The following is a 99,543-nucleotide window of genomic DNA, read 5'->3' on the forward strand; positions in this document are numbered from 1 at the left end:
GTGCTGGTTCACCCCGTCCTGGTCCTCCATGTCTCCCACGCTATCCACCTCCTCTGACGTCTCTGCCGGGGTGCCCGTCTCTGCCGTCCCTGCGGGGAGCCCGTCCCGGCTGCCCTGTCGCGGGGGTCCTTCCCCGGCTCCTCCTGGTGCTGTTCAGTCTTCCGGCGCCCTCTGACACATCCCCGGAGGAGCGGGACCAGACGGCCAAAACGCACGGTCAGATCCGACCCCAGCCTCGGCCGCAGAACGACTCGAGCGGGGCCCCGACGATCTGTCGGCGACAATGGCGCCGACGTCGACGGGACCCCGCTCGAGGTGCCTCAGAGGTGAGATTCAGGCCAGGGCGGTCTCCAGCGGGAGCGCCTCCTCGCCCAGGGCGTGGGCCACTGGAGCGTGGGTGAGCCGTCCGTCGTGGACGTTCAGGCCGGCCGCCAGGTGCGGATCATCGGCCAGCGCCTGCTTCCAGCCCTTGTCCGCCAGGCGGAAGACATACGGCAGGGTGGCGTTGGTCAGGGCGGCGGTGGAGGTGTGGGGCACAGCGCCGGGCATGTTCGCCACGCAGTAGTAGATCTGCTCGCCGACGGGGAACGTCGGATCGGCGTGCGTGGTGGGGCGGGAGCCCTCGAAGCAGCCGCCCTGGTCGATGGCGATGTCCACCAGGACCGAGCCGGGCCGCATCTGGGAGACCATGTCCTTGGTCACGAGCTTGGGGGCGGAGGCACCCGGAATGAGCACCGAGCCGATCACCAGGTCCGCCGCGGCGACCTCCTCCGCGATGGTCAGGGTGTTCGAGGCCAGAGTGGTCAGCCCGCGGCCGGACATGGCAGAGAGCTCGCGCAGGCGGTCCAGGTTCAGGTCGATGACCGTCACGTCCGCGCCCATGCCATGAGCCGTGATGGCCGCCTGCTCGCCGGCCTTTCCGCCGCCGATGACGACGACCTTCGCCGGGCGTGCGCCGGGCACGCCACCTATCAGCAGCCCGGAGCCGCCCTGGGAATGCATCAGGTGGTAGGCGCCCACCTGTGCCGAGAGGCGCCCGGCCACCTCGCTCATCGGTGCCAGCAGCGGCAGGCCGGTGGGGCCGGTGACGGTCTCATACGCGATGGCGGTGACGCCGCGCTCCTTCAGGGCGGCGGCGCACGCCGGCTCCGCGGCCAGGTGCAGATACGTGAACAGCACCTGACCCTGACGCATGCGGGGGAACTCCTCGGGCTGCGGCTCCTTGACCTTCAGCACCAGCTCGGCCCGACCCCAGACGTCGTCGACGTCGGGCACCAGCTCGGCGCCGGCACCGCGGTAGTCCTCGTCGGAGAACCCTGAGCCTTCCCCGGCCCCAGCCTGGATCAGCACGGTGTGCCCGCGGCGGGTGAGGTCGACGGCGCCGGCAGGCGTCAGCGCCACGCGGAACTCGTTGTTCTTGACTTCGGTCGGGACTCCGATGATCATCTGGTCTCCTTGCTCCGCCTCCCTTGTGAGGCTGCGGTCGCTGGTGGTCTGGGCGGCGGAGTCGGGCTGAGGTGCGGCGCGGGAGTGGACCGGACGACGTCGTCGTCGGCTGATCCGGGCGCTGGTGCCGCAGTCCGCCGGCCTGGGGGAGGTGGCCCCGGGCTTCACAAGGTTATGGCCCGGCGTGAGGTCCTGCCAAGTGCCGGCGTCACCTGTCGACATGGTCCCTGGATCCGCGTCATTCCGGGGGAGAGGGCTCCGGCCACGTCGCGCACGCGTCAGTGTGGTCGGTGCGGCGGCGCAGTGTGGCAGGCTGTAGTCATGCTCGAAGGACTCGTCGCGGAAGGTGTCGCCACCGGGGTGGCCTTCGTCCTGCTGCTGGTCGCCATGGCCGGAGTGGTGCTCCCGGTGCTGCCGGGCAGTCTGCTGATCATCGTCACCCTCCTGGCGTGGGCGGTGCTGTTGGGAGGGCCTGCGGTCTGGACGGCTGCGGTGATCGGCATGGTGCTGGCCACGGCTGGCTGGGCGGCCTCCACGGTGCTCACCGGACGGGCGCTGCACCGTGAACGGATTCCCCGTGGCCCCATCCTCGTCGGCGTCGTGGCGGCCCTCGTCGGGATGGTCATGCTGCCTCCGTTGGGTCTCTTCCTCGGCTTCGCACTGGGACTCTTCGGCGCCGAGTTCATCCGGCGCGACCGTGACTGGCAGGCCGCCGCGCAGGCCAGCCTTGCCGCGCTGCGTGCCATGGGGCTGGGCATCCTGGTGGAGTTCGGCCTCGCCGGCCTCGCAGTGTCCAGCTTTCTGATCGGGACGCTCGTCCACCTGCTCACCTGAGCAGGGCCGCGCCGACAGCGAGGGACACTATGGCGGAAACCCCTGTCGTTCGCCGCCCGACGCGACGCTCACCAGGGACGATGTCGGCGGTGTTCCGCTCGTCGTTCGGTTCCTTCAGGGTGTCGGACGGCACAGATGTGGGCTATCTTAGCTGTCTGGACACACGCTGGATCTCGCCGTGCGCGGCGCCGCCGACATGCGCGCGGCGTCCACGCCGAGTGATCGCCGGACGGAGGACGCTGTGGAGGCAGAGCGCGAGGAGGCCCCCGTGTGCGAGGGTGCCGACGCGCCAGAGCCGCATATCTCCTCTCCGGTGCTGATCCTCGCCGGCCCTTCCCCGGCGGTCTCCGAGCTGACGCAGCGACTCAGAGGCCTGGACGTGAAGGTGCTCCACGCGCCCACCCCGGACTCGGCCCGGCACCTCATCACAGAGGAGCAGCCACAGCTTCTCGTGGTGGACGCCCGGTCCAGCCGACGGATCCCGGGGGTGGAAGAGACCGTGCCCGAGCTGCGTCGGCTCATGGAGGACGCCGCGGCTCTGGTGTGGTTCGACGCCGATGTGGAGTTCGCCGCCGTGACGGCGCTGTGCGAACCCGTGGACGACCACATGGCGTCTCGGATCGACGTCGAGGAGTCGCTGCGGCGTCTGCACTTCCTCACCGGGCGGCTGCCGGAGCGTCGCGAAGGTGAGCGGCTGGTGGTGGGAGACCTGCAGATGGACACCGCGGCACGCACCGTCCGGCGCGGAGAGAAGGACATCGACCTCTCCGACACCGAGTTCCGCCTGCTGCGGCTGCTGATGCGTCACGCCCGCACGGTGCTGCCGAAGACGGAGATCCTCCAGCAGGTGTGGGAGTACGAGTTCGCCGGCCAGGCGAACATCGTGGAGCTCTACATCTCGTATGTGCGGAAGAAGATCGAAGCGGACATGCCCCGCATGATCCACACGGTTCGCGGTGCGGGCTACGTCCTGCGTCCGGCTGATCCCCCACGACCCGTCGACGGTCCATCCGACGGCCCGCCCGATGGGGAGGCGCGGGATGAAGTTGGAGGGGATGCTCAGGATGACGGCCCTCCGGCGAGGACGAGCGACCCCGGCACCGCTGATTACTGATAAGTAGGTTCTGTGGCAGACTGGATGCCATGCATGTGATCTTCCGCACCCTCCTGACCCTGCTGCGTGCTCGTCGCCGCCCGCCGCTCTCGCCCTGGGAGACCTCCACGGTCACGCTGCGCGCGCTGCCCACGGACATCGACATCGCCATGCACATCAACAACGGGCAGTACTTCTCGCTGTTCGACCTCGGCCGCTTCGACCTCATGGCGCGGGCAGGTCTATGGCGGCGTATGCGTGAGCTCGGGTGGTCGCCGGTGGTCCAGGCGGAGCAGATCACCTTCCGCAAGTCGGTCACCTTCCTGACCCGCTTCGAGATCCACACGCGCATGCTCGGCATGGATGAGAAGAGCATCTACTTCGAGCAGCGCGTCGTCGTCGACGGCGAGATCTACGTCCGCGCCCATATCGCTGCGCGACTGCTGTCCGGCTCCGGACCGGTGACCAACGAGCAGATCCTGGACGAGATCCGCGGCCTCGGTCATGAGACCCCCGCCGACCTGGACGTCGGCGAGGAGCTACGCCGGTGGCGGGAGTCAGCGGCACTGCCTTCGAGCAGGAAGCCGGCGCCGAACGTGTGGTGAACCGCGGATCAGCTCTGACCAGGTGTCAGAGTGGTGTCATGCGGAATGTCTTCAGCATCGATCTCGGTCTTCTCCTGCTCCGCCTCGCGGCGGGCATCCTCCTGCTGGTCGGCGGCCTGCGCAAGGCCACCTGGCTCGGTGTGGACGGCTCGAGCGAGTATGTCGCCGGGCTCGCCGTCCCCTTCGCCGAACATCTCGGGGCTGCCATGGTGTTCACAGAGATCATCGGCGGCGCACTGCTGACGCTTGGGCTGATGACGCGGGTCGCGGCCGCTGTGCTCGCGCTGCTCTCCGGCATGGCGGCGTTCCTGCTGCTCGACGGAGGCACCGTCTTCGTCAGCGTGCACGGGTGGAATGAGCCGTTCCTGCTCCTCCTGGGCAACCCGGTGGAGTTCATGGTGCTCTACGCCGTCCTAGGGCTCGCCCTGGTCTTCACCGGGCCCGGTGCATTCAGCGTCGACGCCCCCGCCTGGCGGGCGATCCGCCGCCGCTGACCCCGCCGCTGATCCCGCCGGGGACGAGTGGGACCAGTCCGTGCTCAGTGCCTCCGGCTGAGCTGACCGCGTCGGTGTGCCGTCCAGACGGCCAGGGAGCCGGCCCCGAGGGCGGCGACTCCCAGTGCTCCGGCGGCGAGGGCATGCGGGGCGGCACCGGTCGAAGCCAGTCCGTCGCCGTCGTCCTCGTCGTCCGCTCCCGTTTCGCCAGCACCCGTCTCCTCCGCGGAGGGCTGCGTGGTGGCGCTGTCGCTGAGGTCGCGATCGGGCGCGCCGGGGACCAGGGGACGCGGGCTGAAGCTCGGGCGGTCCTCGACGCCGTCGTCCTCGCTGGACTCGTCGGCGCTGTCCTGGCCCGTCGGCCGGCCCTCCGGAGTGGGGTCCGGAGTCGACGGCGCCCCGGGGACCGAGGGCACTTCGGCAGGGCTGGGCGCGCTGGTGCGGTCCACCTCCTGCGTCGGGTCGGTGTCACTCTCCGGGCTGTCCTCCTGCTCGGGAGTCTCGTCCACGGCGTTCGGGTACAGCGTGAACGTGCTTGAGCAGCTGGCGGTGCGTCCGTCCTCGGTCTCCACCTGCACGGTGACGGTGTCCTGGGTGATCGAGGAGACCTCACGCTCCAGCAGATAGTGGACCGTCATGCCCTCATGCCAGGAGCTTCCTCCGCGGATTCCGGAGCTCACCGAGGTGATGCGGGCGTCAGAGGCGTTGACACTGACCTCGAAGGTCAGGACCTCTCCGGGGTAGCCGGTGGCCGAGGTGCAGGTGGCCTGCAGGCCCTCCGGATCCGGACTCGGCTCAGGGGACAGCGTCCCCTCGTCCGTCTCGCCCGGATCCGGAGTCGGCTCGGGCTCGGGCGTGGGGTCCGGCTCCGGCGTCGTGCCTGGGTCGGTCGGCTCGACCGTGGACTCGTCGCCCGGCTCGTCAGGATCCTCGGACTCTGGGGCTTCGGACTCTGGGGCTTCGGGCTTAGGATCCTCGGTCTCAGGATCCTCGGACTCGGGGTCCTCAGACCCGGGATCCTCGGTCTCCGGGGTCCGGTCGTCTTCCTCTTCCCCGTCGGCCTCGTCATCCGTGGACTCGTCGCCTGCCTCCTCGGAGTCGGCGTCCTCGGAGTCGGCGTCCTCGGAGTCAGAGTCGGAACCGGTTCCTGAGTCATCGTCTGAACCGGCGTCGTCCTGCGTCTCCTCCTCGTCGGGGGAGGCGGAACTGGAGGCGGCCTGGTGCTGGGACTCGCTGGGCTCGGGCTCCTGGCTGGAGGCGGCCGCAGGGCCGGCGCCGCACAGCAGCAGGACGCCTGCCAGGGCGCTCCCGCACAGTGCGGCAGTCAGGCGGGGATGCCGCCCGACGTCGGTTGCGTTGCTCACGCCGGATCACCTTTCACCCGGGGATGGGGATGTCAGGGTCCACAGTCTACGCAGGATCACCACAGTTTCATAACGATTTGGTCACTGCCGCGGCCTGAGGCGTCTGAGCTGGGGTGATGCCTCTCCGGCGTCGTCCCGCCAGGCGTGCCCTCTGGAGGAGCTCCCGGCAGGGCGGCCCTCTGGGACGCAGAGATGCCCGGGAAGATCACGGCCACCGTGATCTTCCCGGGCATCGTCCCGGGTGCTGAGCCTCAGGTGCTGAGCGTCAGGTCAGGCGAGCCTCCGGGGAGGTGGTCAGCGCCGGGTCGTCCTGGGCGAGGTGCCCGATGACCGAGTCGATGGCCTCCATGACCGAGCCGTCCAGGGTGACCCCGGCGGCGGCGACGTTCGAGGCGATCTGCTCCGGCCGGGAGGCGCCCACCAGCGCAGACGCCACATTCTGGTTCTGCAGGACCCATGCGATGGAGAGCTGGGCGAGCGTGAGGCCGAGCTCGTCGGCGATCGGCTTGAGCTTCTGCACCGCGTGCAGGATCTCGTCGTCCAGATACCGCTGGATGAACTGCGCACCACCCTGCTCGTCGGTGGCACGGGATCCCTCCGGCAGCGGCTGACCCGGTACGTATTTGCCGGTGAGTACGCCCTGGGCGATGGGCGACCAGACGATCTGGGAGATGCCCAGCTCCTCGGAGGTCGGCACGACGTCAGACTCGATGACGCGCCAGAGCATGTTGTACTGCGGCTGGTTCGAGATCAGCTGGAAGCCCAGCTCCTTGGCCAGGGCGTGGCCGGCGCGCAGCTGCTCCGCCGTCCACTCGCTGACGCCGATGTAGAGGGCCTTTCCCTGCCGGACGATGTCGGCGAACGCCTGCATCGTCTCCTCCAGCGGAGTCTCGACGTCGTAGCGGTGAGCCTGGTACAGGTCCACATAGTCGGTGCCGAGACGGCTCAGGGAGCCGTCGATGGACTCCATGATGTGCTTCCGGGAGAGCCCGGTGTCGTTGTGTCCCTTGGGGCCTGTGGGGAAGTAGACCTTCGTGAAGATCTCCAGTGATTCGCGGCGCTGGCCGGCCAGCGCGTCGCCGAGGACCTGTTCTGCGACGGTGTTGGCATAGACGTCCGCAGTGTCGAAGGTGGTGATGCCGGCGTCGAGGGCGGCGTGCACGCACTGGGTCGCGGTGTCGTTCTCGACCTGCGAGCCGTGGGTGATCCAGTTGCCGTACGTGACTGATGAGACCTTGAGGCCGCTGTGGCCGAGATACCTGAACTCCATGCAGATCAGACTAGTCAGCCGGTGAGCCCCTGACCAGGGGTTCGCGGCGCGGGCGCATGTGTCCTTCCCGGCATGGTGCGATGCCCTCCGATGGCGACGTCGGGCCGATCGTCCCAGGTGAGGCCTGCCTCTCCTGCGTGGTCAGCGCGGCTCCCGGTGGCTACAGTGGCATCAGAGGCGGCCTCGGCACCCGGCGGCCGCCAGAGATTCGAGACGAGGAGTGTTCTCACCATGGCACAGCTCACCGGCGCGCTTGAGGCGGCCTTCAACGATCAGGTCACTCTGGAGCTGGAGGCTTCGCTGGTCTACCGCCAGCTCGCCATCGAGATGGACATGCTTGACCTGCCCGGTATGGCGTCCTGGTTCCGGGCGCAGGCCGATGAGGAGGTCGTGCATGCGAATCGCTTCATCGATCACATGACCGACCGGGACGCCCACCCGCGCATCCAGGCGGTGCCTGCCGTCGCGGCGACCGCGGGCACGGTGCAGGAGGCCTTCGAGGCCTCGCTCGCGCATGAGCAGAAGGTCTCGGAGTCGATCCGGAACCTGTACCGGCTGGCGCAGCAGGAGGGTGACATCGACGCCCTGCCGCTGCTCAACTCCTTCATCGACGAGCAGCTCGAGGAGGAGGCCACCGTCTCCGAGCTGATCGGCAAGATCCGGCTGATCGGAGACGACGGCCCGGGTCTGCTGAAGCTGGACGAGCAGCTGGGCGCCCGTCAGTCCGGCGGCACGGAGGCCGCGGAGTAGCCAGTCCGGCTCCGATGACGCAGGCGGGCGGGCCGCCGGTTCAGAACGGCGTGTCCGCTGTGTCGGGCGACTCCGCGCGCCGGGCGAGCTGCTGTTCGATGCCGTCGAGCAGCAGCCTCAGGCCGAAGTCGAAGCTCTCCTCCCAGGTGCCCGCGAAGGTGTCCTCCGAGAGGGAGGCCATCGTGGGGTAGCGGCCGGTGTCGAAGATCTCGTAGAGGAACGGTGCCTGGGCCTCCCAGAACTCCTCATCGGTCATGCCGCTCTCCGCGGCGGCGCGCTGGGAGAGGATCTCCTGCCGCACCGCGCCGGTGACGTAGGAGTCCAAAGCGACCACCACGTGCATCTTCTCCCGGTCGGAGAGCGGCAGGTCCTTCAGGCCCGTCATGATCAGCTCCATGTCGGCTACGCTGTTGGGTCCCAGCACGGGCCGTGTCCAGTTGACCTGCAGCAGCCACGGGTGCGCCAGGTACTGCTGCCGTCCGCCGTGGCCGACCCCCTCCAGTCCGACGCGCCACCCGGCATCGAAGGTGGTGCGGCGCAGATGCGTGGGTCCACTGACCGCGTCCAGCATGAGGTTCAGCAGCTCAGTCTTGGAGGGGACGTATCGGTAGAGGGACATGGTGCCGACGTCGAGCCGCTGGGCCAGCTTCCGCATGGACAGAGCGTCGAGGCCCTCGGAGTCGGCCAGGTCGATCGCGGTGCGGACGATCTGCTCCAGCGTCAGCGTCGGCTTCGGGCCCTTCTTGGGATCCGGCAGGCCGTACCAGAGCAGCTGCAGGCTCTTCCGGACAGGATTCTCAGCATTCATGGTGGCCTCAGCCTAACCGCCCTTGATCACTGCGCACGGCGTACGCTACATTTGTTGCGTTCAGTGTACGAAGAAGGGGTGGCGTGGGATGACGGCACAGGAGCTCGCCGTGGAGACCGTGGGTCTCACGAAGCGATACAAGGACAAGGTGGCGCTCGACGGCGTCGACCTGGCTGTGCCCCGTGGGACGGTGCACGGGCTGCTCGGCCCCAACGGGGCGGGCAAGACGACCACGGTCCGCGTGCTGGCCACCCTGACGGATCCCGACGGCGGCGAGGCCCGGGTGGCCGGGCATGACGTCGTCGCTCAGCCACGCGAGGTGCGCCGCAGCATCGGTCTGACCGGACAGCAGACCGCGGTGGACGACCTGATGACCGCCCGGCAGAACCTGACGATGTTCGGCCGACTGTTCCGGCTCAGCAAGGCTGACGCGCGCCGGCGGGCGGACGAGCTGCTGGAGATCTTCGGGCTCACCGAGGCCGCCGGTCGCTCTCCCAAGAAGTTCTCCGGCGGGATGCGGCGGCGGCTGGACCTCGCGGCGTCGATGATCCTGGCGCCGCAGGTGATGTTCCTCGACGAACCCACCACGGGCCTCGACCCCGCCGGGCGCCGGGAGGTGTGGGAGGCGGTGCGGAACCTCACCTCCCAGGGGACCACCGTTCTGCTGACCACGCACTATCTGGACGAAGCGGACAAGCTGTGCGACCGGATCAGCCTGATCGACCACGGACGGAACATCATCGAGGACACGCCGGCCGGGCTCAAGCGTCGGATCGGGGACGAGCGGCTCGACGTCGTCGCGGTCGATCCCGCCGACCTGGCCGGGCTGGCGGAGCTCGTCCGGCAGGCGACCGGCGCAGGCCCCGCCCTGGACGAGGACGCCGCGACGCTCAGCGTCCCGGTGCCCGACGGCGTGGCCGCCCTGACCACCGTGGCGGTGGAGATCAGAGCCCAGGGCATCGAGGTCGCCGACATCGGTCTGCGCCGCCCCACGCTGGATGAGGCATTCCTGCACCTGACCTCCCGAACGGGTGCCGCACAGGAGGAGACCCGATGACGACGACGACTCACCACGACGGCCGGCGCAACGCACGCACTGACGGACGCGCTGGCGGCCGCACCCTCGGCTCCGTGGCGGCCCCGACGGCCCAGCCCGGCGCCGGGCTGCTCTGGGCGGCCCGTGACTGCTGGACGATCGTCCTGCAGGAGTTCACCCACCTGGTGCGTCAGCCCAGCACCTTCGCCTGGCAGATCGGCTTCCCGGTGGTGATGGTGCTGATGTTCGTCTACGTCTTCGGCTCCGCCATGGACGTGACCGGGCAGGGGGCGGGGGAGGGGTATGTGGACTTCGCCATGCCCGGGATGTTCGCCATGACCATGGCCTTCGGCTTCATGGACACCGCCTACGCGGTGACCCACAACAAGGAGAAGGGGTTCATGGACCGCTTCCGGTCCATGCCCATGGCCTCTTCGGCACCCGTCACCGGGCGGGCGGTGTCCGACGTCATCCGCGCGGCGATCGACCTGGCCGTCATCGTCGGGGTCGCCCTGCTGATCGGGTGGCGCGCCGGCGGCAGCCTCGGGGCCACGCTGCTGGCGTTCGCGCTGCTGCTGTGGCTGCGCCTCGCACTGATCTTCGTCGGCATCTACCTGGGGCTGTGCATCCGGAACACGGAGACTGCAGGCATGCTGTTCGCCGTGGCCTTCCCTCTGGGGTTCATCTCCTCGGTGTTCGCCCCGCCGGAGATGATGCCCGGCTGGCTGGGCGCCATCGCGGCCTGGAACCCGGTGTCCTCGACGGCGGCGGCCATCCGTGAGCTCTTCGAGACCCCGGGGATGCAGCATCTGGAGCCCGCCTACTGGATCGACGGCCATGCCGTGGCCGGTGCCGTGATGTGGCCGGCGGTGATCATGCTGATCTTCCTGCCGCTGGCGGTCCGTCAGTTCAAGAACCTCAGCCGCTGAGGCTCAGCCTCGTGTGTCGGCCTCGCCGCCGCGGATGAGGCGCTCGAGGGCCTGATGCATGTGATCGTCGATCGCGCCGAGGACGGCGGCCTCGTCGCCGTCGGCGATCGCGTCGGCGATGCGGCGGTGCTCGTCCACCTGGTCCTCGGGATCGTAGTAGGTCCCCTCCAGGGCGGTGAGGCACATCCGGGTCTCCACCATGAGCGTCTCGTGCATCCGGCGCAGCCGAGCGCTGCCGGAGGCGGTGACCAGCTCCTCATGGAAGTCGAAGTCCGCATCCGAGAGGGCGCTGAGGTCCCCGGCGGTCGCCGCCCGACGCATCGCGGTGCAGGTCTCGCGCAGCAGGGCGACGGCGCGGGGCGTCGTCTCCATGGCGGCGTCACGCACGATCTTCAGCGCCGCCGCCGATTCCACGGCGGTGCGCGCCACGTAGAGATCGCGGATCTCCTCGGCGTCGAGCTCCTTGACGAAGAGTCCGCGATTCGGCTCCGCGCGCAGCAGGCCCTCCTGCACGAGGCGCTGCATGGCCTCACGCAGGGGGCCGCGGCTGACCCCGAAGGCCGCAGAGAGGCGCGCCTCGGAGAGCTGGCTGCCGGCGGGCAGGGAGCCGTCCATGATGCCCTCGCGCAGCTGCCGGGTGATCAGCGACGCCGTGGACTCTTTGTTCACGGGGGTGAACCGACCGGAGGAGGTCGCGCCGGTGAGCCGGTCGGCGGATCGGGCTGCGGTGGTGGACATCGGAGACTCCAGCGGATGAGTGGCGGGTGGTGTGTGGGGGTGGGCTGACGTGCAGAGGATGCTGAGAGGTGGATCACAGGATCCGCAGATTGTCGACAATGATGGTATCGCGTCCTCACCTCCCGGCCCGCGGCGAGAGGGCGCGGCCCTCAGTCCTCCGGCCTGCCTCTGACGGCGTCTTGCCTGCCGAGACTGGCCGGGTCCTCCAGGGGTCCCGGCGTTCCCAGGGTTCCCAGCTGAGGCAGGGTCGGCATCGGTCGTCCGGTGAGCTGCAGGCCTTCCCAGACGGTGACCTGATTGGCGGTCAGCACCGGCTTGCCGAGCGCCTCCTCCAGCGCGGGGATCCACTGCAGCGAGTGCATGGCGGTGTCCGGCACCAGCATCGCCTCGGCCTGCGGCACGTCCACGGCACGGATCATCGAGATCACATCGTTCCGTCCCATCAGGCCCACCTCGGCGGCGGTGAAGATGCCGTGGGAGGCGAAGGCGACGACGTCGACGCCGGACCGGCCCAGGAACTCCTGGAAGTGCTCGGCCAGGTCGGCAGGGTAGGAGGCCGCCACGGCGACCCGACGGACATCCAGGGACTGCAGGGCGTGGAGGTAGGCCAGCGAGGTCGACGACGTCGGCACCCCGGCGATCTGCTCCAGGCTGCGGGCCTGGTCGTGGGCGCCGTCGAAGCCGTAGACGAAGCTGCCCGAGGTGCAGGCCCACATGAGGGCCTCCGCAGGATGTTCGGCCAGCAGGCGCTGCGCACCCTCGGCGAGCCGGTCCGGAGAGCCGGTGTCCAGCAGCGCCTGCGTGGTGTGCTCGTCCACCCCGATCGTGGTGTGGGTCAGCGGGAGTCGGACCGCGCCGCCGCAGGCCTCTTCGAAGGCCGGATAGTCGTCCTCGGCGGCATGGCCCGGATACAGGATCCCCACCGTCGGAGTCTCCGGCCGGCCCGGGATCGGCATCTGCTGCCGGGTGTCGACGATCTCCTGGACGTCCGTGATCGCGTGGGTCTCCAGCAGGTGGTCGCTCATGGCGCCTCCTTCATGAGGGTGGGGTGGACGGGTTCCAGCGAGGCCAGGGCCCGGCCCGGGCCGCGATATGGCAGTCCGAAGTGCTGCAGCACGGCCCAGACGGTGGCCTGGTTCGCCGAGATCACCGGCTTCCCCAGATCCTGTTCCAGCTGGTCCAGCACCGCCGCCGTGGGCAGATTCGTGCAGGAGACCACCACGGCGTCGGCCTGATCCGAGTCCGCCTGCCGCACCAGCTCGTAGGTCCGTTCCGCGGGCACCTCCCAGATCCGGCCGTTCAGGCCCAGGTTGGAGCTGCTCATGAGGTGGATCCCGGCTTCGGCGAAGAATGCGGCGAACTGGGCGGTGATGGCGTCGTCATACGGGGTGGCGGCGGCGATGGTGCCTGCCCCCAGGGCGTGCACTGCGGCCAGCAGGGCGCCTGACGTGGTGAAGCTGGGCGCTCCGCCCGCGGAGGCCATGGCGCGCAGCAGGGCACGCTCACCGGAGATCCCCCGCACGAAGCTGCCGGAGGTGCAGGCGTAGACATAGCCGGAGGGGACCACGGCGGAGACCGCCCGGACGCATTCGGCGATCGCCTTCGGGCGGGAGATCGCACGAGCCTGCGTGACCGTGACGGCCAGGGGCTCATGCCGGGTGCGGGTGAACAGCAGGTCCAGCTGTTCGGCGCCGTGCTCGTCGCGGGTGAAGCCCCGCAGCTCGCGGTCCAGGGCCATGTCATAGGGGACGACGACGCCGATCGCCGGGACCTGCCGACCCGGCCCGGCGTCGTCGGGCTGCGGGTGGCCCTGGTGCACGAGGTCGGGGATGAGGCCCGGCGTGCGTCCGGGGGAGCGGTCCAGGGGGAGGTCCGGGCTGAGATCCGTGGGCACTGCGGCGGATTCCAGCGGAGGCTCGGGGTGATCGGTGAGAGTCGTCCGGCCGCGTCCGGAGAAGGGGGTGAGCGCCATGGGCCGCTCCAATCTGAGACGGTGCGATCAGCTCCTGCAAGATTGTTGACAATCTTCGTGAGGTCTCCCTAGCATAGCGGCACGGGCCCCGCCCCGGGAAGACCCCGGGGAGAGTCCCCTGCGGCCATCCGGAGGTCCACGTCAGACGGCTTCCCGAGGGGCCGCGCGACCATCTGGGCGAAGCTGCCGGATCACGGATCCGCGGACGTCGCTCAGCACGCCGCTGGAGGAAGCGAGGTGACGGATGGCGGAGTCCCTGCCGATCATCACCGTCCTGTGCCCCGACGACGACGTCCCGCACGCCGTGCCCCCAGGGCTGGACGAGCTGGAGGATCGGGCGGAGATCCGCACCACGACCGCCGGCGAACTCGCCGACGCGCTGCCCGGGGCCGACGCGCTCTTCCTGTGGGACTTCTTCTCCCGCGCCGTCTCCGACGCCTGGCACGCCGCGGACTCCCTGGAGTGGATCCACGTGGCCGCGGCCGGCGTGGACAAGCTCATGTTCGACGAGCTGGCGGACTCGGACGTCGTCGTCACCAATGCTCAGGGCATCTTCGACCGGCCCATCGCCGAATATGTGCTCGGCGCGGTGCTGGCCCGGGCCAAGGACATGCCGGGCAGTCTGCGGCGCCAGCAGAACAGGACCTGGGAGCATCGCGAGACCCAGCGCGTCGGAGGGCTCACCGCCCTGGTCATCGGCACCGGGGCCATCGGCCGGGAGATCGCCGCCCTGCTGCGTGCCGTCGACGTCGAGGTCTTCGCCGCAGGACGCACGGCGCGCGAGCAGGACCCCGACTTCGGCACGGTGATCGCCAGCGACGACCTCGTCGCGCACATCGGCACGGCCGACATCATCGTCAACGCCGCACCGCTGACCCCGCAGACCACCGGCCTGCTGGACGCGGAGGTCCTCGGCGCCGTCGCCGACGGGGCGCACCTGATCAACATCGGCCGGGGGGAAACCCTGGACGAGGCGGCCCTGGTGGACGCTCTGGAGGCCGGGCCTCTGGGCTTCGCCACGCTCGACGTCTTCGCGCAGGAGCCGCTGCCGGAGGACTCTCCGCTGTGGGACCGGAAGGATGTGCTGATCTCCGCCCACATGTCCGGTGACGTCATCGGCTGGCGCGACGCGCTCGCCGAGCAGTTCCTGGACAACGCGCGCCGCTGGCTCGACGGCGAGGAGCTGCACAACGTCGTCGACAAGCACAAGGGGTACGTGCCCCGCCCGCAGTCCTGACGCCGCCCCGGGTCCGCCCGGGGGACGACGTCGCCCACCACCGGCACACAGGAGGTCACCATGACGGAGACTCGGACCACGCGCAGCCTCGCGGAGCTCACCGCCGCCGAGCTCATCGCAGGCTACCGGGCCGGGGAGTTCACCCCGGTGGACGCCACCGAGGCGGTGCTGGAGCAGATCGCGCGGCACGACGACGTCCTCAACGCCTTCGTGCTCGTGGACCCCGAGTCCGCCCGGGCGTCCGCAGAGACCTCCGCGCGCCGCTGGCAGACCGGCGAGACGCTCGGGCCCGGCGATGGCGTGCCGACCTCCATCAAGGACATGTTCCTCACCCGCGGGTGGCCGACGTTCAAGGGCTCCACGCTCATCGGGGAGGACGGCCCGTGGGACGTGGACGCCCCCTGTGTGGCGCGGCTGCGGGAGGCCGGCGCCGTGCTGGTGGGCAAGACGACCACTCCGGAGTTCGCCTGGAAGGGCACGACGGACAGCATCCGCTGCGGCGCCACCGGCAACCCCTGGGACCCGAGCACTACGGCCGGAGGCTCCTCCGGGGGCGCCTCGGCGGCCGTCGGCGCCGGCATGGCCCCCTGGGCGGTGGGCACCGACGCCGGCGGGTCGGTGCGCATCCCGGCCTCGTTCACGGGGACGGTCGCGCTGAAGGGCACCTATGGGCAGGTGCCGATGTACCCGGCCTCGCCCTTCGGGACGCTGGCCCATGCCGGACCCATGACCCGCACCGTCACCGATGCCGCGCTGCTGATGGACATCATCGCCGGCTTCGACGCCCGCGACTGGGCGGCCCTGCCGAGCCCCACCGGCTCATACCTGGACGGGCTCGAGGACGGGGTCGCCGGGCTGCGCATCGCCTACTCCCGAACCCTCGGATTCGGGGAGAACGACCCAGAGGTGGAACGGCTGGTCACCGAGGCCGTCGGGGTGCTCGAGGCCGTCGGCGCGGTGGTCGACGAGGTCGATCCCGGCTTCGAGGACCCGGTGGAGGACTTCCACATCCTCTGGTTCACCGGGGCCGCGAAGGTCCTGGAGGCCTTCGGGCCCGATGCGGTGGACCATGTGGACCCGGGCCTGCGGGCCGGCATCGAACGGTACGGCGACGCCAGTGCCCTGGACTATCTGGGCGCCACGGCGACCCGGATGGATCTGGGCGTGCGCATGGGGACCTTCCACGAGCGCTATGACCTGCTGGTCACCCCGACGATGCCGATCACGGCCTTCGACAAGACCCGTCAGGCGCCTGACGGGTGGCCCTCTGATCTGTGGACCTCCTGGACCCCCTACACCTATCCGTTCAACATGACCCAGCAGCCGGCGGCGTCGGTGCCCTGCGGAGTGGCCGCTGACGGCCTGCCGGTGGGGCTGCAGATCGTGGGGGCCCGCACCCAGGACCGTCTGGTGCTGCGTGCCGCCCGGGCCTACGAGAAGGCCTCCGGGGAGCGGTTCGTCCGTCCGGTGGAGCCCGCAGTCCTGGGAGCCTGAGACGAGGACGGCGCAAGCCGCGGAAGGAGGCGAGGAGCACTATGGCCCGCTACATCAGCCTGACTCTGACCACCCGGGGCGTGAGCTGCACGGCCCGCCTGCTCGACGACGTCGCGCCCCGGACCTGTGCGGCGGTGTGGGACGCGCTCCCGCTGGACGGGCAGGTCTATCACGGCAAGTACGCCCGCAATGAGATCTATGCCCTGCTGCCGGTCTTCTCCGCGCAGGACCCGGGCAAGGAGAACACCACCGTCACTCCCATCCCCGGTGACGTGTGCTGGTTCCACTTCGACTCTGACGACCTCGGCAATCCCGGCTACGGCTACGAGGCCTCCGCCGGAGTGCGGGATCGCGCGGAGCTCATCGATCTCGCCCTGTTCTACGGGCGGAACAACCTGCTCATCAACGGGGACCAGGGGTGGGTGCCGGGCAACGTGTTCGCCACCGTCGTGGACGGGCTGGACGTGATGGCCGAGGCCTGTCAGTCGATCTGGATGGACGGCGCCCGCGGGGAGTTCCTGGCCTTCGCCCGTGCCGGGGAGGACTGATCCCGCCGCCGAGCGGCCCGCAGTCCGGTAGGTTCGGACCCAGGCGGCGAAAGGAGACGACGACGTGACCTCGACTGTTCCATCCGACGCCCGCGCCGCAGCCAGGGCGGGTGACACGGCCGCCGGCGCCGAGATCGCCGCCGAGCTGCGTCGTGCCGGGGTCAGCCGGGTCGACGACTCCGCCCTGGCCCGCGGCATGTATTCCTCCGATGCCAGCCTGTACCGGGTGGTGCCCCAGGTGGTGGCCCGTCCCCAGCACGTCGACGAGCTCCACGCCGTCCATGAGGTGTCCCGGGCCACCGGGGTGCCGGTGACCCTTCGGGGGGCAGGCACCTCCATCGCCGGCAACGCGGTGGGCCCCGGGGTCGTCGTCGACACCCGGGACCTGGACCGCATCCTGGGGATCGACCCCGAGGCGTGCACCGCTCGGGTGGAGCCCGGAGTGGTCCACTCGCGGCTGCAGCGGGCCGCGGCGGGCCACGGGCTGCGCTTCGGCCCTGACCCCTCCACCCACACCCGGTGCACGATCGGCGGGATGATCGGCAACAACGCCTGCGGCTCCCGGGCGCTGGGCTACGGACGCACCGCGGACAACGTCGAGGCCGCCACCGTGCTGTTCGGCAACGGAGAGGTCGGCACCTTCGGCGCCGGCGTCGCATCGTCAGGCTCCACCGCCGAGCAGCTGCTGCGTCTGGTGGAGACGGACCTGGGTCATGTGCGCACGCACTTCGGCCGTTTCGACCGGCAGGTCAGCGGGTACTCGCTGGAACATCTGCTCCCGGAGAACCGGGGACGCCTCGACCGCTTCCTGGTCGGCACGGAGGGCACGTTGGGCACCGTCCTGGAGGCCACCGTGAACCTGGTGGCCGACCATCCGCGCAGGCTGCTCATCGTGCTGGGCTACCACTCGGTGGCCGAGGCCGCCGACGCCGTGCCGCAGCTGTTGGCCGCGGCTCCGGGGCGGCTCATCGCCTGTGAAGGGATGGACTCTCGGTTGGTGGCGCTCGTCCGCGGGGCGGGCAAGCAGGTGCCGCCCCTGCCCGAAGGGCAGAGCTGGCTGTTCGTGGAGGCCGCTGGGGAGGACGCCGACGACGTCGTCGCCGCCGTCCGGACCGCCTCCGGCTGTGTGGACTCCACACTGATCGACGACGCCGCCCAGGCTGCCGCCCTGTGGCGCATCCGCGAGGACGGCGCCGGGCTGGCCGGGATCAGCCTGGACACCCCGGCCCATTCGGGCTGGGAGGACGCCGCCGTCCCGCCTGAGCACCTGGGCGCCTGGATGCGCGAGTTCGAGGAGCTCATGGTCGACTTCGGCCTGCAGGGCTACCCCTATGGGCACTTCGGGGACGGCTGCATCCACTGCCGGATCGACTTCCCCTTCGCCCACGGCGACCCCGGCAGCACTGGGGGGTTCGCTGAGTTCATGCGCACCTGCGCCGAGCGCCTGGCCGCCTACGGCGGCTCGCTCTCCGGGGAGCACGGTGACGGCCGGGTGCGCTCCGAGCTGCTGCCGTACATGTACGACCAGACCTCCCTGGACCTCTTCGCCCGGGCCAAGCGGATCTGCGACCCGGAGAACCTGCTCAACCCGGGCATCATCACCGACCCGGCCTCGCACACCGAGGACCTGCGGCCCACCCAGACGACCCGAGAGCTTCCCTGGCCGGGGATGCGGCACACCCACGACGCCGGCGATCTCGGCGCGGCCGTCCACCGCTGCTCCGGGGTGGGCAAGTGCGTGGCTCCGACGACGCCGTCGGTCATGTGCCCCTCCTATCTGGCCACCAAGGAGGAGAAGGACTCCACCCGCGGGCGAGGCCGCATCCTCCAAGAGGCCCTGGACGGCAGTCTGGTGCACGGGCTGGCGGACCCGGCCGTGCATGAGGCCCTCGATCTGTGCCTGTCCTGCAAGGGATGCGCCTCGGACTGCCCGGCCGGGGTGGATATGGCCGCCTACAAGTCCGAGGCGCTGTACCAGACCTACGACGTCGGCGAGAAGGCTCGGCCCGACGGCACCGGGCGCCGTCGGCGTGTGCGTCCTCGGTCCCACTACATCCTGGGGCGGATGCCGTTCTGGGCGCGGCTGGCCTCGCCGATGGCGCCGCTGGTCAACGCGATGATGAAGGTCCCGCCGTTGGCGGCCGTGGCGAAGTGGACCGCCGGCATCGACCGGCGTCGGGACGTCCCGGCCTTCGCGCGTCAGACGCTGCGCCGGGCCGCCGCTCGGCGGGAGCGGGGAGGCGGATCTCGCTCCGCCCCGGACGTCTGGGTGTGGGCGGACTCCTTCACGGACCATTTCTTCCCGCAGTCCGGCCTCGCGGCCCTGGAGTTCCTGCGGTCCCAGGGCCTGGAGGTGCGGGTGCTGCAGCGCAAGGGCTGCTGCGGGCTGCCGTGGATCACCACCGGCCAGCTGGACCAGGCCCGTCGGTTGGTGGACGAGGCCGTGGATGCGCTGCTGGACCCGGTGGAGTCCGGCGTGCCGGTGATCGGACTGGAGCCTTCCTGCACGGCCACACTGCGCAGCGACCTGGTGCAGCTCTCCCATCGGCCCGAGGCCCGGACCGTGGCGGACGGGGTGCTGACCTTCGCGGAGCTGGTGCATCGGCTCGTGGACGAGGGCCGGATCCAGCTGCCGGACCTCAGCGGCGTGCGGGTCGTGGCGCAGCCGCACTGCCACCAGCGCGCCGTCATCGGGTGGCGGGCGGACCAGGCGCTGCTGGAGCAGGCCGGCGCCCAGGTGACTGCGGTGCCCGGCTGCTGCGGCCTGGCCGGCAACTTCGGCGTGGAGGCCGGCCACTACGAGGTCAGCGTGGCGGTGGCCGAGACGCATCTGCTGCCTGCGGTCCGCGACGCGTTCCCCGACGACGGCGCCTCCGGCGGGGAGACCGTCGTCCTGGCCGACGGCATGTCCTGCCGCATCCAGCTCGACGACCTCGCCGACGTCGAGGCCATCCATCTGGCCGAGCTGTTGGCCCGGGGGGCCGAGTGAGGCTGGCATCTCGTGCGGCGTGATGAGATCGCCTCTCAATAAATATATTGCAATGTCTTGATATTTCTGGTGAGGTGGAGATGTGCGTGACGATCAGGGCCTCTCGGAGGCTGCCCAGCTGTTCAAGGTGCTCGGCAATGAGTCGAGGCTGCGGCTGCTGCGGCTGCTCGGCGAGGCGCCCCTGACGGTGGGGGAGCTGGTCGCTGCGACCGGACTGTCCCAGCCGCTGGTCTCGCAGCACCTGCGCTCCTTGAAGGAGGCAGGGCTGGTGACCCCCGATCGCCGAGGGCAGAGTGTGAGCTACCAGCTGGCAGACGAGCACGTGTCTCACATCGTCGACGACGCCGTCGCGCACGCCCAGGAGTCAGACACTACGAAATCGGCCGACTGACGGCCGGAAGGGCCAGCGATGAGCGACCACAAGACAGCAGAGCACACAGTTGACGAGCACCAGCACGGCGAGGGCTGCGGGCACGAGGCGGTCCAGCACGAGGACCACGTGGACTACGTCCACGACGGTCACCGGCACGCCGAGCATGGTGACCACTACGACGAGCACTGACACGGCAGACACTGAATCCACAGGCCCAGTACGCTGGGTCATCTGCGAAGCCCGGATCGCTCCTGCGGTCCGGGCTTCGTGCTGCCCGCCCTGTGAAGTCCTGACCACCCCGTGAAGCCCTGGCCGCCCCGCCCGTGCACGCATCGTCTCTCTGTGAGAGATCGTCGCCGGATTGAGCGGCGATTTCTCACAGAGAGACGATCTTGCGGGAGGGCTGGGTCGATACACTCGCTCGGAGCGCGGCACGCACCGCACTCTGCAGCACCAGCCAGTCCAGCCAGCTCCTGCCGTCCGGAAGGCCCTCATGTCGAACCAGCGCATCGTCCTCACCGAGGAGTTCTCCGACGCCCTCGCGCGCCTCGAGGCCGGGGAGTCGATGTTCCTCACCGGCAAGGCGGGCACCGGCAAGTCGACGCTGATCCGGGAGTTCCTGCGGCGCTGCGAGGCGGGGTCGGCCGCGCAGAGCACGCAGCCCGGCGAGGACTGGGCGAGTGAGGATTGGGCGAGTGAGACGGCCCTGACCGACGACGAAGGCCCCTCCGGCCGTGCCGTCGTCGTCGCCGCCCCCACCGGCATCGCCGCACTGAACGTCGGTGGCTACACGATCCATCGGCTCTTCGGCTTCCACCCGCAGATCACGCTGGAGGAGATCCGTCACGGCCGGTACTACCCCGGCCGCTTCGCCGGGACCCTGAAGGCCCTGGACACCCTCATCATCGACGAGGCATCCATGGTGCGCGCCGACCTCTTCGACCAGCTGGTCGCCGCGCTCGAGCGCTTCGGCCCGCGCCCCGGGCAGCGGCTGGGCGGGGTCCAGCTGGTGCTCGTGGGCGACCTGCTGCAGCTGCCGCCGGTGGTCACCGAGTCCGAGCGCGTCCGCTTCGAGACCCGCTATGAGACCCCCTATTTCTTCTCGGCCGACAGCTGGAGGGCAGAGGACTTCCCGACCGTCTCACTGACCACCGTGTTCCGGCAGCTCGGCGATGACCGCCTCACCGCGGTGCTGAACTCCATCCGGGAGGGTGTGCTGCTGGGAGCCGCGAGGGAGGACCTCAACCGGCATGTGGACCCGGAGTTCGAGCCGCCCGAGGGTGAGTTCTGGCTGACCCTGGCCACCACCAACCGGATCGCCGAGTCCCGGAATCGACGTCGTCTGGAGCGGCTCCCCGGCCCGGAGCACGCCTGCCGGGCGGTGCTGCGCGGCGAGCAGGACGGCTTCGACCGGCCCGTGGAGGAGCGGCTGGTCTTCGCAGTCGGCGCGCAGATCATGTTCCTCACCAACGACCCCATGGGCCGCTGGGTCAACGGCACGCTCGGCCATGTGGTGGAGGTGGGGGTCGACGACGACGGCGAGCCACGGGTCGGTGTGGTGCTGCGGGATGGAGCCCGGGTCGACGTCGGTCCGCACACCTGGGACATCACCCGCCCCGAGGTCCACGGCGGCACCCTCACCCACCTGGTGGTGGGCACCTACACCCAGCTGCCCTTCAAGCTGGCCTGGGCGATCACCGTGCACAAGAGCCAGGGGCAGACGGCCGACCGCCTGGTGGTGGACCTCTCCGGCGGCACCTTCTCCTACGGGCAGCTCTACGTGGCGCTGAGCCGGGTCACCTCGCTGTCCGGCCTGGTGCTCACCCGGCCCGTGTTCCCGAAGGACATGAAGACCGACCGGAGGATCCTGCGTTTCCTGCGCGGCGGCGCCTCCGCGGAGGGACGGCGGCCGCGCTGCGCGCTCGCGGTGCTCACCATCGGGGATGAGGGGCGCATGTCCCGGCCACGACCCGTCGAGCTGGCGGTCGCCTTCGAGGACGGCACGGCCCTGTCCACGCTGGTCAACCCGCAGCGCGACCTCGGGGACGCGCGGATCGCCTACGGGATCGCCACGGCGGACGTCCTGCTCGCTCCGACCCTGTCCGAGGCCTGGACGGTGCTCTCCCCGGCGCTCGCCGGCCATGTCCCGGTGGCCGAGGACGTGGACCGCACATTGGGGCTGATCGACTTCGAGCTCAAGCGGCTCGGGCACGTGGAGCCCATGCCTTTCGGGGCGGAGGCGCCGCGACCGCCGTCGGGCCGGGCCGGCCCGCGGCGGGCCCTGGAGGCGGCCCGTGCGGTGCTGGAGGATGTGCGGCAGGCCGAGGCCCAGGACCCGGAGGTGCTGGACCGTACGGCCACCGAGTTTGAGCCTTCCGAGGACACGGTGCAGGGCACCGGCCATCTGCTGACCCGCGACCCGGCGGCGCCCTCGCCCTCCTTCGAGGAGATGCCCGGACTCGGCGCCCTGCTGGAGGTCAGCAGTCAGGCGGGAGGGGTCCTGCTGGGGGAGGAGCCCGTCGTCGGGGACGACGACGCCGACTCCTGGCATGCGGCAGCCCGGCAGACCGTGGCAGACCAGCTCGTCGCGGCGGCCTCGCGGGCCCAGCTGACCGACGAGGTGGCCAGGCGCCTGGAGCGGGCAGGCCGGCTGCTGGGACGCGAACTCGTGGCTCCCGAGAGGCTCGCCGCGACGGCGGGGTCACCAGAGGCGCTGGACGAGCTGCTGCAGCCCGGCACGCGTATCTGCTTCACCGGGGAGGCGGTCTCCGCCGACGGCCGGCTGTGGTCCCGCGACCAGATGACCGCGCTGGCCTCGCGCTGCGGCCTCGCCCCGGTCGCGACCGTCACCAAGACGCGCTGCGACGTCCTGGTGGTGGCCGAGCTGGGGACCCAGTCGGGCAAGGCCCGCAAGGCCCAGGAGTACGGCAAGCCCGTGCTGGCCGCCGAGCAGTTCTTCACCTGGGCCGGCGTGGGCTGAGCAGTCAGGAGCGGGCCGGGCTCAGCGGCGGCCCAGCTGGGCGATCGCCACGCCGACCAGGCAGGTCGTCCCGCCGATGATCGCCAACACGGTGGGCACCTCACCGAGGGCGACCGCGGACATCAGCACCGCCACGGCGGGCACTGCGAGGGAGCAGGCGGCCAGACGTCCCGTCGGCATCCGGGTCTGGGCGAAGGCCCACAGCCAGAATCCCAGCGCGGTGGCGCCGACTCCCATGAATGCCGCCCCGCCGACGGCGGCGGCCGGTGCGTCCTGCAGCTCGGCCCACGTCTGCCCCGCGAACGGCAGGACCGCCAGGGTGCCCGCCACGCAGCCCAGCCAGACGATGGTCAGCGGATCCGTGTCCGGGAGTACGGCCCGCTGCAGCAGCATGGCGACGGCGTAGACGGCGGCGGCCACCAGTGCCAGCACCACTCCCAGCAGGGAGATCCGTCCGTCCCCGGCGGCCAGGGTGATCACCGCGATGCCCGCCAAAGCCACGGCCATCCCGGCGAACAGGGAGCGCGGCCAACCCTCCCGGAAGAACAGGCCGGCTCCTGCGGCCACCAGCACCGGCGAGAGGTTCACGACCATCGCCATGGTGCCGGCGTCGAGAAGATGGCCTGCGTGGTTGAGGACCACGGTGTAGGCGGCGAACCACAGCACGCCGTAGAGAGCGATGACCAACAGCGCCCGCGGGCCGGGCATCCTCAGGGTGTGCCGACGCAGCAGGATCACCAGCACCGTGAGCGCGGCGACGCCGGCCAGCAGTCGGATCAGCGCCAGCGGGCCGGGGGAGAACACCGGAGCCACCCACCGGATGATCACGAAGGAGGAGGCCCACAGCACCACGGTGGTGGCGACGGCGGCCGGGGCTGCCAGCCGGGTCCGGAGCGTGCCGAATGGCCGGTGCGTCGGGGACTCCGTGGCGCGTGCCGTCGGTGCATTCATCAGGCGGGTCATGGGGATGATCCTTCCGCGCCGGAATCGACAGCACAAGCGAACATCTCTGGATGATCGTTCAGCAGGGCTTTACGATGCAGGAATGATCGATCTGATCCGGCTTCGGACCTTCCGCGCGGTGCTCGCCGCAGGCTCCGTCCACGCGGCCGCAGAGAGCCTCGGCTATACGCCGTCAGCGGTGAGCCAGCAGCTGCAGGCCCTGCAGAAGGACACCGGTCTCGAACTCTTCACCCGCAACGGGCGCGGACTGGCGCCCACCGGGGTGGCGCGACGCTTCGCCGAGGAGGCAGATCGCCTGCTCGGGCAGGCCGCTCGGCTGGAGGCCCTTGCGGTGGATCTGCGGGAGGGGCGGACCGGTTCTCTGGTGATCTCGCACATCGCTTCGGTGGGGGTGACCTGGATCCCGTCCGTCGTCGCGGCGCTCTCCGACGAGTTCCGGGATCTCCGCCTGGACCTGCGGCTCTGGGAGGCGGTGCAGGGGCGTGACGACGACGTCGACGTCGAGATCTGCGTGGCCCACCGTGACCTGCCGGCCCGGCCGGGCTTCGACGTCGAGGCGCTGCTCACCGAGCCCTATGTGGCGGTGGTGCCCAGGGGCCATCCGCTCGCGGGGCGGCAGGCGGTGGATCTGGAGGAGCTCGCCGTCGAGCGCTGGGTGGACAACGATCTGACGCTGGGCACGTGCCGGCTGATCCTGCTGGAGGCGTGTGCGGCGGCGGGCTTCACGCCCGGCTTCCAGTATGAGACCCAGGACTACGGCGCTGCGGTGGCCCTCGTTGCGGCGGGAGTGGGGATCACCGTGATGCCGCGGCTGAGCTTCTCCTCGGTGCGGGCGGATCCGGCGCAGGTGGTCGCCGTCGAGCTGGGCGGGACCGCACTGCGTCGCACCATCGTGCTGCGCACTCGGGGCAGTCTGTGCGAGTCACCCGCGGTCGGCACGGTGCGCCATGTGCTGCGCGGCCTCGCCGGGCCGGCTGGGGTGACGCCTCCCCGCGATGTTACTGTGTAGTCACTATCGTTCTGAGAGGGAGATCACATCATGCCTGAAGCTGTCATCGTATCCGTGGCCCGCTCACCCATCGGAAGGGCCCGCAAGGGATCCCTGGTGGATCTGCGCGCCGACGACATGACCGCCCAGATGGTCCAGGCCGCCCTGGCCCAGGTTCCGGAGCTCGACCCCCGCGACATCGACGACCTCATGCTCGGCTGCGGTCTCCCCGGCGGAGAGCAGGGATTCAATCTGGCCCGCATCGTCGCCGTGCTCGCCGGCATGGACCACCTGCCGGGCACCACCGTCAACCGGTACTGCTCCTCCAGCCTGCAGACCACCCGCATGGCCTTCCATGCCATCAAGGCAGGGGAGGGGGAGGTCTTCGTCTCTGCCGGCGTCGAGGCCGTCAGCCGGTTTGCCCAGGGCACCTCGGACTGGATCCCCGGTGCCGAGCTGGAGAACCCCCGCTTTGCCGAGGCCACGGCTCGCACCGCGAAGGCCGCCGAAGGGGGAACCACGTGGCGCGACCCCCGCGAGGATGGCGCCCTGCCTGATGCCTACATCTCCATGGGGCAGACCGCAGAGAACGTCGCCCAGCACACCGGAGTCTCCCGCGCCGAGCAGGACGAGTTCGCCCAGCTCAGCCAGAACCGCGCCGAGAAGGCCATCGCCGAAGGGTTCTTCGCCCGCGAGATCACCCCGCTCGCCCTGCCTGACGGCGGGACCGTCGACGCCGACGACAGCCCCCGCCCCGGTGTCACCGCCGAGGCGCTGTCCGGGCTGGACCCGGTGTTCCGGCCCGATGGCACCGTCACAGCCGGCAACGCCTGCCCGCTCAACGACGGTGCGGCCGCACTGGTCATCATGAGCGACGCCAAGGCGCGCGAGCTCGGCCTGACCCCGCTGGCGCGGATCGTCTCCACCGGGGTGACCGGGCTGTCCCCGGAGATCATGGGACTCGGGCCGGTGGAGGCCAGTCGTCAGGCGCTGGGCCGCGCCGGCCTGAGCATCGACGACGTCGACCTGGTGGAGATCAACGAAGCCTTCGCTGCGCAGGTCATTCCCTCTGCCAAGGAGCTCGGCGTGCCGTGGGAGAAGCTCAACGTCCACGGTGGCGCGATCGCCGTGGGGCACCCCTTCGGCATGACCGGGGCGCGCATCACCGCTACCCTGCTCAACGGTCTGCGCAGCACCGACGGTCAGTATGGTCTGGAGACCATGTGCGTCGGAGGCGGCCAGGGCATGGCGATGGTCCTCGAGCGACTGAGCTGAGGTCGGGCCGGCGGTCCGTGATCGCCGGTGTGCCGGGGATGTGATCCTGCACGCCTCGCTTTGCCGAGACGCCGTCGGCGAGCTACTATGGACAGTCGCAAGCCGTGCTGTGCTGTGCTCACGTGTGCCCGAGGGGTGCAGGACCCGAGATGCTCAGGTCCTCGCCCGGAGGAAGGACGGGGCTCGGCTCCGGAAAGCAGCCCGGTGGATTGTGAAGCCTGGATTCCAGCGCACCACAAGACAAGCACCACCGTCTTTCGTCCACGATGTGAAGGCACTTCGGTTGGATCTCACCCAGCCTGGTCCGTCCTCGTAAGTCACGGTGTCATAGCTGGTGGCGGGACTCGGCTCAACGACTGCACGGCCATCCTGGGTCTGACCTGGGAGAACTGTGTGCTCGCGGGCTCCGCCCGGAGATATTTTCGTACTTATGTTGGAGGAGTGATCATGGCAGCACGTTGCCAGGTAACCGGAGTGGGGCCGCAGTTCGGCCACAGCATCTCCCACTCGCACCGCCGCACCAAGCGGCGGTTCGACCCGAACATCCAGAAGAAGCGTTACTGGGTGCCCTCGCTGGGGCGTCACGTCACGCTGACCCTGTCCGTGAAGGGCATCAAGACCATCGATGCCCGCGGCATCGACGCCGTCGTCGCCGAGCTGATTGAGAAGGGTGAGAAGCTCTAATGGCCAAGGACAAGGACGTACGTCCCATCATCAAGCTGAAGTCGACGGCCGGCACCGGGTTCACCTATGTGACCCGGAAGAACCGCCGTAACAACCCCGACCGCATCGTGCTGAAGAAGTACGACCCGGTCGTCCGCAAGCACGTCGACTTCCGAGAGGAGCGCTGATCATGGCCAAGAAGTCCAAGATCGCAAAGAACGAGCAGCGCAAGGTCATCGTCGAGCGCTACGCCGAGAAGCGCGCTCAGCTCAAGAAGACCCTCGTGGACCCGAACGCCTCTGACGAGGAGCGCGAGGCCGCCCGCGTGGGCCTGCAGAAGCTGCCCCGTGACGCCAGCCCGATCCGAGTCCGGAACCGCGACTCCATCGACGGCCGTCCGCGCGGCACCTTCCAGAAGTTCGGCATCTCCCGCATCCGCTTCCGCAACATGGCGCACAACGGCGAGCTGCCCGGGATCACCAAGTCGTCCTGGTGACGACTCTCCCGTGATCAGCCTCGGCTGATCCGGTCCGCTGACAGGGGCGGGACCACCTTCGGGTGGTCCCGCCCCTGTCGTGTCTGCCCAGGGTCGCCCTCAGGCCTCGGTGAGGTGCACCAGCAGCGCCTGGGCGGGCCACAGCGGCTGACCGGTCCTGTGGACATGGATGAGATCTGCAGCGGCGAGATGGCGAGAGGAGGCCACGTGGGACAGTGACAGCTCGGTCAGGCTTCTGATGATTCGCTGACGAGGGCGGAGTGGGCGGCTGCAGGTCAACGCGCGAGATGCAGGCAGCCTTGGGAGCAGGAATGTGACGCGTGCTGTGATGCCACGGAGCTTCACGTCTTGTTGAGGAACGCACAATGTCCTACGATGTCATCACCCTGGCGGACGTGATTTCCCGCTGTCCGGAGACTGACTGTGAGGAGCTGAGCCCATGACCACTGGCCGACGGCGTCCTCTCGAGCCGGTCCGGGCTGCTGCGCCCGGTGCTCCGCTTGTCGCCATGGATGTGGGACAGACCAGCACCAAGGTTCTGATCCGCGACGCCCTCGGGTCCGAGCGGCGATTTCGGCTCGGCGGTGTGCAGACTGACCGCCCGCTGGTGCCGCAGCTGCGTGTCCTCATCGCCCACGCCCTCAATGAGCTGGGAGAGGACGCGGTCGTCGCTCTTGGGGTCACCGGCCTCACACGCCCCGACGCGGTTGCCGGCCTGCTGTTGGAGCTGCCCGGGGACCTCGACGCCCGTGAAGTTCGCCTGGCGCATGATTCGGTGACCTCCGCCCTCGGTGCGCTGGGTGCTTCCTGCGGAGCAGTCGTCGCAGCGGGCACCGGCACCGTCGCCCTCGGCGTGGGGCGGGTGCGGGTGGCCCGCGTCGATGGCTGGGGCAACATCATGGGCGATGCAGGCAGCGCCTATTGGATCGGCCGAGCTGCGCTGGACGCGGCGATGCGCGACCACGACGGGCGCGGTCCGCGGACGGCCTTCCGGGAAGTGGCCGCTGCACGATGGCCGGACCTGGAGAGCGCCTACGTGCAGCTGCAGAACGACCCGGAGCGGGTGAGGACGGTGGCATCCTTCGCCGCAGAGGTGTCCCTACTCGCTGAGTCGGACGCCGTCTGCGCTGAGATCTGCGCGCAGGCCGGCCGCGAGCTCGCCCATACCGCCGGGACGGCCCTGCGTCGCGTGGAGGAGCCACAGGGGGACGATCCCACCCAGGTGGCAGCCATCGGAGGGGTCTTCGCCTCACCTGCGGTTCTCCGCGCATTCCGCGGCTGCCTGGCGGACACGGTGCCGCGGGCGCAACTCCTCAACTCGGAGGTCGACGGTGTGGACGGCTCCGCCCTCATGGCAGGTCTGTCGGAGGTCCACCCGTTGCGTGCCCTCATCTCCGTGGCGCGGCGTCAGGAAGGCCAAGAATGACGTTGCTGAGCATCGACAGCCGTTGCACGACCTACGACTGGGGCGCACCGGCAGGGACGTTCGGGAAGCAGAGCTGTGGCTGGGCGCCCACCCGAAGGCCCCCAGCCGCATCCTCGATGACTCTCGATGGAGCGACGCCCACGAGTGGGAGCAGAGCACAGGATCTCATCTGCAGTTCCTCCTGAAGATGCTGGCCGCCGACAGGCCGCTCTCACTGCAGGCTCATCCCTCTGCCGCTGAGGCAGAGGTGGGCTTCGCCCGGGAGGAGGCTGCCGGAGTCCCGATCGACGCCGCGCACCGGAACTATCGCGACCCCCCGGCCGAAACCGGAGATGATCGTCGCCCTCGAGGACGGTTTCCAGGCGCTGAGCCGCTGGCGAGCGCACCTCCGGCAGGTCGACGAGGGTCGGACGCACCTCGGGGCGGTGGTCGCCTGGCTGCTCGCCGCGGAGGAGGCCGCCGGCGTCGTGCCGGCCCTGCTGGCCGCCGAGGAGACGCGGCAGCCCGTCGACGCCGAGCAGCTCGCCCCGTGGGACCTCATCCGTCGCCTGCAGACCGCTTACCCCGGGGATCCGGGCATCCCCGTCGCTGTCATGCTCCACCACCTGACCCTGCGGGCGGGGGAGTCGCTGTGGCTGCCGGCCGGCGTCCTTCACGCCTATGTGCAGGGCATCGGGGTGGAGCTCATGGGTCCCAGCGACAACGTGCTGCGCGGCGGACTGACCAGCAAACACATCGACGTCGCGGAGCTGCTCCGCATCGCAGACCTCACGCCGGGGCGGCCCCGCCCCACCGCTCCCATGCCCTTGGAGGAGCATCTGCTGGCCCACCGCGCGGATGGACAGGAGCAGGCACCCTTCGAGCTGATGGAGATCACCGGGGCCGCGGAGGTCGCGACTCCGGGACCCAGCGTACTGATCGTCCTCGACGGGACGTTCACCGTCTCGTCGCCGACGAGCGGTCCCTGCGCTGCCGGCCGCGGAGCACAGCTGCTCCATACTGACCCCGGCCGTCTGCGGCTCCGCGGTGTCGGGCGTGCTTTCCTCGCGAAGCCGCGCGGCTGAGCCGGCGAGCGCACGTGCCGGCCCTCAGCTCGCGCCGAGCTCGGTGAGCACGGTGTGCAGACGGACGTCGAACTCGTCGGCGGCGTCGGTCGGAAGCCGGTCCACCGGCCACCAGGCGACGTCCTCGCTCTCCTCGCTGACCACGATGCGCGCGTCCCGTGGGGCGATCGCCGCATAGCCGACGTCCCAGTGGGCGGTGCAGTGGGAGAATCCGGAGCCCAGCGGGTGCACATTGAGGTCCACCGGTGTGCGGCGCAGGGGCCGCAGGGTGGTCAGGCCGCTCTCCTCGGCGGCTTCCCGGAAGGCGGCCTCCGGCACGGAGTCGTCGGCGTCCTCGATGTGGCCGCCCAGCTGCACCCAGAACCGGCCCTTGCCGTGGAAGCACAGCAGCACCTGGGTGAGCGTGTCGTCGAAGATGAAGCAGCTGGCGGTGAGGTGCTCGGGCCGCGGCCGACGGCGGAAGGCCTCGTCTCCCTGCGCCCCCAGGTCCACGTAATCCTGCTGGAGACGGCGCTGTGCCGTCGAGACCGGTGTCCAGCCGCGCAGGTCCTCCAGGAACCCCGCGGCGATGGGGGAGAGGGTGCGGGCAGAGGCGGGCGTCGTCGCTGGCGTGGATCCGGTCGGCATGCCTGCCAGAGTATCCTCACCCCTCGGCATCGGACCAGACGACCTCGAAGCGCTCCATGAGCACCTCCATGTCGGGGGTGAAGCTGCGACCGGCGGCCGCGCAGACGCGCTCCCAGAAGAGTCGATGCTCAGTGCGCCAATGCGCCAGGCTGCGGTCGCCCTCACCCTCCGCCCAGGCGTGGTCGGCGTCGACGTCGGTGAAACCGGCCAGCGCGAGGCCGGTGGTCCGTACGATCACCCGAGGGGCGCCGTCGCCGTCGCAGAACACCGTGTGGGCGCCGATCCCGGGTGGGGCCTCACCCTCCCAGACGTATTCGGACAGCAGACTGGCGGTGGCGGTCTTGTACCCCGCGCGCACCAGGTCCAGCAGCTCGTCGGCCAGCTCGGCATGGTCGCCGAACTGGTCGACCAGGTAGTCGGAGCTCGCAGACGCGGCCGCCGGGCGAGCCTGCGCGTACTGCTCCCAGAGGGTGCGGGCGGCCTCGTGGTCAGGGGCGGCGAGCGGACGTCGGCTCCGTGGTTGGGGCATGGTCACCATTCAATACCACTGAGTGGGGGATTCTTCGAGGTCAACTGTCGGGATCCGACCGGGGACCTCGAAGAATCCCCCACTCGATGTCAATGGCGGCCCTCAGGCCGGCTCGACCACCACCAGGAGGTCGCCGCCGTCGACCTGCTGCACGCCGTTGAGCACGGTGCGGGCCACGGTGCCGCCCACCGGGGTGGTGATCGCGGCCTCCATCTTCATCGCCTCGATGGTGGCGATGTTCTGTCCCGGCTCCACGGTCTGGCCCTCCTCCACGAGCAGGGAGACGGCCCCGGCGAAGGGCGCGGCGACCTGACCGGGGACGGCGGCGTCGGCCTTCTCCGCAGTGTGCACGGTGGCCTCCACGGACTCGTCGCGGACCACCAGGGGCCGGGGCTGGCCGTTGAGCGCGCAGATCACGGTGCGCAGGCCCTTCTCGTCCGGCTCGGAGACGGACTGCAGGGTCACCAGCAGCCGGACGCCCTTGCCCAGGGAGATGGTGTGCTCCTCGCCGCGGCGCAGCCCGTAGAGGAAGTCCCGGGTGTGCAGGACCATCACGTCCCCGTAGGCGTCGCGGGCGGCCTCGTAGTCCCGGGTCGGGCCCGGGAACAGCAGCCGGTTCAGCGTGGCCTGGCGGGTCGCGGAGTCCCCGGCCAGCCCGGCCCGGTCCTCCTCGGTGAGATCCTCGTCCAGCGGACGGACGGTGCGGCCTTCCAGCGCCTTGGAGCGGAACGGCTCGGGCCAGCCGCCGGGCGGGTCGCCCAGCTGTCCGGCCAGGAACTGGATGACCGAGTCTGGCAGGTCGAAGCTCTGCGGCGCCGCCTCGAACTCAGCGGGATCCACCCCCATGCCCACCAGCTGCAGCGCCAGGTCACCGACCACCTTCGACGAGGGCGTCACCTTCACCAGGCGGCCCAGCATCTGGTCTGCGGCGTGGTACATGTCCTCGATGTCCTCGAAGCGCTCACCCAGGCCCAGGGCGATGGCCTGCTGGCGCAGGTTCGAGAGCTGGCCGCCGGGGATCTCGTGGCGGTAGACGCGTCCCGTGGGACTGGGCAGCCCGGACTCGAAGGGCTTGTAGATGGCTCGCACCGCCTCCCAGTAGGGCTCCAGCGAGGCCACGGCCTCCAGCCCCAGGCCGGTGTCGCGCTCGGTGTGCTCCAGCGCGGCCACCAGCGCGGAGGCCGGCGGCTGGGAGGTGGTGGCGGCCATGGAGGAGGTGGCGACGTCGACGGCGTCGACCCCGGCCTCCGCGGCGGCCAGCAGGGTGGCCAGCTGGCCGCCGGCGGTGTCATGGGTGTGCAGGTGCACCGGCACGTCGAAGCGTTCCCGCAGCGCCGTGACCAGGGTGCGGGCAGCGGCCGGCCGGAGCAGCCCGGCCATGTCCTTGATGGCCAGGATGTGCGCCCCGGCGTCCACCATGCGCTGGGCCAGACCCAGGTAGTAGTCCAGCGTGTAGAGATCCTCGGCCGGGTCGGAGAGGTCGCCGGTGTAGCACAGGGCGGCCTCGGCCACGGCGGTGCCGGTCTTGCGCACCGCGGCGATGGCCGGGGCGATCTGGTCGACGTCGTTGAGGGCGTCGAAGATCCGGAAGATGTCCACCCCGGTCTCGGCGGCCTCGGCGACGAACGCGTCGGTGACCTCCAACGGGTAGGGGGTGTACCCGACCGTGTTGCGGCCGCGCAGCAGCATCTGGATGGGGATGTTGGGCATCTCCGCCCGCAGCAGCGCCAGTCGGCGCCACGGGTCCTCGGAGAGGAAGCGCAGGGCGACGTCGTAGGTGGCCCCGCCCCAGGCCTCGACCGAGAACAGCCCGGGCACCACATGGGACAGCGCCGGAGCGGCGGCCAGCAGATCCCGGGTGCGCACCCGGGTGGCCAGCAGGGACTGGTGGGCATCCCGGAAGGTGGTGTCGGTGACGGCCAGAGCGGTCTGGTCACGCAGGGCCTGGGCGAAGCCCTCGGGGCCCTGCTCGAGCAGGACGTCCCGCCATCCGGCGGGCCGGGGGTGCGACGACGGCCCGTCGAAGGGGCTGCGGTCGGGCTCGTCCCGCTTGTCCCCGGGGAAGCGGGGCAGCTTGTCACGCGGGTCGATGCCGTCCACCCGCGGTCCGTGCGGCTGGTTGACGGTGGTGTCGGCCAGGTACTGCAGCACCTTGGTGCCGCGGTCCTTGGAGCGGTTGACCTTGGCGAGCTCGGGGCGCTTGTCGATGAAGTCGGTGGCCAGGTCCCCGGCGAGGAACTGCTCGTCGTCGAGCACGTTCTTCAGGAACGGGATGTTCGTGGCCACGCCGCGGATGCGGAATTCGGCCAGTGCGCGGCGGGCCCGGCGGATCGCGGTCAGCCGGTCCCGCCCCCGGCTGGTCAGCTTGACCAGCATCGAGTCGAAGTGTGGGCTGATCTCGGCGCCGGTGTAGACGGTGCCGCCGTCGAGCCGGATGCCGGAGCCGCCGGCCGAGCGGTAGACGGTCACGGTGCCGATGTCCGGGCGGAAGTCGTTGGCCGGGTCCTCGGTGGTGATGCGGCACTGCATCGCGGAGCCGCGCACCCGCAGGTCCTCCTGCCGAATGCCCAGGTCCTCCAGGGTCTCCCCGGCGGCGATGCGCAGCTGCGCGGTGACGAGGTCGACGTCGGTGATCTCCTCGGTGACGGTGTGCTCCACCTGGATGCGCGGGTTCATTTCGATGAACACGTGCTGGCCCGCGCGCTCGCCGGCGGTGTCCACCAGGAACTCCACGGTGCCGGCGTTGCGGTAGCCCATGGCCTTCGCGAAGGCGACGGCGTCGCGGAACAGCGCCTGCCGGATCTCATCGTCGAGCTCGGGGGCCGGAGCGATCTCCACCACCTTCTGGTGGCGGCGTTGGATGGAGCAGTCCCGTTCGAACAGGTGGACCACATTGCCCTCACCGTCGGCGAGGATCTGCACCTCCACGTGGCGGGGCCGCACCACGGCCTGCTCCAGGAAGACGGTGGCATTGCCGAAGGCGGTCTCGGCCTCGCGCATGGCCGCGCCCAGGGCGTCGGGCAGCTCCTCGCGGGTCTCCACCCGGCGCATGCCCCGGCCACCGCCGCCGGCGACGGCCTTCACGAAGATGGGGAAGCCGATCTTCTCAGCCTGGGCGATGAGCCCCTCGGGGTCGTCAGAGGGGTCGGAGCTCTCCAGGACCGGCACCCCGGCCGCGCGGGCGGCACGCAGGGCACGGATCTTGTCCCCCGTGGACTCCAGGACGTCGGCAGGCGGGCCGACGAAGGCGATGCCGGCCTCCTCAGCGGCGCGGGCGAGGTGGGGATTCTCGGACAGGAAGCCGTAGCCGGGGTAGATGGCGTCGGCGCCGGACTCGCGGGCCACCCGCACGATCTCCTCGACGTCGAGGTAGGCGCGGACGGGGTGTCCCTCCTCGCCGATGCGGTAGGCCTCGTCGGCCTTCTGTCGGTGGAAGGAGTTGCGGTCCTCATGCGGGTAGACGGCGACCGTGCCGGCGCCGAGCTCGTTGGCCGCGCGCAGGGCGCGGATGGCGATCTCACCGCGGTTGGCCACCAGAATCTTGGAGAACATCCGTTGTCGCGTTCCTCTCAGTTGCGGCCACACGCCATTGTGCGGCCTGGCAGAAGCTCTGCGGACGGGCGCGCCGGAGTCCCTGGTGTGCGCGCCCTCCGCATCGGGCGACGCTGCCCGGTCCGGAACTGCTGGGTGCGCGCGGGACCCTCGGCTCCACAGCCAGGGGTACAGCGCAGTGAGCACAGAATACCGGCCACAGCGACGCACGCCACGTGGGGCGCGTCACATAATGATAGGTGGTCGCCCCTCCGGCCGGGCCACAGCGGGTGCGGGCGGGGGCGTTGAGGCGGTCACCAGGTCTCGTGGCCGTCGCCGGAGCGACTGCTCGACAGGTCGCAGGAGGTGTCGTCAGATGTCCGGACCCGGGTGGACTCGACCTGCACAGGGGGCCGTGAGCCTGGAAAATCACTGTGAATCGCCCGGAATCATGCGGTTCTGGGCGTGACGGCGTGGTAGGTTGCCGTTCTGAAAGCCCCGGCAACGGGGACTGACGCCGAACCAGTCCAGGAGGACACACTATGGCTATGAACCGCAGCGAGCTCGTCGCAGCCGTCGCAGAGAAGTCCGGCAACTCCCAGGCCGCCGTCAACGGCGTGCTGGACGCGGTCTTCGAGGTCTTCACCTCCCAGGTCTCCGCTGGCGAGAAGGTGACCATCCCCGGCTGGCTGGCTGTGGAGCGCACCAAGCGCGCCGCTCGCACCGGTCGCAACCCGCAGACCGGCGAGACCATCGAGATCCCCGAGGGCTTCTCGGTCAAGCTGACCGCCGGCTCCAAGCTGAAGGCCGCCGCTTCTGGCAAGTGAGCAGCCACAGCCTCACAGGCCTGCGACGTCGGCCCTCGACCCGCCTCTCGGCGGGCGGGGGCCGACGTCGTCTCCGGAGGCCTCGTGCCGGGGCAGGACCCGCGCCGTCATACCTGCTCCGTTGATTTCTACGGCGCGTAGAATTATGGCTGGCACGGTCGATCCGACCGGAAGGACCCGGACAGGGAGGTGGACCATGGCGGCAGCTCCGCGGCTCAGCGGTCCGCGACGCCTGGCCCGCGGCACCCTGGCCTCTGGTGCGGCCGTCGGCAGCGCCGCCGCCGCCCACTTCGCCGCCGGTCATCAGGGTCCGCATGCGCTGGTGGTGGTCCTCGCCCTGGCGGTGAGCCTGCCGCTGTGCACCGCGCTGGCCGGGGCGCGGCTCGGGCGGGCACGGCTGACCGTCTCCGTGCTGGTCTCCCAGGCGGTGCTGCACGCGCTCTTCTCCGCCCTGCCGGCTTCGGCCGCCGGGAGGCTCGCCAGCGTCAGCCCGCACAGCGGCCATGGTGGTCACGGTGAGGCAGCGATGCTGCCGGGCACGCCGGGGATCGCCGCGCCAGGACCGGAGCAGACACTGCTCGTGGTGTCCTCGGGCGGAACCCTGGATGTGGGGATGCTGGGGGCCCACCTGGGCGCGGCCGCGCTGACCATCGCCCTGCTCCACCGCGGCGAGACCCTGCTGAGGGCCTTCGCGGATCTGCTCGCGCTGGGCCCGGTCCGTCTGCTCATGACGCCCCGGGAGGCGCTCTTCGGGGTTCGCCGGGCGCGTCCGATCCCGCCGCGGGTGGTGCGCACGCTGGAGGATCTGTGGGCCGGCAGGGGTCCGCGCACCCTGCGGGGGCCACCGGCAACGGCCTGACGTCGTCGACGACGACGTCGAGGTCAGGGCCGCAGCGCCCGACGGCCGCCCCGTCAGACCCTCCGACCTGGAGGGACCACCTCAGTTCCGAGGCGGTGAGCACGCAGACGCGGCCGGACTGCCCACAGGACGTCCCCGGACCCTCACGCCGGCTCCGGACGCCACGTCCACCCCGCACAGACGCAGAGAAGGACACCATGACCACTTCCACCACCGTTGACATCACGGCCGGGGGCACTCGAGCAGGCCGCGCGCCGCGGCTGCTGGCCCCCGCCGCCGTCGCGGCACTGGGGCTCGCCGCGATGACAGCCACCCCCGCCTGGGCCCATGACGAGCTGATCTCCTCCACCCCGGAGGCGGACGAGGTGCTCACCGAGAGCCCCGAGGAGATCGTCCTGGAATTCACCGGAGACGGCCTCACCGAGGGCGAGAACATCACCAACGAGATCCGCGTGACCGACGGCGACGGCGAGAGCTGGGAGACCGAGACCGTCGTCGACGGTCCGTCGATGAGCACCGAGCTCGACGGCGAGCTGGCCGACGGCGAGTACGAGGTCCTCTACCGGGTCGTCTACTCCGACGGGCATGACGAGGAAGGCAGCTTCAGCTTCGAAGTCGACCTGCCGGAGGGCGCCGCAGAGACTGACGCTGCAGAGGCCGACGCCGCTGAGACTGACGCCGCTGAGGACGAGGCAGGCGACGGCACGACCGACGACGATGCCGCCGAAGCAGATGCCGCGGAGACTGATGCCGCAGAGGCAGACGCAGAGGCAGACGCAGAGGCAGACGCCGGCGAGACTGGCTCGGTGGACACCGACGCCGCCTCGCAGGAGGACCCGGCCACGGCTGAGGGGCAGTTCCCCGCCTGGGCCGCGGTGCTGTTCGCGCTCGGCGGTGTGCTGGTCGTGATCCTGGCTGTGGTGCTCATGCGCCGCAAGATGACCCAGGTGGAGGACTGGAAGAAGGCGCCGCGCCAGCCGCGCGACACCTCCGGCGCTGCCGGGGCCGCCGGTGAGCAGCCTGGAGACGACCGGTCGGACGAGGGCGATGACCGTCCTCGCGACGACACACGAGAGTGAGGGACCCCCGATGACGCCTGCCGCAGGCGGCCGAGGCGCCGCCCGTCCCACCGCGGACGCCCCCGTGCGCGCCGTCGCGCTGCCTGCGGTGGGCGCCGTCCTCTGCCTCGGCCTGGTGGCCGTGGCACTCGCAGGCCTGCTCACCGGGGTGGGCCGGCCCTCGCAGATCGCCGACCCCGGCGCTGTGACCCGGTGGGGCCTGCCCGTGGCGCGCTTCGTCCACCACCTGGCCATGGCCACGGCGGTCGCCGCCGTGATCCTCGCCGTCGTGGCGGTGCCCGCGCGGCTCGGTCCCCGCAGTCGGCAGAGTCGTGCGGAGCGCGCGGAGAAGGCCCGTGTGGAGCGCGCCGGGACCTCCGCCTCATCCGCCTCCGGGGAGCACCCGCTCTACGCCCGCACACTGCAGATCGCCGGCATTTCCTCCGTCGTGTGGACGGTGGCGGCCGTCGTCGTGCTGGTGCTCTCCTATTCGGCGCTGGCCGGCCAGCCGCTGTCTGCGGACGAGAACTTCTCCGCGGGCTTCCTGGGCTACGTGCAGTCGATCGCCACGGGCCAGGCGTGGATGGCGGTGGTGATCATCGCCGCCGTCTTCGCCACCCTGGTCTTCGCGGTGCGCTCACCGGCCGGTCTCTTCTTCGTGGCGGTGCTCGGCCTGGGCGGGATCGTCCCGATGGCCCTGGTGGGGCACTCCGGGTCCGGAGACGACCACTCAGCGGCGGTGAACTCCCTGGGCCTGCATCTGCTGGGTGTGGTGGTCTGGGTCGGCGGACTCGTGGTCCTGGCGCTGCTCTCCCCGGAGATCCGTCGGCAGGCGGCCGCGCTGACGGCCCGGGAGCAGGGCGGGCCGGAGATCGTCGGGACTCTGCTGCGCCGCTACTCGGTGCTGGCCGGCCTGGCCATCGCCACGGTCGCGTTCTCCGGGGTGATCAACGCCGATCTGCGCATCGCCACGCTGGACCAGCTGCTGACCACCCCCTACGGGATCATGATCGCGCTGAAGGTCGGGGCGACCCTGGGCTTGGGCGTGGTCGGATGGATGAACCGCAGCTGGATCATCCCCCGGCTGGCCGGGTCCCATGAGGGGGCCGGCGCGCCGTCGCCGTCCGCACTGCCGGCCGGTGATCCGGCCCGCACCCGGGCCGTCACGGGCCTGCTGTGGCAGCTGATCCTGGTGGAGATCGCGGTCATGTCCGCGGTCATCGGGGTCAGCGCGATCCTGGGGCGCACCTCCCCGCCGGTCTCGGAGGACCTGCCTCCGGACGCCACCCCGGCACGCATCCTCACCGGCTACGACCTCCCGCCGGAGCCGACGGTGGGCCTGTGGTTCAGCCAGTGGCGCTTCGACTGGCTGTGGGTGGCGATCATCGTATTCCTGGCCGCCTGGTACCTGTACTCGATGGTGCGGCTGCGACGCCGCGGCGACGGCTGGCCCGTGATGCGGGCGGTCAGCTTCCTGGTGGGGCTGGCGGTGCTGCTGTGGGTGACCTCAGGCGGCCCGGCCGTCTACGGGATGGTGCTGTTCTCCGGCCACATGATCCAGCACATGACGCTGACCATGGTGGCGCCCATGTTCCTGGTGCTCGGCTCTCCGGTGACGCTGGCGATGCGTGCGCTGGCTCCCCGCACCGACGGCACCCGAGGGGCCCGGGAGTGGATCCTGTGGCTGGTGCACTCGCGGTTCTCCCGGGTGGTGACCCACCCGGTGGTGGCCGCGGCGAACTTCGCCGGATCGCTGGTGCTGTTCTACTACACCCCGCTGTTCGGCTACGCCCTGGAGTACCACGTGGGGCATGAGCTGATGAACGTCCACTTCCTGCTCACCGGTTACATCTTCGCCCTGGTGATGGTGGGTCACGACCCGCTGCCGAAACGTCCCGCGCACGCCATCCGGCTCGTGATGCTGCTGGCCACGATGGCCTTCCACGCGTTCATCGCCGTCGCGCTCTCCGGGTCTGAGTCGCTCATCCAGGCCAGCTGGTTCGGCAACATCGGTCACGACTGGGGCTTCTCCGCCATCGAGGACCAGCAGCGCGGCGGGGAGCTGATGTGGGGGCTCGGCGAGATCCCCACCATGCTGCTGGCCGTCATCGCCGCGGTGCAGTGGTCCCGGGCGGACCGCCGGGAGATGGTCCGTGAGGACCGTGAGGCCGACCGGACCGGCGACGCTGAGCTGCACGAGTACAACGAGATGTTCGCCCGCATGGCAGAGAGGGACGCTCCCCGATGATCCGCACCCGCATCTCACTGCTGCCGGCGCTGCTGCTGAGCACCGCACTGGCGGTGACCTCCTGCGGCTCCGACGGAGACGCCGCCGAGGGCGAGCAGAGTCCCCGGGCGGGATCCGACCGGCTGATCGCCGCCGCGGAGGCGGGGATGGAACGGGCCTCCACGTTCGGCTTCGACTCCGCCGGGTTCTATACGGAGGCCGCCGTGGAGGAGTTCCGCGAGCAGATGGAGGGTTCCCTGGCCGACGGGGAGGCCGACGTCGAGGTGGACCCGGCCTCCTGCGAGGCGCCGCTGGCCGCAGTGGACTGGGCGCCGCTGCTGCTCGGCTCCGACGCCGCCCGGGTGGACTTCGGTTCCGAGACCTTCACCGGGACGGGATCCATCGAGATCGCCGAGATCGACGGCGACGACGGCGAGGCCGTCGCTCGCGTCCAGGAGCACATGGACCATGTCCGCTCCCTAGTGGAGTCCTGCCCGCAGGTGCAGCTGACCCAGTTGGACGCTGACTATGTGCTGGAGTTCTCCGACGTGGAGCTGGAGACCCTCCGCCCCGCCGACGGCGACGGCGACGGGACGGTGGGCTACGCCCGCACCCGCAGCCTGGCGGGCTCGGAGGAGGATGGAATGATCGGGGCCCAGATCCTGTTCACCCGTGCAGGCGATGACGTGGTGATGGTGTCGTTCATCGGCGAGCCCGCCGCGGCGCAGGAGGAGTTCACCGCCATGGCGGAGGCCGTCGCCGCCGCGACCACGGAGGCGCTCGCCGACTGAGCGCCCGGAGATGATCTCGGGTGCGAGGCAGGCCTCACCCCGGGGACGCCCCGCCATGGCGGGGCTGAGCAGAAGGAGCACACGCATGACGCAGACGATCCGCCGCACCGACCGGGTGCGGGCCTCCGAGCTGGTCGGCCGCGGCTGGCTGAACACCGGTGGCCAGGAGATCACCCTGGAGGATCTGCGCGGCAAGATCGTGATCCTGGACTTCTGGACGTTCTGTTGCATCAACTGCCTGCATGTGCTCGATGAGATGCGCCCGCTGGAAGAGCAGTTCTCCGACGTGCTGGTCACCGTGGGCGTGCATTCCCCGAAGTTCGAGCATGAGGCCGACCCCGACGCGCTGGCCGCCGCTGTGGAGCGCTACGAGATCGCACACCCGGTGCTGGACGACCCGAACCTGGTGACCTGGCAGGCGTACTCGGCCCGCGCCTGGCCGACGTTGGTCGTCGTCGACCCGGAGGGCTACATCGCCGCGAACCTGGCCGGTGAGGGCCATGTGGCGGGCCTGTCCTCCCTGGTGGAGGAGCTGGTGGCCGAGCACGAGGCCAAGGGCACGCTGCACCGCGGCGACGGGCCCTACGTGCCGCCGGAGCCGGTGTCCCGCACCTTGCGCTTCCCGGGCAAGGCGGTGCCGGTGACTCGTCCGCTGGGCGGCGACGCCACCACGGTGGGGCATTTCCTGGTGGCCGACACCGGCCATCACCGGATCGTGGAGCTGGAGTCCGACCTGCAGACCGTAGTCCGCAGCTGGGGCGGCGGCGTCGCCGATGACGACGGCGTGCTCGCCTCCCCGGAGAAGGGCCACCGGGACGGCGACGCTGAGACGGCGCGCTTCACCGAGCCGCAGGGCCTGGCCCTGCTGCCGGCCGAGGTGGCCCAGCAGGTGGGCTACGACGTCGTCGTGGCGGACACCGTGAACCACCGGCTGCGCGGCATCGATGTGGCCACGGGCCAGGTGACCACGCTGGCCGGCAACGGAGTGCAGCGGCTCATCGACTCCGAGCGGGTCACCCAGGCGGAGGGCCCCGTGGTGGGCAGCCTGGGCACCGTGCCGCTGGAGGTCTCGCTGTCCTCCCCGTGGGACGTGCTGTGGTCCCCGGTGACCGGCTCGGTGATCGTGGCGATGGCCGGGACGCATCAGATCTTCTCCTTCGACCCGGTCACCGGGGAGCTGAAGGTGCTGGCCGGCACCGGGCTGGAGGGGCTGACCGACGGCCCCGCCGAGGACTCCTGGTTCGCGCAGACCTCCGGGCTCGCCGCCGACGCCGCCGGGGATGTGTGGATCGCCGACTCCGAGACCTCCTCGCTGCGAGTGCTGCGGGTCAGCCAGGACCCGGAGGCCCCCGCAGTGGAGACCATCGTGGGGGAGGGGCTGTTCGACTTCGGGTTCCGGGACGGCGACCCGGCCGAGGCGCGACTGCAGCACCCTCTGGGAGTGACCGTGCTGCCGGATTCCTCCGTGCTGGTGGCAGACACCTACAACGGGGCGATCCGCCGCTACCGTGGGGAGCACCGCGCGGCCGACGGCACCACGGTGGCCGCGGCGGTCTCCACGGTGGCGCGCGGACTGAAGGAGCCCTCCGACGTGCTGCTGGACTCCGATGGCACGACCCTGCTGGTGGTGGAGACCAACGCCCACGAGCTGGTGCGTGTGGCCATCCCCGACGAGTTCCTCACCGTGGACGAGGGAGCCTGGGAGACCCAGCGGCCCACCACCGAGGTCGCGCCGGGGGAGTTCAGCCTGAGCATCGGCTTCGAGGCCCCCACCGGGCAGAAGCTCGACGACCGGTGGGGCGATCCCACCCAGCTGAAGATCTCCTCCTCCCCGGAGGAGCTCATCCTGGAGGGTGCCGGCAGCGCCGAGGGGCTGCGCCGGACCCTGCGGCTGAATCCGTCCGTCGCCGAGGGCGTCCTGCACATCACCGCTCGCGCGGCCGCCTGCGACGGTGCCCCCGGCGAGGAGATCCCGATGCACGCGGCCTGCCACCTGTACCAGCAGGACTGGGGCATCCCGGTCACGGTGCGGCCCGAGGGGGACTCCGCCCTGGAGCTGGACCTGCGCGGCATCAAGTGAGCTGAGGGGACCTGCGCCCCATCGGCCGAGTCTTCGTGTCCTCCCACGTCAGCCATGTCACACTGAATCCTGCACATTCGTCGAGGGGGCCGGATCGGCACAGGTCCGCCCTGCAGGAGTGAGATGACCATGGCTGGATCGTCACCGTCCCGCACCGACGCAGGGGAGCCGACGGCGTCGCGCCGTTCCCTGTGGCGGTGGTACCTGGACGTCCCTCTGATCTGGAAGCTCGGGGTGGCGCTGGTGCTCGGCGTCGTCGCGGGCCTGGTGGTGGGCCCGCCCATCGCGGTGGTGCAGCCGCTCGGTGACATCTTCCTGCGGCTGCTGACCATGCTGGTGATGCCGCTGATCCTGCTGACCCTGATGGCCGGAGTGGCCTCGGTGTCCCCGAAGACGCTGGGTCGCATCGGCGGCAAGGCCTTCCTCTACTACCTGGTGACCACCGCGTTCGCGATGACCATCGGCATCGGCGTCGCCCTGCTCGTCTCCCCGGGAGCCGGGCTGAGCCTCCCCGGGGACGCCGAGGTGGACGAGCAGACCGCCCCGCCGCTGGCGGAGGTGCTCACCGGTATCGTCCCGGACAACATCTTCTCCGCCCTGGCCGAGGGGGAGGTGCTGGCCGTGATGTTCTTCGCCCTGGCCGCGGGCGTCGCCCTGGCCTTCATGCAGGACAGCACCGACGATCGGCTCGCCGGGCTGGCCATGCACCTGCGGCGCTTCGTCGACGGCGGTGTGGAGCTGGTCTTCCTGATCATCCGCGGGGTCCTGCAGTACTCGCCCATCGGCGTGTTCGCGCTGATCGCCGTGGTGGTGGGGGAGACCGGGGCCGATGCGCTGCTGCCGCTGGCCTCACTGACCGGGGTCGTCTACGGCGGGATCGTCCTGCAGATCGTGATCTACGCGCTGATCCTGCTGCTCTTCCGTGCCCCGGTGGGCCGGTTCTTCCGCGGGGCTAAGGAGCCCATGCTCACAGGTTTCATCACCCGCTCCTCGTCCGGCACCCTGCCGGTGACCACCCAGGCGGCCGAACGGCTGGGCGTGCGTCGCGGGGTGTACTCCTTCACCCTGCCCCTGGGTGCGACCATCAACATGGACGGCACCGCCATCTACGTCGGGGCGGCCACGGTGTTCATCGCCAACGTGACTGGGACGCAGCTGACCCTGACCCAGCTGGCCACCGTGGCCGCCGTCGGGGTGCTGGCCTCCATCGGCACCGCCGGTGTGCCGGGCGCCGGGCTCATCATGCTCACCATGGCCGTCACCGCCGCGGGGCTGCCCATGGCGCCGGTGGCGCTGGTGGCGGGCATCGACGCGATCCTGGACATGGCCCGCACCCTGTGCAACGTCACCGGGGACCTCACGGGTACGCGCATCATCGCCAAGACCGAGCCCGGGATGCTGGTGGACCCGGATGCCCCGCCGGAGGACGAGGACGAGGCCGAGCACGCGGGCGAGGGCACCGCCGGTTCATCCGCCTGAGCCCAGGGCCTCCCGGAGGGGGACTCGCTGCCCGGTGCGCAGCAGCGACCGGCTGTAGATCCGGGCGGCGAGGAGCATGAACACCACGGCACTGGTGAGCAGGATCGCCAGGGCGAGGATCGGCTCGAACCACATCGCCTCGTTGAAGAACATCCGCAGCGGCATCGCCACCGGCGCGCTGAACGGCACGTAGGACGCGATGGTCATGATCAGCGGGGTGTCGTGGAAGAACACGACCACGAAGTACGGGATCATGCTCAGCATCATCGTCGGTGTGACCACCGCTCCGGAATCCTCCTGCCGGGAGACCAGCGCCGCACCGGCGGCGAACATGGCGGCGATCAGCACGAAGCCGGGCACGAAGAACAGCACGAACCACAGCATCGGCACGGTGAGCATGTCCAGCACGTCCTGCTGACCGGAGAGCATCAGAGCCGCCGCGGCGGCTGAGGCGATCACCACGGCCTGACCGATGGCCAGCACCGAGTTGCCCAGCACCTTGCCCGCCAGGAGCGATTGGGCCGTGATCGAGGAGAGCAGGATCTCCACGATGCGGGACTGCTTCTCCTGGATGGTGTTCTGCACGATCATCATGCCGGAGGTGATGGACAGCATCATGAACACCAGGCCGAAGAGCATCGCCACCACCATGCGGAGGGTCCCGGCGTTCTCGCCCTCGAGGGTGACCAGGCTCGGCGCGGCGGAGAGCATCTGGGCGACCTCCGTGGGCTCCGAGTCCAGCCCGATCACCTGCAGACCCACCGGAGAGTCGGCGTCGGCGGTGATGATCGCGTCGATGTCGCCGCCGCGCAGCAGCTCCTCGGCGGCCGCCATGTCGGCCGCCTCCACCTGCTCGAGCCCGTCGGAGGGGATCAGCTGGGCCGCCTGACCGGCGTCGACGACGGCGACCTCGGGCTCGTCCTCCCCTCCGCCGAAGAGGCCCATGGCCACGATGCCGCCGGCGACGAACAGGATCGTGATGATCTGGCTCACCAGGAACGCCTTGCTGCGCACCTGGGAGATGATCTCGCGTTCGGCCACCAGCAGGGAGGCCTGGCCGATGCTCAGGGGTGCCGGGGAAGGTGCCCGGGAGGCGAGGGCGGGGGTGCTCATCGGACGTTCTCCTTCTCCAGCTGGCGGGTGGCCTGTGCCGTGGTCTGTGCTGTGGTCTGTGCTGCCGGCCGCTCGTCGACCCGGCCGGCGACGTCCTTGAAGATCTCGCTCAGGCTGGGCAGCACGGGGGCGAAATGCAGGACCGCCCCCCGCTGGACGGCGCGGTGCAGCACCTGCTGGGCGGTGTCGGGGTCGGCGCGGAACAGCGCACGCCCTGCGGCGGATTCGTCCACCTCGACGCCGGTGACGTCCCGGACCCAGCCGGCGTCGGCCTCGGTGATCAGCTCGTAGCGCCGCGTTCCGTGCCGCTCGCGCAGCTCCTCCCGGCCGCCGGCGGCCAGAATCCTGCCGGCACCGATGATCACCAGGTCGTCGCAGAGCCGCTCCACCACATCCAGCTGGTGGGAGGAGAACAGCACGACGGCGCCGGCCTCCGCCTGTTCGGTGAGCACGGAGAGGACGACGTCGACCGCCATCGGGTCGAGCCCGGAGAACGGCTCGTCGAGGATCAGGACGTCCGGGTCGTGGATCAGAGCGGCGGCGATCTGTACCCGCTGCTGATTCCCCAGGGAGAGGGACTCCAGGGGATCGCCGGCACGCTCGGTCAGGTCCAGGCGGGCCAGCAGGGCCTCAGCCCGCCGTCGGGCCTCGCGACGGTCGAAGCCGTGCAGGCGCGCCAGGTAGCTGATCTGGTCGGCGACCCGCATCTTGGGGTAGAGCCCGCGCTCCTCCGGCATGTAGCCGAACCGGCCCCGAGACGTCGGGGCGACAGGGGAGCCGTCGAGCCGGACGTCGCCGGAGTCGGCGTCCAGGACGCCGAGGACGATGCGCATGGTCGTGGTCTTCCCGGCGCCGTTGCCGCCGACGAAACCGGTGAGCTTCCCGCGCCGGGCGGAGAAGGAGACGTCGTGGAGCACCTGGCGTCCGGAGTAGGACCTGCAGACGGAGTCGAGTTCGAGCATGCTCCGAGCCTAGGCCGGGGCACCGACAGGCGGATCCCCCGTGCGGGGGAACGTGGCGGGGGAGCCTGGCGAGGGATCGTTGCCGTGGGGCGGTCGACCTCAGGCGGGGTCCGCGTCCGGGGTGACGATCCGGTGCTGATAGGCGTAGGCGACCGCCTCCACCCGATTGCGCAGGTGCAGCTTCGCCAGGACCCGTGACATATGCGTCTTGACCGTCTCCGCGCCGATGAACAGCTGGGCGCCGATCTCCGCGTTGGAGAGGCCGCGGGCCGCCAGCCTCAGCACTTCCACCTCCCGATCGCTCAGGGGGTCCGGCACCGTCCCGGCGCGAGACTCCCGGCCACCCAGATCGTCGGCGCTGGCGCCGTCGGGGACGGAGCTGAGTCCTCCGGAGCTGACCGCTCGGCGGATCAGGGACCGGGTGACCTCCGGCGCCAGCAGCGCCTCGCCGGCGGCGACCGTGCGGATGCCCTCGGCGAGCTGCTCCGGGGAGGCGGTCTTCAGCAGGAATCCGCTGGCACCGGCCTGCAGGGCCCGCAGCAGGTAGTCCTCACGGTTGAAGGTGGTCAGCATGATGACCTCCGCGGTGCCCGCCCCACGGACTCGCGCGGTGGCCTCGATGCCGTCCACACCGGGCATCTCGATGTCCATGCAGATCACGTCCGGTCGGAGGCGGTCTGCCATCTCCACAGCCTCCTGCCCCGAGGAGGCGGTGCCGACCACCGCCAAGTCCGGCTGGGCGTCGAGGATCGTGGCGATGCCCTGCAGCAGCAGCGGCTGGTCATCGGCCAGCAGGACCCGGACGGTGTCCCCGGACGCCGCGGCGTCCGGCGGCTGCTGGGGGAACGTCTCGGAGGGAGACATGTCGTGTGGGGGCGTCACAGTGCCTCCTCGACGGCGGCGGTCGTCGCGGGATCCGCCGCGATGTCCAGGGGGAGCTCCACCCGGACCATGAAGCCGCCCTCAGGGGAGGGACCGGTCTCCAGTCGGCCCCGGCCGCCGTGGCGCGCTCGCGCATCCCTAGGAGGCCGTGTCCACCCGGGTCCTGCGTTCCGGTCGGATGAGAGGGGGCGCGGGCGCCGCCGTCGTCGGTGACCTCCAGCTCCACGGAGCTGCTGCGCCAGCGTATCCGCAGGCTCGCCCGGGCCTCGGGGCCGGCGTGCTTGCGCACATTCGTCAGGGCCTCCTGCGCCACCCGGTACAGGGTCAGCGAGGCCAGGGGTTCGAGTGTCTGAGGCTCGCCGTGCACCTGGTGGTTCACCGCGACGCCGGCGCTGCGGAGCTGCTCCACCAGGTCAGGGATGTGCTCCGCCCGCAAGGTGCTGGAGACTGCGTCGGGGTTGTGCGTGCGCAGCACGCCCAGCAGGTGGTGTAGCTCAGCCACGGAGCGTCGTGCCGCGTCCTCCACACGGCGGATGCACCGCTCGGCCTCCGCGGGATCCGTGGGCAGCACGGTCCGGGCGGCGGCGGCCTGCACCCCCATGAGGGAGACATGGTGGGCCACCGAATCATGCAGCTCGCGGGCCAGCCGGAGGCGCTCCAGCGCGACGGCCTGCTCAGCGACGACGGCACGCTCCGCGTTCAGCTGCTCGGCGCGCTCCTCCGCCCGGGCACGGTCCCGGGCGGACTCCCAGGCCCGGTGGCCGAACCAGATGGCCCCGGCGAAGAACAGGAGGTTGGTGAGCAGCTGGTACAGGATCATCGCCAAGGCCGGGGTCAGAGCTCCCGGGGCGAGCGGCTCGTCGGAGTCGAACATCGGCTCCACGGAGATGCGGATGAAGGAGACCAGCAGCCAGACAGCCATCCCGGCCACCACCGCCCAACGGGCGATCCGAGCCGAGCGGTCCCGGTTGTTCCATGCCCCCAGCGTATAGAGGACCAGGAAGATGGAGATGTTGCTGATGAGCAGCTCCGGCACGTGCAGCTCACCGGCGAGGATCATGGCTCCGGCCACGACGACGGCGACAAGAGCCGGGCGGCGCCGACGCCACGCGACCGGCAGGTGCAGCAGCGCCAGACACAGCACAGAGACCACGGGTCCAGCCGGCTCCTCGTAGAAGCCCAGCCCGCGGCCCAGCGTCAGCGACAGCACCGCCCCGCAGAAGAGGGCCAGGGCGATCAGCGTGTCATGGCGGAGCTCGTCCGGAGTGGGGTCGCGTCGGCGCCAGTCGGGCGCGTCGGCGGACACCGGGCGGGGGTCGGACTCGGCTGTCGGCATCGGTGTCCTTCTGCGGTCGACGACGGCGGGCGGGCGTCCACGAGACGTCACTGATGGGGAGAGTAGTCCGATCCGAGCGGGCGCGCCATCATCGCGCGTTCTGCCCGCGGCACGGAATCAGTAGACTCTGAGGAGCATCTCAGGACTGGGAAAGGTGGATGACCCCATGACCACGTTGGTCGTCACGGCGAGCAAGCACGGCTCCACGGCGGAGATCGGTGAGCGGATCGCCACCACGCTGAGCGCCCGAGGCGTCTCCACCCATGTCAAGGACGTCTCCGAAGCGGGGCCGTGGCTGTACGAGGCGGACCACGTCGTCGTCGGGCTGCCTGTGTACCGGCAGGCGCTCTACGGGCCGGGGAAGCTCTTCCTGGACAGCAATCGCACCGAGCTCAGCGGCAAGCCGCTGTTCCTCTACGCCGTAGGCGGCGGTCCGCGACTCGAGGAGCCCCTCTACGCCACCCTGCGGCAGTACCCGCATCGGGAGATCGCCTATTTCCGGGGAGCGGTGGACGCGGAGAAGATCAGCTTCCTGGAGAAGCTGCAGCTGACCGTCGCGAAGGCTCCGAAGGACGCGGACTTCCGCGACTGGCCCGCCATCGAGGACTGGGCCAGCTCGCTGCTGGCCTACGGGATCAGCTGAGCGGTCCCGATGCCTCCGCGCTTTGGGCCCTTCTGACGTGAGAAACGTCGTCATAAGGGCCCAAACCGCGGAGCCACCGCCATCAGGTGCGAGTACAGTGCAGGGCATGCGTGCTGCCGACTTCTACACCGGCTTGGTGGCCGAGATGTACGCCCCGCTGAAGGGCGAGAGCTTCGACGCCGCCCCCTATGCCGAATTCATACGATCTCAGGGCCAGCCGGCTCTGGAGCTGGGCTGCGGCGACGGCGAGCCGATGCTGGAGCTGCTGCAGCTGGGGCTCGACGTCGACGGCGTCGACTCCTCTCCGGACATGCTGGCCCGCTTCCGTGCGGCCGCAGAGGGTCAGGGGTCGGCGCCGCGGCTCTACGCGCAGCGCATGGAGGAGCTCGATCTTCCGCGGCGGTACCGCTCCGTCTTCCTCGCCGGGCCCACCATCCTGCTGCTGCCGGACGATGCCGCCGTCGTCGAGACGCTGCGTCGAATCAGGGATCATCTCGCCCCTGAGGGTGCCGCACTCGTCCCGCTCTGGATCCCCGAGCCCGCCGCGGAGCAGGAGATCGGCCAGGTGCGCCAGACCGTCAACGACGACGGCGCCATCCTGCGGCTGACACTCGTCAGCCAGGAGCGCGACGACCCCGCCCGCACCCAGCGGACCCTGCTGCGCTATGAACGGTGCCGGGGCCATGACATCCAGGTCGACGAGCGCGAGTGGCTGCTGCACTGGCACACCCACGCGGGGTTCGTCGCCCTGGCGGAGCAGGCCGGGCTCCGGGCCTCCCTGCAGGACGGGGAACCCGACGACACACCCAGCGCCAGCTGGTCGGTGCTGCTCACCCATCCCTGACGCAGTGTTGACCCCGGAGCGATGGTCGGAATACGCCTACTGACGCGACGTTTAGCGACGATCGCTCCGGAGCCAACGGCGCAGGGGAAGGGTCAGACGATCGTGAACCCGCCGTCGATGCGCAGGTCCGCTCCGTTGACCATCGCGGCCTCCTGGGAGGACAGGTAGACGACGGCGGCGGCGATCTCCTCGGGCTCGGCGAAGCGCCGGACTGGGATCTCCGCTCGGTGTGCCTCGCCATGCGGCCCGTCCCAGGCCTGCCGACCCAGCTCGGTCATCACCACGGTCGGTGAGATGGTGTTGGCGGTGACACCGTGAGGCCCCAGCTCGCGGGCCAGGGACCGGGTCAGCCCGAACAGTCCGGACTTCGAGGCGCCATAGGCGGCGTGATGCTCCAGCGCCACATGGGCGGCCTGGGAGGCGATGTTCACGATCCGCCCGTAGGCGGCGGCCTTCATGTGCGTGCCCGCGGCCCGGCAGGCCAGGAACGTGCCGGTGAGGTTGACCTGCAGCACCTTCTCCCAGGTCCGTTCCGGCACCTCGTCCACCGGATCCAGGGCCACGATCCCCGCCGAGTTGACCAGGACGTCCAGCGAGCCGTGGGTCGCGACGACGTCGGCGAAGGCCTGTTCCACGGCCTCGGCGTCCGTGACGTCCAGACGGAGCGTGTCTACACCGCCTGCCTCGGGGTGGGCGGTGCGCAGCTCCTCGGCGGTGGCGGAGAGGCGCTCGGCGTCCAGATCGGCCAGCACCACCAGGGCTCCCTGCCGGGCGAAGCCGTGGGCGATCGCCTCACCCAGGCCCGAGGCGCCGCCGGTGACGACGGCCACCCGCCCGGTGAGGTCGAACAGCGCGGCCCGGTCCGGTACGGGAGCTCCGCCGGTCGACCTCATCCGCAGCTCCCGGTCTGCTCGTACCTGCTGATCGCGGCGACCTTCTCCGCGGAGGCGCTGGAGGTGTCGAATTCGTAGTTCAGCCAGTCGGCGGCGAGCTTGCGGGCGAGCTCCTTGCCGACCACGCGCTGGCCCATGCACAGCACCTGGGCGTTGTTGGAGAGCACCGAGCGTTCCACGGAGAACGGGTCATGAGCCGTGACTGCCCGGATGCCGGGCACCTTGTTCGCGGAGATCGCCACGCCCAGGCCGGTGCCGCAGATCAGCAGCGCGCGGTCGGCCTTGCCGTCGGCCACCATCTGGGCGGCATCCACTGCGACATGCGGGTAGGGGGTGTGGCCGTCGGAGTCCTCGCCGACGTCGACCACGGACTCCACGCGGTCGTCCGCCTCGAAGTCCGCCTTGAGGGCCTCCTTGTAGTCGTAGCCGGCGTCGTCGCAGCCGACCACCAGTCGCAGCTTCTTCGTCATGGATTCTTGCCTTTCGGATGGGATCAGAATGTGGGTCTGGGTCAGGGACAGGGGGTGGAGCGCGGGGACCGGCGCAGGGGTGGAGCTCAGCGCAGGTGTTCGGCGATGCGGCCTAGGATCATCGCCATGGACACGGCCCCGGCGTCGGGGGTGCCCAGGCTCTTCTCGGCGAGCGGACGCGCGCGGCCCACCGCCGGACGGAGGTCCTGGGTGGCTTCGGCGGCCTTGGCGGCCTCCGCGCTGGCCGAGGACCAGGCGTCGGCCAGCGAGGCACCGCCGGCGACGGCGGCGGAGAGGGCGTCCACGAACGGCACGAGGGAATCCAGCAGCGTCTTGTCGCCCACCTGTGCCCGGCCGAGCTGCTGCATGGAGTCCTGGAAGGCCTGCACCGCGGCGACTGCGTCCTCGGCGGCGTAGGAGGCGGCGGCGTCGTCGAGGGTGCCGGCGGCGGCTTCCTGGTCCGCGCCCCACAGCACCCCGGAGGTGCCGCCGGCGTCGTCGGCCCAGGCGCGTCCGCCGGCGCGCAGCACGGCGGCCGCCCCAGCATGGTCGGGGACCTCGGCGATGGCGGCCTGGGCGGCGGTGATGCCGCGCAGCATGCCGCGGCCGTGGTCGCCGTCTCCGGCGACCGCGTCGATGCGGCCCAGCTCCCCGGACTTCTCCTCCAGCAGCACGGCCAGATCGGAGACGACGGCGCGGACCTGGCCGGCCAGGGCACGGCCAGCCTCCCCGGCGGCGGGGATCTCAGTGGCCGCCGACGTCGTCTCGACGGCGGTGTGGTCGGCGGTGCCGACGGGCAGGGCGGAGGCCACCCGCTTGAACGCCGGGGTGTACGCATCGGCGGTCCACCAGCGTTCGAGGTCCTCGTCCAGCCACATCAGGGTCAGGGAGCAGCCGCCCATGTCCAGGCTGGTGACCAGCTCGCCGATCTCGGGCTGGACCACCTCATAGCCGCGGTCCCGCAGCAGCGCGGACACTCGGCCCCAGACCAGGAACAGCTCCTCGTATTTGGTGGTGCCCAGTCCGTTGAGGATCGCCGCCACCCGGCGCCCGGCGCCCTCCGGGGCCTCGGTGAGCACCCGCTCCACGAACAGCTCCGCGAGCTGGTCGGCGCTGAGCATGGGCACATCCTCGATGCCGGGCTCGCCGTGGATGCCCAGTCCCAGGCCCAGGTGCCCTTCCGGGACCTCGAAGAGCGGCTCCTCGGACCCCGGCATGGTGCAGCCGGAGAAGGCCACCCCCAGGGTGCGGGTCATGGCGTTGGCGTGCTGGCCCGCGGCTTCGACGGCGTCGATGTCGAGCCCCTCGGCGGCGGCGGCACCGAGCACCTTGAACACGGTGAAGTCCCCGGCGATGCCGCGGCGCTTCTCCGGCTCGTCTGCGGAGGCGATGTCATCGGTGACCACCACCACGCGCGCGTCGATGCCCTCGGCGGCCAGACGCTGGGTGGCCAGACCGAAGTTCATGACGTCACCGGCGTAGTTGCCGAAGGTGAAGATCACGCCGCGGCCGGCGTCTGCGGCACGGCCGACCGTGCAGGCCCGGCTGGCCGAGGGGGAGGTGAAGATGTTGCCGACGACGGCGCCGTGGGCGAGCCCGGGGCCGACCAGTCCGGAGAAGGCCGGGTAGTGGCCGGAACCGCCGCCGACGACGACGGCGACCTCCGGGCTGTCCTGCGGCGCGGTGGAGACCACGCCGCCCTCGACGCCGCGCAGCCGGTCGGCGTAGGCGTCGAGGAAGCCGGCGAGCTGGTCCTCCATGAAGGTGGAGGGGTCGTTGTACAGGGTGGTCACGGGAGGGCTCCTTGGACGGGCTGGGGGTGGTCTGCGGACTGACAGGTCACGGGATCGGGGACGGTCGGCTCACCGAGCAGGGGAGGGGGAGGGCTCGTCGGCGAGCGGGACCTCGCGGCGGCCGAAGAGTCTGCCGTGCTTCTCCTTGATCTCGTCCTGGGGGACCTTCAGGTGCCGGATCATCACGAAGGCGCAGGCGTAGAGTCCGACGAAGACCCAGACGACCAGGGAGTTGCGGGCGAAGTCGCTCATGCCCACCCAGCTGGCGATGTTGAAGACGATCGCGACCACGGCGGAGCCGAGGAATGTGGCACCGCCGGCGGCGGTGGTGTACATGGCCATCGCCGCGCCCCGGTGGTCCGGGGCCAGGGCCGGCATGATCGCGCCCATCGGCACGAAGCCGGCCAGCAGGCAGCCGAACACACAGCCGGCGATCACCGAGACGATGTATCCCCAGGTGGACCCGGCCGGGACCAGGTGCGGCACGTACCACCACAGCAGCAGGCCGATGGCGGAGCCGGTGATGCCGAACCACTTGACCGTGCGTCGCCAGCCCCAGCGGTCGCCGATGGCGCCGAAGACGGCGTTGACCAGGATGTTGGTGGCGTAGACCGCCACGGTCATGGCCAGCCAGCGGGACTGCCCCCAGCCGAGCGTGGTGGAGATGACCACCGGCAGCATGATGAACATGCCGAACTGCGGGGCCGTGTTGATCAGTCGGATCAGGAAGCCCATAGCGACCCTGCGGTTGGTGAAGGTCAGCCGGATCCCGGCGGTGAGCACCTGGGAGGCCGACTCGCCGGCCGGGGCGAGCCGCTGGGAGCCGCGGGGGTCGCGGATGCCGAAGTGGGCCAGCAGGAAGCCTGCGGCCACGAGGCCTCCGGCGAGCCACATGGCGCCGGTCTCGCCGATGCCGCCGGCCCCGCCGCCGCCGAAGGCGGGGATCGCGCCGATGGCGACCAGCGAGCCCAGGGTGGGCAGTCCGCCGGTGTACATCACGTAGAACCAGCCGATCGCCGTCGAGTTCCGCTCCGGCGGGGCGGTGACGTTGACCCACACGATGAACGCGAAGGCGAACATGGGGAATCCGAAGCCGCGCAGGAAGTAGGTGACGGCGGCCATCTCCAGGCTTCCCGCGGCCAGGGCGAGCAGGAACAGCACTTGGAAGACGATGAAGATCGCCGCGCCGGCGGCCATGATGCGGCGCGGACCGAACAGGTCGGAGAGGGAGCCGCCCAGGTAGGAGGCGATCAGCACCGAGACGGAGTGTCCGGTGATGATCGCGGAGACGGTGGTCTCGGGGGAGCCGAGGACATCCACCATGTGCGGGGCGAGGATGTTGGACTCCACACCAACCCCGGTCATCACCAGCAGCAGGCCGAAGAATCCGAAGCGGAGCATGTGCGGCATGCCCATGCGGTCCAGGCGGGTCTCGTCCGGGTGCCCGGCGGGCAGCGGCCCCCGGGTGGTGGTCGCGGTGGTGCTCATGCCTCACCGTCCTGGAGGTTGTTGGCGGTTCCGGCGGGGATCGGCCCGTTGGGCAGGATGGAGACCTTCACGGACTGTCCGGAGGAGTCGGCCACCATGTCCAGGGCGTCCTGGAAGCGCTCGAGCGGGTACTGGTGGGTGCAGATCTGCTCCATGGGCAGCACACCGTCCTCGATGAGCTTGATGGCGGCCGGCCAGCAGTGCGGTCCCAGGTGGGCGCCCAGGACGTCGAGCTCCTTGTCGTCCGAGATGATCGACCAGTCCACGGCGGCCTTGTCCTTGAAGACGGAGTACTCCACGAAGCGGCCGAGCTTGCGCAGCAGGTTCAGCCCCTGGCCCACCGCCGAGGGGTGGCCGGTGGCCTCGATGTAGACGTCGGCGCCGTAGCCACCGGTCAGCTCCTTGACCTTCGCGACGGCGTCCTCTTCGGCGATGTTGATGGTCACGTCGGCGCCGACGGTCCTGGCCAGGGCGAGCTTCTCCTCGACCATGTCCAGGGCGATGATGCGCAGCGGGTTCTTCTGCCGCACCCCGGCGATCGCCGAGAGGCCGATCGGGCCGGCTCCGGCGATGACCACGGTGTCCTCGAACTGGATGCTGCCGCGCTCCACGGCGTGCATGGCGCAGGACAGTGGCTCGGAGAAGGCGGCGAACTGGCCGGGCAGGTCGGCGGATACGGGGTGGGTCAGCGCCTGGACGGGGACCAGCACGTACTCGGCCATGGCGCCGTCGAAGCCCTTGAAGCCGAACATGTCGTGGGGCTCGCACATCCAGTAGATGCCGCGGCCGCAGTAGAAGCAATCTCCGCAGGGGACGATCTGCTCGCAGGCCAGGCGGTCGCCGAAGTCCACGCCGCGGGCGACCAGGGCGCCCTCGCCGGCGGCGACGACGGTGCCGACGAACTCGTGGCCCGGGATGCGGTCGGTCTCGGCCCAGGCGGGCTTGTGCTCGCCGCCCCAGAACTTCTCGGCACCGTGGTAGCACTTCAGGTCCGAGGCGCAGACGCCGACGGCGTCGGTGCGCAGCAGCAGCTCGCCGGGGCCGGGAGTGGGGACCGGGCGCCGTTCGAGGCGGTAGTCCTGCGGGCCGTGGACGACGACGGCGCGCATGGTGCCGGGGATCTCCACCCCGGGGGCGGTGGTCGCCACCGGGGAGGTGGCGTGTGCGGTGGCTGAGGTGGTGGTCATCGGTGTGCTCCTCGTGGGTGGGGCAGGTGCGCCGTCGTGGGTCCGACCGGTGCGGATGAGTGACGGATCACGTGGGGCGGATCACGTGATGACCATGGTAGCGTCACCTGAACAGACGTCAAGCACATATGTTCACGATCCTCGATGTGACCCGAGATACCCTGAGGAGAGCCCTGATGACCCGCGGGCATCGGCTCCGGGACCGGATGCCGAGCCGCGCGCGGTCCCCATTGCACCGACCTGGAAGGCACACCTGTGGACCGAGACCCCACCCCGGCCCGACCCGCGGGCGAGGGCGAACCCGGCCTCGAGGAGCTCGACCGGCTCTACCGGGCCGCGCAGATGTACTACGAGCAGGGCGCCACCCAGGCGCAGGTGGCCGAGCAGCTGAAGGTCTCCCGTCCCTCCATCAGCCGCATGCTCGGCGAGGCCCGCCGGTTGGGCATCGTGGAGATCCGGGTACATCGCCCCAGCGCCGTCGGCTCCGACGATCTGCGACGCTCCCTCCGCGAGAGCCTGGGGCTGCATGAGGTGCATCTGGCCCCCGGCGATCAATCCGGGCGCCTCGGTCCCGGCCTGGGGCCGATGACCCGTCATGCGCTCGCCGAGGCGCCGCTCAGCGCCGGCGACGTCCTGCTGATCTCCTCCGGGGAGACCACCTATGCGCTGGCTCAGCAGTCTCTGGGGGACTTCAGCGGCGTCGTCGTGGCGCCCACGGTGGGTGGGCAGGCGGAGCCGGACGCCTGGCACCAGACCAACGAGGTGGTGCGTGCCTTCACGGTGACGTCCGGCGGGTACCCGCACTACCTGTTCGCGCCCTCGATGCCCTCGGCGGCGCTGCTCGACGCCTTGCAGGACGACCCGGGGTATCGGCAGATCGTCGACGATTGGCGCTCGGCCAAGGCGGCGCTGGTCGGTGTCGGGGCTCCGGCCTCCACCCGCGCGTCGATCTCCCGGTCGGTGCCGCGGGAACACCCCTCGCTGGCCCGCTCGGTGGGGGACGTGTGCCTGGCGTTCTATGACGAAGCGGGCGTCGAGGTCACCTTCCCCGGCAGCGAGAGGATGGTCCGCATCCCCGCGGACACGCTGAAGGCCGTGCCCACGCGGATCGCCGCGGCGGCGGGCATGCAGAAGGTGCCCAGCATCATCGCCGCCGCCCGCGCAGACTGGTTCAACATCCTGGTCACCGACGAGGCCACCGCCCGCGGCATCGATCAGGCGCTGCGCCGCTGACCGACTCCCGGGACCAGCTCCGGCGGCCTGCCGCGCGCGGCGTGCCTACCATGGCTCCATGACGACCACCCCCGACGACGACGCCTGCCCTCTCTACACGGCCCGCGTGGTCAACGACGGCGGCACCTCCGGTCACGTCCGCGCTGCGGGAGGGCCCTCCCTGCCGACCGCTTCACCCTTCGACGCCGTCCCGGCCGAGGGCTCCCGCGCCGGCGCCGATCCCGAGCAGCTGCTCGGCATGACCTGGAGCACCTGCCTCAACGCCACGCTGGAGGTCGTGCTCGCCGAGGCCGGGATCACCGCACGCAGCAGGGTCTGCGTGGAGGTGGAGCTGCATCGGGAGCGCTCCGGAGTGGGGTATCGCTTCGTGCCGCGGGCGGCGGCCGCCGTCGAGGGGCTGCGTCCTGCACAGGCGCGGGTCCATGTGGAGGCCGCCCATGCGCGGTGCCCGGTCTCGAAGCTGCTCACCGGTGCGGCGGACGTCTCCGGCGGTCACCCTGGGCCGCGGGTGGAGGCGGTGGAATTCTCCGACCTCCCGGCGCGTTGAGACGGGTCGTGGACGCTTCAGCACAGACCCTGACGAGCAGGCTCGGATGATCGAGCTGCAGCAGGTCACCAAGAGTTACCGGAGCCGGGGGACCGGTCGGCGCGGTGGAGAGGTCCACGCCCTGCGCGGGATCGACCTCACGATCCGGGATGAGGAGATGTTCGGCGTCGTCGGGGAGTCCGGCTCCGGGAAGTCCTCCCTGCTGCGGCTGATCAACCATCTCGAGGCACCCACCTCCGGACGCGTCCTGGTGGACGGGGTGGACCTGGCACGGCTCAGTCCCCGGGCCCGGCGGGCGCAGCGTCGTCGCATCGGCATGGTGTTCCAGCAGTTCAACCTGCTGGCCAACAAGACCGCGTTCGACAATGTCGCCCTGCCCCTACGGCTGCAGCGCCGCAGGGAGCGGGAGAGGGTCATGCAGATGCTGGACTTCGTGAACATGGCGGACCGTGCCCACCAGCATCCCAGTCTGCTCAGCGGCGGAGAGAAGCAGCGGGTGGCGATCGCCCGTGCCCTGGTCACGGACCCGGGCATCCTGCTGTGCGATGAGCCCACCTCCGCTCTGGACGATCACCACACCGAGGAGGTCATGGACATCCTCGGGCAGGTCCGCCGCGAGCTGCGCACCACGATCGTGCTGGTCAGCCACGAGCTCGACGTCGTCAAGGCCTCCTGCGACCGGGCGGCGGTCCTGGAGCGCGGCCGCCTGACCGCCGTCACCGACGTCGTCGCCCCACCGCCGCGTGAGGCGTACTCCTCCTATGCCGAACGCGCGCAGAGGTACCTCGCATGAGCGGGCAGGAAGCAGCCGGGCAGGGGGTCCTCGGGCGTCTGGACGAGCTCGGCGCCAGCCTGAGCGCCTACCGCGGGGAGATGCTGCAGTCCATCGCCGAGACGGGCGTGATGCTGGGCAACTCGTTGCTCGCGGCGGTGCTGCTTGGCCTGCCGATGGGCACGTGGATGTACCTGAGCCGGAAGAACGGTCCTCAACCGCGCACCGGGGTCTACGCGCTGCTCAACGGCTATGTGAACGTGGTCCGTTCGGTGCCGTTCCTGCTGTTCGTGGTGGCCCTGATCCCGTTCACCCGCTGGATGCTGGGCACCTCCTTCGGCACCACCGCCGCGTCAGTGCCGCTGGCCTTCGTGGCCGTGGCGCTCTACGCCCGCTGGGTGGAGCAGACCCTGCTGGACGTGCCCCGGCAGACGGTGGAGCTGGCCGACTCCCTGGGAGCCAGCACGCTCCAGCTGGTCACCCGGTTCCTGTATCCGGAGGCCCGCTCCGGACTGGTGCTGAGCCTGACCACGGTGACCATCTCCATGGTCTCCTACTCCACCATCATGGGCGTGGTCGGCGGCGGGGGCGTGGGGGACTTCGCCATCCGCTACGGCTACCAGACCTACGAGTACGAGGTCATGTACGCCACCATCCTCATCATGATCGTGGTGGTCATGGCCATCCAGGGCCTCGGCACCTGGACTTCCCGACGCATCGACCGGCGCCTGCGCTGACCCGTATCCGCCGACCCAAGTCATCACGTGCACGCTCACACCCCGAAGAAGGAGACCATGTCACCTCGCCCTCACTCCCGTCCTGCCCATTCCCGCCCCGGCCTTCCCCGATCGGCTCGACGTCGCTCGGCCGCGCTGGCCGGGACCGCCGTGCTCGCGGCTGGTGCGCTGCTGCTGACCGGCTGCGCCTCGGACGCCGGCGGGTCCGCCGGGGAGGCCGGTGAGACCGGCGAGGACACCACCATCCGGGTGGCCTCCCATATGACGCCGATGACCGACGTCGTGGAGGTGGCCGCCGACGTCGCGGCCGAGGACGGCTGGACCGTGGAGCTGGTCCAGGTCAATGACAACGTCCAGTACAACCGTCTGCTGGCCGACGGTGAGGTGGACGCCAACTTCGCCCAGCACGAGCCCTACATGGAGGCGTTCAACGCCGAACACGACGCCGAGCTCCAGGCGCTGGCTCCCATCTACGACGCCAAGGTGGGCTTCTACTCCCGGGACTACGACGACGTGGCGGAGGTTCCCGATGGCGCGAAGGTCGCGATCCCCAACGACGCCTCCAACGAGGGGCGCGCCCTGGCCATCCTGGACGAACACGGGCTGATCAGCCTGGCCGACGGGGTGGGCTTCGAGGGGCGGATCGCCGACGTCGAGGAGAACCCTCATGACCTGGAGTGGGTCCAGGTGGACCTGCTCAACCTTTCCTCGGCCTACGAGGAGGACGACGTCGCGCTGGTCTACAACTACCCGACCTACATCGCCCGGGTGGGGCTGACGCCCGAAGACGCGGTCCTGCTGGAGGAGACCGTGGACCAGCGCTTCGCCATCCAGCTGGTCTCACGCGCCGAGGACGCCGAGAGCGAGAAGATCCAGGCCCTGGAGCGGGCCATGACCTCCGACGAGGTGCGCGATTTCCTGGTGGAGGAGCACAGCGAGACGCTGCTGCCCTCCTTCTGAGGACTGGGGGCGGAGGAGCCCGCCTCGGTGGGCTCAGGGCATCGTCGCCAGGATGCGCTCCACGGTCCGCCAAGTGCGCGTGGTGATGTCCTTGCCCAGGCGGCGCTCCAGCCAGGCCATCACATCCGGGGATCCCGTGGCGGTGGTGTCGGTGACGGCCAGCACCGCCCCCGCGGGCCCGTGGGCGCCCACCACCTGGATCGCCGACGACGGCGGCGCGCCCAGGGCGTCGACGACGGCGGTGCCCGCAGGATCTGCGAACCTTCCGGGATCCTTCAGGAACGTCACCGTCAGGTAGCTGGTCCTGGCATGCTCCCGGTCCCCGAAGGGTGCCGAGGCGACCAGGGCCGCCAGCTCCTCCCGGCTGCGGAGGACGGTGCCGCCGGCGATGCCGAGCTGGTCCTGCAGCGCGGCTTGGATGCGCGCCTCCGCCGCGGCGCGGGCCGCCGAGCCGAGCGCGCCGCCGTCGTGCTCTGGGAGGCCGCGGTCTGTGTGATCGGGCGCCGCCCGGAAGATGACGTTTCCGCTGGAGATCACCGAGGCGACCTCGGAGAAGCCGAGGTCCTCCACGACGCCGCGCAGCTTCTCATTGCGCATGTTCGGGTTCCCGGGGCCGATGCCGCGCAGCAGCGCGCACCACCACGGACCGGTGGCGGGAAGGGGAGGTGGAGCCGAGGCTTCCATGGGCACAGACTACTGGGGTCCGGCGAGGAAGCAGAGCTTCCCCGCCGGACCCCATGTGAGTGTCGGGGGAGATCAGGCGGGGACGGTGACTGCCGCGCGCAGCGCCTGGGCAGCCGCCCCGATGTCCTCGGCCGAGTAGATGGCCCCGCCGGCGACCGCGATCTGCGCGCCCGCGGCCTGCACGTCGGTGACCGTGGAGGCGCTGACGCCGCCGGCCACGGAGAACGGCACACCGGAGGCCCGCCCCGCGATCAGGAGGTCATCCAGCGAATAGCCTTCCTGGGCCTGCTCGTCCAGGCCCGCGTGCATCTCGACGAGCTGGGCCCCGAGCTCCACGACCTCCTGGGCCCGGTGCGCCTTGTCCTTGACACCGATCAGGTCCACGACGACGCCCTTGCCATGGCGGCGGGCGACGTCGACGGCGCCGGCGATGGTGCTGTCATCCGCGGTGCCCAGCACGGTGACGAGGTCGGCGCCGGCGGCGAAGGCGATCTCAGCCTCGAGAGCGCCGGCGTCCATGGTCTTCAGGTCCGCGAAGACGACCTTGTCCGGGTGGGCCTCCTTCACGGCGGTGACCGCGCGGAGTCCCTCGCTCTTGATGAGCGGGGTGCCGAGTTCCAGGATGTCGACGTGGGGTGCCGCCGCGGCGGCCCAGTCCAAGGCCTGCTCGGTGGTGAGGGTGTCCATGGCGAACTGGATCTTCATGGGGGTTCTCCTTCAGAGTCTGGGGGTGTTGGGTCGAGACGTTGGGTCGAGACAGTGGGTCGGGGGCGGACGTCATTCGAGATTGGCGTGGCTCGGCCAGAGGTCGTCGCCGGTCAGCCCGCTGCGCTGCCACAGGGCGTGGAACAGCGCATCCCCGAGGAGCATCAGGCTCTGCTCGAAGAGGCTTCCGGCGTACTGGGTCGAGGCGGCCCCGCTCCGATCCAGCTTGGCGGCGGCCGGCACCTCCACGGTGACGTGGGCGAGTCCGGCCAGAGGCGAATCCGGCGTGGCCGTCAGCGCGGCGACGGTGGCGCCCAGGCTCTGGGCCTTCTCCGCGGCCCGCAGGACTCCCGGGGTGGTCCCGGAGCCGCTGGCCACCAGCAGCACGTCCCCCGCACGGATCGCCGGGGCGGTGGTCTCGCCGACCACGTGGGTGGTGAACCCGAGGTGCATGAGACGCATGGCCGTCATCTTCAGCGCCAGGCCCGAGCGGCCCGAGCCCAGGACGAAGACCCGCTCAGCGCCCGAGACGACCTCGGCGAGGTCCTCCAGGGTGCGGCCGGCCAGCGTCAGGGTGTCGGAGCTCCGAGCGAGCTCGGCGGTGATCTCCTGCAGCGCACTGCCGACGGTGGCGTGCGCGGTGAGCGTGATGTTCGCGGTCATGGGGACGATCCTGCCCACCCGTGGGGCCCTGCACCATCCCTCGAAGGTCCAGTGAGACTGCCCGTTCGGCCAGGACTGCCCGGACGGGCAGGTCGGCTAGCCTGTGGGGCATGACGCAGGACCCCGAACAGGCCGAGGAACCCCACGGTGCCTCGCACTCTGAGGAGCTTCGAGCCGCGGCGGAGCTGCCCGCGCCCGCGGATCGGCGCCATGCCTCGCAGCACGCCCGTTCCGTCTCGGAGCTGGCGGACCGTCAGGCGGTGACGCTGGAGACGATTCTGGCCGCGCTGCGCTCGCCGCGGCTGGGTGACCGAGAGGCGCGGGAGACCGCGATCGGCATCGCCGCCGCGGCGCTGGTGGAGGCGCGCTCCTCCGCGCGCCAAGGGGCTGATCTGTTGGAGCCGGTCACTGGAGCCTTCGGGCGTCTGAAGGCCGAGCTCCGTCCGCTGGTGCGTCATGGCCGCGTAGACGTGGAGTTCGTGGAGCCGCCGCCCAACGGCCGGGCGCTGCCCGGCGATGTGGCCCAGGCGGCGAGGGCCATCGTCCGCAGCGCCGTGCTGACCGTCGTCGACTCCTCCGAAGCCCGTCGGGTGCGCGTCCACTGGGACTGCGACGGTCTGCACCTGCTGATCCACCTGCGCGACGACGGCAACGGGAAGCTCAGCGCCCACGATGACGCGCTGCGGCCGATCGCTGAGCATCTCAGCGCCTTCAGCGGACGGATGGACGTGGACTCCACGCCGGGCTGGGGCACCGAGGTCACGATCGCCATCCCCCTGGACCCGGCGCCGGCGCCTCTGCCCATGGAGGACCTCGGGGAGCTGAGCCCCCGTGAGGCCGAGGTGCTGCAGCACCTGGCCCGAGGGTCCCGCAATGCTGAGATCGCCGCGGAACTGGGCATCAGCGACCACACGGTGAAGTTCCACATCTCGAAGCTGCTGCGCAAGACCGGCACCCGGAACCGTGCGGAGCTGATCGCGCTGCTGCGCTGAGCCGCTGCTATCGTGACGCCCAGTCGCCGTCGGGCGACGGCGTGACAGCGCGACGGACGACACCGCGGCAGGCGAAGGACGAGGCGACCCATGACGCACCGGATCATCCACCCCCGGCAGCTGAGTCCCGTGCCGTGGGCGAACGGGCTGGGCACCACGAGGGAGATCGCCACCGCCGCCTCCGCTCCGCGCGGCGCCGACCATGGACCCGGGTTCCTCTGGCGGATCAGTCTGGCCGAGCTCGCTCAGGACAGCCCCTTCTCCCGGTTGCCCGGAGTGGACCGGGTGTTCACCCTCGTGACGCCGGGGCCGGTCCACCTGACGGTCAAGGGGCAGGCTCGTCGGGTGGATTCGGGGTCGCCTGTGGCCTTCGCCGGGGAGGACGACGTCGCCGTCGAGCTGGGGTCTGCGGGTCCTCAGCAGGCCCTGAACCTCATGGTCGACCGTGCTCAGGCCCGTGGTGCGGTCCATGTGCGGCGGCTGGAGGGGGCGCCCGTTGACCTGCCCGAGGAGACGATCGCCGTCGTCGTGCTTTCCGGGGCCGTGATCCTGCCGGACGGGCGCCTCGCGGAGCGGGGGCAGGTCATCCGCCCCGAGGGCCCGCTGCGGCTGGCCGGCCGCCCCCGCGCCGTCGTCGCCTGTGTTGAGGTCACGAGTGTCCAGGTCGCAGGTGCGGAGGTCGCCGAGGTCTGACGCGCCGCCGAGCTCTGTCCGGCGGTTCGGCGGCGGACGGGGAATCAGCCGGAGGCGCCTCGGGTTGTCCATGGTGGGCAGGTCGTCTGCCGTCATCTGCGTCGGTTTCCGGCAGAACGGCGTGCTACGTTCGCTTCTCGACTGACCTGTCTGTGGCGACCTGCCTGCCGGTCTGCTCGCTCACCTGCTCGTCGGACGGGGCGTCGCTCGCGCACCCGCCCACCCATTGTCACGAATATCCTGGGGGAGAACCATGACTCACCGCCGTCTGCTGACCACTGCGGCCGCTGCCGCCCTGCTCGTCTCCACGGCTGCCTGCAGCGCCGATGACACCGCTGAGGCCGGCGACGACGCGGAGGAGGAGCCCGCCCCCGGGCTCACGCTGGAGGACGTGCAGGAGGAGGGTGTGCTGACGGTCGGGACCGAAGGCACCTATCGGCCGTTCTCCTACCATGAGGGCGGCTCCGGTGATCTGACCGGCTACGACGTCGAGGTCGTCACCGCGGTGGCGGAGAAGCTGGGTGTCGACGTCCACTTCGAGGAGACCCAGTGGGACGCCATGTTCGCCGGGCTGGAGTCCGCGCGCTTCGACGTGATCGCCAATCAGGTCTCCATCACGGAGGACCGCCTGGAGACCTACCTGTTCTCCGAGCCCTACACGGTGAGCAACGGCGTGATCGTCACCCTGGCGGAGAACGACGAGATCTCCAGCTTCGAGGACCTCGACGGCAAGACCACCGCGCAGTCGCTGACGAGCAACTGGTACAACGTCGCCGTCGAGGCGGGGGCCGATGTGGAGTCCGTCGAGGGATGGGCGCAGTCGGTGACCCTGCTGGAGCAGGGCCGGGTGGACGCCACGATCAACGACAAGCTGACTTACCTGGACTACCAGGCGACCGAGGACAACGAGAACATCGCGATCGCCGCCGAGACCGAGGACCAGTCCCAGGCGGCGCTGACCTTCCGGCAGGGCAGCGAGTCCCTGGTGGAGGCCGTCGACGAGGCCCTGGCCGAACTGGCCGAGGAGGGCACGCTGACCGAGATCAGCGAAGAGTACTTCGACGCCGACGTCTCCCAGTGAGCTGAGGGCGCGCGCTCATGGAGTGGTTGACTGACCTGGACTGGGAGCTGGTGGCCGACTCGTTCTGGCCCATGCTCAAAGGTGGGCTGACCGGCACGATCCCGCTGACGCTGGCCAGCTTCTCGCTGGGGCTCGTGCTGGCGCTGGTGGTCGCGCTGATGAGGATCAGCAGCATCCGGCCCGTCTCCTGGCTCGCGCGCGCCTACATCTCCGTCATCCGCGGCACCCCGCTGCTGGTCCAGCTGTTCGTGATCTTCTTCGGGCTGCCGTCCATCGGGGTGACCCTGGACCCCTGGCCCAGTGCGGTCATCGCATTCACCCTGAACGTGGGCGGCTATGCGGCCGAGGTGATCCGTGCCGCGATCCTCTCGGTGCCCAAGGGGCAGTGGGAGGCCGGGTACACGATCGGCATGACGCATGTGCAGACGCTGCGCCGGCTGGTCCTGCCGCAGGCCGCGCGGGTCTCGGTGCCGCCGCTGTCCAACACGTTCATCTCCCTGGTGAAGGACACCTCTCTGGCCTCGCTGATCCTGGTGACCGAGATGTTCCGGGTCGCTCAGCAGATCGCGGCGTTCAGCCAGCAGTTCATGGTGCTCTACATCGAGGCTGCTGTCATCTATTGGATGTTCTGCCTGGTGCTCTCCGCCGGGCAGATTCGACTGGAGAAGAGGCTGGATCGGTATGTCGCCCGCTGAGATGCCTGCCGCAGTCCCCGCCGGCGGCCCGCTGCTGCGCGTGTCCGGACTGAACAAGTCCTTCGGGGATCACGAGGTCCTGCGGCACATCGATCTGCAGGTCGATGCCGGGAAGGTGCTGGCCCTGATCGGTCCGTCCGGGTCGGGCAAGACCACGGTGCTGCGCTGCCTGAACGGGCTGGAGCGTCCCGACGCCGGCACCATCACCTTCGACGGCGGCCCGGAGGTGACCTTCACCCCGCGGACCCGTCGGCGGCAGAAGGAGTCCCTGCGGTTCCGCAGCGCGATGGTCTTCCAGGGCTACAACCTCTTTCCCCACAAGACCGTGCTGCAGAATGTCATCGAGGGCCCGGTGCAGGTGCAGCGGCGGCCGAAGGCGGAGGCGATCGCTGACGCGGAGGCGCTGCTGGATCGCGTGGGGCTGGCCGACAAGCGGGACCAGTACCCGCACCAGCTCTCGGGTGGTCAGCAGCAGCGGGTCGGGATCGTCCGCGCTCTGGCTCTGAAGCCGGCCCTGCTGCTCTTCGACGAGCCCACCTCCGCCCTGGACCCGGAGCTGGTGGGTGATGTGCTCACCGTGATCAAGGAGCTGGCCGAGGAGGGCTGGACCATGGTGCTGGTGACCCACGAGCTCGCCTTCGCCCGCGAGGTGGCGGACCAGGTGGTCTTCATGGACGGCGGCGTCGTGGTGGAGGAGGGGCCCGCGAGCGAGGTCCTGCGTCAGCCGCGGCGGGAACGCACCCAGCGGTTCGTGCACCGGCTGCTGAACCCGTTCTGAGGGTGGTGCGGACACCCTCCTCCTCAATCTGCACACGCGAATCACGTCTGCACCACCAGATCGTGTGGTGCAGACGTGATGTGTGCGTGCAGAACGGTGCCAGCAGGCGGTGATCAGCCCGTGGTCAACAGCGCACCGTGCGGCCGATGCCCCGACCAGTGTGCGTCTGGCCGTGCGCGATGACATGGCCTGTGGGAGAGTAGCCAACACTCAGAGTGAAGGCGACTTTCTGTACTCCGAGAGGGGTGGTCCGGATGGACCGCAGTGGGGCGGCGATCCTAGCTGCGATCGTGGCAGGAGCGTGCTTGTCTGTGGCTGCTTGTCAGGCATGGGGGAGTTCCATCGAGGAGATCGAGGCCCAGGAGTTCACATTCCTGACCATCGATATCAGCGGTGATGACGGGCATCCGGAAGCCCTCTTCGTCGGTGAGGTCGGCATCGACGAGGCCGGTTGCCTCTACGGTGCCGCCGATGGCACTGACTATGGGGTGATCTTTCCCGAGGGGACCGAGGAAGATCCTGGAGGTGGAATCAGCCTGCCGGATGGTGTGCCCCTGCCCATCGGTGAGGGTGTGGAACTGTCCGGGGGATACTTCGATCCACCGGTGAGCGATGACGTCGACTGTGCGGACTACCCGCAGATGTTCCTGGTGAATCCGGAGCAGCAGAACTCGTGAGGCGTGTGACTCCCAGAGTCGGGTGCGGCGAAAGGCTCCGACACGTGCCGATTCTGGATACCAGCGGGTGGCGAGTAGCGCACCGTGCATCGGCTGCTGAAGCCTTTCTGAGGGGGCTCCGGACGCCCTCCTCCTCGACCTGCACACGTGAATCACGTCTGCACTACGAGATCTTGTGGTGCAGACGTGATTCGTGTGTGCAGAACGGTGCCAGCATGCGGTGATCACCGGGTGGCGAGGAGTGCGCCGTGCGGCCGATGCCCCGAACCGGTGCGCATGGCCGTGCGGGTCACCGTCAACCCTGCCGCTTCGACCTCGGCTGTGAAGGTGTCCATGGGCCAGTAGTAGGCGGTCGTGACGGCGTGGTCGAAGGGCTCCACTGTCGGGCCTGTGAAGAACCCCAGCGCGAGACCGCCTCCGGGGCGCAGACATCGGGCGAACTCGGCCAGGGGTGCGCCGATGTGCTCAGGGGCGGTGTGGATGAGTGAGTACCAGGCCAGCACGCCGCCCAGAGTGCCGGAGTCTACGCTCAGGCGCTCCGCTCGACCGACGCGATACCGTGCGCCGGGATACGTGTCCCGCGCGCTCTCAATGAACTCCGGCACGGGGTCGACGCCGCACGCCTCGACGCCCATGCTCCGGAGGAGATCCGTCCACTGTCCGGGCCCACACCCGACGTCGACCACCGGTCCGTCAAGACTCTCGGCCCACTGCTGGATGAGCGCGACGTCATCGGGGTGCGCCTGGGTGATGCTCCCGAGTGCGGTGATGTAGTCCGCGGCTCGGGTCCCGTAGGAGGTGCGGACAGATTCGAGGGAACGAGCGTCATCCATCAGCAGCCGACCGGAACGTCGGGCCGCGCCGCGTCACGCCGTGTGCTGCGCGAAGGCCTCGCGCATCTCGGCCGGCAGGCGGCAGGGGCGGCCGGTCCTCCGATCCACGGTGACGATCCGGGTGGTGGCGGTGACCCTCGGCTCGGTGTCGCCGTCAGTGAAGAGCCGGTAGGCGATGTCCAGGCTCGCCCCGGCCAGCTTGGCGATGCTCATCTCCACGATCACCGGCGCGGTCTGATAGTCGATCTGCCGCAGGTACCGGATGCTGACCTCGGCGACCACGGACCAGACCGGCGACTCCGCGGTCAGCGGCGGGAAACCGCCGTCGTCCTGATCCGAGGTGCGCCAGAAGCCGCGGGTGCGCGCCTCCTCCAGGATCCTCATGACCGCGGCGTTGTTCACATGCCCGAAGGCGTCCTGGTCTCCCCAGCGCAGCTCGATCGGCACCCGCACGCTCATCCGTCGCCTCACTTCCTGCCGGACATCCGGACCGACGCTGGTCAGGGTAGCAAGCGGTGTACGGTGACCACATGACCGCGAGCCTCGACATCACCCCGGCGACGGCGCTGATCGTCGTCGACGTCCAGCAGGGTTTCCGCGATGCCACGCACTGGGGGCGGCGCAACAACTCGGCCAGCGAGCAGAACATCCAGCGCCTGTTGCAGGCCTGGCGGGCCGCGGAGATGCCCGTGGTGATCGTCCGGCACGCCTCCACGGACCCCGGATCGCCGCTGCACCCCGCCCAGGAGGGCCACCGGCTGGAGCCGTTCCTGGAGGGGCCGTCTGCCCTGGAGGTGGTGAAGTCCGTGAACTCCTCTTTCCACGGGACACCGGATCTGGAGGCCTGGCTGCGGGCGCAGGACATCGCCACGATCGTGGTCTGCGGGATCACCACCAACCACTGCTGCGAGACCACGGCCCGGGTGGGCGGGAATCTGGGGCACCGGGTGTTCTTCGCCCTGGACGCCACCCACACCTTCGACCGCGTCGGCCCTGACGGCCGGGTGCTCACCGCCGATGAACTGGTCCGGGCCACGGCCACGAACCTGCACGGGGAGTTCGCCACGGTGGTCTCGACTCGGGATTTGCTGGAGGCGCTTCCGCGGCTCAGCTGAGGACAGCCGTCTCAGTCCCGCAGCGGGGACCCCACGGAGGTGAAGTGCTGCTGGGTCATCTCCCCGGTCAGCAGAGGCATCGCCTCGGCGATGGCCTCTCGGGTGCTCTCCAGGTGCAGCGACTGTTCATGGGCCTCGGCGGAGTCCCAGATCTCGGCGACGAAGACGGTGTCCGGCTGGGCGTCGTCCACGCCGACCTCATAGCTGCGGCAGCCGGAGGCGGCCAGCTGCGGGGAATGGCGGGTCAGGATGGCGACGACGTCATCGCGCCGACCCGGCTGGGTCACGAAGGACCCCGTGTTCACATACGTCATGGCCTGACGCTAGCCGTTCGCGCGCTCCGGGGGCATGCCTCCCGGCCGAAGGGGGTGCGGCCCGTCGACCGGGGTGATTACACTGCTGCGGTGCTGACTTCGCAGGACCTGATCACCTGGACGCCGCGCCGCATCGCCGTGGCGGGGACTTCCGGGTCAGGGAAGACCACCCTGGCCGACGAGCTGGCCCGCCGTCTGGACTGTCCGCGGGTGGAGCTCGACTCGCTGTACCACGGGGAGGGCTGGGTGCCGCGGGAGACCTTCACCGACGACGTCGACGCCTTCACGGCCGGAGACCGGTGGGTCATCGAGCACCAGTACCGGGAGGTGCGCCCGCTGATCACCGCCCGGGCCGACACGGTGCTGTGGCTGGACTGGCCGAACTGGTTCACCCTGCAGCGTCTGGTGCGCCGGACCGTCCGGCGTCGGCTCACCGGCGAAGAGCTGTGGAACGGCAACCGGGAGGGACCTCTGACGGGGATCTTCACGGACCAGGACCACATCATCCGGTGGGGCTTCCGCGTGCGGAACAGGCTGCGGCCGGTCATCCCCGCGCTCGAGGAGCAGTTCCCGCACCTGCACGTGGTGCGCTTCCGCCGTCCCCGGGAGGTGGAGGCGTGGCTGGAGCGGCTGGCGCGGTTGCGGTGAACGGAGGCTCAGGTGCGCTCCCCTCAGAGGCTGGCCACCGTCACCGCCGTTCCACCAGCATTGCGGCACCCATTCCGCCCGCCACCGCGCAGGCCGCCACCCCGAGCGCGCCGGGCGGGGATTCGAGGAGCCGGTGCAGCAGACGGACCAGCACCATCGTCCCGGAGGCGCCCCACGGGTGCCCCAGAGCGAGCGCCCCGCCGGCCGCATTGACCCGGGGGTCCACTTCCCGGGCGCCGTCCGTGAGGCCCAGGTCGTCGAGGGTCGCCAGTGCCTGGGAGGCGTAGGCCTCCACCACCTCCAGCGCGGCGAGATCGGCGACGACGGCGCCCGCCTGCGCCAGCACGGCACGTACCGCCGGCGCGGCCGCCAGGCCCGGCAGCGCCGGATCCCCACCGACCAGCGCCTGGCCTTGGATGACCAGATGCGGTCCCGGAGCGTGGTCCGCGGGCACGAGCATGACCGCCGCCGCGCCGTCGGCGATGCGCGCCGCCGTCGCGGGGGTGACCGTCGCGCTCGGTGAGTCCACCAGCGGGCGGAAGCGGGCCAGCATGCCGGGGGAGAGGCTGCGCGGGCCGTCGTCGACCACCGACCCCCAGGGTGCCGTCCCGGGCATCCGCTCACGGCGGAGCAGAGTCTCGTGCTGCAGAGCCAGCCGATGGCTCCGCAGGGCGAAGGCATCCTGTCGCGCCCGCGAGATGTCGCAGGCGGCGGCGAGGTCATCGGCGGCCGCGGTCATGTCGGGATCGGCGAAGCCCTCCGGGGCGAACCGTGCCTGACGGATCGGCGTGCCGTCGACGAGCCGGACCGGCGCGGTGGAGGGGCTCTCCGCCCCGCCGGCGGCCACAGCGGTCCCCGAGCGTCTCACCTGGTCGGCTCCCTGCATCACGGCGACCAGGCCGGAGCCGCATTGGGCGTCCACACCCCAGCCCACGCAACTCTCTCCGAACCCTGCGTCCAGTGCGGCCACCCGGCCGAGATTGCCGCCGGGTCCGGTGCAGTTGCCCAGCACCACAGCCTGAGGGGCGCGGCCCGCAGGTTCGGCGACGGCGGCCAACACTCTGCCCGCCAGCTGATGTGCCGGCACGGAGGACAGGGCCCGGGAGCGGCCCGTGACCGGGGTGCGCAGACCGGCGACCACGGCGACCTCCGCAGCTCCAGACCCCGTAGCACCAGTGCCAGTCGCCCCGCTCACCGCGCGGCCTCCGTGGCGGCCGGGGCAGCGGCCAGTGGCAGGGTGAACGCCTCGTCCGGCCCGAGTCGGCGGACCTTCCCGCTGGGGGTGCGCGGAAGCTCGGCCACCAGCCGCCACTTCCGGGGCCGCTGGGCCGGACTCAGCCCGGACCGCGCGGCCTCGGTCAGGACCCGGGCGTCGAGAGCCGCCTCCTGCGTGGGCTCCACGCAGGCCGTGACCAGCTGGCCGAGACGGGGATGCGGTTCGCCCAGCACCAGGGCGGCCCGCACCCCCGGCAGACCCTGCAGCCAGGCCTCGACGTCGGCAGGGACCACCGTTGCGCCGCCGGTGAGGATGGCGTCGTCTGCCCGGCCCTGCAGGGTCAGGATCCCCTCGGAGCTCAGGGCGGCGCGGTCGCCGACGGTGGCCCATGAGCCGTCGCGTCGGAAGGAGCCGCCCTCGCCGAGCACGTCCAAGGCGGTCTGCTCGCTGCGCACCCACAGCGTGTCGGCGTGGACCTCCACCTCCACCTCGGGGATCGGCCGCAGGCCGTCTCCGGCGTCCACAGCCACCAGGGAGAGCTCCGCGGCGCCGAAATACGTGACCACCTGCAGCCCCAGGGTGCGGGCCCGGGCCGCCAGGCCGAGGCCGAGCCGAGCACCACCGATGAAGGCCGCGCGCAGCGTGGTCGGCGCACCGGACTCCAGCAGCTCGACCGTCTCCTGCAGATGCACTGGGGTGCCGTGGAGGATCGTGGGTCCGTCCAGGTCGGCCGAACGCAGACGGGCGCCTGCTGGCGTCGACCAGCGGAGCCCGCGGTGATGCGCATGGGCGACGGCGTAGGTGGCCATGGAGGAGACGGGATGGACGGGGACGAGCACGGCGTCGTCGTCCTGGATGCCCAGGGTGGCGTTCACTGTGGAGAAGGAGACCTCCCAGGAGCGGGCGCTGCGCAGGATGGCACGGGGCCGGCCGGTGCTGCCGGAGGTGAACGAGGCCCACGCGGCCCCCGCCGGCAGGGGACTGCGCTGCACGGAGCGGAGCAGGGTCTCCCAGTGCTCCGGGGACCAGCGTTCGTCGCCGACCAGCGGTACCTCCCCGGCCGCCCGGGCGGCCAGCGCATCAGCCAGTACACGCCGGTGGTCGCTCCCGCGCAGGGGACGCAGCGTGGGAGACGCGCCTGCCTGGCTCATCGGGCGAACACCTGGGGGTAGGTCCGACGCAGCGTCATGGTCACCAGCACGGCCAGGATCACCTTCAGCAGATCCCCGGGCAGGAACGCCGTGGCGAGCAGGGCGGTCTCGCCCAGGCCCAGGCCGGTCACCCAGGCCTGCACAGGAATGCCGAAGGTGTAGATCACGGGAATGCCGCCGATCAGGCAGCCCAGCGCCGTGCGCAGCCAGGTGGGGCGGACCGGGCCCGTGCGCCGCACCCCGTGGACGATCAGCCCGATGACGGCAGCGCCGGCCACCATGCCCGCCAGGTAGCCGGCGCTGGGCCCGAAGAACACGCCCAGACCGCCGCGTCCACCGGCCAGCAGCGGCAGGCCCAGTGCCACCAGGGCCTCGAAGGCGAGCACCGCGGCGGCGCCGCGCCACGGGCCGAGCACCGTCCCGGCGAGCATCACGCCCAGCGTCTGAGCAGTCACCGGGACCGCCATCCCCATCACCGGGATCGCCCCGGGCAGTCCCAGGGCGGCGATGAGCCCGGCGAAGACCGCGATCTGGGCCAGCGCGCGGGCGGTGGCCACCGAGGAGGTCGTCGGCCGGGCCACCGAGGTCGAGGCTCCGGGTGTTGAGGCTCCGGGTGTCGGGGATCCGGGTGTCGGGGATCCGGGCGGGGTGCTCTGCTGCAGTGTGGACATGGGGAGGGTCTCCTGACGGTGCGATTTGAACACTGTTCAACACCTAGCAGTGTGCACTATGACAGGTCGCCGCGGGCGGAGATGACACGATGCGACGTCGCCTCCAGGCCAGGTGGCAGAGTCGGTCACGACGGCGTGACAGCCGCAGGGGAGCGGGTGGCAGGATGGGCACGGCGGCCCTCGCGCCGACACTGCATCCCCGCCCGTCAGGAGGAGTCTGAGACTATGACCGACCAGATCGACATCCCCGCCCGTACCCTCAACGACGGCACCACGCTCCCGGAGCTCGGTTTCGGGACCTACAATCTGCGCGGCTCGGCCGGGGCGGAGTCGATCGCCGCCGCCGTCCGGTCCGGATACCGGCTGCTGGACACCGCCTACAACTATGAGAACGAAGGCGCCGTGGGGGCTGGGATCGCTGCCTCCGGCGTCGACCGGGACGAGCTGCGCGTGACCTCCAAGCTCCCGGGCCGGTACCACCGCTATGACAAGGCCGTGCAGGCGGTGGAGGAGTCCCTGTACCGGGTCGGCCTCGACCACTTCGACCTCTACCTCATCCACTGGCCGAACCCGACGCAGGACGTCTACGTGGAAGCCTGGCAGGCGCTGATCGATCTGCGGGAGCGCGGGCTGCTGCGTTCCATCGGGGTCAGCAACTTCCTGCCCGAGCACCTGGACCGGCTCCATCGGGAGACTGGGGTGACCCCGAGCGTGAATCAGATCGAGATCCACCCGTGGTTCCCGCAAGACGACCAGATCGCCGCCAACACGGAACGTGGCATCGCCGTCGAGGCTTGGAGCCCGGTGGGGAGGAACTCGCGGCTGCAGGAGGAGCCGGTGGTCACCGAGATCGCCCAGGAGCTCGGCCGCAGCCCGGTGCAGGTGATCCTGCGCTGGCACCTGATGCGGGGCACCATCCCGCTGCCGAAGTCCGCCGACCCGGCCCGCCAGCGGGAGAACCTGGACGTCTACGACATCGAGCTCAGCGAGGAGCAGATGGCTCGGACCGCCTCGTTGGCGACGCCTGACGGCCGCCTCGCCGGGCAGGACCCGGCGGAGTACGAGGAGTTCTGATCTTCCCGCCTCGACACCTCGTCGCCCCGGTCCGGTCGCGACACGGCAACTCTGGCCGACGGAGAGCCGCACATCTATGCTCGGCGACGTGGGGGTGGATCGCCATGGTGCTGGACGAGAGGAGTCAGAGATGACTGAGAACCGAGAAGAGACCGCGTCGCGCGATATTGCGGCCACCCGTCACGGGGTCGTCGTCGGAGTCGACGGCTCCGATCATGCCAGGGCGGCGCTCCATACGGGAGCCAGGCTGGCGGCCTCTGCCGGCGTTCCGCTCACGGCTGTGTTCGCCTACCCGATCTCCCACTACGCAGTCCAAGCGGCCTCCTACGGGCAGCCCGTCGTCGACGAGGCCGGGATCCGGGATGAGGGCGAGACTATGTTGCGCCAGGCACTGGCCGAGGCGGGGGCCGACCGCGCAGATGCCCGTGGAATGGTGAAGCGTGGTCCCGCACCCCAGGCACTGGCGGAGCTCTCCAGCAACGCCTCGGCCATCGTCGTCGGCACACGAGGACGAGGAGGGTTCACCGGAATGCTGCTGGGATCCACATCGGCCAGCCTGCCCTCACGCTCCCACTGTCCGGTGATCATCGTCCCTCCGGACGCTGATGGCACGCGGGACTTCTCAGCGGGAGCCGTCCTCGCCGTCGGCGTGGACGAGTCGGGGCACAGCCGGGCGGCCGCCGAGGAGGCCGCCCGCTGGGCCCAAGCACTCCATCTCCCGGTGCGGCTGATCAGTGCGCTGGCGCCGGTGTCCCCGGACGTCGAGGCTTGGGTCTCGCTCGAGGAACAGCGGCGCTCTGCACGCGAGCAGCTCACCCGCACGGTGGAGGAGCATGCCGCCGCCGTGAGGGCAGCGTTCCCCGATGTGACCGTGGAGACCGAAGTCCGCGACGGCGCCGCAGCCGCAGTCATGGTGGACGAGACGCGGTCGGCGCCGCTGACGGTCGTCGGCACCCGAGGACACGGCGGATTCACCGGCATGCTCCTGGGGTCCACGTCCTTGGCGATCATGCACCACGCGGAAGGACCGCTGATGATCGTCCCGCAGAGCTGACACGAGTGGCCGCGAATCCCGGCATCTCCCCGGTGACACGCCGTGTCGGGAGGGGAGATGCCGGGATTCGTGGCCACTCGATGCAGGGGTGTGAGGCTCAGATCTCCGAGCCGAAGCGGCTGGGGATCACCGCGCTCCAGGCCTCGCGCAGCTCGTCCAGTCCGAGGGTGAAGGAACCGCCGTCGAACGGCCCGGCCACCTCGATCTCGCCCGACTGGGCGTCCACCACACCGATCCGCAGCGCCGCGAAGCCGCGGGCGGTCGTCATGTCCGTGAACCGCACCTCCTCGGAGCGGGGCAGGGCGACGACGGCGCGAGCCTGGGACTCGCTGAACAGCGCGGTGAAGGCGTCTACGCCGTCGCGCTCGCAGATCCCGTCCACGGCCACCCGGGAGCCGACGCCGAATCGCAGGCTCATCTCCGCCAGTCCGGCGGCCAGGCCGCCCTCGGAGAGGTCGTGGGCGGCGTCGATCATGCCGTCCCGGGAGGCGTTGATGAGGATCTCGGCCAGGGTCTTCTCCGCGGTCAGGTCCACCTGCGGAGGCACACCGCCCAGGTGGCCCCGGAGCCGGGCGAACTCCGAGCCGTCCAACTCATCGCCGGTCACACCCAGCAGGTAGATCGCCTGGCCGTCGGCCCAGCGCTCGAAGCCTGAGGGGGTGCGGCGGGAGACGTCGTCGAAGCGGCCCATCACACCCACCACGGGGGTCGGGTGGATGGCCCGGCCCGCCGTCTGGTTGTAGAGGGAGACGTTGCCGCCCGTGACCGGGATGCCCAGCTCCTGGCAGCCGTCCGCCAGGCCGCGCACGGCCTCGGCGAACTGCCACATGATCTCCGGGTCCTCCGGGGAGCCGAAGTTCAGGCAGTCGGAGACGGCCTGCGGCACCGCACCCGAGGTGGCCACATTGCGGTACGCCTCCGCCAGGGACAGCTGTGCGCCGGCGTAGGGGTCCAGGTAGGCGTAGCGGGCATTGCAGTCGGTGGAGAGCCCGACGCCGAGGCCGGTGGTCTCGTCCACGCGGATCACTCCGGCGTCGTCGGGCTGGGAGAGGGCGGTGTTGCCGCCCACGAAGCGGTCGTACTGGTCCGTAATCCAGGAGGAGTCGGCCATGTTGGGGCTGGTCATCAGCTCCACCACGGCCTCGCGCAGCTGCTCCCCGGAGGAAGGCAGGTCCGCCCCCTGCGCGGAGGCGCGGAAGGTGTCTGCCTGCAGCTCGTCCTGCCAGGAGGGGCGGTGGTACGGGCGCTCGTAGACGGGGCCGTCGTGGGCCACCGTGCGCGGGTCGACGTCGACGATGGTCTCGCCGTCCCACTCGATGATCAGCCGACCGGTGTCGGTGACCTCGCCCAGCCAGGAGTACTCCACGCCCCACTTGGCCATGACTGTCTCGAAGGCCTCGGCATTGGCCGGTGTGACCACGGCCATCATGCGCTCCTGGGACTCGGACATCAGGATCTCGCCCGGGGTCAGGGACGGATCGCGCAGCAGCACGTCGGTCAGCTCCACGTGCATGCCGCCCTCCCCGTTGGAGGCCAGCTCGCTGGTGGCACAGGAGATCCCCGCCGCACCCAGGTCCTGGATGCCCTCCACCAGCTCGGCATGGAACAGCTCCAGGCAGCACTCGATGAGCACCTTCTCGGAGAACGGGTCGCCCACCTGCACGGCGGGCCGCTTGGAGGGCTTGGTGTCGTCGAAGGACTCGGAGGCCAGCACAGAGGCGCCGCCGATGCCGTCGCCGCCGGTGCGCGCCCCGAAGAGCACCACCCTGTTGCCCACACCGGAGGCGTTGGCCAGGCGGATGTCCTCATGGCGCATGACCCCGACGGCCAGGGCGTTGACCAGCGGGTTCTGCTGGTACACGGAGTCGAAGACGACCTCGCCGCCGATGTTCGGCAGTCCCAGGGAGTTCCCGTAGCCGCCGATGCCGGAGACCACGCCCGGCAGCACGCGCTTGGTGTCCGGGTGGTCGATGTCGCCGAAGCGCAGTGGGTCCATCACCGCCACCGGGCGGGCGCCCATGGAGATGATGTCCCGCACGATGCCGCCGATCCCGGTGGCCGCACCCTGGTAGGGCTCCACATAGGAGGGGTGGTTGTGCGACTCGATCTTGAAGGTCACGGCCCAGCCGTCGCCGAGGTTCGTCACCCCGGCGTTCTCGCCGATGCCGACCATCAGGTCCTTCGTCATCTCCTCGGTGACCTTGTCGCCGAACTGGCGCAGGTGGACCTTGGAGGACTTGTAGGAGCAGTGCTCGGACCACATGACCGAGTACATGGCCAGCTCCGCCGCCGTCGGACGTCGCCCGAGGATCTCGCGGATGCGGGCGTACTCGTCCTCCTTCAGGCCCAGCTCGGCCCAGGGGAGCTCGGTCTCCGGGGTGGCGGCGGCATGCTCGACGGTGTCGATGTTGAACGCGGTCGCAGGGGTGTGCGCGGACTGGGCGTTGGACTGGTCCTGCGGCTGGTCCTGGGCGGTGCGAGTGGTGGACTCGGTGCTCACAGGGCGCCTCCTTCAGAGGGGGAGTCGGCGAGGGACGAGACGATCGAGGTGAACACGGTCAGGCCGTCGGTGCCGTTGCGCATGCCGGTGGCGTCGTCGGAGCCGTATCCGGCCTCCACCGCGTGCTCGGGGTGCGGCATGAGGCCGACCACGTTGCCGCGGGCGTTGGTGACGCCGGCGATGTCGTGCCGCGAGCCGTTCGGGTTGGAGCCCACGTAGCGGAAGGCCACCAGGCCTTCGCCCTCGAGCCGGGCCAGAGTGTCCTCGTCGGCGACGTACTGGCCGTCCTGGTTCTTCAGCGGCACGGTGATGAGCTCATCCGCGGTGAACTGGCTGGTCCACGCGGTCGAGGTGTTCTCCACGCGCAGCACCTGGTCGGCGCAGCGGAACTTCAGGTGGTCGTTCTTGATCATCGAGCCGGGCAGCAGGTGCGCCTCGGTGAGGATCTGGAATCCGTTGCAGATGCCCAGCACCGGCAGCGGGGCACCGGCGGTCGCGGCGGCGGCCTCGGTGATGCGGCTCATCAGCGGGGCGAAGCGGGAGATCGCCCCGGCGCGCAGATAGTCGCCGTAGGAGAATCCGCCGGGGATGACGACGGCGTCCACGTCGGACAGCGTGTCGTCGGCGTGCCACAGCGGCACTGCGGTGCCACCGCCCAGACGCACCGCGCGGGCGGCGTCACGGTCATCCAGAGTGCCGGGGAAGGTGACGACGCCGATGCGGGCGCCGTCCAGCGGGGCGCCGTCGGAGGGGGTGCCGAGGTCACCGATCAGGGGGGTCTCCGTCATGGTCAGGCGTCCTCCACCCGCACGTCCACGACGTCCTCGATGACGGGGTTGGAGAGCATCTCCTCGGCGGCCTTGCGGGCCTGGGCGAGGGCCTCGTCGGTGACCTCGCCGTCCACGGACAGCTCGAAGCGCTTCCCCTGGCGGACTGCGGAGAAGTCTTGGAAGCCGAGGTGGGGGAGGGCGGAGGCGATGGCCTTGCCCTGCGGGTCGAGGATCTCAGGCTTGGGCATGACCTCGACGACGATGCGCGGCATGGGGTCTCCTGTGCTTGTGTGCGGGTGAACGTGCCCGCGGACAGCACTGGGCCCTGAAGGGATGCAGCGGTCGGTGCCGTCTCACGTCGGGTGCCGACGTCGTGCTGGCGACGGCGGGCTCCCGGCGCTCCGCGAGCTTGCGGGTCAAGTCTACCGGCTGATGACGGGGCTGGAGTCCGTGCGACGAGGACCACAGACCTCCCCGTCTCGGCGCGGGACGGCGAGCTCGGCGCGCGGCTCGAAGGTGACCTCGACGCGACCCCGGGCAGGGTCATGACGCACCTCGGCCTCGACCTGGTACACCCTGGCGATCAGCTCCGGTGTGAGCACCTCGTCCGGGGCTCCGCCGGCGACGACGGCGCCCTGGTGCAGGACGACCAGCTGGTCACAGAACATCGCGGCCAGGTTCAGATCATGCAGCGCCACCACGGAGGTGAGGGGCAGCCGTGTGACCAGACTGAGAAGCTCCAGCTGGTGGCGGATGTCGAGGTGATTGGTGGGTTCGTCGAGCAGCAGCTCGCTGGGCTGCTGGGCGAGCGCCCGGGCGATCTGGGCCCGCTGCCGTTCTCCGCCGGAGAGCGTGTGCCACAGCTGGTCGGCCTTGTGCTGCAGTCCGGTCTGCTCCAGCGCCTCCGTGACGGCGGCGTCGTCCGCGACGGCGTCCCCGCCCCAGGCTCCGCGGTGCGGGATGCGGCCGAGTCGGACCACGTCCTCCACTCTGATGTCGGTGTCGGTGTCGGCATGCTGGCTCACCACCGCCACCGTGCGCGCGATGCGACGCCGCGGGACGGAGGCGAGCGGTTCGCCGTCGAGCAGCACCGCCCCGGAGGAGGGCTTCACGATCCCGTGCATCAGCCGCAGCAGGGAAGACTTGCCGGACCCGTTGGGGCCCAGCAGTCCGACGGTGTCCCCGGGGGAAGGGCGCAGCGTCACGTCGTCGACGACCAGCGAGCCCCCGCGGGTCCAGCTCACGTTCTCGGCGTTCAGGCTCATTGGACCCTCCGGCGCCGTGCGAGCAGGACGATGAACACGGGGACACCGACCAGCGCGGTGCCCACTCCGACGGGCAGCGGGGTGGGTGCGAAGGCGACCCGTGAGCCGGCGTCGACCCACACCATGAAGATCGCGCCCAGCACCACCGTCGTCGGGACCAGCAGCCCGTGCCGGCTGCCGACCAGCAGCCGCGCGGCGTGCGGCAGGACGAGTCCCACGAAGCCGATCGCACCGGCCACGCTGACCAGCGTCGCGGCGATCAGCGCGGTCAGCAGCAGCAGGCTCAGTCTGACCCGCCGGACGGATAGGCCCAATGAGGCTGCGACCTCGTCGCCGAAGGCGAAGGCGTCCAACACGTGGGCCCACCGCAGACAGGCCAGCGCGCCGGCGAGGACCACCGCTGTGCACAGCGCCACGTCGGCCCAGCGCACTCCCTCCAGAGATCCGAGCAGCCAGAACATGATGCCGCGGGTCCCGTCGGAGTCGGCGAATGCGAAGATGATCAGGGAGGTCACCGCGGAGAACAGCTGGGTGCTGGCCACACCGGCGAGCACCACCCGGTCGTGCCCCCCGCCTGCCATCCGGGCCAGGGCGAGCACCAGGCCGAATGCCAGCAGGGCGCCGAGGAAGGCCCCGCCGGAGAGCCCCAGGGACGCTCCGCCCAGACCGAGGACCCCGACGACGACTGCGCCGGTCGAGGCGCCGGAGGACACCCCCAGCACATAGGGGTCGGCCAACGGATTGCGCAGCAGCGACTGCATGATGGTCCCGCACAGGCCCAGCCCGGCGCCGCAGGCAGCCGCGACCAGCGCCCGGGGGAGCCGTTCCTCCCAAACGATCGCGTCTTCGGAGGCGCGCACTGGGATCTGCGTGCCGGCGACGTGGTTGAGGATGACGTCGCGCACGTTGACCAGCGAGACCTCGGCGGGACCGAGGGTGACCGCAGCGCCGACGGAGAGCGCCAGCAGGACGAGACCAGCCAGGGTCAGCGTCACCAGAGTCGCTGCGGCGCGGGCCCGCGGAGCGCGTCTGGCGACGACGTGCACCGGACCGGGGCGGGCAGCAGCGGAGCGCACAGGGGCGGGGGCGGTGCTACTCAGCGTCCCGCTCCTTCCAGAACTCACCGATCTTCTCCAGGCCGTCGACGAATCGGATGGAGGGGTTCATCTCCGCGCCGTGCAGGGCGATGTACTCCTGGTCCTCGACGGCGTCGAGCGTCCGGGCCAGCGGATCCGCCGTGAGGAACTCGATCTTGTCCTCCAGCAGGTCTCCGGGGAATCGTGCTCGCTGGAGGTCGCCCAGCACGAGGACATCGGGGTCCCTCTCCACGATGGTCTCCCAGCCCACCGCCGGCCAGTCGTCCGGGGCGTCGTTGAGCACGTTCTCCATACCCGACATCTCCGCCAGGCGTGCGGCTGAGCCATAGGCGCCGGCCATGTACGGGGTGCGGGTGTCCGCGAACCAGAAGGCGACGGTGGCGCCGTCGGCGTCGACTCCGTCGAGCGCTTCCTCGGCACGTTCCTCGAGGTCCGCCACGAGGGCCTCGCCGCGGGCGGGCACGTCGAAGATCGCGGCGAGCTCACGGATCTCGGTGTAGAGCGTGTCGATCTCCAGCATCCGCGTGCGCGTCCCTCCGCCGTTGATCGAGGTGCCGTCCTCGCAGTCCGTGGGAGACAGATAGGACTCCATGCCGGTCTCGTCGAATCGCTCGCGGGAGGCGACACCTCCCTCCAGGGCGAAATGACGGCCGAAGGAGGCCGTGATGAAGTCCGGGTCGGCATCGAGGACGACCTCGTAGGTGGGGGCGTCGTCCGAGAGCCGGGGGACGTCCTCCTCGGCCTCGGCCAAGGCGGGCAGCACCGGGTCCGTCCAGGAGGCTGTGCCGATGAGCCGGTCCTCCAGGCCCAGGGAGAGCAGGATCTCCGTGGAGTTCTGGTCCAGTGACACCACGCGTGTCGGCGGGGCCTCCACGGTGACCTCACGACCGCAGTTCTCCAGGGTCAGCGGATATTCGGTGGACCCCTCGTCGGGGGTCTCGTCGGCAGGCTCGGAGCCCGGCCGGTCCTCGTCCACCGGTTCCGACGGACCGCAGGCGGTGAGCGTCACCGCCATCGCCGCCGCAAGGGTCATGCTCGCGATCGTCTGGCTCTTCATGCTGTGCTCCCGAGGTGCTCGACGTGGGGTTCGTCGTGGACGCGGCCCGAGGGATGAGTTTAGCCGGTCCTCAGTGGATTACATCAACCCCGTATTGGTGAAATGATCGAAGGGAGGTGTCGTGACGGACACCGCAGCGCGCTGAGCAGGCCGGGGGCTCTCGCTGTGACGGCGGGATATGCGTCAGAGTATGAGGATCATCACCGTCGACCGGAGGGGCTCGGAGTGTCGCAGCGTATCGCCGTCCTGGGTGCCGGGGGAGTCATGGGGAGCCTGGTGCGGTCCCGGCTGGAGGAGGCTGACCAGGAGGTCGTGCCGATCAGTCGGGCGCACGGGGTCGACGTGCTGGACGCCTCGGCGCTGCGGACGGCACTGGCCGGCGTGGATGTCGTCGTCGACTGTCTGAATCTGCCCTCGCTGACGGCGGGGCGCGCGGCCCGGTTCTTCCGCACGGCCGCGGAGAATGTGCTGGCCGCCCTGGGTGACGAGACCACCCGCCGCGGGGCGCTGCCCCGGATCGTGTGCGTCTCCATCGTCAACTGCTGGGAGCCCCGCGTGAACCGCTGGCTGGGCTACTACCAGGCCAAGTCCATCCAGGAACAGGTGTACCGCAGCGCGCCGGCTGCGGCGGGGCGGATCTCCATCGTGCGCACCACGCAGTGGTTCGAGCTGCTGTCGACGTTCCTCGACCAGATCCGGCTGGGTCCGCTCGCCGTGGTGCCGGCCGTGGTCACCCGCCCACTGGCGGCTGCCGAGGCTGCAGACGTCGTCGTCGAGCAGGCGCTCAGCACCACGCCGAAGGCGGCTGTGGAGGTCTGTGGCCCCGAGGAGATCGACATGGCTCGGGCCGCAGCTCGCGCCGGTGCCGCCACACAGCAGGGGGTCAGGGTGCTGCGCGTCCCCGTGGGGCGAACCCCGCTCGGCGACGGCAGCCTCATCCCTTCTGCCCCCGACGTCGTCGCGAGCACGACGTTCGAGCAGTGGCTGGGGGAGCAGCCTGCAGTCTGACGGGTCGTCTGGGCGGTTCCCGGGTCTCGGGGCCGGTGTCCGGTGGGAACAAATCCCACCGCCGCGCCGTTCTTTCAAACTGGAAGTACTTGTGACCCTGATTCCTCTCGACCCTCCAGGAGCAGCAGATGACCGCTCAGCCGCTGACCATCGGCGTCCTCGGCGCCGGACGTGTGGGCACCGCCGTCGCGCGTCAGGCCGTGCGCGCCGGCCATACGGTGAAGATCGCCACCGGACGTCCCGCCGAGGACATCCGGCTGCTCACTGAGGTGATCGTTCCCGGCGCCGCCGCGGTGGACCGTCAGCAGCTGCGCGGGTCTGATCTGCTCATCGTGGCGGTGCCGCTGCACAAGTACCGCAGCATCGACACCTCCGTGCTGCAGGACCACGTGGTCATCGACACCATGAACTACTGGGCGCCGGTGGACGGGCTGATGGACGAGTTCGACGGCAGCCGCTCCACCTCGGAGGTCATCGCCGAGTTCTTCGGCGACGTGCGCCTGGTCAAGACGCTGAACCACATCGGCTACGGCGACCTGGAGGTCGACTCCCACCCGGCGGGGGCGCCGAATCGCCGAGCCCTGGGAGTGGCCTCGGACGACGCCGACGCCAAGGAGCTGGTGGCCGGGTTCATCGACAGCCTCGGCTATGACGCCGTCGACGCCGGTCCGCTCGCTGCGGGCCGGGCCTTCGAGAACGGCACCGAGATCTTCGCCGGGCGGCACACCGCCGAGCAGATGCGTGCCCTGCTGGCCCAGGAGTGTGAGCGGGTCTTCGCCGACGCCTGAGTCGGATGCCTGCCAGCTGCGCCCACGGCAGGACGCCGTTCGGCCCCGGGATCCGCATCCCGGGGCCGAATCTCGTCGGGGGTCCTATGGTCCGCCGTCAGGCGGTGCGCACCACCATCTTGCCGATGTTGGCGCCGTCCATCATGCCCAGGAACGCGTCCACCGCGTTCTCGATGCCGTCGACGACCGTCTCGTCGTAGGCGATCTCACCGGCGGGGAACCATTCGGCCATCCGCTCCTGGAACGCCGAGGCGTGGTGGAGGTGGCCGCCCAGGGTGAAGCCCTGCATGCGCAGGCCCCGGGTGATCAGGTTCGCCAGGTTGTCCGGCCCCGGGGCGGGTCGCTCGGCGTTGTAGCGGGAGATCGCCCCGCACAGGGCCAGGCGGCCGCCGTCGTTCATCACATCGAGAGCGGCCTGCAGGTGGTCGCCGCCGACGTTGTCGAAGAAGACGTCCACCCCGTCGGGCGCGTGCCGGGGGAGCTGCTCGCGGACCGGGGCGTCCTTGTAGGCGAACGCGGCGTCATAGCCGTACTTGTCCTGCAGCAGCGCCACCTTCTCCTCAGAGCCGGCGGAGCCGATCACTCGGGAGGCGCCGAGCAGGCGGGCGATCTGCCCGGCTGCAGTGCCCACGGCGCCTGCCGCGCCGGAGATGAACACTGTGTCCCCCTCGCGCAGCTCGGCGATGGCGGTCAGTCCCACATAGGCAGTCAACCCTGTCATGCCAAGAATCCCCACGTGAAGGGACAGCGGCGCCCCCGGGATCTCCTGCACGGGGCGGAACGCTTCGGCATCGTCCTGGGTGATGTCGCGCCACCCCAGCTGATGCAGCACGGCGGTGCCCACGGGCAGGGACTCCGATCGGGAGGCCACCACGCGTCCGACGGCGCCGCCGGTCATGGTCTCGTTCAGGGCGAAGGGCGGGACGTAGCTCTTCACGTCGTTCATCCGGCCGCGCATGTAGGGGTCCACGGAGATGAATTCGTTGGCCACCCGCACCTGGCCCTCGGCCAGCGGCGGCAGCTCGAGGCGGACCGTGCGGAAGTCCTCAGGGGTCGGGCGGCCGGAGGGGCGGCGGATCAGCTGGATCTGTGTACTGGTGACAGCGCGGGAGTCTGGCATCGGTGGTCCTTTCCGAACGGGTGCACCTGATGCGCTTCAGCGCTGGGTGGCGGCCCGGTATTCCTCCTCTGTGCTGAGACGTTCGGCTCACCGCGGCGGGCAGGGATCCCGCAACGGCGGCGCGTCAGTCAGGGCGTCAGGCCCGCGCGTCAGCCAGGGCGTCCACCTCGTCCAGGGCTCCCAGGATCCGGCCGCGCAGGACCTGAGCCTCCTCGGTGAAGCCCTTCTGCGCCCGGGCGTAGTCGGCACGTCCCTGCGGGGTCTCGATGCGCACGGGCTGATAGCCCCAGGCAGCGAGGTCATAGGGGGAGGCACGCATGTCCAGCTCACGGATCCTCCAGGCGAGGTCGAAGCAGTCCAGCAGCAGATCGCTGCTGACCGCAGGGATGAGCTTGTACGCCCATTTGTAGAGGTCCATGTTGGCGTGCAGACACCCCGGCTGCTCCAGCTCCACCTGGGTCTCCCGGGTGGGGGTCAGTGCGTTCAGGGGACGGGCCGACGGGGTGTAGAACCGGAAGGCGTCGAAGTGGGTGCACCGGATGTTCAGGGACTCCACCACCTCATCGGTGCCGTCGGACCCCAGGCGCAGCGGCACCTGATCATGACGCTGCCCGTGCTGCACCGATCGGTAGACCATCGCCCACTCGTGCAGACCGAAGCAGCCCAGTTGGGCGGGCCGTGCCGCCGTGGCGCTCAGCAGCCGGCGGGCGAAGCTGATCATGGTCTCTCGGGCCTTCCTGAACTCCTCGACGTCGACTGTCGCCCCGCCGGTGGGGGTGCCGTCGTCGACGGTGGTGTAGAACTTCCACCCGGCCTGCTCGGAGCCGCCAGCGCCTTCCAACACCGTGCCGGCCCCCGGATGCCAGCGGGAGAGCTGCCCGGGAGAGTGCGAGTAGTACGTGAACAGGAAGTCCTCCACGGGGTGCTTCTGTCCGGCATGCCGCCGCTGGAGGAAGCCCTGCGTGTACTCGGCGACGCGTCTCTGGTGCTCCAGGGCCCGTGCGTGATGGGCCTCCGCGGGCATGAGGCGACGATCCTCCGGGCGGGGAGTCCCGGACGTGGTGGCGCAGACGAGGGCGGAGGCGGATGAAGTGCTCATGGGCGCGTGTCAGGATACCCGGTCCCGCTGAGCACCTGGGGGCGCGGTCCGCGACCAGCCGTTCGGGTGGTGTCCAGGCGCCGGGCCGAAGCCGTGCAGATGCTGACGTCCGGCTGGATCCTCGGCTAGAATCGGCTCTGTATCTCGCACCGAACGCCCAGGCGGCAGGAGCGCCCCGAGCAGGGGAGCACCTGCCGCCTGAGTGTTTCTGCGGGCAGGATCGCCGGGGACCGACGAGCCGCACTGGGCCCAGTTCCGCGTCAATGGATGGGCCTCATCATAAGGTGCCCGTATGTGCACTGAACCTCCGCAGGCGGCTCCAAGCGCGGCTGCTGCCACTGACCTGACGCTGACGCCTCCGGACCTGGATGACCTGATCGAGCTCCACGCCATCTATTCCGACCCCCGGGTCTGGACGCACTTTCCGTACGCCCGCCACACCGACGAGTCCCAGACCGCCGAGCTGATCCGTGTCTGGCGGCGCTCGTGGCAGGAGCACGGGCTGGGGCCGTGGATCGTCCGTGACCCTCAGTCAGGGGCCATGCTCGGCCACGGCGGCTGCGCGGTCCGCGGCGGATTCTGCTGGAATCTCGGGTACCGGTTCGCCGCTGAGGCGCACGGGCGAGGCTATGCCACCCAGGTGGCCCGCGCCGGGACCTCGGCGGCCCGAGCGGTGCGCCCAGAGCTTCCCGTGATCGCCTACCTCCTGGAGCACAATCGCGCCTCCGCCCGAGTGGCGGAGAAGGCTGGCCTGCTCCTGAGACACCGTGGTCCTGACGCCGGGAATCCGGACCCTGACGCCGTCCGGCTGATCTTCGCCGATCGGGAGCTCAGCCGGGAACAGGTGGCGCAGGCCCTGGCCTGACCTCAGATCACCTTCGCCCAGCACAACGATGGCTCCGCGGTGTGGGCCCTTTTCAGCGTTGGGAGCGCGTCATAAGGGCCCACACCGCGGAGCCAGCTGGTGGGGTCAGGAGGAGCAGGTCTCAGCGGCCGGTGCCGGCGTAGACCGTGGCCTCTTCCTCGGCGTCGAGGCCGAAGGCGGTGTGGATCGCCTGCACGGCCCTGTCGAGGTCCTCGATGTCGGTGATCACGGAGACGCGGATCTCCGAGGTGGAGATCAGGCCGATGTTGATGCCGGCGTCGCGCAGAGCGGTGAAGAACTTCGCCGAGACGCCCGGGTGGTGGCGCATGCCGCCGCCGACCAGGGAGACCTTGCCCACCTGGGGCACGTAGTCCAGCTGCTGGAAGCCGATGGACTCCTGGTGCGCGGTGAGGGTCTCGGTGGACTTCTGGCCGTCGGAGGCCGGCAGCGTGAAGGAGATGTTCGTCGTCTTCGTCTCGTCGGAGACGTTCTGGACGATCATGTCGATGTTGGTGCCGGCCTCAGCGATGAGGTTGAAGATCTCCGCGGCCTTGCCGGGGACGTCGGGGACCCCGGTGATCGTCAGTTTGGCCTCAGAGGCGTCGTGGGCGACACCGGAGATGATGGGCTGTTCCAAGGGTTCACCTTCCTGGGTGGCGATGGCGTCAGAGGGGTCGGGGATGACCCAGGTTCCTTCGAGCTGGCTGAACGAGGAGCGCACGTGCAGCTTCACGCCGAAGCGGCGGGCGTACTCCACGCTGCGCAGGTGCAGCACCTTCGAGCCGGCCGCGGCCATCTCGAGCATGTCTTCGCTGGAGATTTCGTCGATCTTGCGGGCGGTCTTCACCACGCGCGGGTCGGCGGTGAACACGCCGTCCACGTCGGTGTAGATCTCGCAGACGTCGGCCTTCAGCGCGGCCGCCAGGGCGACGGCGGTGGTGTCGGATCCGCCGCGGCCCATCGTGGTGATGTCCTTCGACTCCCGGCTCATGCCCTGGAAGCCCGCGACGATGCCGACATGGCCGGCGTCGAGGGACTCCTGGACACGCTGCGGGTTGACCTCGATGATGCGGGCCTTGCCGTGGATCGCGTCGGTGATCATGCCGGCCTGCGAGCCGGTGAAGGACTGGGCGGACTCGCCCAGCTGATGGATGGCCATGGCCAGCAGGGCCATGGACATGCGCTCGCCGGAGGACAGCAGGATGTCCATCTCGCGCGAGGGCGGGGCCTCGGTGATGTCGGCCGCCAGGTCGAGCAGCTCGTCGGTGGTGTCACCCATCGCAGAGACCACGACGACGACCTGGTGGCCGGCGCGTTTGGTCTCGACGATCTTCCGGGCCACGCGTTTGATGCTCTCGGCATCGGCCACGGACGACCCGCCGTATTTCTGGACGATCAAGCTCATGGGGTTGTTGTCTCACTCCCGTGCAGGGTTTCATCGCGGACTTCGGACAATTCTATGAGCGTGCTCCGCGACGGGGCACAGCTCAGTGCCCGGTCTCACACTGTGGATGGCGTATCTGCCGGACCAGGGGGTCCGGCAGCGTCTGCCACCAGTGTCTGCCTCGGGCCCGAAGGCCCGGAACGAGACCGGACAGAAGCTTGCGTGTGATTCAGTTGTCGCCCAGCACGGCGCCCAGGAAGGCCTGGGTGCGCTCGTGATCCGGGTCGGTGAAGATCTTCTCCGGCGGGCCGGACTCCACCACGTGTCCGCCGTCGAACATCATGACCTTGTGCGACACGTCCCGGGCGAAGCCCATCTCGTGCGTGACGATCAGCATGGTCACATTGGTGGTTTCGGCGACCCGGCGCAGGATGTTGAGCACCTCGCCGACGACCTCTGGGTCGAGGGCGGAGGTGACCTCGTCCAGCAGGAGGATCTCCGGGTCCATGGCCAGGGCGCGGGCGATCGCCACGCGCTGCTGCTGGCCCCCGGACAGCGACGTCGGATGGGCGTCGGCCTTGTCGGAGAGCCCCACCTGCTCCAGCAGGTCGTGGGCCTTGGCGATCGCCTCCGCCTTGGGGCGGCCCAGCACGTGGATGGGCGCCTCGATGATGTTCTCCAGCACCGTCATGTTGGGGAACAGGTTGAACTGCTGGAACACCATGCCGATGCGGGTGCGCAGCTGCTTCTGCCGCTTCTTGGACACCGGCACCCGGCGTCCCGCGCGCTGCTCATGGGTGAGCGGCTCGCCGTCGATGAAGATGTAGCCGTCGGTGAGCTCCTCCAGAGTCATCACCAGGCGCAGGATGGTGGTCTTCCCGGAGCCGGACGGGCCGATCAGGGTCACCCGCTCCCCGCGCTCGACCGTGAAGTTCAGGTCCTTGAGCACCACATTGGAGCCGAAGCACTTCTCCACATCACGGAACTCGATGACCGGTGTGGTGGCCTCGGAGACCGTCGTGGCCCCGGCGGGGGAGGGGTCAGTGGGCGTAGGCAAGACGCTTCTCCAATCGACTGATCAGAAGGGCAGTGGGGTAGCTGGCGGCCAGGAAGATCAGGCCTGCCAGCACGAAGACCTCGGTGTAGCGGAACGTGGGGGCGCCGATCTGCCCGGCGACGGTCACCATCTCCGCCACCGAGATGACGATCAGGAACGGGGTGTCTTTGAACATGGAGATCGCATAGTTGCCCAGGGAGGGCACGGTGGAGCGCAGCGCCTGAGGGATGACCACGCGCCGCCAGGTCCGTGCCGCGGACATCGACAGCGCCGTCGTCGCCTCCCACTGACCCTTGGGGACGGATTCGATCCCCGCCCGGTACACCTCCGACATGTAGGTGGCGTAGTGGACGCCGAAGACGATGATGCCGATGGTCATCCCGTCCAGCCACATGAAGGTCCAGAACATGAAGATCAGCTGGACCACCAGCGGGGTCATCCGGATGAAGTTGGCCATCCACTTCACGACCCAGGCCAGGGGGCGCGGCAGCACCCGCATCAGAATGGCGATCACCAGGCCCAGCACCGCGGCGATGAGGGTGCCGACCACCGTCACCACCAGGGTGACCTTCAGGAAGGCCATGAGCATGTCCGGCAGGGCGTGGAAGGCGAACTCCCAATCCCAGAACGGGCTCTCCCGGACCTCCTCCTCGTCGACCAGAGTGGGGTCCTCGATGTCGGCGGCGCGCAGCACATGCTGGATCATCGGGCACCTCCTGCAGCGGACTTCTCGGCGGTGGGCTCAGCACCTGCGCCCACGGACTCCGGGACTGTCGTGGGCGGCTTGGGAGAGAGGATCTCCTTCAAGGAGGGGCCGCGGCCGAGCTTGTGCTTGGCGCGTGCCTCGAGAGCCTGCATGAACAGAGTGAGGATCAGGGCCAGGATGAAATAGACCACCAGGCCGATGAACGCATGGGAGAACCAGATGTCTGTGGGACGACGCAGGTTGTTCAGCTCGGCAGTGAAATCGTTGACGAAGGGGATGATGTAGGCGATCGCGCTGCCCTTGAGCAGGTGGATCCACAGGTTCGCCAGTGAGGGGAGCATCAGCGCCCACGCCTGGGGGAAGATGATGCGGCGCATCTTGTGCGACCAGGACATCGACAGGGCCGTCGTCGCCTCCCACTGGCCCTTGGGCACGGTGGTCAGGGACGCCCGGACGGCCTCGGCTCCATAGGCGCCGTAGTTGATGCCCAGGGCGAGCACGCCCAGCAGGAACGTGTTGCGGATCAGTCCTTCGAACGGCAGGTCCGGGTTGCGCATCCAGATCTGCGGCAGCACGTACAGCAGCAGGAACAGCAGGACCACCAGGGAGATGCCGCGGAAGAACTCGATGATCACCCGCGCAGGGATCCGCAGCCAGAGGTTCGGGCTGCCGGCCGCCAGGCCCAGCACGACGGCGACGGCGAACGCCAGCAGCCCACCGTAGAGCGCCAGCTGCACCGTGGTCCACAGGCCCGCCAGCAGGCGGTCGGACCAGTTGACCACGACCTCGAAATAGCCTGGCCAGTCTTCCCAGAAGTTCATCGGCCCCTCTCAGAGCTCTGCGGTGACACACTCTGCGGCCGGTTCCGGGTGGAACCGGCCGCAGAGATCAGCGGACGGAGCGGCTCAGTCCTCGAGGTACTGCTCGGTCAGCTCGGCAGGGTCTTCGTCGCAGAGCTGCTGGGCAGTCAGGTCGCTCGGGGGCATCTCATCCTCGGTGAAGCCGAACTCGCTCACCAGGTCGAGGTACTCGCCGGACTCCTTGAGGTCGCTCAGGTGCTCGTTGAACTCCTCGAGCAGCTCCTCGTCGTCGGGACGGAAGGCGTGGGCGCCCACGGAGAGCTCGTGGGCGAAGGAGTCGGTGACCTCCACGCCGTCCTGGTCGCCCGCCATGGTCTCCAGGGAGATGGCCGTCAGGGCGAAGACGTCGGCGCGGCCGCCCTGGACGAAGTCGATGCCGTCATCGGCGGAGTCCACGGTGTCGTGATCGACGCCGACCTCATCCATGTAGCCGGACTCCACGGCGCCGCTCAGCGCGATGACGTCAAGGTCGGCGTTGGCCAGGTCCTCGAAGTTGTGGACGTCGTGCGGGTTGCCCTCCTCCACCAGCAGGGCGGTGGTGTAGACCAGCTCCGGCTCACCGAAGGCCGCCTCGGCGCAGCGCTCCGCGTTGATGGACATGCCCGCGGAGACCACGTCCCAGTGTCCGGCGCTCAGGCCCGGGATGAGGTTGCCCCACTCGGGCTCCTCTTCGATGGTGATGTCATAGCCCATGCGCTCGCCGAAGATCTCCTCCGCCACGGCGATGGTGGCGCCGGTGGGCTCGCCGGTCGCCTCATCGATCCACGAGTAGGGCTCTTCGCCGAACAGCGCGATGGTCAGCGCCTCGCCGGCGGCCTCGCCGTTGCCGTCACCAGTGGTGTCGTCGGTGTCATCGCCGTTGCCGCAGGCGGTCAGGGCGAGCAGCGCGGCGGCGCTGAGCGCGCCGGCCTTCACTGCCAGGGAAGTTGTGGTGGCCATGCGTGAGTACCTCATCCTGTGGTGTCCGTCGTCGATGCGAGTGAGCACGCGCTGCGCACTCGTTCTCACGCTAGTGACATCTAAAGGATTTGGAAACTGTTTTCTGCCCGGATTGATTAGTTGTGACGCCCGTCCAGCCTCCGAGGAATGCCCCGAGGAAAAGAGTCACGATATGGGTGCCAGGTGGACGGACTCCCGCGACGGCGGGGGTGTGCGCAGGGCCCTATGGCCTCTGGAAAGCAGGTGTGATGTCTTCGTCGGAATGAAACATCACGCTTGGATAACGTTCTCGCCGCAAGGGCGCCAGGGCGGGGTCAGGAGAGGCTGCGGCGTCCCTCGAAGGCACGTCCGAGGGTGACCTCGTCGGCGTACTCGAGGTCGCCCCCGACCGGCAGGCCCGAGGCCAGCCGGGTGAGGGAGATGCCCAGTGAGCCCAACATGCGCACCAGATAGGTGGCAGTGGCCTCGCCCTCCAAGTTCGGATCCGTGGCCACGATGACCTCCTGGACCGTGTCGTCGGAGAGACGGTTCAGCAGCTCGCGGATGTGCAGCTGCTCCGGCCCGATGCCGGCGATCGGATTGATGGAGCCGCCGAGCACATGGTAGAGCCCGCGGAAGGAACGGGTCCGTTCGATGGCCATGACGTCCTTGGACTCCTCCACCACACAGATGATGGAGCGGTCCCGTCGATCGTCCTGGCAGATGCGGCAGGTCTCCTGCTCGGAGACGTTGAAGCAGATCTGGCAGAACTTCACCTTCTCCTTCACGGAGACGATCGCCTCCGCGAGCCGACGCATGTCCTCGGTGTCGGCCTCCAGGATGTGGAAGGCCACGCGCTGGGCTGACTTGGGCCCGATGCCGGGGAGCCTGCCGAGCTCGTCGATCAGGTCTTGGACTGCACCCTCATACACGGTCAGGACGCGCCTTTCTCAACGGGGACGGGACGGGCGGCACGATGACGGCGGAACGCGCAGATGGCCGGATGAGCGTCAGTCTACTGGGGGCCCTCGCCCAGCCGACGCTCCTCGAGCAGGGTGCCGTCGAGGACGCGTTCGATCGCCTTGCGGCCGAACACCGTGGACTCCTCCACGGTGATGTCGTCGTCGCTGGGGATGTCCTCGATCTCCGGGGCCGGAGCGGCTCCGGTCCCAGCCTCGCTGCGGGGGCCGGCTCCCGCTCCGGGGGCCGCACCTGGGGGAGGGCCCTGGTCGTACAGGGGGTCGGGCGGCGGAGGAGCGTCGTCCCAGCCCGGGGGCTCGGCCCCGGCCGCCCGTTTGGCCATCCGCTCCTTGATGGCTGCGATCCGGCCGGACGCTCCGGGTGAGGTTCCCGACGGCGCGCCGTTGCGTTCCGCGCGCGGGGCCGCCGAGGCTGGGCCCACCGCCTCCGCGGCGGGAGCACCGGGTGCCGGGGTCCGAGAGGAGCCGGGCCGGGAGCTGGACGGCCGGGCGAACACGGGCACGCGAGGCTTCGTCGCGGACTCCTCCGCGGAGGTCGGATCAGAGGACTGCTCGGACTGCGGCCCGGGCTGCGGAGTGAGATCAGGAAGCGGGTACGGAGCGGGAGTCTGGGCGCGGGACACGTCGATGTCGGATGCCTCCATTCCCGGTGTCTCGACGCTGGGCACCCGAGCGGTGGTGGGCCCATAGGTAGGGTCGGTCAGCTCCACGGGGTCGGTGGCCGCACCGGCCTCCGAGGGGGAGTCGGCAGACAGGGCGGAGCCGGCCGGGTCGCCGCTGGGCTGACCGTTCCACGCCGGGTGGGGCGAGGGCGGGGCCTGAGGCGGTTCGGGATCCGCGTCGTAGGGCTCCGGCGTCTCCTCGGCCATCCAGGCCGGGGCACCGTCCGATTCGTGCCCGGTGGGGCTTGCGGGGCCCGCCTCGACGGGCGCCGGGCGTGCGGGGGCTTCTGCCGCCGGCGGCGTGGTCTGCGCATGGGAGCTCCAGGTGCCGGGCTGTGGCGGGTGCTGCTCACGAGGCAGGCTCGAGCCGTCCGACCCAGCAGGCGCGGGGTCCGGCTGCGCTGAGGGTGCCGGCGTCGGCCGGCTAGGACCTTTTGGGGACTGACCAGCTGCCGGGGGAGCACCTCCAGTGATGAGGTCGAAGCTGACCTGCAGGCCCAGGACCTGCTGGATGGCGGCGTTGAGGGCCTGGTCACCGCGTCGGTTCGCGAAGGTGGAGCGGGCGCCGTCGTTGGTGAACGCGATCGTGAGAGTCTGACCGTCGAAGCCGGCCACCGAGGCGTTGTCCTTGACCAGCATCCACAGCAGTCGCGACTGGGAGGCCAGCTGTTGGACGATCTCCGGCCAGGCTCGGCGCATCATCTCCGCCCGGGACCCGCTGGGGGCCGTGCCCTGCGGTGCGGCAGGGTTGGCCGGCGCGTGAGGCGGTGCCGAGTCGGCAGGACCGGGCGCGGTGGGTCCCGGCGCGGTGGGTCCCGGCGCGGTGGGTTCCGCCTCGGTGGGTGTGGGCTCAGCGGACGGTGTGGCTCCGGGAGCAGCCGAGGGCACGTCTGCCGGAGCGGCAGCCTCCTCGGTGGGGCCCTCGGGCCTGATCGTCTGCGCTGCCGGCGCCTCCGCGAAGCGGGAGGACTCAGCTCCTGGGCGCGGGACGCCGGGGGTGGCCCAGCCGTCGTCGTCGGCTGCGGGTGCGGAGGCCGCCGCGGGTGCAGCGGCGGCAGCAGGGTTCGAGGCCGCGAGGGGCTCGGCCGCCGGAGCCTGCGCGGGGGCCTCAGAGACGGACGACGGCACCGGCGCAGGAGCCTGGCCGGAAGGCGGCGCCGACGTCGGCGCGGGCACCGTCTCAGAGGCAGGTGGAGCTGCGGATGTCGGCTGGGCCGCGGTCTGGGTGGGGTCCTCGGCGGGAGGAGTCGCTCCGGAGCCGGAGACGAAGTCCACGCGTCGCTCCAGACGCTCGAGCCGCGCGGCCAGGCTGGAGGTTCCCTGATCAGCATGCGGCAGCAGCAGCCGGGCCATCAGCAGCTCCAGGTGCAGCCGCGGTGAGGTCGCCCCCACCATGTCGGTCAGCGCCTGGGCGGTGATGTCCGCCGCTCGCGAGAGCTCCGCGGAGCCGACCTTGCCCGCCTGGGCCTGCATGCGGCGGATCTGGTCGTCCGGGACGCCGCGTAGGATCGACCCGGGCGAGTCCGGCACCGACTTCACGATGATCAGATCCCGCAGCCGCTCCAGCAGGTCCTCGACGAAGCGTCGAGGGTCCTGACCCGACTGCACCACGCGGTCGACCACGGAGAACGCGGTGGAGCCGTCCAGGCCCGCCACCGCGTCGACGACGTCGTCCAGCAGCGCGCTGTGGGTGAAGCCCAGCAGGGCTACGGCCCGGTCATAGTCCAGCCCTGCCTCGGTGGATCCGGCGATCAGCTGGTCCAGCACGGAGAGGGTGTCACGGACCGAGCCGCCGCCGGCGCGGATCACCAGGGGCAGCACGCCGTGCGCCACCGGCACCCGCTCCTGCTCGCAGAGCCGCTGCAGATAGTCCAGCAGCGGCTCCGGCGGCACCAGCCGGAACGGGTAGTGGTGGGTGCGGGAGCGGATGGTCCCGATGACCTTGTCCGGCTCCGTCGTGGCGAAGATGAACTTGATGTGCTCCGGCGGCTCCTCCACGATCTTCAGCAGCGCGTTGAAGCCCGCCGCTGTGACCATGTGAGCCTCATCGATGATGAAGATCTTGTAGCGGTCCCGCACCGGGGCGAAGGTGGCCCGCTCCCGCAGATCGCGGGCGTCGTCGACACCGCCGTGGGAGGCCGCGTCGATCTCGATCACGTCCAGCGATCCCGGACCGCCGGTGGCCAGGTCCCGGCAGGACTCACAGTGTCCGCACGGGGTGCCGGTGGGGCCCTCCGCACAGTTCAGGCAGCGGGCCAGGATCCGGGCTGAGGTGGTCTTGCCGCAGCCGCGCGGCCCGGAGAAGAGATAGGCGTGTGAGACGGCGTCCTTGCCCAGTGCCGTGACCAGGGGTGCGGTGACGTGCTCCTGGCCGATCACATCGGCGAACGTGTCGGGGCGATACCGGCGGTACAGGGCTGTGCTCACAGTGAAGAACCTTACCGTCTGGGTGGGACACATGCATTCGGCCGGTCAGGCGGCCAGCGCGTTCACGGCGGCGCCGGCACACCGGGAGGACCGCCCCCGGCGGCCCGGGATCAGGGCTTCAGCGGCCGACGTCGGGCGTCGCCCCAGGCGTCGGAGAGGCCGCCGGGGCGGACTTCTGACGTGCTGCGCGCTCCTTGAGCCTCGTCGCCACCTGTTTCTGCCGCGGGTAGACGTAGAGCCACGTGGTCCAGGGCCGCAGCCACACCATCAGCAGCGTGAGCGCCAGGCCCAGCACCGTGGTGATGCCGACATGCCAGATCGGAGCGACCTCCATGCGGGCGAGCGCCCGGTGGATGACCACCAGGATCGGGAAATGCGCCACATAGACCACGATCGAGCTGCGGCCGGTCCATTCGAGGAACCGTGACACCCCGCCCCGGGGCAGCCGCGGAGCCAGCCAGAGGATCACGCCCAGGCCCAGCAGCGAGATCCCGGCGGCCTGCCAGGTGCCCATCCGCAGCGCCAGGTCCTCCCGGCCCTGATGGGAGAAGACCGCGGCGACGACGGCCATGGCCACCACCAGCATCCAGGGGGCTCGCAGCCACCGGTCCATGTGCCGGCAGGCCCAGGCGCCGAGGAAGAAGAACGCCCCGTAGTACAAGGTCTTGTGGGGCAGCCCCGACGGGACCTCCACCAGCACGACGGCGGCCATCATCGCCGCCGAGACCAGCAGGAAGGGGAGCTTCTGCAGCAGGGCGGCCAGCGCGTAACAGATGATCAGGGCCAGCAGGAACCACAGATAGTCGCCGGTGATCCAGTAGGACAGCTCGAAGGGCCCGTTGCGGTAGACGAACACCCCGTAGAGCACCATCCACACGGCCGCCGGCCAGACGATGGCCGCATACTTGCCCCACAGGTACTGGGGCAGCGGCTTGGCCAGCGAGCGCGGCAGCAGCATTCCGGACAGGAACATCAGCAGCGGCATCCGGAACGGCTCCAGGTACCGGTTGGTGAGGATCCATTCGCGGATGCCGGAGCCCGTCGACGTCGGGATGGACGCCGCGTGGAGGATCACCACCAGGATCACCGCCACGCCGCGGAGCAGGTCCATCCACTGCATGCGGCTGCTCGCGGGGGACTGCGCCGTGATCGGGCTGCTGGGTGTGGACATAGGTGTGCAGGTTCCTGGTTCGGGGAGGGAGGACTGCAGGAAGTGTACCGGTCCGTGCCGTCCAGATCCTGGAAGTTCCCTGAACGTGCTGGTCGACGGTGCGTGCCCGGGCTCGACCGCGGGGGGACGGCGGCGGCATCCGTGCCCTTCCCTCCGTCCTGACGGGGACCTAGGGTGACGACCATGGACACCTCCGATGCGCACACCACCGCTCCTGACGGCACCCCGGCTGAGATCCCGACGCCGTCGTCCTCACTGGCTCGCTCCGGTCCCGACGTCGGCGCTCCGGCGGCCGCCGCCGTCGACGCCTACGTGGAGCAGACGGTGGCGTGCCCCGGACCCGAGTTCGCCGAGGTGCAGCGTCGGGCTGAGGAGGGCGGGCTGCCTGCGATCGAGGTCTCTGCCGCGCAGGGCAAGCACCTGGAACTGATGGTCCGCATCTCCGGGGCGCGTCACGTGCTGGAGGTCGGCACCCTGGCCGGGTTCTCCACCCTCTGGATGGCTCGAGCCCTGCCCGCCGAGGGGCGCCTGGTCACCTGTGAGGTGGAGCCCCACCACGCCGACGTCGCTCGGGCCAACCTGGACGGCGCCGGCGTGGGGGAGACGGTGGACATCCGCGTGGGCCCCGCCGAGGACACGCTGCTGAGCCTGGTGGACGAGGTCGCCTCAGGGGCCCGTCCGCCGTTCGACCTGGTCTTCCTCGACGCCGACAAGGCCGGCAACCCCCGCTACCTGGAGCTGGTGATGGAGATGGTCCGGACCGGGAGCGTCATCATCGGCGACAACGTGGTCCGCGGCGGCGCGGTCCTGGACGCCGAGTCCGAGGACCCGGACGTCCAGGGCATCCGCCGCTTCCTCACGCTGCAGGGTCAGCACCCTCGCCTGGAGGCCACCGCCGTGCAGACGGTCGGGGCCAAGAGCTGGGACGGGTTCAGCCTGGCCGTGGTCACGGACGGCTGAGGCGGCTCCCGCCCTCGTCGAGCGGGGCGCGGCTCAGGACTCCGCGGCTGCTCCGGGCGGCCCCACCGGGATCTCCGGCTGCAGGTAGACGCTGCCCCCGGCGGCGGCGAACTCCCGGCTCTTGGCGGCCATGCCCTGCTCCACGATCCTGCGCTGGTCCTCCGCCGAGCCGAACTCGTCGCGGATGTCCTGGGAGATCCGCATGGAGCAGAACTTCGGTCCGCACATGGAGCAGAAGTGGGCGGTCTTCGCAGGCTCGGCCGGCAGGGTCTCGTCGTGGAACGCCTGGGCGGTCTCCGGGTCCAATGCCAGGGCGAACTGGTCCTTCCACCGGAACTCGAAGCGGGCCTTGGACAGCGCGTCGTCCCGCGCCTGGGCGGCCGGATGTCCTTTGGCCAGGTCCGCGGCGTGGGCGGCGATCTTGTAGGTGATCACGCCGGCCCGGACGTCCTCGCGGTTCGGCAGCCCCAGATGCTCCTTCGGGGTGACGTAGCACAGCATGGCGGTGCCGTAGCGGGCGATCTCGGTGGCCCCGATCGCGCTGGTGATGTGGTCATAGCCCGGGGCGATGTCGGTGACCAGCGGCCCCAGCGTGTAGAACGGTGCTCCGTGGCAGAGCTCCTGCTGACGCTCCACGTTCTCTCGCACCAGGTGCAGGGGGATGTGGCCCGGGCCCTCCACCATGACCTGCACGTCGTGCTCCCAGGCCCGTCGGGTCAGCTCCGCGAGCGTGTCGAGCTCCGCGAACTGGGCCTCGTCGTTGGCGTCCGCGATGGAGCCGGGACGCAGCCCGTCGCCCAGGGAGAACGCGACGTCGTAGGTGGCGAAGATCTCGCACAGCTCGTCGTAGTGCGTGTAGAGGAAGTTCTCCTGGTGGTGGGCCAGGCACCAGCCGGCCATGATGGACCCGCCGCGGGAGACGATGCCGGTGACGCGCTCGGCGGTCAGCGGCACATGGCGCAGCAGCACTCCGGCGTGGACGGTCATGTAGTCCACCCCCTGTTCGCACTGCTCGATCACGGTGTCCCGGAAGACCTCCCACGTGAGGGCCGAGGCGTCGCCGTCGACCTTCTCCAAGGCCTGGTAGATCGGGACCGTGCCGATGGGCACCGGGGCGTTGCGCAGGATCCATTCTCGGGTGGTGTGGATGTCATCTCCGGTGGAGAGGTCCATGACGGTGTCCGCACCCCACCGGGTGGCCCACCGCAGCTTGTCCACCTCCTCGGCGATGGAGCTGGTGACCGCCGAATTGCCGATGTTGGCGTTGATCTTCACCAGAAACTCCCGTCCGATGACCATCGGCTCGGACTCCGGGTGGTTGATGTTGTTCGGAATGATGGCCCGCCCGGCCGCCACCTCGGCGCGCACCTTCTCCGCGTCACAGCCTTCCCGCAGGGCCGCGTAGCGCATCTCCTCGGTGATGACGCCCCGCCGCGCGTAGTGCATCTGGGTGACCTTCTTCCCCGGAAAGGCGCGCCGCGGCACGGGACGTCTGCCGCGCCACTCGTCGCTGGCCGCCCCGCGACGCACCGCCGAGCGGCCGTCGTCGTCGAGGTGACGCCCCCGGCCGGTGTACTCCTCGGAGTCCTGCCGGGAGAGGATCCACGGTTCGCGGAAGGGCGGCAGCCCGTCCAGTGGGTCGCCGCCGGGGCCCGCGGTCCGGTAAGCCTCGAACGGCTCATTGGCGGAGTCGTCCGGCGAGTCGTGCAGGTGGATCCGGGTGACGGGGACCTCAAGGCCGGAGCCGTCGGTGATGCTGGCCCGCTCGTGGGCGGGGTGAGCCTCCTCCGTGGGGGAGGCGGTGGTGTTCGCCGAAGGGGCGGTGTGCACAGAGAAATCGCTCATGATGAGCCCTCACTTCCTACGCCGGCATGACCCGGTCAGGTTCGACGGTCCAGGCGTGCATCGCCTGATCTCAGCCCCTGCAGGGGCACCCGTGTGGACTCGATGAGCGTAACGCACCTCCCGACGCCGACGTCGGCGTGTGACGAGGTGGCCTGGGGCGAGAGTTATAGGCCAGAATGTGTGTACAGCACGGCCGGGGATCGTTGATATAGCGGGGATGTAGGGGCCTGCACATGCTTTGAAAGCATGTGGGGTGA

The 99,543-nt window shown here is 70.3% G+C and carries 95 protein-coding genes, 1 pseudogene and 1 riboswitch; of the genes and pseudogenes, 50 read left to right on the forward strand and 46 right to left on the reverse strand.

The window, feature by feature from the left end; genetic code table 11:
* Positions 1-333 precede the first annotated feature (333 nt).
* A complete protein-coding gene (gene ald, locus ABD658_RS11960) occupies positions 334-1,446 on the reverse strand; it encodes an alanine dehydrogenase (RefSeq protein ID WP_344680621.1) in 1,113 nt (370 codons plus the stop codon).
* Positions 1,447-1,767: 321 nt separating this feature from the next.
* Between ald and ABD658_RS11965 the strand changes: the two genes are divergently transcribed.
* From ABD658_RS11965 to ABD658_RS11980, 4 genes are all read left to right on the forward strand, one after another.
* On the forward strand, positions 1,768-2,280 hold the full coding sequence (locus ABD658_RS11965; protein ID WP_070160956.1) for a DUF456 domain-containing protein: 513 nt from the start codon (positions 1,768-1,770) through the stop codon (positions 2,278-2,280).
* Positions 2,281-2,521: 241 nt separating this feature from the next.
* Positions 2,522-3,394 (forward strand): winged helix-turn-helix transcriptional regulator, encoded by an 873-nt coding sequence (locus tag ABD658_RS11970; RefSeq protein ID WP_344680618.1) that lies wholly within the window; start codon positions 2,522-2,524, stop codon positions 3,392-3,394.
* A 29-nt stretch (positions 3,395-3,423) separates the two neighbouring features.
* Entirely contained in the window at positions 3,424-3,978 is a 555-nt protein-coding gene (locus ABD658_RS11975; protein ID WP_070160960.1) for an acyl-CoA thioesterase, read from the forward strand.
* A 38-nt stretch (positions 3,979-4,016) separates the two neighbouring features.
* The gene (locus ABD658_RS11980; protein ID WP_311025433.1) at positions 4,017-4,472 is read left to right on the forward strand and encodes a DoxX family protein; all 456 of its coding nucleotides are present in this window, start codon (positions 4,017-4,019) and stop codon (positions 4,470-4,472) included.
* Between the two features lie 44 nt (positions 4,473-4,516).
* Here ABD658_RS11980 and ABD658_RS11985 read toward each other — a convergent pair whose 3' ends face one another.
* Together ABD658_RS11985 and ABD658_RS11990 are read right to left on the reverse strand one after the other, a co-directional pair.
* Complete coding sequence (locus ABD658_RS11985; protein ID WP_344680615.1) at positions 4,517-5,836, reverse strand: prolipoprotein diacylglyceryl transferase; 1,320 nt, start codon at positions 5,834-5,836, stop codon at positions 4,517-4,519.
* Between the two features lie 265 nt (positions 5,837-6,101).
* Positions 6,102-7,106: an aldo/keto reductase family protein gene (locus tag ABD658_RS11990; RefSeq protein ID WP_311025431.1), complete on the reverse strand. Its 1,005-nt coding sequence runs from the start codon at positions 7,104-7,106 to the stop codon at positions 6,102-6,104.
* Positions 7,107-7,337: 231 nt separating this feature from the next.
* Between ABD658_RS11990 and ABD658_RS11995 the strand changes: the two genes are divergently transcribed.
* Complete coding sequence (locus ABD658_RS11995) at positions 7,338-7,856, forward strand: ferritin (protein WP_085437709.1); 519 nt, start codon at positions 7,338-7,340, stop codon at positions 7,854-7,856.
* A 40-nt stretch (positions 7,857-7,896) separates the two neighbouring features.
* Here ABD658_RS11995 and ABD658_RS12000 read toward each other — a convergent pair whose 3' ends face one another.
* Positions 7,897-8,664 (reverse strand): TetR/AcrR family transcriptional regulator, encoded by a 768-nt coding sequence (locus tag ABD658_RS12000; RefSeq protein WP_311025430.1) that lies wholly within the window; start codon positions 8,662-8,664, stop codon positions 7,897-7,899.
* An 88-nt stretch (positions 8,665-8,752) separates the two neighbouring features.
* On the opposite strand from ABD658_RS12000, the gene ABD658_RS12005 reads away from it, so the two are divergent.
* Both ABD658_RS12005 and ABD658_RS12010 read left to right on the forward strand, forming a co-directional pair.
* Positions 8,753-9,721, forward strand: a complete 969-nt coding sequence (locus tag ABD658_RS12005) for an ATP-binding cassette domain-containing protein (RefSeq protein ID WP_344680608.1) — start codon at positions 8,753-8,755, stop codon at positions 9,719-9,721.
* On the forward strand, positions 9,718-10,629 hold the full coding sequence (locus ABD658_RS12010) for an ABC transporter permease (protein ID WP_344680606.1): 912 nt from the start codon (positions 9,718-9,720) through the stop codon (positions 10,627-10,629). The genes ABD658_RS12005 and ABD658_RS12010 overlap by 4 nt, the downstream gene beginning before the upstream one ends.
* A gap of 3 nt (positions 10,630-10,632) precedes the next feature.
* Here the strand turns inward: ABD658_RS12010 and ABD658_RS12015 are convergent, their stop codons facing one another.
* From ABD658_RS12015 to ABD658_RS12025, 3 genes are all read right to left on the reverse strand, one after another.
* On the reverse strand, positions 10,633-11,367 hold the full coding sequence (locus tag ABD658_RS12015; protein ID WP_344680604.1) for a GntR family transcriptional regulator: 735 nt from the start codon (positions 11,365-11,367) through the stop codon (positions 10,633-10,635).
* A gap of 149 nt (positions 11,368-11,516) precedes the next feature.
* Positions 11,517-12,392, reverse strand: coding sequence for a maleate cis-trans isomerase family protein (locus ABD658_RS12020; RefSeq protein ID WP_344680602.1), 876 nt, complete (start codon positions 12,390-12,392; stop codon positions 11,517-11,519).
* Positions 12,389-13,339, reverse strand: coding sequence for a maleate cis-trans isomerase family protein (locus tag ABD658_RS12025; RefSeq protein WP_344680600.1), 951 nt, complete (start codon positions 13,337-13,339; stop codon positions 12,389-12,391). The genes ABD658_RS12020 and ABD658_RS12025 overlap by 4 nt, the downstream gene beginning before the upstream one ends.
* A gap of 244 nt (positions 13,340-13,583) precedes the next feature.
* Between ABD658_RS12025 and ABD658_RS12030 the strand changes: the two genes are divergently transcribed.
* The 7 genes from ABD658_RS12030 (at position 13,584) to ABD658_RS12060 (ending at position 22,960) form a co-directional block, all read left to right on the forward strand.
* Positions 13,584-14,576 carry a D-2-hydroxyacid dehydrogenase gene (locus ABD658_RS12030; RefSeq protein WP_344680598.1) on the forward strand — a complete coding sequence of 331 codons (993 nt, stop codon included), beginning with the start codon at positions 13,584-13,586 and terminating at the stop codon, positions 14,574-14,576.
* A gap of 60 nt (positions 14,577-14,636) precedes the next feature.
* Positions 14,637-16,070 carry an amidase gene (locus tag ABD658_RS12035; protein WP_344680596.1) on the forward strand — a complete coding sequence of 478 codons (1,434 nt, stop codon included), beginning with the start codon at positions 14,637-14,639 and terminating at the stop codon, positions 16,068-16,070.
* 41 nt (positions 16,071-16,111) lie between these two features.
* Positions 16,112-16,618, forward strand: coding sequence for a DUF3830 family protein (locus ABD658_RS12040; RefSeq protein ID WP_344680594.1), 507 nt, complete (start codon positions 16,112-16,114; stop codon positions 16,616-16,618).
* 64 nt (positions 16,619-16,682) lie between these two features.
* Positions 16,683-19,607 (forward strand): FAD-binding and (Fe-S)-binding domain-containing protein, encoded by a 2,925-nt coding sequence (locus tag ABD658_RS12045; RefSeq protein ID WP_344680592.1) that lies wholly within the window; start codon positions 16,683-16,685, stop codon positions 19,605-19,607.
* Between the two features lie 82 nt (positions 19,608-19,689).
* Positions 19,690-19,998, forward strand: coding sequence for an ArsR/SmtB family transcription factor (locus ABD658_RS12050; RefSeq protein WP_344680590.1), 309 nt, complete (start codon positions 19,690-19,692; stop codon positions 19,996-19,998).
* 18 nt (positions 19,999-20,016) lie between these two features.
* Positions 20,017-20,169, forward strand: coding sequence for a zinc transporter permease (locus ABD658_RS12055; RefSeq protein ID WP_070160977.1), 153 nt, complete (start codon positions 20,017-20,019; stop codon positions 20,167-20,169).
* Between the two features lie 304 nt (positions 20,170-20,473).
* A complete protein-coding gene (locus ABD658_RS12060) occupies positions 20,474-22,960 on the forward strand; it encodes an AAA family ATPase (protein WP_344680586.1) in 2,487 nt (828 codons plus the stop codon).
* A 21-nt stretch (positions 22,961-22,981) separates the two neighbouring features.
* Here ABD658_RS12060 and ABD658_RS12065 read toward each other — a convergent pair whose 3' ends face one another.
* Complete coding sequence (locus ABD658_RS12065; protein ID WP_344680584.1) at positions 22,982-23,923, reverse strand: DMT family transporter; 942 nt, start codon at positions 23,921-23,923, stop codon at positions 22,982-22,984.
* Positions 23,924-24,005: 82 nt separating this feature from the next.
* Between ABD658_RS12065 and ABD658_RS12070 the strand changes: the two genes are divergently transcribed.
* The 8 genes and pseudogenes from ABD658_RS12070 (at position 24,006) to ABD658_RS12100 (ending at position 29,835) form a co-directional block, all read left to right on the forward strand.
* Positions 24,006-24,932, forward strand: a complete 927-nt coding sequence (locus ABD658_RS12070) for a LysR family transcriptional regulator (protein ID WP_344680582.1) — start codon at positions 24,006-24,008, stop codon at positions 24,930-24,932.
* Positions 24,933-24,962: 30 nt separating this feature from the next.
* The gene (locus ABD658_RS12075; RefSeq protein WP_344680580.1) at positions 24,963-26,186 is read left to right on the forward strand and encodes an acetyl-CoA C-acetyltransferase; all 1,224 of its coding nucleotides are present in this window, start codon (positions 24,963-24,965) and stop codon (positions 26,184-26,186) included.
* 447 nt (positions 26,187-26,633) lie between these two features.
* Complete coding sequence (gene rpmB, locus ABD658_RS12080) at positions 26,634-26,870, forward strand: 50S ribosomal protein L28 (RefSeq protein WP_070158326.1); 237 nt, start codon at positions 26,634-26,636, stop codon at positions 26,868-26,870.
* On the forward strand, positions 26,870-27,037 hold the full coding sequence (rpmG, locus tag ABD658_RS12085; RefSeq protein ID WP_022872124.1) for a 50S ribosomal protein L33: 168 nt from the start codon (positions 26,870-26,872) through the stop codon (positions 27,035-27,037). The genes rpmB and rpmG overlap by 1 nt, the downstream gene beginning before the upstream one ends.
* 2 nt (positions 27,038-27,039) lie before the next feature.
* Entirely contained in the window at positions 27,040-27,345 is a 306-nt protein-coding gene (gene rpsN, locus ABD658_RS12090) for a 30S ribosomal protein S14 (protein WP_070158325.1), read from the forward strand.
* 439 nt (positions 27,346-27,784) lie between these two features.
* Positions 27,785-28,771 (forward strand): N-acetylglucosamine kinase, encoded by a 987-nt coding sequence (locus ABD658_RS12095; RefSeq protein WP_344680575.1) that lies wholly within the window; start codon positions 27,785-27,787, stop codon positions 28,769-28,771.
* Positions 28,728-29,072, forward strand: a pseudogene (locus ABD658_RS15355) (type I phosphomannose isomerase catalytic subunit); the annotation flags it as partial. The gene ABD658_RS12095 and the pseudogene ABD658_RS15355, both read left to right, overlap by 44 nt.
* A gap of 31 nt (positions 29,073-29,103) precedes the next feature.
* Positions 29,104-29,835 (forward strand): cupin domain-containing protein, encoded by a 732-nt coding sequence (locus ABD658_RS12100; protein ID WP_344680573.1) that lies wholly within the window; start codon positions 29,104-29,106, stop codon positions 29,833-29,835.
* Positions 29,836-29,859: 24 nt separating this feature from the next.
* Here the strand turns inward: ABD658_RS12100 and ABD658_RS12105 are convergent, their stop codons facing one another.
* The 3 genes from ABD658_RS12105 to ABD658_RS12115 all read right to left on the reverse strand — a co-directional run bounded on the left by ABD658_RS12105 (position 29,860) and on the right by ABD658_RS12115 (position 34,543).
* Complete coding sequence (locus ABD658_RS12105; protein ID WP_344680571.1) at positions 29,860-30,462, reverse strand: NUDIX domain-containing protein; 603 nt, start codon at positions 30,460-30,462, stop codon at positions 29,860-29,862.
* Positions 30,463-30,478: 16 nt separating this feature from the next.
* Positions 30,479-30,991, reverse strand: a complete 513-nt coding sequence (locus ABD658_RS12110; RefSeq protein WP_344680569.1) for an ASCH domain-containing protein — start codon at positions 30,989-30,991, stop codon at positions 30,479-30,481.
* A gap of 102 nt (positions 30,992-31,093) precedes the next feature.
* Entirely contained in the window at positions 31,094-34,543 is a 3,450-nt protein-coding gene (locus ABD658_RS12115; RefSeq protein ID WP_344680567.1) for a pyruvate carboxylase, read from the reverse strand.
* Positions 34,544-35,064: 521 nt separating this feature from the next.
* On the opposite strand from ABD658_RS12115, the gene ABD658_RS12120 reads away from it, so the two are divergent.
* The 7 genes from ABD658_RS12120 (at position 35,065) to ABD658_RS12150 (ending at position 43,843) form a co-directional block, all read left to right on the forward strand.
* Positions 35,065-35,349, forward strand: coding sequence for an HU family DNA-binding protein (locus tag ABD658_RS12120; RefSeq protein WP_070158322.1), 285 nt, complete (start codon positions 35,065-35,067; stop codon positions 35,347-35,349).
* Between the two features lie 196 nt (positions 35,350-35,545).
* Positions 35,546-36,208 (forward strand): hypothetical protein, encoded by a 663-nt coding sequence (locus ABD658_RS12125; RefSeq protein ID WP_344680563.1) that lies wholly within the window; start codon positions 35,546-35,548, stop codon positions 36,206-36,208.
* A gap of 197 nt (positions 36,209-36,405) precedes the next feature.
* Positions 36,406-37,287, forward strand: coding sequence for a copper resistance CopC family protein (locus ABD658_RS12130; protein WP_344680561.1), 882 nt, complete (start codon positions 36,406-36,408; stop codon positions 37,285-37,287).
* Positions 37,288-37,297: 10 nt separating this feature from the next.
* On the forward strand, positions 37,298-39,514 hold the full coding sequence (locus ABD658_RS12135; RefSeq protein WP_344680559.1) for a bifunctional copper resistance protein CopD/cytochrome c oxidase assembly protein: 2,217 nt from the start codon (positions 37,298-37,300) through the stop codon (positions 39,512-39,514).
* A complete protein-coding gene (locus ABD658_RS12140; RefSeq protein WP_344680557.1) occupies positions 39,511-40,284 on the forward strand; it encodes a hypothetical protein in 774 nt (257 codons plus the stop codon). The genes ABD658_RS12135 and ABD658_RS12140 overlap by 4 nt, the downstream gene beginning before the upstream one ends.
* 85 nt (positions 40,285-40,369) lie before the next feature.
* Positions 40,370-42,364 carry an NHL domain-containing thioredoxin family protein gene (locus ABD658_RS12145; RefSeq protein ID WP_344680555.1) on the forward strand — a complete coding sequence of 665 codons (1,995 nt, stop codon included), beginning with the start codon at positions 40,370-40,372 and terminating at the stop codon, positions 42,362-42,364.
* A gap of 123 nt (positions 42,365-42,487) precedes the next feature.
* Positions 42,488-43,843 (forward strand): dicarboxylate/amino acid:cation symporter, encoded by a 1,356-nt coding sequence (locus ABD658_RS12150; protein ID WP_344744649.1) that lies wholly within the window; start codon positions 42,488-42,490, stop codon positions 43,841-43,843.
* Here ABD658_RS12150 and ABD658_RS12155 read toward each other — a convergent pair.
* From ABD658_RS12155 to ABD658_RS12170, 4 genes are all read right to left on the reverse strand, one after another.
* Complete coding sequence (locus tag ABD658_RS12155; RefSeq protein WP_344680553.1) at positions 43,832-44,956, reverse strand: ABC transporter permease; 1,125 nt, start codon at positions 44,954-44,956, stop codon at positions 43,832-43,834. The genes ABD658_RS12150 and ABD658_RS12155 overlap by 12 nt on opposite strands.
* On the reverse strand, positions 44,953-45,918 hold the full coding sequence (locus ABD658_RS12160) for an ABC transporter ATP-binding protein (RefSeq protein WP_344680551.1): 966 nt from the start codon (positions 45,916-45,918) through the stop codon (positions 44,953-44,955). The genes ABD658_RS12155 and ABD658_RS12160 overlap by 4 nt, the downstream gene beginning before the upstream one ends.
* Positions 45,919-46,017: 99 nt before the next feature.
* Positions 46,018-46,800, reverse strand: a complete 783-nt coding sequence (locus ABD658_RS12165) for a response regulator (RefSeq protein ID WP_344744652.1) — start codon at positions 46,798-46,800, stop codon at positions 46,018-46,020.
* Positions 46,700-48,136 carry a histidine kinase gene (locus ABD658_RS12170; protein WP_344680549.1) on the reverse strand — a complete coding sequence of 479 codons (1,437 nt, stop codon included), beginning with the start codon at positions 48,134-48,136 and terminating at the stop codon, positions 46,700-46,702. The genes ABD658_RS12165 and ABD658_RS12170 overlap by 101 nt, the downstream gene beginning before the upstream one ends.
* A 166-nt stretch (positions 48,137-48,302) precedes the next feature.
* Here ABD658_RS12170 and ABD658_RS12175 point away from each other — a divergent pair, with 166 nt between their 5' ends.
* Both ABD658_RS12175 and ABD658_RS12180 read left to right on the forward strand, forming a co-directional pair.
* Entirely contained in the window at positions 48,303-48,779 is a 477-nt protein-coding gene (locus tag ABD658_RS12175) for a flavodoxin domain-containing protein (protein WP_070162024.1), read from the forward strand.
* A 106-nt stretch (positions 48,780-48,885) separates the two neighbouring features.
* The gene (locus ABD658_RS12180; RefSeq protein ID WP_344680546.1) at positions 48,886-49,623 is read left to right on the forward strand and encodes a class I SAM-dependent methyltransferase; all 738 of its coding nucleotides are present in this window, start codon (positions 48,886-48,888) and stop codon (positions 49,621-49,623) included.
* A 92-nt stretch (positions 49,624-49,715) separates the two neighbouring features.
* Here ABD658_RS12180 and ABD658_RS12185 read toward each other — a convergent pair whose 3' ends face one another.
* The 5 genes from ABD658_RS12185 to ABD658_RS12205 all read right to left on the reverse strand — a co-directional run bounded on the left by ABD658_RS12185 (position 49,716) and on the right by ABD658_RS12205 (position 55,454).
* Positions 49,716-50,516 (reverse strand): GolD/DthD family dehydrogenase, encoded by an 801-nt coding sequence (locus ABD658_RS12185; RefSeq protein ID WP_344680544.1) that lies wholly within the window; start codon positions 50,514-50,516, stop codon positions 49,716-49,718.
* A complete protein-coding gene (locus ABD658_RS12190; protein ID WP_344680542.1) occupies positions 50,513-50,986 on the reverse strand; it encodes a ribose-5-phosphate isomerase in 474 nt (157 codons plus the stop codon). Before ABD658_RS12190 ends, ABD658_RS12185 begins: the two co-directional genes overlap by 4 nt.
* Before the next feature lie 86 nt (positions 50,987-51,072).
* Entirely contained in the window at positions 51,073-52,779 is a 1,707-nt protein-coding gene (locus ABD658_RS12195) for a dihydroxyacetone kinase family protein (RefSeq protein WP_344744656.1), read from the reverse strand.
* 69 nt (positions 52,780-52,848) lie between these two features.
* Positions 52,849-54,267, reverse strand: a complete 1,419-nt coding sequence (locus ABD658_RS12200; protein WP_344684225.1) for an RbtT/DalT/CsbX family MFS transporter — start codon at positions 54,265-54,267, stop codon at positions 52,849-52,851.
* Positions 54,264-55,454, reverse strand: a complete 1,191-nt coding sequence (locus ABD658_RS12205; protein WP_083277327.1) for a zinc-binding dehydrogenase — start codon at positions 55,452-55,454, stop codon at positions 54,264-54,266. The genes ABD658_RS12200 and ABD658_RS12205 overlap by 4 nt, the downstream gene beginning before the upstream one ends.
* A gap of 255 nt (positions 55,455-55,709) precedes the next feature.
* Between ABD658_RS12205 and ABD658_RS12210 the strand changes: the two genes are divergently transcribed.
* From ABD658_RS12210 to ABD658_RS12230, 5 genes are read left to right on the forward strand one after another with little or no spacing between them, the layout of a single operon-like run.
* Positions 55,710-56,687, forward strand: coding sequence for a sugar-binding transcriptional regulator (locus tag ABD658_RS12210; protein ID WP_344684228.1), 978 nt, complete (start codon positions 55,710-55,712; stop codon positions 56,685-56,687).
* Between the two features lie 58 nt (positions 56,688-56,745).
* Positions 56,746-57,234, forward strand: a complete 489-nt coding sequence (locus tag ABD658_RS12215) for an OsmC family protein (protein WP_344684230.1) — start codon at positions 56,746-56,748, stop codon at positions 57,232-57,234.
* A 46-nt stretch (positions 57,235-57,280) separates the two neighbouring features.
* Positions 57,281-58,027 (forward strand): methionine ABC transporter ATP-binding protein, encoded by a 747-nt coding sequence (locus tag ABD658_RS12220; protein WP_344684232.1) that lies wholly within the window; start codon positions 57,281-57,283, stop codon positions 58,025-58,027.
* Positions 58,024-58,743, forward strand: coding sequence for a methionine ABC transporter permease (locus ABD658_RS12225; protein ID WP_083277368.1), 720 nt, complete (start codon positions 58,024-58,026; stop codon positions 58,741-58,743). The genes ABD658_RS12220 and ABD658_RS12225 overlap by 4 nt, the downstream gene beginning before the upstream one ends.
* 57 nt (positions 58,744-58,800) lie before the next feature.
* Complete coding sequence (locus tag ABD658_RS12230) at positions 58,801-59,703, forward strand: MetQ/NlpA family ABC transporter substrate-binding protein (protein ID WP_344684235.1); 903 nt, start codon at positions 58,801-58,803, stop codon at positions 59,701-59,703.
* 33 nt (positions 59,704-59,736) lie between these two features.
* Here ABD658_RS12230 and ABD658_RS12235 read toward each other — a convergent pair whose 3' ends face one another.
* The 3 genes from ABD658_RS12235 to hxlB form a co-directional block, all read right to left on the reverse strand.
* Positions 59,737-60,387, reverse strand: coding sequence for a DUF1697 domain-containing protein (locus ABD658_RS12235; RefSeq protein ID WP_344684237.1), 651 nt, complete (start codon positions 60,385-60,387; stop codon positions 59,737-59,739).
* Between the two features lie 72 nt (positions 60,388-60,459).
* Entirely contained in the window at positions 60,460-61,092 is a 633-nt protein-coding gene (gene hxlA, locus ABD658_RS12240; protein ID WP_344684239.1) for a 3-hexulose-6-phosphate synthase, read from the reverse strand.
* A 72-nt stretch (positions 61,093-61,164) separates the two neighbouring features.
* Complete coding sequence (hxlB, locus tag ABD658_RS12245; RefSeq protein ID WP_344684241.1) at positions 61,165-61,755, reverse strand: 6-phospho-3-hexuloisomerase; 591 nt, start codon at positions 61,753-61,755, stop codon at positions 61,165-61,167.
* Between the two features lie 110 nt (positions 61,756-61,865).
* On the opposite strand from hxlB, the gene ABD658_RS12250 reads away from it, so the two are divergent.
* The 6 genes from ABD658_RS12250 (at position 61,866) to ABD658_RS12275 (ending at position 66,671) form a co-directional block, all read left to right on the forward strand.
* On the forward strand, positions 61,866-62,747 hold the full coding sequence (locus tag ABD658_RS12250) for a helix-turn-helix transcriptional regulator (RefSeq protein WP_344684243.1): 882 nt from the start codon (positions 61,866-61,868) through the stop codon (positions 62,745-62,747).
* A 90-nt stretch (positions 62,748-62,837) separates the two neighbouring features.
* The gene (locus tag ABD658_RS12255; protein ID WP_344684245.1) at positions 62,838-63,440 is read left to right on the forward strand and encodes a HutD/Ves family protein; all 603 of its coding nucleotides are present in this window, start codon (positions 62,838-62,840) and stop codon (positions 63,438-63,440) included.
* Positions 63,441-63,693: 253 nt separating this feature from the next.
* Positions 63,694-64,521, forward strand: a complete 828-nt coding sequence (locus tag ABD658_RS12260) for an amino acid ABC transporter substrate-binding protein (protein ID WP_344684247.1) — start codon at positions 63,694-63,696, stop codon at positions 64,519-64,521.
* A gap of 35 nt (positions 64,522-64,556) precedes the next feature.
* Entirely contained in the window at positions 64,557-65,216 is a 660-nt protein-coding gene (locus ABD658_RS12265; protein WP_344744679.1) for an amino acid ABC transporter permease, read from the forward strand.
* Positions 65,203-65,994 carry an amino acid ABC transporter ATP-binding protein gene (locus tag ABD658_RS12270; protein ID WP_344744663.1) on the forward strand — a complete coding sequence of 264 codons (792 nt, stop codon included), beginning with the start codon at positions 65,203-65,205 and terminating at the stop codon, positions 65,992-65,994. Before ABD658_RS12265 ends, ABD658_RS12270 begins: the two co-directional genes overlap by 14 nt.
* Positions 65,995-66,305: 311 nt before the next feature.
* Positions 66,306-66,671: a hypothetical protein gene (locus ABD658_RS12275; RefSeq protein WP_344684251.1), complete on the forward strand. Its 366-nt coding sequence runs from the start codon at positions 66,306-66,308 to the stop codon at positions 66,669-66,671.
* Positions 66,672-66,895: 224 nt separating this feature from the next.
* Here ABD658_RS12275 and ABD658_RS12280 read toward each other — a convergent pair whose 3' ends face one another.
* Positions 66,896-67,504 (reverse strand): class I SAM-dependent methyltransferase, encoded by a 609-nt coding sequence (locus ABD658_RS12280; RefSeq protein ID WP_344684253.1) that lies wholly within the window; start codon positions 67,502-67,504, stop codon positions 66,896-66,898.
* Between the two features lie 33 nt (positions 67,505-67,537).
* Positions 67,538-67,963, reverse strand: a complete 426-nt coding sequence (locus tag ABD658_RS12285) for an acyl-CoA thioesterase (protein WP_344684255.1) — start codon at positions 67,961-67,963, stop codon at positions 67,538-67,540.
* Positions 67,964-68,034: 71 nt separating this feature from the next.
* Here ABD658_RS12285 and ABD658_RS12290 point away from each other — a divergent pair, with 71 nt between their 5' ends.
* Entirely contained in the window at positions 68,035-68,619 is a 585-nt protein-coding gene (locus ABD658_RS12290) for a cysteine hydrolase family protein (protein WP_344684257.1), read from the forward strand.
* Positions 68,620-68,630: 11 nt separating this feature from the next.
* Here ABD658_RS12290 and ABD658_RS12295 read toward each other — a convergent pair whose 3' ends face one another.
* Positions 68,631-68,933 (reverse strand): putative quinol monooxygenase, encoded by a 303-nt coding sequence (locus tag ABD658_RS12295; RefSeq protein WP_070158617.1) that lies wholly within the window; start codon positions 68,931-68,933, stop codon positions 68,631-68,633.
* Positions 68,934-69,023: 90 nt separating this feature from the next.
* Here ABD658_RS12295 and ABD658_RS12300 point away from each other — a divergent pair, with 90 nt between their 5' ends.
* Positions 69,024-69,581: a P-loop NTPase family protein gene (locus ABD658_RS12300; protein ID WP_344684261.1), complete on the forward strand. Its 558-nt coding sequence runs from the start codon at positions 69,024-69,026 to the stop codon at positions 69,579-69,581.
* A 40-nt stretch (positions 69,582-69,621) separates the two neighbouring features.
* Here ABD658_RS12300 and ABD658_RS12305 read toward each other — a convergent pair whose 3' ends face one another.
* From ABD658_RS12305 to ABD658_RS12315, 3 genes are read right to left on the reverse strand one after another with little or no spacing between them, the layout of a single operon-like run.
* Positions 69,622-70,776, reverse strand: coding sequence for a thiolase family protein (locus ABD658_RS12305; RefSeq protein WP_344684263.1), 1,155 nt, complete (start codon positions 70,774-70,776; stop codon positions 69,622-69,624).
* A complete protein-coding gene (locus ABD658_RS12310; RefSeq protein ID WP_344684265.1) occupies positions 70,773-71,948 on the reverse strand; it encodes a class I adenylate-forming enzyme family protein in 1,176 nt (391 codons plus the stop codon). The genes ABD658_RS12305 and ABD658_RS12310 overlap by 4 nt, the downstream gene beginning before the upstream one ends.
* Positions 71,945-72,619 carry a biotin transporter BioY gene (locus tag ABD658_RS12315; RefSeq protein ID WP_344684267.1) on the reverse strand — a complete coding sequence of 225 codons (675 nt, stop codon included), beginning with the start codon at positions 72,617-72,619 and terminating at the stop codon, positions 71,945-71,947. Before ABD658_RS12315 ends, ABD658_RS12310 begins: the two co-directional genes overlap by 4 nt.
* A gap of 225 nt (positions 72,620-72,844) precedes the next feature.
* Here ABD658_RS12315 and ABD658_RS12320 point away from each other — a divergent pair, with 225 nt between their 5' ends.
* Positions 72,845-73,693, forward strand: a complete 849-nt coding sequence (locus tag ABD658_RS12320) for an aldo/keto reductase (protein ID WP_344684269.1) — start codon at positions 72,845-72,847, stop codon at positions 73,691-73,693.
* Positions 73,694-73,823: 130 nt separating this feature from the next.
* Positions 73,824-74,747 carry a universal stress protein gene (locus ABD658_RS12325; protein ID WP_344684272.1) on the forward strand — a complete coding sequence of 308 codons (924 nt, stop codon included), beginning with the start codon at positions 73,824-73,826 and terminating at the stop codon, positions 74,745-74,747.
* A 97-nt stretch (positions 74,748-74,844) separates the two neighbouring features.
* Here the strand turns inward: ABD658_RS12325 and purL are convergent, their stop codons facing one another.
* From purL to ABD658_RS12355, 6 genes are all read right to left on the reverse strand, one after another.
* Entirely contained in the window at positions 74,845-77,154 is a 2,310-nt protein-coding gene (gene purL, locus ABD658_RS12330) for a phosphoribosylformylglycinamidine synthase subunit PurL (RefSeq protein ID WP_344684313.1), read from the reverse strand.
* A gap of 89 nt (positions 77,155-77,243) precedes the next feature.
* Positions 77,244-78,035, reverse strand: a complete 792-nt coding sequence (purQ, locus tag ABD658_RS12335; protein WP_344684274.1) for a phosphoribosylformylglycinamidine synthase subunit PurQ — start codon at positions 78,033-78,035, stop codon at positions 77,244-77,246.
* A 2-nt stretch (positions 78,036-78,037) separates the two neighbouring features.
* Positions 78,038-78,289, reverse strand: coding sequence for a phosphoribosylformylglycinamidine synthase subunit PurS (gene purS / locus ABD658_RS12340; RefSeq protein ID WP_070162059.1), 252 nt, complete (start codon positions 78,287-78,289; stop codon positions 78,038-78,040).
* A 150-nt stretch (positions 78,290-78,439) separates the two neighbouring features.
* Positions 78,440-79,282, reverse strand: a complete 843-nt coding sequence (locus ABD658_RS12345) for an ABC transporter ATP-binding protein (RefSeq protein ID WP_344684279.1) — start codon at positions 79,280-79,282, stop codon at positions 78,440-78,442.
* Positions 79,279-80,382 carry a FecCD family ABC transporter permease gene (locus tag ABD658_RS12350; protein WP_425574512.1) on the reverse strand — a complete coding sequence of 368 codons (1,104 nt, stop codon included), beginning with the start codon at positions 80,380-80,382 and terminating at the stop codon, positions 79,279-79,281. The genes ABD658_RS12345 and ABD658_RS12350 overlap by 4 nt, the downstream gene beginning before the upstream one ends.
* Positions 80,375-81,436 carry an ABC transporter substrate-binding protein gene (locus ABD658_RS12355; protein ID WP_344684283.1) on the reverse strand — a complete coding sequence of 354 codons (1,062 nt, stop codon included), beginning with the start codon at positions 81,434-81,436 and terminating at the stop codon, positions 80,375-80,377. The genes ABD658_RS12350 and ABD658_RS12355 overlap by 8 nt, the downstream gene beginning before the upstream one ends.
* Before the next feature lie 225 nt (positions 81,437-81,661).
* Between ABD658_RS12355 and ABD658_RS12360 the strand changes: the two genes are divergently transcribed.
* Both ABD658_RS12360 and ABD658_RS12365 read left to right on the forward strand, forming a co-directional pair.
* Complete coding sequence (locus ABD658_RS12360; RefSeq protein WP_344684285.1) at positions 81,662-82,444, forward strand: SDR family oxidoreductase; 783 nt, start codon at positions 81,662-81,664, stop codon at positions 82,442-82,444.
* Positions 82,445-82,572: 128 nt separating this feature from the next.
* A complete protein-coding gene (locus ABD658_RS12365) occupies positions 82,573-83,232 on the forward strand; it encodes an NADPH-dependent F420 reductase (protein ID WP_344684287.1) in 660 nt (219 codons plus the stop codon).
* A 97-nt stretch (positions 83,233-83,329) separates the two neighbouring features.
* On the opposite strand, the gene ABD658_RS12370 is transcribed toward ABD658_RS12365, so the two are convergent.
* A complete protein-coding gene (locus ABD658_RS12370; protein ID WP_344684289.1) occupies positions 83,330-84,352 on the reverse strand; it encodes an NADP-dependent oxidoreductase in 1,023 nt (340 codons plus the stop codon).
* 136 nt (positions 84,353-84,488) lie between these two features.
* Positions 84,489-85,451 (reverse strand): 3-methyladenine DNA glycosylase, encoded by a 963-nt coding sequence (locus ABD658_RS12375; protein WP_344684291.1) that lies wholly within the window; start codon positions 85,449-85,451, stop codon positions 84,489-84,491.
* A gap of 292 nt (positions 85,452-85,743) precedes the next feature.
* Between ABD658_RS12375 and ABD658_RS12380 the strand changes: the two genes are divergently transcribed.
* On the forward strand, positions 85,744-86,316 hold the full coding sequence (locus tag ABD658_RS12380; protein ID WP_344684293.1) for a GNAT family N-acetyltransferase: 573 nt from the start codon (positions 85,744-85,746) through the stop codon (positions 86,314-86,316).
* Between the two features lie 121 nt (positions 86,317-86,437).
* Here the strand turns inward: ABD658_RS12380 and ABD658_RS12385 are convergent, their stop codons facing one another.
* The 8 genes from ABD658_RS12385 to ABD658_RS12420 all read right to left on the reverse strand — a co-directional run bounded on the left by ABD658_RS12385 (position 86,438) and on the right by ABD658_RS12420 (position 96,481).
* A complete protein-coding gene (locus ABD658_RS12385; RefSeq protein ID WP_344684295.1) occupies positions 86,438-87,721 on the reverse strand; it encodes an aspartate kinase in 1,284 nt (427 codons plus the stop codon).
* Between the two features lie 208 nt (positions 87,722-87,929).
* A complete protein-coding gene (ehuA, locus tag ABD658_RS12390; RefSeq protein ID WP_344744672.1) occupies positions 87,930-88,757 on the reverse strand; it encodes an ectoine/hydroxyectoine ABC transporter ATP-binding protein EhuA in 828 nt (275 codons plus the stop codon).
* Positions 88,741-89,463 carry an ectoine/hydroxyectoine ABC transporter permease subunit EhuD gene (gene ehuD / locus ABD658_RS12395; protein ID WP_083277744.1) on the reverse strand — a complete coding sequence of 241 codons (723 nt, stop codon included), beginning with the start codon at positions 89,461-89,463 and terminating at the stop codon, positions 88,741-88,743. Before ehuD ends, ehuA begins: the two co-directional genes overlap by 17 nt.
* Entirely contained in the window at positions 89,460-90,284 is an 825-nt protein-coding gene (locus tag ABD658_RS12400) for an amino acid ABC transporter permease (protein ID WP_311025358.1), read from the reverse strand. Before ABD658_RS12400 ends, ehuD begins: the two co-directional genes overlap by 4 nt.
* Before the next feature lie 84 nt (positions 90,285-90,368).
* On the reverse strand, positions 90,369-91,262 hold the full coding sequence (locus tag ABD658_RS12405) for a transporter substrate-binding domain-containing protein (RefSeq protein WP_344684298.1): 894 nt from the start codon (positions 91,260-91,262) through the stop codon (positions 90,369-90,371).
* 314 nt (positions 91,263-91,576) lie between these two features.
* On the reverse strand, positions 91,577-92,173 hold the full coding sequence (gene recR, locus ABD658_RS12410) for a recombination mediator RecR (protein WP_070159174.1): 597 nt from the start codon (positions 92,171-92,173) through the stop codon (positions 91,577-91,579).
* 83 nt (positions 92,174-92,256) lie between these two features.
* A complete protein-coding gene (locus tag ABD658_RS12415; protein WP_344744676.1) occupies positions 92,257-95,310 on the reverse strand; it encodes a DNA polymerase III subunit gamma and tau in 3,054 nt (1,017 codons plus the stop codon).
* Positions 95,311-95,428: 118 nt separating this feature from the next.
* Entirely contained in the window at positions 95,429-96,481 is a 1,053-nt protein-coding gene (locus tag ABD658_RS12420) for an acyltransferase family protein (protein WP_344684303.1), read from the reverse strand.
* A gap of 183 nt (positions 96,482-96,664) precedes the next feature.
* Here ABD658_RS12420 and ABD658_RS12425 point away from each other — a divergent pair, with 183 nt between their 5' ends.
* The gene (locus tag ABD658_RS12425) at positions 96,665-97,441 is read left to right on the forward strand and encodes an O-methyltransferase (protein WP_344684305.1); all 777 of its coding nucleotides are present in this window, start codon (positions 96,665-96,667) and stop codon (positions 97,439-97,441) included.
* Positions 97,442-97,474: 33 nt separating this feature from the next.
* Here ABD658_RS12425 and thiC read toward each other — a convergent pair whose 3' ends face one another.
* Positions 97,475-99,286, reverse strand: a complete 1,812-nt coding sequence (gene thiC, locus ABD658_RS12430) for a phosphomethylpyrimidine synthase ThiC (RefSeq protein WP_344684308.1) — start codon at positions 99,284-99,286, stop codon at positions 97,475-97,477.
* Positions 99,283-99,389, reverse strand: a riboswitch (TPP riboswitch). (Overlaps the previous gene by 4 nt.)
* Positions 99,390-99,543 lie beyond the last annotated feature (154 nt).

Origin of the sequence: Nesterenkonia aethiopica (assembly GCF_039534665.1) — a bacterium.
In the GTDB taxonomy this organism is placed as follows: Bacteria; Actinomycetota; Actinomycetes; order Actinomycetales; family Micrococcaceae; genus Nesterenkonia; species Nesterenkonia aethiopica.

Bases quoted from the DNA above. Each gene is read 5' to 3' on its own strand.
- ABD658_RS12010 (WP_344680606.1), top strand. From the start codon at position 9,718: ATGACGACGACGACTCACCACGACGGCCGGCGCAACGCACGCACTGAC.
- ABD658_RS12235 (WP_344684237.1), bottom strand. From the start codon at position 60,387: ATGGAAGCCTCGGCTCCACCTCCCCTTCCCGCCACCGGTCCGTGGTGG.
- purQ (WP_344684274.1), bottom strand. From the start codon at position 78,035: ATGACGGAGACCCCCCTGATCGGTGACCTCGGCACCCCCTCCGACGGC.
- ABD658_RS12320 (WP_344684269.1), top strand. From the start codon at position 72,845: ATGACCGACCAGATCGACATCCCCGCCCGTACCCTCAACGACGGCACC.
- thiC (WP_344684308.1), bottom strand. From the start codon at position 99,286: ATGAGCGATTTCTCTGTGCACACCGCCCCTTCGGCGAACACCACCGCC.
- ABD658_RS12055 (WP_070160977.1), top strand. From the start codon at position 20,017: ATGAGCGACCACAAGACAGCAGAGCACACAGTTGACGAGCACCAGCAC.
- ABD658_RS12325 (WP_344684272.1), top strand. From the start codon at position 73,824: ATGACTGAGAACCGAGAAGAGACCGCGTCGCGCGATATTGCGGCCACC.
- ABD658_RS11980 (WP_311025433.1), top strand. From the start codon at position 4,017: ATGCGGAATGTCTTCAGCATCGATCTCGGTCTTCTCCTGCTCCGCCTC.
- ABD658_RS12005 (WP_344680608.1), top strand. From the start codon at position 8,753: ATGACGGCACAGGAGCTCGCCGTGGAGACCGTGGGTCTCACGAAGCGA.
- ABD658_RS12185 (WP_344680544.1), bottom strand. From the start codon at position 50,516: ATGAGGTCGACCGGCGGAGCTCCCGTACCGGACCGGGCCGCGCTGTTC.
- ABD658_RS12370 (WP_344684289.1), bottom strand. From the start codon at position 84,352: ATGCCAGACTCCCGCGCTGTCACCAGTACACAGATCCAGCTGATCCGC.
- ABD658_RS12365 (WP_344684287.1), top strand. From the start codon at position 82,573: ATGACCGCTCAGCCGCTGACCATCGGCGTCCTCGGCGCCGGACGTGTG.
- ABD658_RS12105 (WP_344680571.1), bottom strand. From the start codon at position 30,462: ATGCCGACCGGATCCACGCCAGCGACGACGCCCGCCTCTGCCCGCACC.
- hxlA (WP_344684239.1), bottom strand. From the start codon at position 61,092: ATGAAGATCCAGTTCGCCATGGACACCCTCACCACCGAGCAGGCCTTG.
- ABD658_RS12220 (WP_344684232.1), top strand. From the start codon at position 57,281: ATGATCGAGCTGCAGCAGGTCACCAAGAGTTACCGGAGCCGGGGGACC.
- ABD658_RS12025 (WP_344680600.1), bottom strand. From the start codon at position 13,339: ATGGCGCTCACCCCCTTCTCCGGACGCGGCCGGACGACTCTCACCGAT.
- ABD658_RS12400 (WP_311025358.1), bottom strand. From the start codon at position 90,284: ATGAACTTCTGGGAAGACTGGCCAGGCTATTTCGAGGTCGTGGTCAAC.
- ABD658_RS12035 (WP_344680596.1), top strand. From the start codon at position 14,637: ATGACGGAGACTCGGACCACGCGCAGCCTCGCGGAGCTCACCGCCGCC.
- ABD658_RS12145 (WP_344680555.1), top strand. From the start codon at position 40,370: ATGACGCAGACGATCCGCCGCACCGACCGGGTGCGGGCCTCCGAGCTG.
- ABD658_RS12135 (WP_344680559.1), top strand. From the start codon at position 37,298: ATGACGCCTGCCGCAGGCGGCCGAGGCGCCGCCCGTCCCACCGCGGAC.
- ABD658_RS12315 (WP_344684267.1), bottom strand. From the start codon at position 72,619: ATGTCCACACTGCAGCAGAGCACCCCGCCCGGATCCCCGACACCCGGA.
- ABD658_RS12380 (WP_344684293.1), top strand. From the start codon at position 85,744: ATGTGCACTGAACCTCCGCAGGCGGCTCCAAGCGCGGCTGCTGCCACT.
- ABD658_RS11990 (WP_311025431.1), bottom strand. From the start codon at position 7,106: ATGGAGTTCAGGTATCTCGGCCACAGCGGCCTCAAGGTCTCATCAGTC.
- ABD658_RS12215 (WP_344684230.1), top strand. From the start codon at position 56,746: ATGACGACCACCCCCGACGACGACGCCTGCCCTCTCTACACGGCCCGC.
- ABD658_RS12250 (WP_344684243.1), top strand. From the start codon at position 61,866: ATGACGCAGGACCCCGAACAGGCCGAGGAACCCCACGGTGCCTCGCAC.
- ABD658_RS12115 (WP_344680567.1), bottom strand. From the start codon at position 34,543: ATGTTCTCCAAGATTCTGGTGGCCAACCGCGGTGAGATCGCCATCCGC.
- ABD658_RS12385 (WP_344684295.1), bottom strand. From the start codon at position 87,721: ATGAGCTTGATCGTCCAGAAATACGGCGGGTCGTCCGTGGCCGATGCC.
- ABD658_RS12150 (WP_344744649.1), top strand. From the start codon at position 42,488: ATGACCATGGCTGGATCGTCACCGTCCCGCACCGACGCAGGGGAGCCG.
- ABD658_RS12345 (WP_344684279.1), bottom strand. From the start codon at position 79,282: ATGAGCCTGAACGCCGAGAACGTGAGCTGGACCCGCGGGGGCTCGCTG.
- ABD658_RS12230 (WP_344684235.1), top strand. From the start codon at position 58,801: ATGTCACCTCGCCCTCACTCCCGTCCTGCCCATTCCCGCCCCGGCCTT.
- ald (WP_344680621.1), bottom strand. From the start codon at position 1,446: ATGATCATCGGAGTCCCGACCGAAGTCAAGAACAACGAGTTCCGCGTG.
- ABD658_RS12075 (WP_344680580.1), top strand. From the start codon at position 24,963: ATGCCTGAAGCTGTCATCGTATCCGTGGCCCGCTCACCCATCGGAAGG.
- ABD658_RS12125 (WP_344680563.1), top strand. From the start codon at position 35,546: ATGGCGGCAGCTCCGCGGCTCAGCGGTCCGCGACGCCTGGCCCGCGGC.
- ABD658_RS12375 (WP_344684291.1), bottom strand. From the start codon at position 85,451: ATGAGCACTTCATCCGCCTCCGCCCTCGTCTGCGCCACCACGTCCGGG.
- ABD658_RS12060 (WP_344680586.1), top strand. From the start codon at position 20,474: ATGTCGAACCAGCGCATCGTCCTCACCGAGGAGTTCTCCGACGCCCTC.
- ABD658_RS12290 (WP_344684257.1), top strand. From the start codon at position 68,035: ATGACCGCGAGCCTCGACATCACCCCGGCGACGGCGCTGATCGTCGTC.
- ABD658_RS12020 (WP_344680602.1), bottom strand. From the start codon at position 12,392: ATGAGCGACCACCTGCTGGAGACCCACGCGATCACGGACGTCCAGGAG.
- rpmB (WP_070158326.1), top strand. From the start codon at position 26,634: ATGGCAGCACGTTGCCAGGTAACCGGAGTGGGGCCGCAGTTCGGCCAC.
- ABD658_RS12070 (WP_344680582.1), top strand. From the start codon at position 24,006: ATGATCGATCTGATCCGGCTTCGGACCTTCCGCGCGGTGCTCGCCGCA.
- ABD658_RS12190 (WP_344680542.1), bottom strand. From the start codon at position 50,986: ATGACGAAGAAGCTGCGACTGGTGGTCGGCTGCGACGACGCCGGCTAC.
- ABD658_RS12110 (WP_344680569.1), bottom strand. From the start codon at position 30,991: ATGCCCCAACCACGGAGCCGACGTCCGCTCGCCGCCCCTGACCACGAG.
- ABD658_RS12015 (WP_344680604.1), bottom strand. From the start codon at position 11,367: ATGTCCACCACCGCAGCCCGATCCGCCGACCGGCTCACCGGCGCGACC.
- ABD658_RS12255 (WP_344684245.1), top strand. From the start codon at position 62,838: ATGACGCACCGGATCATCCACCCCCGGCAGCTGAGTCCCGTGCCGTGG.
- ABD658_RS12225 (WP_083277368.1), top strand. From the start codon at position 58,024: ATGAGCGGGCAGGAAGCAGCCGGGCAGGGGGTCCTCGGGCGTCTGGAC.
- ABD658_RS12065 (WP_344680584.1), bottom strand. From the start codon at position 23,923: ATGACCCGCCTGATGAATGCACCGACGGCACGCGCCACGGAGTCCCCG.
- ABD658_RS12155 (WP_344680553.1), bottom strand. From the start codon at position 44,956: ATGAGCACCCCCGCCCTCGCCTCCCGGGCACCTTCCCCGGCACCCCTG.
- rpsN (WP_070158325.1), top strand. From the start codon at position 27,040: ATGGCCAAGAAGTCCAAGATCGCAAAGAACGAGCAGCGCAAGGTCATC.
- ABD658_RS12260 (WP_344684247.1), top strand. From the start codon at position 63,694: ATGACTCACCGCCGTCTGCTGACCACTGCGGCCGCTGCCGCCCTGCTC.
- ABD658_RS12175 (WP_070162024.1), top strand. From the start codon at position 48,303: ATGACCACGTTGGTCGTCACGGCGAGCAAGCACGGCTCCACGGCGGAG.
- ABD658_RS12355 (WP_344684283.1), bottom strand. From the start codon at position 81,436: ATGAAGAGCCAGACGATCGCGAGCATGACCCTTGCGGCGGCGATGGCG.
- ABD658_RS12285 (WP_344684255.1), bottom strand. From the start codon at position 67,963: ATGAGCGTGCGGGTGCCGATCGAGCTGCGCTGGGGAGACCAGGACGCC.
- ABD658_RS12270 (WP_344744663.1), top strand. From the start codon at position 65,203: ATGTCGCCCGCTGAGATGCCTGCCGCAGTCCCCGCCGGCGGCCCGCTG.
- ABD658_RS12140 (WP_344680557.1), top strand. From the start codon at position 39,511: ATGATCCGCACCCGCATCTCACTGCTGCCGGCGCTGCTGCTGAGCACC.
- ABD658_RS12420 (WP_344684303.1), bottom strand. From the start codon at position 96,481: ATGTCCACACCCAGCAGCCCGATCACGGCGCAGTCCCCCGCGAGCAGC.
- ABD658_RS12030 (WP_344680598.1), top strand. From the start codon at position 13,584: ATGGCGGAGTCCCTGCCGATCATCACCGTCCTGTGCCCCGACGACGAC.
- ABD658_RS12120 (WP_070158322.1), top strand. From the start codon at position 35,065: ATGGCTATGAACCGCAGCGAGCTCGTCGCAGCCGTCGCAGAGAAGTCC.
- ABD658_RS12130 (WP_344680561.1), top strand. From the start codon at position 36,406: ATGACCACTTCCACCACCGTTGACATCACGGCCGGGGGCACTCGAGCA.
- rpmG (WP_022872124.1), top strand. From the start codon at position 26,870: ATGGCCAAGGACAAGGACGTACGTCCCATCATCAAGCTGAAGTCGACG.
- ABD658_RS12425 (WP_344684305.1), top strand. From the start codon at position 96,665: ATGGACACCTCCGATGCGCACACCACCGCTCCTGACGGCACCCCGGCT.
- ABD658_RS11965 (WP_070160956.1), top strand. From the start codon at position 1,768: ATGCTCGAAGGACTCGTCGCGGAAGGTGTCGCCACCGGGGTGGCCTTC.
- ABD658_RS11995 (WP_085437709.1), top strand. From the start codon at position 7,338: ATGGCACAGCTCACCGGCGCGCTTGAGGCGGCCTTCAACGATCAGGTC.
- ABD658_RS12310 (WP_344684265.1), bottom strand. From the start codon at position 71,948: ATGAGCCAGGCAGGCGCGTCTCCCACGCTGCGTCCCCTGCGCGGGAGC.
- purS (WP_070162059.1), bottom strand. From the start codon at position 78,289: ATGCCGCGCATCGTCGTCGAGGTCATGCCCAAGCCTGAGATCCTCGAC.
- hxlB (WP_344684241.1), bottom strand. From the start codon at position 61,755: ATGACCGCGAACATCACGCTCACCGCGCACGCCACCGTCGGCAGTGCG.
- ABD658_RS12295 (WP_070158617.1), bottom strand. From the start codon at position 68,933: ATGACGTATGTGAACACGGGGTCCTTCGTGACCCAGCCGGGTCGGCGC.
- ABD658_RS12000 (WP_311025430.1), bottom strand. From the start codon at position 8,664: ATGAATGCTGAGAATCCTGTCCGGAAGAGCCTGCAGCTGCTCTGGTAC.
- ABD658_RS12040 (WP_344680594.1), top strand. From the start codon at position 16,112: ATGGCCCGCTACATCAGCCTGACTCTGACCACCCGGGGCGTGAGCTGC.
- ABD658_RS12180 (WP_344680546.1), top strand. From the start codon at position 48,886: ATGCGTGCTGCCGACTTCTACACCGGCTTGGTGGCCGAGATGTACGCC.
- ABD658_RS12095 (WP_344680575.1), top strand. From the start codon at position 27,785: ATGACCACTGGCCGACGGCGTCCTCTCGAGCCGGTCCGGGCTGCTGCG.
- ABD658_RS12205 (WP_083277327.1), bottom strand. From the start codon at position 55,454: ATGACCACCACCTCAGCCACCGCACACGCCACCTCCCCGGTGGCGACC.
- ABD658_RS12280 (WP_344684253.1), bottom strand. From the start codon at position 67,504: ATGGATGACGCTCGTTCCCTCGAATCTGTCCGCACCTCCTACGGGACC.
- ABD658_RS12100 (WP_344680573.1), top strand. From the start codon at position 29,104: ATGATCGTCGCCCTCGAGGACGGTTTCCAGGCGCTGAGCCGCTGGCGA.
- ABD658_RS11975 (WP_070160960.1), top strand. From the start codon at position 3,424: ATGCATGTGATCTTCCGCACCCTCCTGACCCTGCTGCGTGCTCGTCGC.
- ABD658_RS12200 (WP_344684225.1), bottom strand. From the start codon at position 54,267: ATGAGCACCACCGCGACCACCACCCGGGGGCCGCTGCCCGCCGGGCAC.
- ehuD (WP_083277744.1), bottom strand. From the start codon at position 89,463: ATGATCCAGCATGTGCTGCGCGCCGCCGACATCGAGGACCCCACTCTG.
- ABD658_RS12405 (WP_344684298.1), bottom strand. From the start codon at position 91,262: ATGGCCACCACAACTTCCCTGGCAGTGAAGGCCGGCGCGCTCAGCGCC.
- ABD658_RS12160 (WP_344680551.1), bottom strand. From the start codon at position 45,918: ATGCTCGAACTCGACTCCGTCTGCAGGTCCTACTCCGGACGCCAGGTG.
- ABD658_RS12170 (WP_344680549.1), bottom strand. From the start codon at position 48,136: ATGCCGACAGCCGAGTCCGACCCCCGCCCGGTGTCCGCCGACGCGCCC.